This is a genomic window from Pseudomonas sp. GW821-FHT11G12 (assembly GCF_058808055.1).
In genome coordinates this window covers 54,068-169,049 of record NZ_JBXARH010000002.1, presented here as the reverse complement: position 1 = coordinate 169,049, position 114,982 = coordinate 54,068, and the positions used below count along the sequence as shown (strand labels likewise).

The following is a 114,982-nucleotide window of genomic DNA, read 5'->3' as shown; positions in this document are numbered from 1 at the left end:
AACGCGTCGAGCGTATCGCCTGCTTCGCTGCTCATGGCAAAGAACGCCCGGCCCAGCGAATAAGCGGCCCAGGTGCTGCGCAACGCGCGTTGATCGGCCGGCAGCGCCAGCAACTGGCGGAAGTACTCGACGGCCAGTTGATGATCACCGGCGCCGAACGCTACCGCGCCCGCCACATACAGACGCAGTTCCGCCGGCAGGCTCGCGCCCTGCACCTCGACCTGACGTGCATCGGTCAGGCTGCGCAGTTGCTTGACCAGCGCCTGCTGCTCCACGCTCAGGCCCTGCTGCTCGGCCTTCTCACGCAGTTCAGCGGGCTCCTTGGGTTCGCCATAGATGTCATCCGGGTTGTAGGTGACCGCCGTGACGTTCTTCAGCCCGGCAATGGTCTTGCCGAGGCGATTGATCTCGAACTTGAAGTTGCCCTCCGGCAGTTCCGCCAGCGATTGCCCGCGATCGTCGAGCAGACGCATCGGGAAATCCGGGCCGCAGGCCAGCGCCGATCCCAGCGGCAGGCTGAGGCTCAGGCAAAGCAGATGGCGGGGCCAGTTACGGGTCAACATGCGAACCTCCTTGATCAATATTTGCGCAACGTGCCCAACCGATCGCACGCTGCCCGCCCGCCGGCAATCGGCCGTCGCGCAAGCGGGTGAAGGTAAGCAGATCCGCAGTCTGTTGCAATGCATAACCGGCGAGCGCATCGGCGCCTTCACAGCCGCTGGCTTTTACCCGAACGCGCGCAGGCCAGGGGCTATCAAGGTTGCCGGCGTTTCCGAGCGTGATGTCGTAGAGGCCGTCCTGCGCCTTGAAGCTCAAGTCGAGTTTGCTGGACAGCGCATCGCCTCGGGCCACCGCACGCAACGTGGTCAGACTCCACGCCCGGCGGTCATTGGCCAGCGGCAGGCGGAACCAGATCAGCCCGGCCAGGTGCGCCGGTCGATCCTCGCGCAGTGCTTTGGCGAGTCGGCTCAGTTGCTGTGGATCGGCCAGCAATTCGCGGCGCTCGCCACCTCGCTCCAGCGTCACTTCGCTTTCCACCACCGGCGCGCCACCGCTGTCCGGCAACAACGCTACACCGTAAGCCGGCAGGGCCAGGTAGAACGGTTTGTCGCTGATCCGCCCCCAGCGCTTCGCCCAGTCGCGCGCCTGCTCAGGGTCGAACAGACCGCGTCGCGGATCGCTGACCGCATGCACCTGCAGCACGCTGCTGTCGACTGTTGCCAGCAGCGTCGGCAGTTGCGGGCTGTCGAGCCAGGCCGGTAATGCGGTGATGCTCAAGGGCAGTGATGACGGCAACGCTGCGCGCAGATGAAGGAGGAAGTCAGCGTACGCGGGCAGCCGCGCATTGCCGGCATCGTGATCGATCTCGACCCCGGCCAGCGTGAGTCCCTGGGTTTGCCAGTCATCGATCACCTGAAGGATCTGCGCCGTGACCTGATCCTGATCCAGCGCCTTGAGCTGACCATCGAGGCGAATCACCGCGATCAGCGGCCGGCCATCGCTTTTCAGCAATTGCGGATCGATCCGCGCCCGGCTCCAGCCTGCTTGTGGGAAAGCCTGCAACGCCAATACCCGCAAGGTCGAGAAATCAGTGCGGCTGCCCTTGAGCGCCGCCTCATGGCCCGGCGTCCACTGGCGTTGCCAGACGTAGAGTTGTTGATCGAGGGGCGCTGCTTCCTGACGCTCGCAGGCAGACAGCAGCAGGGCTGTGGCAAGCAATGCCGACAGCCCGAAAAGAAACCGCATGACGTGCAAATCCCTGGCAACACAAGGCTGCAAGGTTACACAAAACCGACGGGAGCGCGGCCGCTCCCGGAAAAAACGCGCTACGGTTTACGGGCGATGATGACCTGACTTTTCGCCATGACGCTGTCCAGCGCATGTTTGATCTGCGTGCCACGCGGCGAATTGAGCACGGCCTCCCAGGTCTTGGTCCATTGATTGAGCAACGGATGATCGGGGCTGCCCAGGTCCACGTTGGCTTCCCAGAACAGCAGCATCCACAGTGACCGATAGAAACCGTACTGGCTGTGGCTGACGATCTCCAGGCCCGCTTCGCTGACCATGGCCTTGAACTGCTCCTCGCTGATGATGCGAATGTGGTTGGGCTTTTCGAAGTACTCCGGTATGGCGATGCCTTTTTGCACATCTTCGGAACTGGGGTGCGGCACGCTCAGCAGATACAGGGCGCCCGGCTGGCCAATCCGCACCAGTTCGGCGAGGAACTGTGCCGGATCGTCGACATGTTCAAGCACCTCGGTGGACACCACGCGGGTCGCGGTGTTGTCGGCGATCGGCAGCGGATTGCCGTCGGTGACGTGGTACTCGACGCTGCGGGCCGAGGTTTCGCTGAGCCGCTGGCGGGCGGCTTCGATCTTGGCTGCATCGATGTCGGCGACGATGATCCGCGCCCCGCGCATCCCGCAGAACTGCATGTTGCCGCCGTCGCCGCAACCGACGTCGACCAGTGTGTCCTCGGGGCCCACCGTGAAGCCTTTGTACAGCTCGCCGGTGTCATGGTTGAACCAGCCGCTGAGCATGGCATCGCGCAAGCCGAGCTGGAACGTGTCGACGTCCTCGACCACCGGCGCGGCAGGCTGTGCAGGCGTCGATGCCGTGAGTTTCTTCAAAAGTCTCAGCATGGGTTGGCTCCAGAAAAAGGGTCGACGTTGGGCGAAAGTGTTTGCAGCGGTTGGCGGGCGATGATCACCGGACGAGGTCGCAAGCTTCGAGTCAGCACGCGGATCATGAGCCGGAGACCTCAACGGTTGTCATCGCACGATGCTCGAACAGCTGCGCCAGAAAGTCCTGCAGGCGCTGCTCGGCCACAGCCTGGCTGCAGAATCCTTGCAGGCTCAGAACAGCTTGAGACGACATTTGTGCATAACGTTGTGGCTGGTTTTTCGCCACGTCGTAACTGTCGCGGTAGGCGACGCAGACCGACGCCCAGTTGGTCACGTAACGCAGCGTGCGGAACGCCTTGCGCGGATCGTGGGGCCACGCGGTGAGTTCGTCGGTGGACTCGACCAGGAACGCATTGTCCTCGCTCAGGTAATCGATCATCGCCGTGGTGCGTGGCGCCACCGCTGGTTTGCCGCAGGACATGAACTCCATCAGCGGCAGGCACTGGCCCTCGCCGTAGGACGTGTTCACCACGTAACGGGTCGCCTGCACCAGTCGCTCGTAGTCCGCGTCCGCGAGGTAGCCGTAGATCAGCACGATGCGGCAGCGGTAGGAGCGGTTTTTGTACAGGTGATGAAGGATGTCGCTGAGGGCCTCTTCGGCATCGTGGTGGGTGAGTTTGAGCACCAGCGTTGCGTCCTCGACCTCACGGAATGTCACGCAGAACGCACTGAGCATGTCTTCCCAGTTCTTGCGTCCGTCGCCGGGGTTGAACACCGAGGTGTACACCACGCCATCCAGCAACAACTCTTGCTCGCGAACCGGCGCCTCGAAATCGATGCCCTTGCCACGACGCAGATGCTTCGGGCCGAAGGCGTCGAGATTGAGTTGGCGACTGTCGGCCACCAATCCCTTGATCTTCAGGCGCACCGGCCCCGTCGAGGGCTGGCCTTGCAGTTGGGCGCCCCGGGCGGCAAAGCGGTCCCACACCGGCGCCGGCACCGCGACAATCGGGTAATCGCCGCCCATGGCCTCGCGCACCGCGTCGACCGTGTAACTGGAATGGGTGATCGCCGCCCCGCAGGCGCGCAACACCGTGCGCCAGTCATTGCGTGGCTCGCCGTCGAAAGGCTCATTGGGGATAGTGCTGAACTCCCAGGCGAACACCGGCAACGTCGGGCAAGCCAGATGAATCGGTGTGCGATGGGGCGGCGAGAACGACAGGAACACGCACGGCTCGCCATGGGCCAGGCATTCCAGATACAGCGCATCGACTTCGCGGGCCGGGTCCGTCACTTCCACCACCCGCCCGAGACGCTCGAGCACCGGCCGGTATTCCTTGAGCACGAAGTAATAGCTGTACTCGGAACGGCCAAGGTTCTGCGCGATGGTGTGCTGGTTGGTTTCCGAATGAATGATGATCAGCATGAGGCGTTGTCCGTCACGGGGGCGGCATCGGCAGCCGCTGGCTCAAGGCCGAAGAAGTCCGCCAGGCGCTGCTGCACCGGGGCGAAGGCGCAGTAGTCGTGCATGCGCTCGACGGCGGCGACCGACATTCGGCGATAGTCCTGCGGTTGCGCCTTGGCCATCCGGTAACTGTTTTCGTAGGCACTTTTGAGCGAGCCCCAGTCCGGCCGGTGACGCAGGGTGCGGTAGATGATGCGGGTGTCCTGCGGCCAGATCGTCAGCTCTTCGCTGGACTTGACGACAAAGGCCACCGAATCGTCGATGTAGTCTTCCATCGCCGTGTGATCCGGAGCGATCACCGGTTTACCGCTGGACATGAACTCCATCAGCGGCAGGCACAGGCCTTCGCAGCGCGAAGCATTGACGTAAAAACTGGCAGCCTGGTAGAGCCGCGCATACTGCGGATCGTCCAGATAGCCGTGCAGCACCAGCACCCGGCAGGCGAACGGCGTCAGTTGCGCGAGCAAGGTCATCAGTTCGCTGTAATAGGACGCCAGATCGTTCTGGGTGATCTTCAGCACCAGCGTTGCGTCAGACGTTTCGCGAAAGGCCCAGCAGAACGCCGTGATCAAGTGATGCCAGTTCTTGCGGCCATCCTTGGGGTTGAACACGGTCACGTAGATCACGCCATCGACTGTGGTTTCGACCACCCCCGAGGTCTCCGGCAGGTCCAGCGGTGGTGGTTCGTCCACCGCCACTTCATGGGGGCCGGCAATGTTCGGCAGGCGTCGTTCGAGCCAGGCATGGGCCTTGTCCGAGAACAGATCGCGAAAGCCTTCCCAGTAGCCGTGATGCAGGTATTTCACGCGGGCCATGGGCTCAGGTTGATCGCTCGGGTTCAACGCCCACAGACGCAGGTAATGACGGGCGATGACCAGACGGCGCTTGAGTGTCAGGGGCGGCGGACGGCGCGCCTCGATGTCCGCCAGTTGCTCGGCGGTCAGCGGTTTGGGCAGCAGATCATCGGCGCACAGCCCCAGCGTGCGGCTGTCGAAAATGCAGCCCTTGATCGCCAGGGTCGCCCCGGGATTGATCGGCGCGCTGACAGGTTGCTCACGGATGGCCGCGAAGTTTTCCCACAGCGGAGTCGGCAATACCAGGACCGGAAAGTCTTCGCCCATGGCTCGTCGGATTGCCCGGGCAGTGTGGCTCGACAGCGTGATGACCCGTCCCTGTCGGGCAAGCATCTGCGTCCAGTCCTGATGTTGATCGCCGTCCCACGACTCATCGGGGATGGAATCGAACTCCCATGCAATCACGCAGATCGTCGGGCATTCCAGATCGGTCGGGGTATTTTGCGGCGGGGTGAAGGACAGGAACACACTGCTTTCGCCGGAGGCGAGCAGTTGTCGATACAGTGGATCGACTTCGTCGCGGGCGGACACCACATGCACCCGCCCCAGACTTTCGAGCACCGGGCGATAGGCCTTGAGCACGAAGTAATAGCTGTATTCGGGACGCCCGAGACTCTGGCTGATGGAGCGGTCGTTGACGTCCGAGTAGAGAATGAAATTCATGGCATCCCACGGTGCGACCGCCATCCCGGCAGCCTCACGCTATGACGGCCAGGCATCGGATCGGGTCGGCATGGCCGACAGTCGTCCTGTGTCCGAAGCACGTCGTCGTTCTTGTTTTAGTGGTCAGTTTCACCGTATTGCGCAACCACTTGGGCAACGCTCGGTAAACCGCGACGAGGGGCATTCTAAACACATCCGTTCAGGATTCGTGAACCGCCCGGCGAGAAAAACCGGGCTACGCTGACGAGAACTGACCGGTCACGGTTTGGTCGGTTGAAATTGCCGAGCAATTGGCACAGATTGGCAACCAAACAACTACAACAACGACTTCACCCGTCTTGCGGCCGGATTTTTTCCCGGTCAGACAGACATCCCCTCAAAGCCTGTGGGAAGCGGTGAAAGTTAAAGACCAAGGGGTCGCTGTTTGAAAAAACGTCTGTTCATCACGGGCCTCAGTGGGTTCGTGGGACAACATATCCAGTCGCGCCTGATGCTCGATGACTCGGTGTGGGAACTGCTGCCTGCCGCTTCACCCTTCGACCTGACGGACCCGCAAAGCCTCATCGACCTCTGGCCGCAATTGCCTGACGCCGTGATTCACCTGGCCGGTCAGACATTCGTCCCCGAAGCGTTCCGCGATCCGGCCCGCACCTTCGACATCAATCTGCTCGGCACCCTGAACCTGTTGCAGGCGCTCAAGGCCAGAGGCTTCAAGGGCCCGTTTCTGTATGTCAGTTCCGGCGACGTGTACGGTCAGGTCGACGAATCCGCACTGCCGATCACCGAGCAACAGCCGCCCTGCCCGCGCAATCCCTACGCAGTGAGCAAACTGTCCGCCGAATTCCTCAGCCTGCAATGGGGCCTGAGCGAAGGCTGGCCAGTGCTGGTGGCGCGTCCGTTCAACCACATCGGCACCGGGCAGAAAGACAGCTTCGTCATCGCCAGCGCCGCGCGGCAGATCAACCGCATCAAGCAGGGGCTGCAAGCGCCGCAACTGGAAGTCGGCGACATCGATGTCACCCGGGACTTCCTCGACGTCGACGACGTGGTTTCGGCCTATTTCGCGCTGCTGGAAAAAGGCACGCCGGGACAGGTCTACAACATTTGTTCGGGCCATGAGCAAAGCATCCGCAGCCTCATCGAGCAGATGGGCGACCTGGCCGAGGTCGAGCTGCAACTGGTTCAGGACCCCGCGCGCATGCGCCGCGCGGATCAGCGTCGTGTCTGCGGCAGCCATCAACGGCTCGCCCGGACCACAGGATGGACGCCGCAAATCTCTATACAACAATCCCTGCGGGCGATCCTGTCCGACTGGGAGAAGCGAGTACGACAAGAATGACAAAAAGTGCATTGATCACAGGGATCACCGGCCAGGACGGCGCGTATCTGGCCAGACTGCTGCTCGACAAGGGTTACAAGGTTCACGGCCTGGTGGCGCGGCGCAGCAGCGACTCGCGCTGGCGCCTGCGGGAAATGGGCGTTGAAGCCGACATCGTGTACCTGGACGGCGACATGGCCGACGCCTGCTCGGTGCAGCGCGCGGTCATCAAGTCGGCGCCGGACGAGGTCTATAACCTCGCCGCACAAAGCTTCGTCGCTGCGTCCTGGGATCAACCGGTGACCACCGGCATCGTCGATGGCCTGGGCGTGACTCACCTGCTTGAAGCCATCCGCCAGTTCAGCCCGCACACGCGCTTCTACCAGGCGTCCACCAGCGAAATGTTCGGTCTGATCCAGGCCGAGCAACAGGACGAGAACACCCCGTTCTACCCGCGCAGCCCGTACGGCGTGGCCAAACTCTATGGCCACTGGATCACCGTCAACTACCGCGAAAGTTTCAACCTGCACGCCAGCAGCGGCATCCTGTTCAACCATGAATCGCCACTGCGCGGCATCGAATTCGTGACCCGCAAGGTCACCGACGCGGCCGCCCGGATCAAGCAGGGCAAACAGCAGGAGCTGGCCCTGGGCAACATCGACGCCAAGCGTGACTGGGGGTTTGCCGGCGATTACGTCGAGGCCATGTGGCTGATGCTGCAACAGGACAAGCCTGACGACTTCGTGGTCGCCACCGGGGTGACCACCACCGTGCGCGAGATGTGCCACATTGCCTTCGATCACGTGGGTCTCAACTACCGCGACTACGTGAAGATCGACCCGGCGTTCTTCCGCCCGGCCGAAGTCGAAGTGCTGCTCGGCAACCCGGCCAAGGCCCAGCGCGTGCTGGGCTGGAAACCGAAAACCGATCTCGACACCCTGATCCGCATGATGATGGATGCGGACATGAAACGCGTCGCCAAGGAGTAGGCCATGCTGATCCCCGTGATTCTGTCCGGCGGTGCCGGTACCCGTTTGTGGCCGGTGTCCCGCGAGGGCCACCCGAAGCCGTTCATGACCCTGCCCGACGGCCAGTCGCTGCTGGGCAAGACCTATCGGCGTGCCGCCGGTCTGCTGGACGGCTGGGGCGACATCGTCACGGTGACCAACCGCGAGTACTACTTCCAGAGCAAGGATCACTATCAGGCCGCGCGCCTGTCCCGGCATCGCGGGCACTTTTTGCTTGAGCCCACCGGGCGCAACACCGCCCCGGCCATCGCGGCTGCGGCGCTGGCACTGCAAGCCCTGCACGGCGACGAGGCGATCATGGTGGTGATGCCCGCCGACCACTTGATCGTCAACGAAGACGCGCTCAAGAGTGCGGTCGAACACGCGGTCAATCTGGCGAAGGACGGTTATCTGGTGACCTTCGGCGTGGTGCCGACCGCCCCGGAAACCGGCTTCGGCTACATCGAGACCGGTGCGCCGCTGGATGCCAGGGGCGCGGCCAAAGTGCAGCGTTTCGTGGAAAAACCCGATCTGCAAACCGCCACCCACTACCTGGAAAGCGGCAATTTCCTGTGGAACTCGGGGATGTTCTGTTTCTCCATTGCAACGCTGATCGCCGAACTGCAACTGCACGCTCCGGAACTGCTCGAACAGACCCGGACCTGCATGGCGGCGAGCGAGCCGCTGGAGACCACCGGTTACCTGCAACAGGAACTGTCACCGGCGCTGTTCGCCGAGATCACTGACATCTCCATCGACTACGCGTTGATGGAGCGCTCGGAAAAAGTCGTGGTCGTACCCGCCAGTTTCGACTGGAGCGATATCGGTTCCTGGGGCGCCGTCGCGGCGCTGGTGCCGGCCGACGCCGACAACAACCGCGCCAGCGGCGAAGCGATCTTCATCGACAGCCGCAACAATTTCGTTCAAAGCGAAGGCCGGTTGGTGGCCGCCGTGGGTGTGGAAGACCTGATCGTCATCGACACCGCCGACGCCGTGCTGGTGGCCCACGCCGACCGTTTGCAGGATGTACGGCGGGTGGCCAAGCAGCTCAAGGACAAGTCCCACGAAGCCTATCGCCTGCATCGCACGGTCAGCCGTCCGTGGGGCACCTACACCGTGCTCGAGGAAGGCCCGCGCTTCAAGATCAAGCGCATCGTGGTCAAGCCTGGCGGCAAGCTTTCGTTGCAGATGCACCATCACCGCAACGAACACTGGGTGGTGGTCGAAGGCATGGCCAAGGTCACCAACAACGGCAGTGGCACCACGCTGGTGGCCAAGAACGAATCGACGTTCATCGCCGCCGGGCACAAGCATCGACTGGAAAACCCCGGTGTGATCGATCTGGTGATCATCGAAGTGCAAAGCGGCGAATACCTGGGAGAGGACGACATCGTCCGCTTCGAAGACCAATACGGCAGGACGGTTTAAATGCTGTTTTCCCTGTACCGCTCGCTGCATGACTATCGAGGGTTCATTCTCGGCAGCGTGCAGCGAGAGTTTCAATCGCGGTATCGCAATTCACTGCTGGGGGCCTTGTGGCCCGTGTTCAATCCACTGTCGATGATCATCGTTTACACCGTGATCTTTTCCCACATCATGCGCGCTCGCTTGCCGGGCGTGGATGACAGCATGGCCTACAGCATTTACCTCTGCGCCGGTCTGCTGGCATGGGGGCTGTTTTCCGAAATCACCCTGCGAAGCCAGAATATGTTTCTGGACAACGCCAACCTGCTGAAGAAAATCAGCTTCCCCAGAATCTGCCTGCCGGTGATTGTGCTCTGCAACGCGGCGATCAACTTTGCCATCATCATCGGCCTGTTCCTCGGGTTTCTGCTGATCACCGGGCGCTGGCCGGGCATGGCACTGCTGGCGCTGATCCCCCTGATTGCGCTGCAGATGATGTTCTGCGCAGGGCTGGGCATGGTCCTCGGCGTATTGAACGTGTTCTTTCGCGATGTCGGTCAGCTCTTCGCCATCTGCCTGCAGTTCTGGTTCTGGCTGACGCCGATCGTGTACCCGATGAGCATCCTCCCGGAGTGGGTCCAGCGCCTGCTGCAACTCAACCCGTTGACCAACCTGATCGGCAGCTATCAGAACCTGTTCCTGTACGGGCAGTGGCCCGTCTGGAACTCCCTGCTGCCGGTGTTCATTGCCGCGCTGGTGATGTGCCTGATCGGCCTGCGCCTGTTTCGCAGGCGCGTCGGTGAAATGGTGGATGAACTCTGATGGGGCATATCCGCGTAACCGGCCTGGGCAAGGCTTACAAACAGTATCCGACACGCTGGAGTCGCCTGGCGGAATGGCTGATCCCGTTTTCCCCGCTGCGCCACAGCCAGCATTGGGTGTTGCAGGATGTCGCTTTCGAAATCGCCCCCGGTGAGGCGGTGGGCATCGTCGGCGCCAACGGTGCGGGTAAAAGCACGTTGCTGAAGATGATCACCGGCACCACCCAACCCACCTGCGGCAAGATCGAGACTGAAGGTCGCGTCGCCGCATTGCTGGAGTTGGGCATGGGGTTTCACCCGGACTTTACCGGCCGCCAGAATGCGATCATGGCCGGGCAGCTGCTGGGCATGCAGGTCGACGAAATCGAAGCGTTGATGCCCGACATCGAACATTTCGCAGAAATCGGCGAGGCCATCGACCATCCCGTCCGCACCTACTCCAGCGGCATGCAGATGCGCCTGGCCTTCAGCGTCGCCACCGCACGGCGACCGGATATCCTGATCGTCGACGAAGCCCTGTCGGTGGGTGACTCCTACTTTCAGCACAAGAGCTTCGACCGCATTCGCAGCTTCCGCAAGGCGGGCACCACATTGCTGATCGTGTCCCACGACCGCTTTGCGATCCAGTCGATCTGCGACTCGGCCATCCTGCTCAAGGACGGCCACATGGCCATGTACGACAAACCGGAAGTGGTACTCGATTATTACAACGCCGTGATGGCCGAACGCGAAGGCCAGGTCGTGCGTCAGGAAAAACTCACCGGCGGCGAAGTGCGGACCGTGTCCGGCACCGGTGAGGCCGTCATTCTCGGGGTGCGCCTGCTGGATGAACAGGAGCGTTCCATCGATGCTGTCGAGGTCGGTCAGCCGGTGGTGCTGGAAGTGCAGGTCGAAGTACGCAGCGACATTGAACGACTGGTGCTCGGCTTCCTGATCAAGGATCGCCTGGGCATGATGATGTATGGCATCAATACCCATCGCCTCGACAAGGCACTGACGGACCTGCACGCCGGAGAGCGCTTCACCTATCGCTTTGCCTTCGTGATGGGACTGGGTAAGGGCAATTACTCGGTATCGCTGAGTCTTTCGCGCCTGGACTCCCATCTGGATCGAAACTTCGAGTGGCGCGACTATGGCTTGGTGTTTCATGTGATCAACGGCCGCCAGGAGGATTTTGTCGGTGGCTCGTGGCTCAACGCCAAGGCCTCGATAACCCGCAATGCCGGTGCTGCTCTGACAGAGCGCGCGCCATGACCCGGCTGCTGGTCGAATGCACCCACGTGTTCCGGCACCCGAAAATCAATTCTGGGATTCAGCGGGTGGTGCGCAACGTCATCAAGCAATTGCCGCCGAGCGCCGAAGGGGTCGAGTGCGTGCCGGTGGTCTTGCTCAAGGGCAAGCTGTACCGCGTGACACGTCTGGCGCCACTGGATTCGCCGCTGCTCAACGCCGTCGTCACGTTTGGCGAGCGCCTGGAGCGGCTGGCCCATCGTTTCTGGCAACTGCATCAGCGCCTCGACAGTCGTTGCCGGACCCAACTGACACGACGTGCGCTATACGTCAGCTATCGCCTGGCGTCGTTCGGCCTGTTCGGCATTCCGTTGCGGCTGGTCGAGCAGGTCAACCGCTTTCAGTTGCCCCAGCGCTGCGAGCCTTTGCAACACCGGCCGGGCGATCACCTGGTGTTGCTGGATTCGTCCTGGCACTCGGACTTTTTCCTGCATGCCGAACGGCTCAAACGCGAAGGCGTGGGCATCGTTGCGGTGATCTACGATCTGATTCCCCTGACCCACCCGCAGTTTTACGACACGCGGCTGGTGCAGGTTTTCAGCGAATGGTTCGACTGGATTACCCGCACCGCCGATGGCTACCTGGCGATTTCCGCCACGGTGCGCGATCAGGTTCATGAGGAAGTGCAGCGCCGCCTCGGTTCGGCACAGGTCGAAAAACGCTGGTTCGACTATTTCCACCTCGGGTCGGAGCTGGATCTGCAGAGCGTCGAGGCCGCCGTCGAGCCGCGCCTGGAACGTCTGTTCGCCACACCGGAGCCGATGTTCCTGATGGTCAGCACCATCGAGCCGCGCAAGAACCACGACTATCTGCTGGATGCTTTCGAACGTGCCTGGGCGGCCGGTTCGAATGCTCGGCTGTGCATCGCCGGACGCATCGGCTGGAAGTGCGACGCCCTGCTCGCCCGGGTGCGCAACCACGGCGAACTGAACCGGCGCCTGTTCATGTTCAACGACCTGAGCGACACCAGCCTGGAACACGCGTATGCCCATTCCAGCGCATTGGTGTTCCCGTCGTTCGTCGAAGGCTTCGGCCTGCCGCTGGTGGAAGCCATGCAGCGCGGATTGCCGGCGATGGGCAGCGATATCGCGGTGTTCCGTGAGATCGGCGGCGAGTTCATGGCCTATTTCGATTTGCAGGACCCGCAATGCCTCGCCGACCTGGTGATCGCCTTCGAGCGCAGCGGCCAATTCCCCGCTGCCCGCAATGTGGCCGACTGGCAATGGATCGGCTGGCGCGAAGCCAGTCAGCAACTGGCCGAACGCACCGCACGCCACGTGCTGCATGCGCCCGCGGCGCAAGCGAGGTCCCATGCGCATAGCCCTTAACGCGCGGATTCTCCAGGCACCGCGCACCGGAATCGGCCACTACGTCGCCGAACTGGTGAACGCCCTGCACACCGAGACCGATATCGACGTGGCGCTGTTCCACGGCTGGGGCTGGAGTTCGCAGTTGCCGGAAGCGGCAATGCCCGGTTACTCGCGCCTGACCCCAATGCTGCGCAAGATCCCCGGTGCCTATCAGGCCCGCCGCTGGCTGGAGCAGAAACGCTTCGATCAGGGCCGCACGCCCGACATCGACCTGTACCACGAACCGAGCCTGTGGCCGCTGGCCTTCGACGGCCCGACCGTGATCACCCTGCACGACCTGACGCACCTGCATTTCCCGGACACCCAACCGCAGACACGACTCAGGGAAATCGAACGTCGGCTGGCCGACGGCATCCGGCAGGCGCGGGTGATTCTGACCGACTCGCAAGCCATCGCCGACGAAGCCCAAGACTATTTCGGACTGCCTGCCGAACGCTTCGTGGTGGCGCCCTTGGGTGTCGCCGAGCGCTTTCATCCGCGCGAGCCGCAAGCCATCGACGCGGTGCTCAAGGCGCATGCCGTGGAGGCGCGGGAGTATTTCCTGTGTGTCGGCACCCTGGAGCCGCGCAAGAACCTGGGCCTGGCCCTGCGTGCCCACGCGCTATTGCCTGAAGCCGTGCGCCAGCGCTTCCCGCTGTTGATCGTCGGCATGGCCGGCTGGCAGCGTGAGCAGTTCAGTGACGAATTGCGTCAGGCCCTGGCCAGCGGTCATGTGTGCCTGCTCGGCTACTTGCCGGATGAGCAGGTCGCGCAATTGCTGGCCGGCGCCCGGGCGCTGGTTTTTCCCTCGTTGTATGAAGGTTTTGGCCTGCCGGTGCTGGAAGCGATGGCCAGTGGCACGCCCGTGGTGGTCACCCGATCCTCGGCGATGCCGGAAGTCGCGGGTGCCGCCGGCAACTATATTGAAGCTGACGATGCAGAAGGCTTGCGCGATGCGCTGAGCCGCCTGATCGACGATCAAGTGCATTGGCAGGCATGCCGAGAAGCCGGATTGCAGCAGGCACGGCTTTTTTCCTGGAAGCGTTGCGCGCAGGCCACGGCCGGCGCCTACCGCCAGGCTTTGGGAGGTTGAATGCGAGTTCTTCATTTTTTCAAGACGTACCTGCCTGACTCAGTCGGCGGCATCGAGCAAGTGATCTTCCAGCTCTGCGAAAGCGGCGCCCAGCATGGCATCGAAGGCCAGGTGCTGACCCTCAGCGCCAATCCAGAGCCGGCGGTGCTGCAACTGGGCCAACACGAAGTGCATCGGGCCAGGCTCGATATCCAGTTCGCTTCCACCGGGTTTTCCTGGAGCGTGTTCAAACAGTTTCGCGAACTGGCCGCCGAAGCCGACGTGATCAACTACCACTTCCCGTGGCCGTTCATGGACCTGGTGCATTTCGCCAGCGGCGTGAACAAACCGAGCGTGGTGACCTACCACTCGGACATCATTCGCCAGAAGAACCTGCTCAAACTCTATCGTCCGCTGATGAACCGTTTCCTCGCCAGCGCCGACCGGATTGTTGCGGCCTCGCCGAACTACCTGCACACCAGCGATGTGTTGCAGCAGTTCCAGGACAAGACCCGCGTCATCCCCTACGGCTTGAACAAGGCCGGTTATCCACAACCCGACGTCGAGCGCATGAACCGCTGGCGCCAGCAGCTTGGGGATAAGTTTTTCCTGTTCGTCGGGGTGATGCGCTACTACAAGGGCCTGCACATCCTGCTCGAAGCCTTGAAAGACGTGGACTACCCGGTGGTGATCGTCGGTGCCGGCCCGCTGGAGCAGGAACTGCACGCCCAGGCCGCTGCGCTGGGGCTGCGCAATATCCACTTCCTCGGACGCCTGAGCGATGAAGACAAGGTCGCCCTGCTGCAATTGAGCTACGCCATCGTTTTCCCGTCGCATCTGCGCTCGGAAGCGTTCGGCATTTCGCTGCTGGAAGGCGCGATGTACGGCAAGCCGATGATCTCCAGCGAGATCGGCACCGGCACCAGTTACATCAATATCCACAACGAAACCGGGCTGGTCGTACCGCCGAGTCATCCACAGGCGTTTCGCGAAGCGATGCGCACCCTGTGGGAAAACCCGACTCGCGCCGCTGAAATGGGCGTCAAGGCTGAAGCCCGTTACCGGCAGTTATTCACAGCCGACGAAATGGGTCGCAAGTGGACGGCGCTGTATCAGGAACTGTTGGAGGAAAAGGCGCTGTCCTACGCCTGATCCTCTACAGATCCAGCACCAGCGGCTGGGCACTTTGCGCCGGCACTGCACAGCAGATCAGCACTTGTCCTTCCTCCGGCACTTCGGCCGGGGGCTGTGGATAATTCACCGCACCGCTGATCAGCCGCGTCTTGCAGGTGCCGCATGATCCTCCGCGACAGCTGAACTCGGGACGCAAGCCACGACTTTCCGCCAGCTCCAGCAGACTGCCGCCATCGGGCTGCCACCGCGCTTCCTTGGCCGAACGCTCGAAGACCACCGGCACCGAGGTGGTGGCAGCCGGCAATTGTTCGATCACGATGGCGTCCGGATCGGCCTGCCGCTTGAGGGTCGAGGGGCCAAAGGTTTCGGCGTGGATCTGGTCGTCACGCACGTCCAGTTCACGCAGGCTGTCGTAAAGGCCTTGGGTAAAGCCGCCGGGGCCGCAAAGCACAAAGTCGATCTGATCGAAGTCCTCGACGTCCAGCAGGTTCCTCAGCAATGAGCCGTCGATGCGCCCGTGCAGGTCGTAATCCTCGCCTTCGACCAGGTCGGGCTCCGGCTGACTGAGCAGGCGCAACACCCGCACCGAATCGCCGGCGTCCTCCAACAAGCGGTCCAGCTCCACACGAAACGGTTGGTCGGCAAGGCTTCGAGAGCTCTGGATCAGCCAGGTCGGACGAATCCGCCGGGTGCGCAGGCCCTGATACACCACCTCACGCAGCATCGACAGCAACGGCGTAATGCCAACTCCGGCTGCAAGCAAGACCAAAGGCCGACGCTCCAGCGGCGCCACGGTGAAATGCCCTTGGGGCGAGCGCGCCTCCAGCACATCACCGACGCGCACCTGATCGTGCAGGTGCGTCGATATCCGCCCTTCACGCTTTACGCTGATCCGGAAGAAATCATCCGACGGCGCGCCCGACAGACTGTAAGTGCGGATGAACACCTCGCCATCGAGATTGAAGCGCAACGGCAGATGCTGCCCGGCCTGGAACACCGGCAAACCGGCCCCATCCACGGGTTCGAGGTAGAACGAACGAATGTGCTGGCTCTGCGCTTCAATCCGCGCCACCCGCAGCGGCCGCCAGCTGTCTCCCAGGGCCTGGGCCTGCAAACGTGCGTCGGCCTGAGCCCAGGTGCCGGTCAGCAGACTGGTCGGCGACATGCCGTCGAAGCGCCAGCGCAGGGCCAATGCGCCCGGACGCCGCACCGCTTTTTCCACCTCGAACGTCCACAACCGCTCGGCGCCCTGGAAGGCTGCGATCTGCGGCCCGTCGAGAATGACCTCGGTACGGCCGCTGAGCTGCAACAGATCACCTGTGGAAAAGTCGATGAACAGCAAGCCAGCCCGGGGATTGAGCAGCAGGTTGCCGAGAGTGTTGAAGTGCAGGTTGCCGGCAAAATCCGGGATGGTCAGGCGATTGCCCTCCACCCGCACGAAACCGGCCTGGCCGCCACGGTGCGAAACATCCACCGAGCGCTCGCCGTCGACATCGACGTAACTGGCGACGAAGAAGGTGTCGGCTGTTTCGATCAGCGCGACCGCCGTGTCATCGAGCCCATCGAAATGCTCGGCACGCCGGGTTTGCGGGTCTGCCAGCGGCACTCGCTGGAACTGGCGCAACTGAATGTACTGCGGGCAGTTGCCGAAGGACTGATCGACCGTCAAGTCGAAGCCGCTCGTACCCAGGTTGCCAATGTGGCCGTTGAGGCGATTGCGCCGACGGGTGTGCAACTCGATGCCGAGCAGGCCGATGGCCGCACCTGCCTGCAACTGCGCCGGGTCATCAAAGGCGGGCAGACTGTCGAAGTGCAACTGCGTCGGTTCCGGAGAGTGCGCGAAACCCGGCTCACCCTCCAGCACACTGGCCCAGGGACGGCCATCGGCATCCACCGCGCCGAACAGCATGAAGGGTAATTGCTGATAGAACTGACGGTGCTGATCCGGCATCCAGGTGCGAATCACCTTACGACCGAATTCCTCCATGCGCTCGGCAACACCGACCTGCGCTTGCAGTTGTCGCTCGCCGGCGTGCCAGGGTGAACGTTCCATGACGACCTCTCCCCCACGCCAGCGGCGCAGTCTGGATGGTGAACCTCAGGCGCTGGTTTGCAGACCGGCGACGGTACGTGGCATGCCGATGAAACCGGGCAATGCTTCAACCCGCGCCAGCCAGGCGCGCACGTTGGCATAGTCGTCCAGCGACACATTGCCTTCCGGCGCATGGGCGATGTAGCTGTAGGCCGAGACGTCGGCGATGGTCGGCTCGTTTCCGACCAGATACGGGGTCTTGCCCAGTTCCAGATCCATCACCTTCAGCAGGTTGTGCGCACGGGTGATCGCTTCATCGGCGTTGAGTTTCGCCCCGAACACCGTAACCAGCCGCGCCGCCGCCGGACCAAAGGCAATCGGTCCGGCCGCTGCCGACAGCCAACGCTGGACGCGCGCCGCGCCGACCGGGTCGCTCGGCAGCCAGCGACCGTTGCCGTACTTCTGCGCCAGATACACCAGAATCGCATTGGAATCGGCCAGCACCACGCCGTTGTCATCAATGGCCGGCACTTGCCCGAAGCTGTTGATCGCCAGGTAATCAGGTTGTTTGTGCTCGCCCTTGGCCAGATCAACAAAGATCAGTTCGGTCGGCAGTTGCAACAGGGACAGCATCAGCTCAACCCGGTGGGCGTGGCCGGAACGCGGGAAGTTGTAGAGTTTGATCGCTTGCATGGTCGACTCCGCAGGGCTTAGGTGCCGCTCAGGAGGGTCGGCGGCCGTGGCAGTCATCTTCCACCTATCGCGAAAACAACAGAATCACCAGCAAACGCAATCCATTATTTCTCTGGATGAAATAACGCTGCGTTTTTCAGGGCCGGATGCTCACGCAAGGCGTTCACGGTGTAATCGACAAAACTGCGCACCCGGGCCGGCGCCTTGCGCCCGCCCTGATACACCACGTGGATTGGCAGCGGCGGCAACTCGTACTCGGCGAGAACGATTTCCAGCTCACCGGAGGCGATCTTGCCGGCAACCTGATAAGACAGCACCCGGGTCAATCCAAGCCCCAGGCAAGCGGCCGCAATCGCGGCCTGATTGGCGGTGACCACCAGCCGAGGCTCGGGCCTGACGCTCAAGGGTTCACCGTTCTCCAGAAATGGCCAGCTGCGCAGTTGGCCGATGGCCGAAGTCGCCACCACCGGCGCGCCCGCCAACGCCTGTGGATGGGTTGGCCGACCGTGAACGGCAAAATACCCAGGCGAGCCGCAAATCACCCGGCGCACCTCACCGACCCGGATCGCATGCTGGTTGCTGTCCGGCAAGTCACCGATGCGGATCGCCACATCGACCCCTTCCTCGACCATGCTCACCACGCGATCCAGCAGCAAGGCGTTGATGGAAACGTCCGGGTACTGCGTCAGATAACCCGCCATCACCGGTGTGACAAACAGCTCGCCGAACAGCACTGGCGCGGTCACCGTCAATTGCCCACGGGGCTGGGTGTGGCTGCCGGCGGCGGAGTCTTCCGCTTCCTGCACCTCGGCAAGAATCCTCCGACAGTCTTCCAGGTAACGCTGGCCCGCCTCGCTCAGATGCACGCTGCGGGTGGTGCGAATCAGCAATTGCGTACCGATCCGCTGCTCCAGCGCCGCCACCGCCCGGGTGATGCTGGCCGCCGACAGACCCAAGCGCCGCGCCGCCGCGGAAAAGCCCTGCTCCTGAGCAACGGCCGCGAAAACCTGCATTTCCTGGAAGCGATCCATGGTGTCCCCGAAGTGGATGAAAAACCGCCTCGCATTATAGGCAGTCCCCGATCTTCAACGTGCATGGCCGAACGACCGCCGATCCAGAATTGATATTTTTATTTTCAGTTGTATTGATGAATGATTTATTTCGTGTCATTTATAGCCTCGCCGATCACAGGAATGATCCAGCGCGCCACCCGGATGGCGGGCACCTGTTTTCCTAACGCCCTCCCAGGAGTCGACAAAATGAACAAGACAGAACTTCTAGGTGCTCTGGCGCTGTGCGCATTCAGCTTCATGGCCCATGCCGATGAAGACAGCCTGCGTATCGGTATCGAAGCCGCCTACCCACCCTTTTCCTACAAAACGCCGGAAGGCAATGTCAGCGGGTTCGACTACGACATCGGCAACGCCTTGTGCGAAGAGATGAAGGTCAAGTGCGAGTGGGTCATTCAGGAGTTCGACGGCATGATTCCGTCGCTCAAGGTGCGCAAGATCGACGCCGTGCTGTCGTCGATGTCGATCACCGAAGACCGGATGAAGTCGGTCGACTTCAGCAAAAAGTACTACCACACGCCGGGCAAGTTCGCGATGAAGGCCGGCAGCGTGATCAACGACCCGCTGGTGGACCTCAAGGGCAAGAAACTCGGCGTGCAACGCTCATCGACCTATGACCGGTTTGCCACCGAGCAACTGGAAAAGGCCGGCGTCGTCGTGGTGCGCTACGGCTCGCAGAACGAAGCCTTCCTCGACCTTGCCTCGGGTCGCCTGGACGCCACCCTCGCCGACATCGTCAACACCGACGAAAGCTTCATCAAGACACCGGCCGGACAAGGTTTCGCCCTGACCGGGCCGGACATCAACGACCCGAAATACTTCGGCCGTGGTGCCGGGATCGCGGTGCGCAAAGGTGACGTCGCCAACACGGCGCGCCTGAACGCGGCGATCGACGCCATCCGCGCCAACGGCAAATACCAGCAAGTGATGGGCAAGTATTTCGCCTTCGATATCTACGGCGAATAAACCGTCGCCTCCGCCCGGCGCCAGCCCGCTGCAGGCGCCCTTCGGGCTTGTCTTGCGCGCCTTCGGGCGCACGCTTGAGGAACTTCATCATGCTCCACGGCTACGGATCGAGCATTCTCGATGGTGCCTGGCTGACCATCAACCTGGCCCTGACCTCCATGTCGCTGGCCATTGCCCTGGGCCTGATCGGCGCGGCGTTTCGCCTGTCGCCGCTCAAATGGCTGGCCATGCTCGGGGAAGGCTACACGACCCTGATTCGCGGCATTCCCGATCTGGTGCTGATCCTGCTGATTTTCTATGGCGGCCAGGATCTGGTGAACCGCATCGCCCTGGCGTGCGGTTACACCCGCTACATCGACATCAATCCCTTCATCGCTGGCGTCTGCACCATGGGCTTCATTTTTGGCGCCTATCTCTCGGAAACCTTTCGCGGTGCCTTCATGGCCATCCCCAAAGGTCAGGCGGAAGCCGGTGCGGCCTATGGCATGCGCGGCACGCAAGTGTTCTGGCGGATTCTGGTGCCGCAGATGATTCGCTTCGCCATCCCGGGGTTCACCAACAACTGGCTGGTGCTGACCAAATCCACCGCGCTGATTTCGGTCATCGGCCTGCAGGACATGATGTTCAAGGCCAAGAACGCCGCCGACGCCACTCACGAGCCGTTCACGTTTTTCATTGCGGTGGCGGCGCTGTACCTGATGCTCACCAGCGTGTCGCTGCTGGTGCTGCGCGCTCTGGAAAAACACTATTCGGTCGGCATCAAAGCCGCCGAGTTGTGAGGAGAACCTGCCGATGATGCTCGACTACAACCTGATCTGGGAAAACCTGCCGCTGTATTTCGACGGCGCCTTGTTGACCCTCAAAGTCCTGCTCATTTCCCTGAGCCTGGGGCTGGTCCTGGCGGTTCCGCTGGCGCTGATGCGAGTGTCGCGCTCGCCACTGCTCAGCTTCCCGGCGTGGCTCTACACCTATGTGATTCGCGGCACGCCGATGCTGGTGCAACTGTTCCTGATCTATTACGGCCTGGCGCAGTTCGAATCGGTGCGCCAAAGCGTGCTCTGGCCTTACCTCTCCAGCGCCACGTTCTGTGCCTGCCTGGCGTTCGCCATCAATACCAGTGCCTACAGCGCGGAGTTGCTGGCGGGCAGCCTGAAGTCCACGTCTCACGGCGAAATCGAAGCCGCCCGGGCAATGGGCATGTCCCGCCTGACCTTGTACCGCCGCATCTTGCTGCCCTCAGCCTTGCGCCGGGCATTGCCGCAGTACAGCAACGAAGTGTTGATGATGCTGCAAACCACCAGCCTGGCCTCCATCGTCACGCTGGTGGATATCACCGGCGCGGCACGCACGGTGAGCTCGCGGTTCTATATGCCGTTCGAAGCGTTCATCACCGCCGGCCTCGTCTACCTCGCCCTGACATTCATTCTGGTGCGCCTGTTCAAGCTGGCCGAACGCCGCTGGCTGGCCTACCTGGCACCGCGCAAGCACTAAGGAGCTGACATGGAAAAGATTCAATACCTGTTGCCGTGGAGCGCTTCGGGCACCGAGCGGACACTGTCGGTGTTCCGGTTTGGCGCCGGCCCGCGCAAGGCGTACATCCAGGCCTCCCTGCATGCCGACGAGCTGCCGGGGATGCGCGTGGCCGTCGAGCTCAAGCGCCGCCTGCTGGAACTGGAAGCACAGGGTCGCCTGAACGGTGTGATCGAATTGGTGCCGATGGCCAACCCGATCGGCATCGCCCAGATGTTCCAGGCCACCCATCAAGGTCGCTTCGAGTTCGCCAGCGGCAAGAACTTCAATCGCGACTTTCCGGAGCTGGCCGAAGCCGTGGCGCCGCTGCTCAAAGGCCGGTTGGGCGATGACGCCGACGCCAACGTCGCGCTGATCCGCCGCGCCTTGATCGACACCCTCGCCGACATGCCGCCACCGGCCTCGGAACTCGATGGCCTGCGTCGCCTGTTGCTGCAACATGCCTGTGACGCCGATGTGGTGCTCGACCTGCATTGCGATTTCGAGTCGGTGATGCTGCTCTACACCATGCCGCAACACTGGGGACGCCTGCATTCATTGGCCGCACGCCTGGGTGCCGAGGTCACGTTGCTGGCCGAAGACGCTGGCGGCAGCGCTTTCGACGAGGCTTGCGCGGTGCCGTGGCTGCGCCTGACCGAGCTGTTCCCGGAAGCCAACATTCCCTTGGCCTGCGCGGCGACCACCATCGAATTGCGCGGCATGGCCGACACCGAACGCGAGCAATGCACTCACAGTGCGCAGGCGATTCTCGGCTACCTCGCCGAACAGGGGTTGATCAGCGGTGAATGGCCGCCAGCGCCGTCGAGTCGTTGCGAAGCGATGCCGTTCGCCGGCGCGCAGTACGCCTGTGCGCCGCACCCGGGCGTGGTCAGTTTCCTGCAACCGCTGGGGGCGCGGGTCAAGGTCGGCGATCCTCTTTTCGAAGTCCATGATCCGCTCAACGACCGTCACAGCATCGTCCGCGCCTGCACCGACGGCGTGCTCTATGCCCGCGAACGCCTGCGCTTTGCCCAGCCCGGTCTGTGGCTGGCCAAGGTCGCCGGTTTCACCCCTATTCGCCAAGGCCGCTTGCTCAGCGACTGATGCCAGAGAGTTCACACCATGTACAAACTTGAAATTCAGGACCTGCACAAAAGCTACGGCGCCCACCAAGTGCTCAAGGGCGTGTCCCTGCAGGCCCAGGCTGGCGATGTGATCAGCATCATCGGCTCCAGCGGGTCAGGCAAAAGCACCTTCCTGCGTTGCATCAACCTGCTGGAACAACCCAACGCCGGCAGCATCGTGCTCAATGGCGAACCGCTGAAACTGGTGGCGAACAAACTGGGCGGGCTCAAGGCAGCCGAACCCCGGCAGTTGCAACGCATGCGTTCACGGTTGTCGATGGTGTTTCAGCACTTCAACCTGTGGTCGCACATGAGCGCCCTGGAAAACGTCATGGAAGCCCCGGTGCATGTACTGGGCGTGGGAAAGAAAGAGGCCCGGGAAAAAGCCGAGCACTACTTGAACAAAGTCGGCGTGGCGCATCGCAAGGATGCCTGGCCCGCCCACATGTCGGGTGGCGAACAGCAGCGCGTGGCGATTGCCCGCGCACTGGCCATGGAACCGGAAGTGATGCTGTTCGACGAACCGACTTCGGCGCTCGATCCAGAGCTGGTGGGTGAGGTGCTGCGTGTCATGCAGGACCTCGCCCAGGAGGGTCGTACCATGGTGGTCGTGACCCACGAAATGGGCTTCGCCCGCGAGGTTTCCAATCAATTGGTGTTCCTGCACAAAGGGCTGGTCGAGGAGCGCGGAGATCCACGTGAAGTGCTGGTCAATCCGCAGTCAGAACGCCTCCAGCAGTTTCTGGCCGGGAGCCTGAAGTAAGCCCGCCCGCTTCGCCCGGCGTTGTCCTGCAACGGTTGGCTTCGGATACACTCCAGCCAACCTTGTCAGGCGCAGCCCTTCTCTCACTTTCAGGAACTGTTGATCCGGATATGCCCAGCCCATCGAAAGACACCACGGTCTACGCCGCACCGGTCATGCGCAAACTGGCGGAAATCGTTGCCGATCTGCCGCCGTCGCTGCGCAAGGTGGCTGACTTCATCCTGCGTCATCCGCTGAAAGCCGCGACGCTGACGATCGAGGAAATGGCCCACGAAACATCGACCTCGCCCGCCGCCGTCAACCGACTGGCCAAGGCGATGGACCTCGGTGGTTATATGGGCATGAGGGCTGAACTGGTAGCGACGTTGCAGCAGATGGTGTCTCCGGTCGACAAGCTGCGTAATGAACTGGCTCATCGTCCGGGCGGAGCGTTTGGCCTGCATGAGCAGATCGAGAGCGCCAGCAGCAACCTGGCCACGGCGGCGACCAACAACCACGCCGAAGCCTTCGAAGCGTTCGTCACCCGGCTGACCACTGCGCGCAAGATCTACATCCTCGGGTTCGGCAACAGCGTCTACTTCGCCGGCCTCGCCGCCTCGACCCTGATGCCGTTCTGCGCCGACGCCACCGCCATCAGCATGGAGGGCGGCAACGAAAACGCCGCGTACCGACTGGCCGCGATCACCGATCAGGATGTGTTGCTGGCGATTTCCCTGCCGCGTTATTCCCTCGACACCCTGCAACTCGCCCGATTCGCCAACCAACGCGGTGCGTCGGTACTGGCGATCACCGACTCACCGGCCTCGCCGCTCACCAGCATTGCCGAACATGTGCTGTTTGCACCCTGCGATCATCCGGTGCTGACCAGCTCCAACGTGGCCATGCTGGCGTTGATCGAGGGACTGGTCGCAGGCGTGATGGCGCGCAACAAGGAAGCGGTCAAACTGGCGACCGAGCTGACCGAAAGCGTGATGTCTTACCTGCACATCCCCAACGGCAGCAAATCGCCGAAGAAGTGATGCGTGAAGGGGGCGCCGGTAAATCCCGGACGCCCCTTCATTCAGATCAGGGCTGAGAAACCGGCTGATCGCTGGTCACCCGCGCAGCCTGCCCGGCCGCCGGTTTGACCCACGTCAGATAAGCCAGCACCAGCAACACGATCCAGACCACGCCGACGATCAGCGCTGCCTGGGTGTCCGGGAAGTAACCCAGCACGCCGAACACGAACAGCATGAAGGCAATCGCCGCCATCGGCGCATACGGCCAGAACGGTACCGGGAATTTCAGTTGCGCGACCTGCTCGGCCGTCATGGAACGACGCATGGCCACCTGGGTGAACAGAATCATCAGCCAGACCCACACTGTGGCGAAGGTCGCGATGGAAGCGATCAGCAGGAACACGTTTTCCGGGATCAGGTAGTTCAGCAACACGCCCAGCAGCAGCGCGCAGCTCATCACAATCACCGTCAGCCACGGCACGCCATTGCGTGACAGCTGAGCGAAGCCTTTCGGCGCATGCCCTTGCTGAGCCAGGCCGTACATCATGCGGCCCGCACCGAAAATGTCGCTGTTGATGGCCGACACCGCCGCCGAGATCACCACAATGTTCAGAATCGTGGCCGCCGAGCTGATGCCCAGGTGGTCGAAAATCTGCACGAACGGGCTGCCCTGGCTGCCAATCTGCTGCCACGGGAAGATCGACATCAGCACCAACATCGTCAGCACATAAAACAGCAGGATGCGCAGCGGCACGGCGTTGATCGCCTTGGGCAGCACACGGTGCGGGTCCTTGGCTTCACCGGCAGTCACACCGATGATTTCGATACCACCGAAGGCAAACATCACCACCGCAAACGAGGCGATCAGGCCGCCCACGCCATTGGGCATGAAACCGCCCTGGGTCCACAGGTTGCTGATATCGGTCGCCTGCCCGGGGGCGGTGCTGATGCCGAACAACATGATGCCGAAGCCGCCGAGGATCATCGCGACGATAGCCGCGACCTTGAGCAACGACAGCCAGAACTCCATTTCACCGAAGACTTTGACGTTGCACAGGTTCAGGCCGCCGACCACCGAAACGATGCCCAGCACCCAGATCCAGCGCGAGACTTCCGGAAACCAGAAGCCCATGTAGATGCCGAACGCCGTCACATCGGCCATGCCGACGATGACCATTTCGAACGCGTAGGTCCAACCGAGGATGAAGCCCGCCATCGGGCCGAGATAGGTGCTCGCGTAATGCCCGAACGAGCCGGCGACCGGGTTGTGCACCGCCATCTCGCCCAAGGCGCGCATGACCATGAACACCGCCGCGCCACCAATCAGGTAAGCGAGCAGAACGGCAGGACCGGCCATCTGGATGGCCGAGGCAGAACCGTAGAACAACCCGGTACCGATCGCGGATCCCAGGGCCATGAAGCGAATGTGTCGGGCCGAAAGCCCGCGTTTCAAACCTTTTGCTGGCTGCTGCATTTTTCGTCCTTATTTATTGTTATTCGACGCAAAAATCGAAACGCCAACAGGCCGGCCTCCACGCAGAGTGGAAGACAGCCTGTTGGCGATGAGGCACTTACAGACTCGGCAGCAAGTTCGCCGGAACCAACTCATTCAGAGTCCGCGAAGCCAGCAGCTCAGTCGCTGCATTGATGTCCGGCGCGAAGAAGCGGTCCTTCTCGTAGAACGGCACTTCGCGACGCAGAATCGCCCGGGCCTGTTCCAGTTTGGTCGAGGTCTTCAGGCCGTTGCGCAGGTCCAGACCTTGCGCCGCCGCCAGCCATTCCACCGCGAGAATCCCGCGGGTGTTCTCGGCCATTTCCCACAGACGCTTGCCGGCGGCCGGGGCCATCGACACGTGGTCTTCCTGGTTGGCGGAGGTTGGCAGGCTGTCCACCGAATGCGGATGAGCCAGTGCCTTGTTCTCGCTGGCCAGGGCGGCCGCAGTCACCTGGGCAATCATGAAACCGGAGTTCACCCCGCCATTGGCCACCAGGAACGGCGGCAGTTGCGACATGTGCTTGTCCATCATCAGCGAGATGCGACGTTCGCTCAGCGAACCGATTTCGGCGATGGCCAATGCCATGTTGTCAGCGGCCATGGCCACTGGCTCGGCGTGGAAGTTACCGCCGGAAATCACGTCGCCTTCAGCCGCGAATACCAATGGGTTGTCGGATACGGCGTTGGCTTCGATCACCAGCACCTCGGCAGCCTGACGGAACTGAGTCAGGCAGGCGCCCATGACTTGCGGCTGGCAGCGCAGCGAGTACGGGTCCTGGACCTTTTCGCAGTTCTGGTGCGAATCGGAGACTTCACTGCGCTCACCGAGCAGATCGCGATAGGCAGCAGCGGTGTCGATCTGGCCTTTCTGGCCACGGGCAGCGTGGATACGCGCGTCGAACGGCGAGCGCGAGCCCAATACCGCTTCAACTGTAAGACCACCCAGCGCCAGCGCGCCGGCAAACAGGTCTTCACCTTCGAACAGACCGCGCAGCGCGAATGCAGTAGAAACCTGAGTACCGTTGAGCAGCGCCAGACCTTCTTTCGCCGCCAGCGTCAGCGGGGTCAGACCGGCGACTTTCAGCGCTTCGGTGGCTTCCATCCACTCGCCCTTGTAGCGCGCCTTGCCCTCGCCCAGCAGCACCAGCGACATGTGCGCCAGCGGTGCCAGGTCGCCGGATGCGCCGACCGAACCTTTCAATGGAATGTGTGGGTAAACCTCGGCGTTGATCAGCGCGATCAGCGCATCGATCACCACGCGGCGGATGCCAGAGAAACCACGGCTCAGGCTGTTGACCTTGAGCACCATGATCAAACGCACCAGCTCATCGCTGATCGGCTGACCAACGCCAGCGGCATGGGACAACACCAGCGAGCGCTGGAGGTTTTCCAGGTCTTCGCTGGCGATGCGGGTCGAGGCCAGCAGGCCGAAACCGGTGTTGATGCCGTAAGCGGTGCGGTTCTCGGCGAGGATCTGCTCGACGCAGGCGACGCTGGCTTCGATCTGGGCAGCAGCGCTGTAATCGAGGCTCAGTTTGACCGGGTTCTGGTAGACGTCACGCAGTTGGGCCAGGCTCAGTTGGCCAGGGATCAGGTTCAGTGCAGTCATGTTCAGGCTCCTTTAACCGAAGTAATCATTGGCAGGTTCAAGCCCTGCTCCTTGGCGCAGTCGATGGCGATCTGGTAACCGGCATCGGCGTGGCGCATCACACCGGTGCCCGGGTCGTTGTGCAGCACGCGAGCGATACGCTCGGCCGCCTCATCCGTACCGTCGCAGACGATCACCATGCCCGAGTGCTGCGAGAAGCCCATGCCGACGCCGCCACCGTGGTGCAGCGACACCCAGGTTGCGCCGCTCGCGGTGTTCAGCAGGGCGTTGAGCAGTGGCCAGTCGGAGACGGCATCGGAGCCATCCTGCATCGATTCGGTTTCACGGTTCGGGCTGGAGACCGAGCCGGAGTCGAGGTGGTCGCGACCGATCACGATCGGCGCCGACAGCTCGCCGCGACGGACCATTTCGTTGAACGCCAGGCCGAGCTTGGCGCGTTGGCCCAGGCCGACCCAGCAGATACGCGCCGGCAGACCCTGGAAGCTGATGCGCTCGCGGGCCATGTCCAGCCAGTTGTGCAGGTGCGCGTCGTCCGGGATCAGCTCTTTGACCTTGGCGTCGGTCTTGTAGATGTCCTGCGGATCACCCGACAGCGCCGCCCAGCGGAACGGGCCGATGCCACGGCAGAACAGTGGACGGATGTAGGCCGGGACGAAACCCGGGAAGCCGAAGGCGTTTTCCACGCCCTCTTCCTGAGCCATCTGACGGATGTTGTTGCCGTAGTCGAAGGTCGGGATGCCTTGCTTCTGGAAGTCCAGCATCGCCTTGACGTGGACGGCCATCGATTGCTTGGCGGCTTTGATTACAGCGGCCGGTTCGGTCTTGGCGCGGGCGCGGTATTCGTCCCAGGTCCAGCCGGCCGGCAGGTAACCGTTCAATGGATCGTGGGCGCTGGTCTGGTCGGTGACCATGTCCGGGCGCACGCCGCGACGAACCAGTTCCGGGAGGATTTCTGCAGCGTTGCCCAGCAGCGCGATGGAGATCGCCTTGCCTTCTTTGGTGTACTTCTCAATGCGCGCCAGCGCGTCGTCGAGGTCTTTGGCCTGCTCGTCGACGTAACGGCTTTTCAGGCGGAAATCGATGCTCACTTGCTGGCATTCAATGTTCAGCGAGCAGGCACCGGCCAGGGTCGCGGCCAGCGGCTGAGCGCCACCCATGCCGCCGAGGCCGGCGGTCAGGACCCAGCGGCCCTTGAGGTTGGAGTTGTAATGCTGGCGACCGGCTTCGACGAAGGTTTCGTAAGTGCCCTGGACGATGCCCTGGCTGCCGATGTAGATCCAGCTGCCGGCGGTCATCTGGCCGTACATGGCCAAGCCCTTGGCGTCGAGTTCGTTGAAGTGTTCCCAGGTCGCCCAGTGCGGCACCAGGTTGGAGTTGGCGATCAGCACGCGCGGCGCATTGCTGTGGGTCTTGAACACGCCGACCGGTTTGCCGGACTGCACCAGCAGGGTCTCGTCGTCGTTCAGGTTGGTCAGGCTTTCGACGATCTTGTCGTAGCACTCCCAGTTACGCGCGGCGCGGCCGATGCCACCGTAAACCACCAGCTCTTTCGGGTTCTCGGCCACTTCCGGGTCGAGGTTGTTCATCAGCATGCGCAGCGGCGCTTCGGTCAGCCAGCTCTTGGCGGTCAGCTTGTTGCCGCGCGATGCACGAATTTCGACGTCACGATATTTTGTAGGCTTATTGTCAGTCACGAAAAAGACTCCTCAGCGATCAATTCAAACCAACCCTGGCGATGGGCAAGCGGCTTGTGCGCCCCTTGGCGCGACAAGCGAATCAGTGGACGTGATGCGGAGTTTCGTTCAACTCGTATGCATACGTCTTTACTTGTACATACAAGCATATGCAATTGAACGGCCAACTTGCTTAGAAGCTGCCGAGCAAGAACAGCGGACACGGCTGGAGAGCGCCAAAATCAAGGGTTGCGGCGTATTTCAGTTTTTTTACAGGGAGTGTTTTGAGCGGCGGGAGACTGTTACAGAAGCGTGGCGTTGCGCCTTGCTGGGGTGTTCGGTAACAAAAAGTGGGGAACATACCACAGCCTGGAGGCCCCAATGGGCCTCCAGGTTGTGACCGCTTATTGCGGGTTACCCATGTGGATAACTTATTCCACCGTCACCGACTTCGCCAGGTTGCGCGGCTGATCCACGTCGGTGCCTTTGAGTACAGCGACGTAGTACGACAGCAGTTGCAACGGGATGGTGTAGAGGATCGGCGACAGGATGTCGTGGATGTGCGGCATCTGCACCACGTGGGTGCCTTCGCCGTTGGTCATCCCGGCCTTTTCGTCAGCGAACACGATCAGTTCGCCGCCACGTGCACGGACTTCCTGCAGGTTGGACTTGAGCTTCTCGAGCAGTTCGTTGTTCGGCGCCACGGTCACCACCGGCATGTCGTTATCCACAAGCGCCAGCGGGCCATGCTTCAGTTCGCCGGCCGGATAGGCTTCGGCATGGATGTAAGAGATTTCCTTGAGCTTCAAAGCCCCTTCCATCGCTACCGGGTATTGCGCACCACGACCGAGGAACAGGGTGTGGTTCTTGTCGGCGAACAGTTCGGCGATTTTTTCTACGGTGCTGTCCATGGCCAGCGCTTCGCCCAAGCGAGTTGGCAGGCGACGCAATTCTTCGACCAGTCGGGCTTCAACGCCTTTTTCCAGAGTGCCGCGGACCTGGCCCAAGGACAGGGTCAGCAGCAGCAGGCCGACCAGTTGCGTGGTGAACGCCTTGGTCGAGGCCACGCCGATTTCGCGACCGGCCTGGGTCAGCAGGGTCAGGTCGGATTCGCGCACCAGCGAACTGATGCCGACGTTGCAGATCGCCAGGCTGCCCAGGAAACCCAGCTCCTTGGCGTTGCGCAGGGCGGCCAGGGTGTCGGCGGTTTCGCCGGACTGGGAGATGGTGACGAACAGTGTGTCCGGCTGCACCACCACCTTGCGGTAGCGGAACTCACTGGCGACTTCGACCTGGCACGGAATCCCCGCCAGTTCCTCGAGCCAGTAACGGGCAACCATGCCGGCGTGATAGCTGGTGCCGCACGCCACGATCTGCACATTGCGCACCTTGGCGAACAGCTCGGCGGCCTGCGGGCCGAAGGCTTGTACCAAAACCTGATTCTCGCTCAGACGACCTTCGAGGGTGCGTTGAACCACGACAGGCTGCTCGTGGATTTCCTTGAGCATGTAGTGGCGGAACTCGCCTTTGTCGGCGGCTTCGGCACCGTCGGTGTACTGCACGGTCTGGCGCTCGACGGCTTTGCCGGTCACGTCCCAGATCTGCACCTTGTCACGCTGGATTTCGGCGATATCGCCCTCTTCCAGGTACATGAAACGGTCGGTGACCTGACGCAGGGCCAGTTGGTCGGAAGCGAGGAAGTTCTCGCCCAGACCCAGGCCGATCACCAGCGGGCTGCCGCTGCGAGCCGCGACCAGGCGATCCGGTTGCAGCGCGTGGATGACCGCCAGACCGTAGGCGCCATGCAGTTCCTTGACCGTTGCCTTCAGGGCGTCGGACAGGTCCGGCAGCGCCTTGAGTTTTTCGGTCAGCAGGTGGGCGATGACTTCGGTATCGGTGTCGGAAGAGAACACGTAACCCTGCGCCTTGAGTTGCTCACGCAGCGCTTCATGATTTTCGATGATGCCGTTGTGCACCACCGCGACGTTGCCGGAGAAATGCGGGTGGGCGTTGCGTTCGCTCGGCGCACCATGGGTTGCCCAGCGGGTGTGGGCGATACCGAGACGGCCAATCAGCGGATGTTCAGCCAGGGCCGCGTCCAGTTCGCTGACCTTGCCCACGCGACGGGTGCGTTCCAGCGTGCCGTCATTGGTGTACACCGCCACACCGGCACTGTCATAACCCCGGTATTCGAGGCGCTTGAGGCCTTCGACCAGGATGGCGGTGATATTACGTTCAGCTACCGCGCCGACAATTCCACACATGCTTATTTCTCCTGACTGACCGTCGCGCAAATCAAATTGATACCGCGAGCCTGAATCTGATCCCGTGCCTCCTGCGGCAGGCGATCATCGGTGATTAGGGTATGGACACTGCTCCACGGCAGCTCCAGGTTTGGAATCTTGCGGCCGATCTTGTCGGCCTCGACCATCACGATCACTTCCCGCGCCACTTCCGCCATCACCCGGCTCAGGCCGAGCAGTTCATTGAAGGTGGTGGTGCCACGCACCAGATCGATGCCATCGGCACCGATAAACAACTGATCGAAGTCGTAAGAGCGTAGTACCTGCTCGGCGACCTGGCCCTGAAAGGATTCCGAATGGGGATCCCAGGTACCGCCGGTCATCAGCAGGACAGGTTCGTGTTCGAGTTCGCTCAAGGCGTTGGCGACGTGCAGGGAGTTGGTCATCACCACCAGGCCCGGCTGTTGGCCAAGCTCGGGAATCATCGCGGCCGTGGTGCTGCCGCTGTCGATGATGATGCGGGCGTGTTCGCGAATACGGCTGACCGCAGCGCGAGCAATCGCCTGTTTGTATTTGGAAACGTTCTGACTGACGTCGGCCACCAGTTCCTGAGGCATGGTGATCGCTCCGCCGTAACGGCGCAGTAGCAGACCATGGCTTTCCAGTGCGGCCAGATCTTTGCGAATCGTAACTTCCGAGGTTTCGAAACGCTTGGCGAGCTCGTCGACACTGACTTCGCCCTGCTCATTGAGCAAGGCCAGAATGTTGTGGCGACGTTGGGGTGTGTTGCGTTTCGACATGGCGCGCTAAGTTTCGATTCGAAAGATAATGAAAGCAATCAAAACCTATCGCAGCAAAACCGTCAAGACGGAGGATGAAAAAAAATCGCTGCCCGTAGGCAGCGATTTTTCAGATTGAAGCGCTGTGGATAACTCAGCTCTTCTTGATCTTCTCCGGCCGTTTCCAGCCATCGATGTTCTTCTGCCGTGCACGGCCTACGGCCAACTGAGCGTTATCCACATTCTGGGTAATGGTCGAACCGGCTGCGGTGGTTGCACCCGCGGAGATATCCACAGGCGCCACCAGCGAGTTGTTGGAGCCGATGAACACATCTTCGCCCAACACGGTTTTCCACTTGTTCGCACCATCGTAGTTGCAGGTGATGGTGCCGGCGCCGATGTTGGTGCGGGCACCTATCTCGGCATCACCCAGATAGGTCAGGTGTCCGGCCTTGGCGCCCTCGCCCATGCGGGCGTTTTTCAGTTCGACAAAGTTACCCACATGGGCGCGAGCCTCCAGCACGGTGCCCGGGCGCAGGCGTGCAAACGGGCCGGCATCGCTACCTTCACCGAGCACTGCACCTTCGATATGACTGTTGGCCTTGATCACCACGCCTTTGCGCAGAGTACTGTCCTTGATCACGCAGTTCGGGCCGATCACCACGTCGTCTTCGATGACCACTTTGCCTTCGAGAATGACGTTGATGTCGATCAGCACATCGCGACCGACGGTCACTTCACCACGCACATCAAACCGCGCCGGATCGCGCAGGGTTACACCCTGAGCCATCAGGCGGCGGCCAGCGCGCAACTGATAGTGGCGCTCCAGTTCGGACAGTTGCTTGCGATCGTTGGCGCCCTGCACTTCCATCGGATCATGGGGTTGCTCGGTCGCAACCACCAGGCCATCACCGACCGCCATTTCAATCACGTCGGTCAGGTAATACTCGCCCTGGGCGTTGTTGTTCGACAGGCGACCCATCCAGTCAGCCAGATGGCTGGCAGGCACCGCAAGAATGCCGGTATTGCCTTCAGTGATCGCGCGCTGTGCTTCGCTGGCGTCCTTGTGCTCGACAATCGCCGCGACCTTGCCGCTGGCATCACGCACGATGCGGCCATAACCGGTCGGATCGTCCAGTTCGACGGTCAGCAATCCCATCTGCCCTGGTACAACGTGCTTGAGCAGACGCTGCAGGGTTTCGACTTCGATCAGCGGCACGTCACCGTAGAGAATCAGAACGGTGTCGGCGGTGATGAACGGTACAGCCTGGGCAGTCGCATGGCCGGTGCCCAACTGCTTGTCCTGCAACACGAAATTGAGATCATCGGCGGCCAGCCGCTCGCGCACCACATCGGCGCCATGGCCGATAACCACGTGAATGCGCTGGGGATCAAGTTGACGGGCACTGTGGATAACATGGCCGAGCATCGAGTCACCGGCAATCGGGTGCAGCACTTTCGGCAGTGCCGAACGCATACGGGTGCCTTGACCGGCCGCGAGGATAACGATTTCAAGAGACATGACTGGCTACCAATCCTGGGTGGTCAGCAACTGCGACCGGGTTTTTGAAAGTCGGAAAAGAAAAAAGGGTAGCCGAGGCTACCCTTTTTTATCAATCGCACAACAAGTGGCTGACGGATTAACCGCCAAACTTCTTGCGGATCTGCTGGACGGTGCGCAGCTGAGCTGCAGCCTCGGCCAGACGTGCGGACGCAGCTCCGTAGTCGAAATCTGCGCTCTTCTCATGCAGAGCAGCTTCGGCAGCCTTGAGAGCTGCTTGAGCCTGAGCTTCATCCAGGTCGGCGGCACGTTGCACGGTATCGGCAAGCACCTTGACCATGTTCGGCTGAACCTCGAGGAAACCACCGGAGATGTAGAACACCTCGGCTTCCCCGCCTTGCTTGATCAGGCGGATCGGACCCGGCTTGAGATTCGTGATCAGCGGCGCGTGGCCCAGAGCGATACCAAGATCACCCAGAGCACCGTGCGCAATCACCATCTCGACCAGGCCGGAAAAGATTTCTCCTTCCGCGCTGACGATATCGCAATGGACTGTCATAGCCATCTGATTGCCTCAACCTAAATGAGCGCCCGTTGCCGGGCGCCGGGATTACAGTTTCTTGGCTTTCTCGATCGCTTCTTCGATGCCGCCAACCATGTAGAACGCTTGTTCTGGCAGGTGGTCGTAGTCACCGTTGAGGATGCCTTTGAAGCCAGCAATGGTGTCTTTCAGGGAAACGTATTTACCCGAAGCACCGGTGAAGACTTCAGCCACGAAGAACGGCTGCGACAAGAAACGCTGGATCTTACGAGCACGGTTTACCAACTGCTTGTCGGCTTCCGACAGCTCGTCCATACCCAGGATCGCGATGATGTCCTTCAGTTCTTTGTAACGCTGCAGCACGTACTGAACACCACGAGCGGTCTCGTAGTGATCGTTGCCGATCACGTTCGGGTCCAGCTGACGCGAAGTCGAGTCCAGTGGGTCTACCGCTGGGTAGATACCCAGGGAAGCGATGTCACGGGACAGAACGACGGTGGCGTCCAAGTGAGCAAACGTGGTCGCTGGCGACGGGTCAGTCAAGTCGTCCGCAGGTACGTATACCGCTTGGATCGAAGTGATCGAACCTTCCTTGGTCGAAGTGATACGTTCTTGCAGAACGCCCATCTCTTCAGCCAGGGTCGGCTGGTAACCTACTGCCGAAGGCATACGGCCCAGCAGTGCGGATACTTCAGTACCGGCCAGGGTGTAACGATAGATGTTGTCGACGAACAGCAGAACGTCGTTACCTTCGTCACGGAACTTCTCGGCCATGGTCAGGCCGGTCAGTGCTACGCGCAGACGGTTTCCCGGCGGCTCGTTCATCTGACCGTAAACCAGTGCCACTTTGTCCAGAACGTTGGAGTCCTTCATCTCGTGGTAGAAGTCGTTACCCTCACGAGTACGCTCACCCACACCGGCGAACACGGAATAACCGCTGTGCTCGATGGCGATGTTACGGATCAGTTCCATCATGTTTACGGTTTTGCCTACACCGGCACCACCGAACAGACCGACTTTACCGCCTTTGGCAAACGGGCAAACCAGGTCGATAACCTTGATGCCGGTTTCCAGCAGGTCGTTGCCGCCTGCCTGTTCAGCGAACGAAGGCGCTGGACGGTGAATGCCCCAACGCTCGTCGGTGTCGATCGGGCCAGCTTCGTCGATCGGGTTACCGAGGACGTCCATGATCCGGCCCAGGGTCGCTTTACCGACCGGTACGGAGATGGCTGCGCCAGAATCGGTAACTTCCAGACCGCGCTTCAAGCCCTCGGTGGAACCCATCGCAATGGTGCGAACCACGCCGTCGCCCAGCTGTTGCTGAACTTCCAGAGTGGTTGCGGCCGCGCTTTGAACTGTCAGCGCGTTGTAGATGCTCGGTACGCTGTCGCGTGGAAATTCCACGTCGATAACGGCGCCGATGATTTGAACGATACGTCCGCTACTCATAGCTGGATCCTCTGAATATTTGAACCGTTAAACCGCGGCAGCGCCGCCGACGATTTCCGAGATCTCTTGGGTGATCGCAGCCTGACGCGCCTTGTTGTAGATCAGCTGCAAATCGCTGATCAAATCACCGGCGTTGTCGGTAGCGTTCTTCATCGCGATCATCCGCGCAGCTTGTTCAGCCGCGTTGTTCTCGACCACCGCCTGGTAGACCTGCGACTCCACGTAACGGACCATCAAGCCGTCCAGCAGCTCCTTGGCATCCGGTTCGTAGAGATAGTCCCAGTGGTGCTTGAGTTCTTGATCCGGGGTTGCCACCAGTGGAATCAACTGCTCCACGGTAGGCTGTTGCGTCATGGTGTTGATGAACTTGTTGGATACCACGGACAGGCGGTCAATACGGCCGTCCAGATAAGCATCCAGCATCACCTTGACGCTGCCGATCAGATCATTGATCGACGGCTCTTCACCCAGGTGGCTGATAGCTGCAACGACGTTACCGCCGAAGTTGCGGAAAAAGGCCGCAGCCTTGCTACCAACGACACACAGATCAATCTCGACGCCGTTTTCGCGGTTTACCGCCATGTCCTTGACCAGGGCCTTGAACAGGTTGGTGTTCAAGCCGCCGCACAGACCACGGTCACTGCTCACTACGACATAACCAACGCGCTTGATGGCGCGGTCGATCATGAACGGGTGGCGGTATTCCGGGTTGGCGTTGGCCAGATGCCCAATTACCTGGCGGATACGCTCCGCATAAGGACGGCTAGCAGCCATGCGCATTTGTGCCTTGCGCATTTTGCTGACCGCCACTTTTTCCATGGCGCTGGTAATCTTTTGCGTGCTTTTGATGCTCGCAATCTTACTGCGAATCTCTTTTGCGCCTGCCATGTAACACCTATCAGGTTAGCAAGCGGGAGCCTTGCGGCTCCCGCTGCGGCTTACCAGGTTTGGGTGGCCTTGAACTTCTCGATACCGGCTTTCATGCCAGCGTCGATTTCGTCATTGAAGTCACCCTTCACGTTGATCTTCGCCATCAAATCGGCGTGATCGCGGTTGAAGAAAGCAATCAGCGCTTGTTCGAAGCTGCCGATCTTGGCGATTTCAACGTCAGTCAGGAACCCACGCTCAGCGGCATACAGCGACAGCGCCATGTCAGCGATCGACATTGGTGCGTATTGCTTCTGCTTCATCAGCTCGGTAACGCGCTGACCATGCTCAAGTTGCTTACGGGTCGCTTCGTCCAGGTCAGAAGCGAACTGGGCGAATGCCGCCAGTTCACGGTACTGAGCCAGAGCGGTACGGATACCACCGGACAGCTTCTTGATGATCTTGGTCTGAGCGGCACCACCCACACGGGATACCGAAACACCGGCGTTCACTGCAGGGCGGATGCCCGAGTTGAACATGGCCGATTCCAGGAAGATCTGACCGTCGGTGATGGAAATCACGTTGGTCGGAACGAACGCGGAAACGTCGCCAGCCTGGGTTTCGATGATCGGCAGTGCGGTCAGGGAACCGGTTTTGCCGGTCACTGCGCCGTTGGTGAACTTCTCTACGTATTCTTCCGAAACGCGGGATGCGCGCTCCAGCAGACGGGAGTGGAGATAGAACACGTCGCCTGGGTAAGCTTCACGGCCTGGTGGACGGCGCAGCAGCAGGGAAATCTGGCGGTAAGCCACTGCTTGCTTGGACAGATCGTCATAAACGATCAGCGCGTCTTCACCGCGGTCGCGGAAGAATTCACCCATGGTGCAACCGGAGTACGGTGCCAGGAATTGCAGTGCAGGAGATTCCGAAGCACTGGCAGCCACGATGATCGTGTTGGCCAGGGCGCCGTTTTCTTCCAGCTTGCGAACCACGTTGGCGATGGTCGATTGTTTCTGACCGATTGCAACGTAGACGCAGAAAATGCCGCTGTCTTTCTGATTGATGATCGCGTCGATCGCCAGAGCGGTCTTACCGATCTGACGGTCACCGATGATCAGCTCACGCTGGCCACGGCCGACAGGGATCATGGCATCGACAGCCTTGTAGCCAGTCTGTACAGGCTGGTCTACCGACTTACGCCAGATCACGCCTGGAGCAACTTTCTCGACCGCGTCGGTCAAGGTGTTGTTCAGCGGACCTTTGCCGTCAACAGGGTTACCCAGTGCGTCGACAACGCGACCCAGCAGTTCCTTACCAACCGGAACTTCGAGGATGCGGCCGGTGCACTTGGCGCTCATGCCTTCAGCCAGAGACTGGTAGGAGCCCAATACAACGGCACCTACGGAGTCTTGCTCCAGGTTGAGGGCCATACCGTAGACGCCGCCCGGAAACTCGATCATCTCGCCGTACATGACGTCGGCCAGACCGTGAATCCGCACGATGCCGTCAGATACGCTGACGACAGTGCCTTCGTTACGGGCTTGGGAGGTCACATCGAGCTTGTCGATGCGGCCCTTGATAATTTCACTTATTTCGGAAGGATTGAGTTGCTGCATTGCTCTGCTGCCCCTTCAAACTCAAGATTTCAATGCTTCGGCAAGTTTCGCGATTTTGCCGCGAATCGAGCCATCGATAACCAGGTCGCCGGCGCGGATAACGACACCACCTATAAGGGCAGCATCCTCCGCAACTTGCAGGCGCACTTCCCGGTTGAGTCGTGCACTGAGAACCTTGGCGAGTTTGTCTTGCTGTTCTTGGTTCAATGCAAAAGCACTGGTCACTTCAACGTCTACCGATTTCTCTTGTTCGGCCTTGTACAGGTCGAACAGAGCAGCAATCTCCGGCAGAAGCGGGAGACGGTCGTTTTCGGCAACGACATTGATGAAGTTCTGTGCCTTGGCATCAAACTTGTCGCCGCACACGTCAATGAACGTGGCGGCCTTTTCTGCGCTCGTCAGTCGCGGGGCCTTGAGCACGCGCTGCATGGTGTCGTCTTGCGACACCGCTGCAGCCAGGCCGAGCATGGCTGACCAATTGGCCAGTTGCTGGTGGGCCTGAGCGTGCTCGAAGGCCGCCTTAGCGTAAGGTCGGGCCAACGTGGTCAGTTCTGCCATGATCGCCCTCGCTTAGATTTCAGCAGCCAGTTGGTTAACCAGCTCTGCGTGCGCGTTTTGATCGATTGTGGCACCCAGGATCTTCTCGGCGCCGCCGACAGCCAGCAAGCCCACTTGGGCGCGCAGCTTGTCTTTGACACTGTTCAGTTCCTGTTCGATCTCGGCTTGAGCCTGAACCTTCACACGGTCAGCGTCGACGCGGGCCTTTTCAACGGCCTCTTCGACAATCTGGTTACCGCGTTTCTTGGCTTGCTCGATGATTTCAGCTGCCTGAGCTTTCGCTTCGCGCAGTTGCTGACCCGCTTTCTCTTGGGCCAACTCCAGGTCGCGAGCTGCTCGGCTGGCAGCGTCCAGACCATCAGCGATCTTCTTTTGACGTTCGTGCAGAGCTGCGATGACCGGAGGCCATACGAACTTCATGCAGAACAGTACAAAAATCAGGAACGCAACGGACTGGCCAATCAGGGTCGCATTAATGTTCACGCCAACACCTCGCAGTTACGTTGTCCATCACACCAAATCACTCGGAAAATCCGAATGATTAGCCAGCGATTTGACCAACGAACGGGTTCGCAAAGGTGAAGAACAGAGCGATACCAACACCGATCATGGTTACGGCGTCGAGCAGACCGGCAACGATGAACATTTTAACTTGCAGCATTGGAACCATTTCTGGCTGACGCGCTGCGCCTTCCAGGAACTTGCCGCCCAGCAGGCCGAAACCAATTGCGGTACCCAGTGCGCCCAGGCCGATCAACAGTGCAACAGCGATAGCGGTTAGACCAACTACAGTTTCCATCTTTCCTCCCGACTTTTACGTCGTATGGTTTAGGTTTTTTAGATTAAAGCGGTAAAACAAATCGTTTCATGGTGCCCCGTGAGGAGCCCCTTCCCGTTTTACCGGGAAGGACATCAGACTAGTCGAGACTGGTCTTAATGGTTTTCTTCGTGCGCCATCGACAGGTAGACGATGGTCAGCATCATGAAGATGAACGCCTGCAGGGTGATGATCAGGATGTGGAACACAGCCCACGCCCACTGCAGAACAACGCCCAGGCCGCTGAGCCAGAGCAGGCCGCTGCCGAACATCACAGCGATCAGGATGAACACCAGCTCGCCGGCATACATGTTGCCGAACAGACGCAGAGCCAGAGAGATCGGTTTGGCGATCAGGGTCACGAATTCCAGCAGGAAGTTCACCGGGATCAGCAGCGCCTGAACGAAGATGTTCTTGCTGCCGAACGGGTGCAGGGTCAGCTCGCCGATGAAGCCGCCGAGGCCCTTGACCTTGATGCTATAGAAAATGATCAGTGCGAAAACCGAGAACGCCATGCCCAAGGTCGCGTTCGGGTCGGTAGTCGACACGGCGCGGAACGGGATGTGGTGGTCGCCGGAAATCAGGATGGCCAGCTGAGGAATCCAGTCGACCGGTACCAGGTCGACGGCGTTCATCAGGAACACCCAGACGAAGATGGTCAGTGCCAGCGGTGCAATCACCGGGCTACGGCCATGGAAGCTGTCTTTCACGCTGCCATCGACGAATTCGACCAGCACTTCAACGAAGTTCTGCAGTGCACCTGGCTGACCGGAAGTCGCCTTCTTGGCCGCCATGCGGAAAAGAAGAACGAAAATCAGACCCAGCGCGACCGACCAGCCGAGGGTATCGACGTGGAAAGCCCAGAAGCCCATTTCCTTGGCTTCTGCTGCGGTGTGGGCAAAGCCCCAGCCGCCGTTGGGTAGCTGACCGAAGGTCAGGTTCTGCAAGTGGTGCTGGATATAGCCCGAAGCGGTTGTTTCTGCCATGGTTGCCTCAAACGCCCTAAGGTCTCGAAAGTCTTGTTCTCATCAGCAGGGGAGCGAACCAGCTGACCGACTGAGTCAGCACGAAGGCGCCGAATACAGCAATCGGCGCCAGTGGCTTCACACCTGCAAACACCAGTGCAAACAGCACTGCCGTCAAAATCAGTTTGCCTGCCTCGCCGGCGTAGAACGACCGGACGATGGACTGGGCTGCTCGGGCGCCGGAAAACCGAAATGCCTTGTGAGCGAAATAAACATTGGGCAGCAAGGCTATCAGGCCTCCGCAAAGTCCCGAGTATCCGGCAACGACTCCGTGCCATTGCCAGAGCGCCAAAGCGGCAATGAGCAAAATGACAAATTGAGCCATCAACACCGGAAAAACCGCCAGGCGATGGAACGGCAGGCGGTTTGGCTTGCGGGTTTCCATCACTATTGCTCTCCAATGGTCGGCTGCCGAAATTCAATAACTTGGCATAATTTGTGCCGACAAAATGCGCGCAGAGTATAGGGGCGGTTCTGCCCCTATTCAACTGTCAGGTAGTGATTTCCGACTGCGCGCTACAAGAGGAATTGTTTCAGCGGATGTGTGCGAGCACACCCTGAAGCTCATCGAGAGAGTTGTAACCGATCACCAACTGACCCTTTCCCTTCTTCCCGTGGCGGATCTGCACCGCAGAGCCTAGGCGCTCGGCCAGACGTTGCTCGAGGCGAGCGATATCCGGGTCGGGTTTGGAGGGTTCGACGGGCTCGGGTTTGCCACTCAACCACTGACGAACCAGTGCTTCAGTCTGGCGCACGGTAAGACCGCGTGCGACAACATGTCGCGCCCCTTCCACCTGCTGATTGTCCGGCAGACCGAGCAATGCACGGGCATGGCCCATTTCCAGGTCGCCGTGGGACAGCATGGTCTTGATGACTTCCGGCAGCGCAATCAGGCGCAACAGGTTGGCCACGGTGACGCGGGACTTACCCACAGCCTCGGCGACCTGTTGCTGGGTGAGCTGGAATTCCTGCTGCAGGCGCTGCAGAGCCACCGCTTCTTCGATCGGATTCAGGTCTTCGCGCTGGATGTTCTCGATCAGCGCAATGGCGATCGCGGTTTCATCCGGCACATCACGGACCATGGCCGGGATGGTTTCCTGCCCGGCCTGCTGGCTTGCACGCCAGCGACGTTCACCGGCGATGATTTCAAAGCGGCCACCACCAATCGGGCGAACCACGATCGGCTGCATCACGCCCTGGGCCTTGATCGACTGCGCCAGCTCTTCCAGCGCCTGCGGATCCATGTCCCGGCGTGGCTGATACTTGCCGCGCTGCAACAGGTCCAGTGGCAGGTGCTGCAACTCGCGGCTGTCAGCCTGCGCCGCTTGTTCTTCCAGCGAGCTGACAGTCGGACCGCTCAGCAGTGCATCCAGTCCTCGTCCGAGACCTCGTTTCTTGACGGCCATGGGGATTCCTTAAGTTGGCTGAGCAGCGGCGATGCGTGAATTTTTGCGCTGACGGCGAACCATCTCGCCCGCCAGGGCCAGATAGGCCAGCGCGCCACGCGATTGCTTGTCGTAAGCCAGCGCCGGCATGCCGTAGCTCGGGGCTTCGGCCAGGCGGATGTTGCGCGGGATCACCGTGTCGTACAACTGATCGCCGAAGTGTTCCTTGAGCTGGGCCGATACATCGTTCATCAGGCTCAGGCGCGGGTCGTACATGGTCCGCAGCAGGCCTTCGACTTTCAGGTTCGGGTTCAGCAGTTCGGCGATACGCTTGATGTTATCCACAAGGTCGCTCAAACCTTCGAGCGCAAAGTACTCACACTGCATGGGGATAATTACCCCGTCAGCGGCGACCAGTGCGTTCAGTGTGAGCATCGACAGCGACGGCGGGCAGTCGATCAGAATGTAATCGTAGTTTTCACGGATCGGCGCCAGCGCGCTGCGCAGACGACTTTCCTTCATCTGCATTTCCAGCAGCACCACTTCGGCCGCCGTCAGATCGCGGTTGGCCGGCAGCAGTTGATAACCACCGTGTTCGGAGTAGTGCATGGCCTGGGCCAGATCGCATTCGCCGATCAGCAGGTCGTAGACCGAGTTTTCCAGGCCATGTTTATCCACACCGCTACCCATGGTGGCGTTGCCCTGTGGATCGAGATCGATCAACAGCACCCGGCGCTTGGTCGCGACCAGGGATGCTGCGAGGTTGATGCAGGTGGTGGTCTTGCCCACACCACCCTTCTGGTTCGCTATCGCGAATACCTTAGCCATTCTTGCTTGTGTTCCCAATCATGCCGTGCGGCGCAGTATCAGCAGATGGCGTTGGCCTTGGCAACCGGGTACGGCCAGGGCGTGTTCGCTATCGAGTTTGAAGTCTGCCGGCAATGCTACCAGCTCATCGGCCGGATGGACGCCCTTCATTGCCAGCCAGCGTGTATCGGCGTCGCCGAGGTGGCGAGTCCAGTTGGTGAAGTTCTCCATGCTGCTGAACGCCCGGGAAATGATCCCGTTGAACGGCTGTGCAGGCTGGAACGCTTCGACGCGACTGTGGATAACTTGCAGGTTATCCAGTTTGAGTTCGAGTTTGACCTGGGTCAGGAAGCGGGTTTTCTTGCCGTTGCTGTCCAGGCAGGTCACTTGCGAGTCCGGGTACAGGATCGCCAAAGGGATCCCCGGCATGCCGCCGCCGCTGCCGACGTCCAGCCAACGGCCGTTTTCGATGAACGACATCACGCTGAGGCTATCGAGCAAGTGACGGGAAACCATTTCGTCCGGATCGCGGACGGCGGTCAGGTTGTAGGCCTGGTTCCATTTGATCAACAGGGCCAGATAACCCAGCAGCAATTCGTGCTGGGTTTCAGTGAGATTGACACCGAGCTCGCGGGCTCCTGTGGATAACTCTTCGGCGTGTTGCGAAGTGACCTTAGAACTCAAGCGCTTTGCTCCAACTGACGGCCCGCGCCGCGTTTTTTCAAATGAATCATCAACAGCGAAATCGCTGCCGGGGTCACACCCGGGATCCGCGAAGCCTGGCCCAGCGTCTCGGGACGAGTCGCGCCAAGCTTGCTCTGGATCTCCTTGGAGAGACCGGAAATGTTGGTGTAATCGATATCCACAGGCAGTTTCGTGTCTTCGCTTGCACGCAGACGGGCGATTTCGTCCTGTTGACGGTCGATGTAACCGGCGTATTTGGTCTTGATTTCGACCTGTTCGGCGACCTGTGGATCTTCGGCGCCCTGCCCGGTCACTTCGACCAGACCAGCGTAGTCGATTTCCGGACGACTCAAGAGGTTGAGCAAGTTGTATTCGTGAGTCAGCGGCGTGCCGAATTTCTCGGCAATCGCATCGCCCTGCTGCGTATTCGGGCGAACCCAGGTGCTTTTCAGGCGTTGCTCTTCGAGTTCGATGCTTTCGCGTTTCTTGCAGAACGCTGCCCAACGCGCGTCATCGACCAGACCCAGCTCGCGACCTTTTTCGGTCAGACGCAGGTCCGCGTTGTCCTCACGCAGGATCAGGCGGTATTCGGCACGGGAAGTGAACATGCGGTACGGCTCTTGGGTACCGAGGGTGATCAGGTCGTCGACCAATACTCCGATGTACGCCTCATCGCGACGCGGGCACCAGGCTTCTTTGCCCTTCGCACGCAACGCGGCGTTCGCGCCGGCCAGCAAACCCTGGGCGCCGGCTTCTTCGTAACCGGTGGTGCCGTTGATCTGGCCAGCGAAGAACAGACCGCCGATGACTTTGGTCTCCAGGCTGTACTTCAGGTCGCGCGGATCGAAGTAGTCGTACTCGATCGCATAACCCGGACGCACGATGTGCGCGTTTTCCATGCCGCGGATCGATTGCACGATCTGCAATTGCACGTCGAATGGCAGGCTTGTGGATATCCCGTTCGGATACAGCTCATGGGTGGTCAGACCTTCCGGTTCGATGAACACCTGATGGCTTTCCTTGTCGGCAAAGCGGTGGATCTTGTCTTCGATCGACGGGCAATAACGCGGGCCAATGCCTTCAATCTCGCCGGCAGCGGAATACATCGGCGAACGATCGAGGTTCGCGGCGATGATTTCGTGGGTACGGGCGTTGGTGTGAGTAATCCAGCAACTGACCTGGCGTGGATGTTGTTCCTTGTTGCCCATGAACGACATCACCGGGATCGGCGTATCACCCGGTTGCTCGGTCATCACCGAGAAATCCACAGACTTGCCGTCGATTCGCGGAGGCGTACCGGTTTTCAGGCGACCGACACGCAGCGGCAGTTCACGCAGACGATGCGCCAGGGCAATCGACGGCGGATCACCGGCGCGACCGCCGGAAAAATTCTGCAAACCGATGTGGATAAGTCCGCCCAGGAACGTACCGGTGGTCAACACCACGGAATCCGCGAAGAAACGCAGACCCATTTGCGTGACAACACCGCGTACTTGTTCCTGCTCGACGATCAGGTCGTCAGCGGCTTGTTGAAATATCCACAGGTTCGGTTGGTTCTCCAGAATTTCGCGGACAGCGGCTTTGTACAAAATCCGGTCGGCTTGCGCACGGGTCGCTCGTACCGCCGGGCCTTTGCGGCTGTTCAACACGCGAAACTGGATGCCGCCCTTATCGGTGGCCATGGCCATCGCGCCGCCGAGGGCGTCGATTTCCTTGACCAGATGGCTTTTGCCGATGCCACCGATGGCCGGGTTGCAACTCATGGCTCCGAGGGTTTCCACGTTATGCGTCAGCAGAAGGGTTTTTGCACCCATGCGTGCTGAGGCCAGTGCTGCCTCGGTACCGGCATGACCGCCGCCGATGACGATCACTTCAAAACGGGAAGGGAAATCCACCACGCACCTCGTGCCTGCTTAAGTAGGTAATTCAGGAATAGTTTGAGATCAGGTTTCTGGACCTGGTCGACAAGTATAGGGACTTCGCCCTTCCTAAAGAACCCTTTGCACAAAATTTAACCAGCTGTGGAGAACTCGCGGTTAAAAGAATAAAAAAAGAGAGAAATTTATAAAACCTTTGTTTTAAAGCTTATTCTTACTGCCCCACATTTCTGTGGATAGATTGCTACAGACCTTAATATTCAATATGTACAGCGATTCAAAACCCTGTGCCCATGTGGTCAGGAGGCCCTTGGATAACCGGTGTAAGCCTGTGGATGAATGAGGTGGTTATCCACATAGGCAGTTATGTTCAGTTTTCAGGCCCTGTTATCAACTGCCCTCAGCGGCAGTTATTCACAGGGCTTAATCCACAGAAATCGGACGAATGAAGGAATCGCGGACGCGGAAAATCCGCTCAGGAACAGAAAATCTGTCCGGCACTGGAGGAAGGGAAGTCAAAGAGGAGAGACAGACAGGTCGCGAATGGACCTGTCTGTGGACAACGGAAGGGCTATTTACCGATGCAGAAGCTGGAAAAGATCCGTCCCAGCAGATCATCGGAGCTGAACGCCCCGGTAATTTCCCCGAGGGAATGCTGAGCCTGGCGCAGATCTTCTGCCAACAGTTCGCCGGCACCCGCCAGAGTCAGCTGCGCGCGACCGTGTTCAAGAGCCGCACTGGCATGACGCAAGGCTTCCAGGTGACGACGGCGTGCGCTGAAGCTGCTTTCCGAGGTCTGCTCGTAACCCATGCAGGCTTTCAGGTGATCACGCAGCAGGTCCAGGCCTTCACCGGCAGACTTGGCGCTCAGGCTGATGGTCACGTGGCCATCGTCACTGACTTCCAAGGCAATGGCTTCACCGGTGAGATCAGCCTTGTTGCGAATCAGGGTGACCTTCGCCGGATCTGGTCGGGTTTCAAGGAATTCTGGCCACAACGCGAACGGATCCGCAGCTTCCGGGGCCGTAGCATCGACCACCAACAGCACTCGATCGGCTTCGCCGATGGCTTTCAATGCTCGCTCGACACCGATCTTTTCCACATGGTCGTCGGTATCACGCAAACCGGCAGTGTCCACGACATGCAGTGGCATGCCGTCGATGTGGATATGTTCGCGCAGGATATCCCGGGTGGTGCCGGCGATTTCAGTCACGATGGCGGCTTCTCGACCGGCCAATGCGTTGAGCAGACTGGATTTGCCGGCATTCGGACGACCGGCGATCACCACGGTCATGCCGTCACGCAGCAATGCACCCTGTCCGGCTTCGCGCAAGACGGTGGATAACTCGTCACGAACCTTGTCGAGCATGCTCAGCACGTGGCCATCGGCGAGGAAGTCGATTTCTTCTTCCGGGAAATCGATGGCTGCCTCGACATAAATCCTCAAGCCGATCAGTTGTTCGGTGAGGTTATGCACACGCTGGGAAAACGCACCCTGTAAGGAACGCAAGGCATTGCGTGCAGCCTGTGCAGAACTGGCTTCGATCAGATCCGCAATGGCCTCGGCCTGGGCGAGGTCGAGTTTGTCATTGAGGAATGCTCTTTCGCTGAACTCGCCGGGACGGGCCAGGCGGCAGCCCAGTTCCAGGCAACGCTTGAGCAACATGTCGAGGACGATCGGACCACCGTGGCCCTGCAGTTCCAGCACATCTTCGCCGGTGAACGAGTTCGGCCCGGGGAAATAAAGCGCCAGACCTTCATCCAGCACCTGTTGATCGTCACTGAGGAACGGGCCGTAGTGGGCAAACCGCGGTTTCAGTTCTCGGCCGCTGATGGCTTTGGCCGCAACGCTGGCCAGCGGCCCGGAAATTCGAACGATGCCCACGCCGCCACGGCCCTGAGCGGTGGCGACGGCTGCGATGGTTTCACGAGGTGCGCTCATAAACCGGTATCCAGACAAAAGTGGCAGATAGCAAAACGCCCCACTAGGGGGCGTTTTGAGTGGTGTTATCCACAGAGTAAGTTACGCCTCGGCTTTTTTCGTCGCCGCTTCGATCTTACGCGTGATGTACCACTGTTGAGCAATCGACAGGCAGTTGTTCACAACCCAGTACAGCACCAGACCAGCCGGGAACCACAGGAAGAAGAACGTGAAGATGATTGGCATCATTTTCATGACCTTGGCCTGCATCGGATCCGGAGGAGTCGGGTTCAGACGCTGCTGGATGAACATGGTCGCGCCCATGATGATCGGCAGGATGAAGAACGGATCCTTGATCGACAGGTCGGTAATCCACAGCATGAACGGCGCCTGGCGCATTTCCACGCTTTCCAGCAGAACCCAGTACAGCGAAAGGAAAACCGGCATCTGCACCAGGATCGGCAAGCAGCCACCCAGCGGATTGATCTTCTCTTTCTTGTACAGCTCCATCATGGCTTGCGACATTTTCTGCCGGTCATCGCCATGTTGCTCTTTCAGTGCTGCCAGTTTCGGAGCAACGGCACGCATGCGGGCCATCGACTTGTAGCTGGCGGCCGACAGAGGGAAGAAAATCCCCTTGATCAGCATGGTCAGGAAGATGATCGACCAGCCCCAGTTGCCGACGATGGCGTGGATATGTTGCAGCAGCCAGAAAATTGGCTGGGCAATGAACCACAGAATGCCGTAGTCGACGGTCAGTTCCAGACCTGGGGACAACTCTTTCAGCACAGCCTGGCTTTTCGGACCGGCGTACAGAACAGCGCTGGTCTCGACTTTTGCACCCGGTGCAGCGGTCAACGAAGGACCGGTGTAACCGATGATGTAGTTGCCTTTGCTGTCTTTACGGGTCTGAACGACGTTGTTTTCGCCTTTCGGAGCAACCCATGCAGTCACGAAGTAGTGTTGCAGCCAGGCTACCCAGCCACCGGTGACGGTTTCCTTGAGCTGACCTTTGTCCATGTCCTTCATGGACACTTTCTTGTACGGCTCGGAACTTGTCCACAGGGCGGCGCCCAGGTAAGTCGCGGTGCCGGTAGCAGTGGTCGACGATGGATCGGCGCTTGCATCGCGTTTCAGCTGGGCAAACATCGAACCGGACCAAGGCTGAGCGCTCTGGTTGTCGATCAGATAAGTGACGGTCACGTCATACAGGCCACGTTTCAGGGTGAAACGCTTGATGTAGTTGACGCCGTCCTTGCTGAACTTCAGGTCGACGACCAATTGGTCCTGACCGTCAGCCAGTTGATAAGTCTTCTTCTCCGAGGAGTAGATCGGGCGACCGGCCGGGCTTGCGTCCGGACCGTTGGTGCCGATCAGACCGCTTTGCGCCAGATAAGTACGCTCGCCGCCGTTGTCGAACAGCTGGAACGGAACGTCCGGACGATCCTGACGACGTGGATACAGAGGCAAGGTCAGTTGAGCAACATCGCCACCCTGTGGATCGATCGACAGATCGAGCACGTCGGTTTTGATCTGGATCAGATCCTTGCTGGCGGCGACCGGCGTTTCGGCAGGTGCGCTGGTATCGCTTGCGGCGCGCGGAATATCGTCACTGGCGGCAGCGTTATTGCCAGTGGCGGTGTCCGGCAAACCGGATGTAGTCGTACTGGAAGCAACATTCTGAGTCGGCAGGGCAGCCTGACCATAGTCCTGGTTCCATTTAAGAACCATGACGTAGGACACGATTGCCAGGGCGACGATCAGGATCGTGCGTTTGATATCCATGATTACTCGGCCATCGAAGAAGAACGGGAGGTAGGGATAGGTGGAACCGGGTCATAACCACCGGGATTCCACGGATGACAGCGACCTAAACGACGAAAGGTCAGCCAGCCACCGCGCAGAAGGCCATGATTTTCGATGGCTTCATACGCGTAGCAAGAACAACTGGGGTAGAAACGACAGTGACTGGCCATCAAGGGACTAATGGCGTAGCGATAAAACTGGATCGGAACGAGTGCCAGTTTACGCATCTGGACTGTCTACCCCTACAGTTTCGGTTTTGACTGCTGGTACCGGCTTGTTGTGTGCCAGACGTTTCCAGAGTTTGCCGAAATGCTGAATCAATTCGGGGTTTTCTACGTCACCCAAACCTTTGCGCGCGACGATAACGATGTCCCAGCCGACCAGTGAATCCTGGTGCAGGCGAAACGATTCGCGCATCAGACGTTTGAGGCGATTGCGCTCGACGGAGAGCTTTACGCTCTTTTTCCCGATAACCAGCCCGAGACGGGGGTGATCGAGATCGTTGTTGCGCGCAAGGAGCAGGAGATTTTTCCCCGGAACCTTGCCGGTAGGGGAGTCAAAGACTGCCTTGAAATGCCGGGGAGTAAGCAGACGCTTTTCCCGACTGAAGTCCTGACTCACCTCCAGTGCCGGATTATCAAACTGCCAGACGTGCGCGGCCTTTGGCGCGACGACGCGACAGTACTGCACGACCGTTCTTGGTAGCCATGCGAGCACGGAAACCGTGGGTACGAGCGCGTTTGATAGTGCTTGGTTGGAAAGTACGTTTCATGTCGTGTTACCTGGTTCGTCCACAACGGGCCGGAATGGCCCCCGTTTTAAGAGACCGGGGATTCTAGAGAAAGCAAGCCAATAGGTCAATTTCCAACCAACGTTTCCTTATAAATAGATCTCCAGAGCTGTCAGCTCGTGAATTCCGTCCAGCCAGATATAAAAATAAAGAAGCGAAGTATTTAAAGCTTTTCTGTAAAGCTTATAAAAGCTAGGCCCGGCCTCATCTGTGGATAACTGACTCGAGGCCTTGTTTTCAGCACTGTACAGAGAATGACAACTACAGTGGAAAACCGTGTTCAGCCTGTGCTGCGCTATCGGATAACCTGTGGGTGGAAACGGTGTTTATCCACAGGCTGGTTATCCACCGGGTTCGACCCCCAGTTGTCCAGTGTGCTCAGATGGGGTTATCCACAGAGCTTATTCACACACCGTTGGTCGCTTTTTCACCGGATAAGGCATTGATAAATCATGTCCACCGGACAACCTGCATGTGGATAAGTGGACGGCTGGCCGCTACAATGGCCGCTTGTTTTTGCCTCACCGGCTTTCAAATTAGGGGATTTCCGTGTCAGTGGAACTTTGGCAGCAGTGCGTGGAGCTTTTGCGCGAAGAGCTGCCAGCCCAACAATTCAACACCTGGATCCGTCCATTACAGGTCGAAGCCGAAGGCGACGAGTTGCGTGTCTACGCACCGAACCGTTTTGTTCTGGACTGGGTCAACGAAAAGTACCTGGGGCGCGTCCTTGAACTGCTGGATGAGCATGGCAACGGCCTGGCGCCGTCGCTCTCCTTATTAATAGGCAGCAAGCGCAGTTCTGCGCCGCGTGCTGCGCCGAACGCGCCACTGGCCGCGGCCGCTGCATCGCTGGCTCAAGCCAGTTCCGCGCCCGTCAGTGCTCCGGCACCCGCGCCGGCCCCAACCCCGGCCAAGCGCGCGACGCAAAAAACCGAGGAAGTCAGCGAAGAGCCGTCCCGCGACAGCTTCGACCCGATGGCGGGCGCCGCCTCCCAGCAAGCGCCGGTGCGTGCCGAACAGCGCACGGTGCAGGTCGAAGGCGCGCTCAAGCACACCAGCTACCTGAATCGCACCTTTACCTTCGAGAACTTCGTCGAAGGTAAGTCCAACCAGCTCGCCCGTGCGGCGGCCTGGCAAGTGGCGGATAACCCCAAGCACGGCTACAACCCGCTCTTCCTTTATGGTGGCGTGGGTCTGGGTAAGACGCACTTGATGCACGCGGTGGGTAACCACCTGTTAAAGAAGAACCCGAATGCCAAGGTCGTGTACCTGCATTCCGAGCGTTTCGTGGCCGACATGGTCAAGGCGCTGCAACTGAACGCGATCAACGAGTTCAAGCGTTTCTACCGTTCGGTGGACGCCCTGCTGATCGACGACATCCAGTTCTTCGCCCGCAAGGAACGTTCCCAGGAAGAATTTTTCCACACCTTCAATGCCCTGCTTGAAGGTGGCCAGCAGGTCATTCTCACCAGTGACCGCTATCCGAAGGAAATCGAAGGCCTTGAAGAGCGCCTGAAATCCCGCTTCGGCTGGGGCCTGACGGTTGCCGTCGAGCCGCCGGAGCTGGAAACCCGCGTAGCCATCTTGATGAAGAAGGCCGACCAGGCCAAAGTCGAGTTGCCACACGATGCGGCGTTCTTCATTGCGCAGCGCATTCGCTCCAACGTCCGTGAGCTGGAAGGCGCGCTGAAACGCGTGATCGCCCACTCGCACTTCATGGGCCGCGACATCACCATCGAGTTGATTCGCGAATCCCTGAAAGACCTGTTGGCGTTGCAGGACAAACTGGTCTCTGTGGATAACATTCAGCGCACCGTCGCCGAGTACTACAAGATCAAGATCTCCGACTTGCTGTCCAAGCGCCGTTCGCGCTCGGTCGCTCGCCCGCGTCAGGTCGCCATGGCACTGTCCAAGGAACTGACCAACCACAGCCTGCCGGAAATCGGTGATGTGTTTGGCGGTCGCGACCACACGACGGTGTTGCACGCCTGCCGCAAGATCAACGAACTTAAGGAATCCGACGCGGACATCCGCGAGGACTACAAGAACCTGCTGCGTACACTGACCACTTGATGAACACCAGCGCAGCTTATTAAGGCAAGGGACTAGACCATGCATTTCACCATTCAACGCGAAGCCCTGTTGAAACCCCTGCAACTGGTCGCAGGCGTCGTCGAGCGCCGACAGACCTTGCCGGTACTGTCCAACGTGCTGCTGGTCGTCGATGGCCAGCAACTGTCGCTGACCGGTACCGACCTGGAAGTCGAGCTGGTCGGTCGCGTGCAACTCGAGGAGCCGGCTGAAACAGGTTCCATCACTGTGCCTGCGCGCAAGCTGATGGATATCTGCAAAAGCCTGCCGAACGATGCGCTGATCGATATCAAGGTCGACGAGCAGAAACTGGTGGTGAAAGCCGGCCGTAGCCGCTTCACCCTGTCGACCCTGCCGGCCAACGACTTCCCGACTGTGGAAGAAGGCCCGGGTTCGCTGACCACCAGCCTGGATCAAAGCAAGCTGCGTCGCCTGATCGAACGCACCAGTTTCGCCATGGCCCAACAGGACGTGCGTTACTACCTCAACGGCATGTTGCTGGAAGTGTCGACCGGTGTGATCCGTGCCGTGGCCACCGATGGTCACCGTCTGGCAATGTGCTCGATGCAGGCCGACATCGGTCAGCAGGATCGCCACCAGGTGATCGTGCCGCGCAAAGGTATTCTCGAACTGGCGCGTCTGCTCACCGAGCCGGACGGCAACGTCAGCATCGTGCTGGGTCAGCACCACATCCGCGCGACCACCGGCGAATTCACCTTCACCTCGAAACTGGTCGACGGCAAGTTCCCTGACTATGAGCGCGTTCTGCCGAAGGGCGGCGACAAGCTGGTACTGGGTGATCGTCAGGCGCTGCGCGAAGCGTTCAGCCGTACTGCGATTCTGTCCAACGAGAAGTACCGTGGCATCCGTCTGCAACTGGCCAACGGTCAGCTGAAGATCCAGGCGAACAACCCGGAACAGGAAGAAGCGGAAGAAGAAGTAGGCGTGGAATACAACGGCGGCTCCCTGGAAATCGGCTTCAACGTCAGCTATCTGCTCGACGTGCTGGGCGTGATGACCACCGAGCAGGTTCGCTTGATCCTGTCCGACTCCAACAGCAGTGCGCTGGTGCAAGAGTCCGACAATGACGATTCGGCTTACGTTGTCATGCCGATGCGTCTGTAATCAGCTGACTCTGGATGTCGCTAAGTCGCGTCTCGGTCACCGCGGTGCGCAATCTGCACCCGGTGACCTTCTCCCCCTCCCCCCGAATCAACATTCTTTACGGCGCCAACGGCAGCGGCAAAACCAGTGTTCTGGAAGCCATTCACCTGCTGGGGCTTGCCCGTTCGTTTCGCAGCACGCGGCTATTGCCGGTCATCCAGTATGAGCAACTCGCCTGTACCGTATTCGGTCAGGTGGAGCTCGCCGAGGGTGGCCACAGTGCATTGGGGATCTCTCGCGACCGTCAGGGCGAGTTCCAGATCCGCATCGACGGCCAGAATGCCCGCAGCGCCGCGCAACTGGCGGAGATCCTGCCACTGCAGTTGATCAACCCCGACAGCTTCCGCCTGCTGGAAGGTGCGCCGAAGATTCGCCGGCAGTTCCTCGACTGGGGCGTGTTCCACGTCGAACCGCGGTTCATGGCCACCTGGCAGCGTTTGCAGAAGGCCTTGCGCCAGAGAAACTCCTGGCTGCGGCATGGTACACTTGACGCCGTTTCGCAAGCGGTTTGGGACAGGGAACTGTGCCAGGCCAGCGCTGAAATCGATGAATACCGCCGCGCTTACATCAAAGCCTTGAAACCAGTCTTTGAACAAACCTTGAGCGAACTGGTTGAGCTCGAAGGTTTGACGCTCAGCTATTACCGAGGCTGGGACAAGGACCGGGAATTGAGTGCCGTACTTGCCGGTTCCCTGCAGCGGGACCAGCAAATGGGTCATACCCAGGCCGGACCGCAACGCGCTGACTTGCGTCTTAGATTGGGCGCTCACAATGCCGCGGACATCTTGTCCCGGGGTCAGCAGAAGTTGGTGGTTTGTGCCCTGCGCATTGCCCAGGGGCATCTGGTGAGCCAGGCCCGACGCGGCCAGTGTATTTATCTGGTGGATGACTTGCCGTCCGAGCTGGACGAAAGCCACCGTCGCGCGCTGTGCCGCTTGCTGGAAGACTTACGCTGCCAGGTCTTTATCACCTGTGTAGATCACGAATTATTGAGGGAAGGCTGGCAGACGGAAACGCCAGTCGCTCTGTTCCACGTGGAACAGGGCCGTATCACCCAGACCCACGACCATCGGGAGTGAAGGCATTGAGCGAAGAAAATACGTACGACTCATCGAGCATTAAAGTGCTGAAAGGCCTGGATGCCGTGCGCAAACGTCCCGGTATGTACATTGGTGACACCGACGATGGCAGCGGTCTGCACCACATGGTGTTCGAGGTGGTCGACAACTCGATCGACGAAGCCCTCGCCGGCCATTGCGACGACATCAGCATCATCATCCACCCGGATGAGTCCATCACCGTTAAAGACAACGGCCGTGGCATCCCGGTAGACGTGCATAAAGAGGAAGGCGTTTCCGCCGCCGAGGTCATCATGACCGTCCTCCACGCCGGCGGTAAGTTCGACGACAACTCCTACAAAGTATCCGGCGGTCTGCACGGTGTAGGTGTTTCTGTTGTGAACGCGCTGTCCGAAGAGCTGGTACTGACCGTTCGCCGCAGCGGCAAGATCTGGGAACAGACCTACGTCCACGGCGTACCTCAGGCACCGATGGCGATCGTTGGCGACAGCGAAACCACCGGTACCCAGATTCACTTCAAGGCTTCCAGCGAAACCTTCAAGAACATTCACTTCAGCTGGGACATCCTGGCCAAGCGCATTCGTGAACTGTCTTTCCTCAACTCCGGTGTCGGCATCGTCCTCAAGGATGAGCGCAGCGGCAAGGAAGAGCTGTTCAAGTACGAAGGCGGCCTGCGTGCGTTCGTTGAATACCTGAACACCAACAAGACTGCGGTCAACCAGGTGTTTCACTTCAACATCCAGCGTGAAGACGGCATCGGCGTGGAAATCGCCCTGCAGTGGAACGACAGCTTCAACGAGAACCTGTTGTGCTTCACCAACAACATCCCGCAACGCGACGGCGGCACTCACCTGGTGGGCTTCCGTTCCGCACTGACGCGTAACCTGAACAACTACATCGAGCAGGAAGGTCTGGCGAAGAAGCACAAAGTCGCCACCACCGGTGACGATGCCCGTGAAGGCCTGACCGCGATCATCTCGGTGAAGGTGCCGGATCCGAAGTTCAGCTCCCAGACCAAAGACAAGCTGGTGTCTTCCGAAGTGAAGACCGCGGTCGAACAGGAAATGGGCAAGTACTTCTCCGACTTCCTGCTGGAAAACCCGAACGAAGCCAAACTGGTTGTCGGCAAGATGATCGACGCCGCCCGTGCCCGTGAAGCGGCGCGCAAGGCCCGTGAGATGACCCGCCGCAAAGGCGCGCTGGACATCGCCGGCCTGCCGGGCAAACTGGCTGACTGCCAGGAAAAAGACCCGGCGCTGTCCGAACTGTACCTCGTGGAAGGTGACTCCGCGGGCGGCTCTGCCAAACAGGGACGTAACCGCAAGACCCAGGCCATCCTGCCGCTGAAGGGCAAGATCCTCAACGTCGAGAAAGCACGTTTCGACAAGATGATCTCGTCCCAGGAAGTGGGCACCCTGATCACCGCGCTGGGCTGCGGTATCGGCCGCGAAGAGTACAACATCGACAAACTGCGCTATCACAACATCATCATCATGACCGATGCTGACGTCGACGGTTCGCACATCCGTACCCTGCTGCTGACCTTCTTCTTCCGTCAGTTGCCGGAGCTGATCGAGCGCGGCTACATCTACATCGCCCAGCCGCCGCTGTACAAGGTCAAGAAAGGCAAGCAAGAGCAATACATCAAAGACGACGACGCCATGGAAGAGTACATGACGCAGTCGGCCCTGGAAGATGCGAGCCTGCACCTGAACGAAGACGCCCCGGGCATTTCCGGCGAAGCGCTGGAACGTCTGGTGAACGACTTCCGCATGGTGATGAAGACCCTCAAGCGTCTGTCGCGCCTGTACCCGCAGGAGCTGACCGAGCACTTCATCTACCTGCCGGCCGTCAGCCTGGAAATGCTCGGCGACCACGCCAAGATGCAAGACTGGCTGGCCCAGTACGAAGTTCGTCTGCGCACCGTCGAGAAGTCCGGTCTGGTCTACAAGGCCAGCCTGCGTGAAGACCGCGAACGTGGCGTGTGGCTGCCAGAGGTCGAACTGATCTCCCACGGCCTGTCGAACTACGTCACCTTCAACCGCGACTTCTTCGGCAGCAACGACTACAAGACTGTCGTCACCCTCGGCGCTCAACTGAGCACCCTGCTCGACGACGGCGCGTACATCCAGCGTGGCGAGCGCAAGAAAGCGGTCACCGAGTTCAAGGAAGCCCTCGACTGGCTGATGGCCGAAAGCACCAAGCGCCACACCATTCAGCGATACAAAGGTCTGGGCGAAATGAACCCGGATCAGCTGTGGGAAACCACCATGGACCCAAGCGTGCGCCGCATGCTGAAAGTCACCATCGAAGACGCCATTGGCGCAGACCAGATCTTCAACACCCTGATGGGTGATGCGGTCGAACCTCGCCGTGACTTCATCGAGAGCAATGCTCTGGCGGTTTCCAACCTGGATTTCTGATCCCTTTAAGATTTCGGATGGAATTGAAGCCCCTGCTGACAGAGCGTCAACAGGGGCTTTTTGTTAGCAGATAAGTCCCTACTGGCTGTGCAAAAGCAAAGCAGTAACTATTGGAGTTGCACTCAATACTTAACGGCCAGCTGGGAGATTTTGAGATGAATGAGCGGCACGAGTCATTTGAAGAGCTGAAAATGACGGATCATCAAGGTGCGGAATATTGGTCTGCACGACGCTTGGCCAAGCTGCTTGAGTACTCAGAATATCGGCATTTTCTACCGGTTCTGGCTCGAGCCAAAGAAGCTTGCCAAAACAGTGGTCAGGAAGTCGAAGACCATTTCGAGGATTCGCTCGGAATGGTTTCCATTGGTTCTGGTGCTCAAAGGGAGTTACAGGATGTAAAGCTTTCGCGCTATGCCTGCTATCTAGTGGTCCAGAACGGAGATCCCTCCAAGCCGGTAATCGCTGCAGGGCAAACGTACTTCGCCGTTCAAACTCGTCGCCAGGAATTAGCTAACGATGGTTCGTTCCAGCAGTTGCGTGAAGACCAGAAACGGATTTTGTTACGTAATGAGCTAAGTGAGCACAATAAACAGCTCGTGGAGGTCGCGCAGCAAGCAGGTGTCGAGTCGGGTCTGGATTTCGCCATCTTCCAGAATCACGGTTATAAAGGTCTTTATGGTGGACTCGATCAGAAAGCGATCCACCAGCGCAAAGGTTTGAAGAAAACCCAGAAAATTCTTGATCACATGGGATCTACGGAGCTCGCCGCCAATCTATTCCGAGCAACACAAGCTGAAGATAAATTGGTTCGTGACAACGTTCATGGAAAAGGAAATGCCAACCAAGTGCACTTTGAGGTTGGCAGGAAAGTCAGGGAAACCATTGTTGAGCTGGGGGGCACCATGCCTGAGGACCTACCAGTCCCGGAAAGCAGCATCAAACAAATTGAATCAGCAGCGAAGAGGCTTAGAGATCCATCTTCGGATGAATGATTTAAAAATGAGAAGGTAAGGATCCCGCGGCCCCCTACTTATGGGGAGACTGCCGCCACACTCTCCAACCGATACCCATACCCATAAATCGTCAGCAACTGCCAACCCCGATCCGCCGTCAGCCCGAGCTTGTTGCGCAGGCGATAGATGTGGGTATCCAGTGGTCGCGACGAGGCCATTTCTTCGTGGGGCCAGAATCTTTCGTATAGATAGTCCCGTGACAGAGGTCGGCCGAGGTTACTGAACAGGCAATGCGCGAGCCGATACTCGCGCTCGGTCATCATGATTGGTTTGCCTTCGCGGGTGACGGTCAGCTCGGCGTCGTCGAACACCAGATCATTGAAACGCAGAACATTGGCCACGCTCGGGCGTTGATGGCTGTGCCGGCGCAGTACGGCGGTGACTCGAGCCTTCAACTCGTTTGGACGAAAAGGCTTGCTGACGTAATCGTCAGCCCCGGCGTTCAGGGCCTGAACGATATCGCTCTCACCATCGCGACTGGTCAACATGATGGCCGCCGGTGGCGCCTCCATGTGCTCGCGGGTCCAGCGCAGCAGCGCCAGGCCGGTGAGGTCGGGCAGTTGCCAGTCGAGGATCAGCAGGTCGAAGGTTTCCCGGCGCAGTTGCCGCAGCAGGTCTTCTCCGCGTTCGAAACTGTGCAGTGACCAGGGCTGTTCACCGGCCTCGGCCATCTGTTGCAGGGTCTGCTCGACCCGGCGCAGTTCGGCGGGTTCATCGTCCAGTATCGCAACGCGCATACGCGGGATTCCTTGTCGCTTGGGTAATGGGGGGTCGACACCGGCGGTTCGACCAAAGCAGTGAAAGTAAGCGGCACACCATGGGTCGAGCCGCTATGATTCTTCGGGTCTACGTCCTCAGACCTGTCGCCTATGAAACCATTCAACCCGCCCTGCCCTGTTTTCCATGATTAACCGACGCCGCCACGAAAGCCGTGTGCAAAGTCAGGTTCAACGCCTGTTTCGGCAACTGGTGCGCGAGTGGGTGTGGATAAGTCTAGTGCTGTTGCCGCTGACTGCATTGTTGTCGTGGCGTGCGCAGGTCAACTTGCATGACCCGTCGCCCGTCACCGGCGCGATGTTGTCAGTCGCTCTGGTGGCTTGCGTGTTGGGGTTGCTGTTGTGGCGACCGCGTCTGGCGATCTGGGTGACGCTCGGCGGGATTGCCTGCGTGCTGCTGACCAGTGCCGGCCTGGCTGAAATGCGGCGTTGGTGGTCGCCGACGCCTTCGGCGCTGGGGATGCTGTTCGGTTATCTGATCTGGAACTGGCGGCGTCTGAGTGTGGTGCTCACCTACTTCGGCTGGGAGCTGTCGCGGCTGGACAGTGAGCCGAAGGTGTTTCCCGAACGCCGCCGGGCGCCCTTTTCCAGCGCCGACCGTTTGCAGGGACAGATCATGGCCCTTGAACAAGCCATGAGCCGCACCCGCGATACTCGCCGCTTCATCGCCGATGGGTTGGAGTATCTGCCGGTGGCAACGCTGATCAGCGATCCTCGAGGACAGGTCTTGTTGGGCAATCGCAAGGCCCGGAGTCTGTTCGATCATAATCTGGTGGGCGAAGACGTCCTCGATCAACTGGCGAGCCTGGGTTATCCAGAGTTGTCCACAGAGCCACGCCCGCCGCTATCTGAGCTGCCCCTGCTGGAATTCCGCGATCACAAGGAACGCAGCCTGCGCCTGGAGCGTGCGGCGTTGTTGCCGGTGGACGGCGACACGCCGATCGGCTGGTTGTTGAGCTTGACCGACCTGAGCGCCGAGCGCGCCGCCGAAGAACAGCGCGGTGTGCTGCTGCGCTTTCTGTCCCATGACTTGCGAGCGCCGCATTCAGCGATCCTCGCCCTGCTCGACGTCCACCGGCATCAGGCTGGAACGGATTCACCGCTGTTCGAGCAGATCGAACGCCAAGTGCGTCGAGCGCTGGAACTCACCGATGGATTCGTTTTACTGGCCCGGGCCGAATCCGAGGCCTATCAGTTCCAGCCGAGTCTGTTTGCGATGCTGGTGATGGACGTACTGGACCAGGCACTGCCCATCGCCCAGCAAAAGCGTATCGAACTGCTGAACGATATGGATGAGCAATCCCAGGAACGTCTGGTGCTGGCGGACCAGGGCCTGCTGACCCGGGCGCTGTTCAATCTGCTGGAAAACGCGATCAAGTACAGCCCGGCCGGGTCTACGGTCAGGTTGTGCGTTCGATGCCACGATGACTGGCTGCATTGCGAACTGACCGATCAGGGCAAAGGTATCGGGGCTGAAGACCTGCCCGATCTGTTCAGCCAGTACCGCCGTTTTTCTTCGGCTCAAGGCATCGATGGCGTGGGATTGGGGCTGTCGATGGTCAAGGCTGTGGTGGATCACCATGGTGGGCGGATCGAATGCATCAGCGTCATCGATCAGGGCACCACATTCCGCCTTGAGCTGCCGCTGATCGCTGAAGAGCAGGCATAAAAAAACCGGCTATATCAGCCGGTTTTCTTACTTCCGAAAAAAACTTATGCACCTTTTACGGTGATTTATCAGCTTCAGAAATATATAAGTAAATCAGTCACTTAATCTTTGATTTCGACGCTTTTCCAACAATCCGTACACAGGTTATCCACAAAATCTCAGACAACCACCTGATCGTTGGCAGCAGGTGCCTGCGGAGCCGGTGGCAGCGAACCCATTTCCCGCTGCGCCTGCTCGTTCCACGCTTGCACACGGTCGTTCAAATCGGCGATGGCACGTGGGCCAGTGCCTTCGGCGTACATCGGCTCACCGATAACCACAGTGATCACACCCGGTTTTTTACCCCAACCGATTTTCGGCCAGAACTTGCCGGCATTGTGCGCAATCGGCAGCACCGGAAGCGCCGCATTCACCGCCAATGCGCTGCCACTGCGGGAGAACTTGCCGATGGTGCCGTGGGGAACGCGAGTGCCTTCAGGGAAGATCAGCACCCAGACATTGTCCTTGAGCAGCTCGTCACCCTTTGCCGCGACCTGCTTGAGCGCAGCTTTCGGGTTGTCGCGATCAATCGCGATCGGCCGCAGCATGGCCATGGCCCAGCCGAAGAATGGCACGTACAGCAATTCGCGCTTGAGCACCTGGCTCAAGGGCGAGAAATAAGCGGAGAGAAAGAATGTCTCCCAGGTGCTCTGGTGGTTCGATTGAATCACGCAGGGCCGGTCAGGCACGTTTTCCGCACCTTTGACTTCGTAACGGATACCGAGGAACACCTTGGTCAACCACAAGGCGCAACGGCACCAGTACACGTTGATGAAACGATAACGCGCCTTGAACGGCAGAAAGGGCGCGATAAAAAAGCTCAGGCTGCACCACAGCAGGGACGTGGTGCCCAGCAGCAGGTAAAAGAGGAAGATTCTGATGGCCTGCAGTATCGACATGGCGACGTTTACCGTTACGGGCGATGCCCGACTGTTCAAGCGCACTCCCGATCAATCCCTGGTCAGGAACTTCAGAAGTACTCTAGTTGTGGATAAGTTCTGCGGCAATCGCCGCCAGATCGTCAAAAATCAGGGTGCCGACCGGCAAGGTCTTGGCCTGAGTCTTTTCGCCTTTCCCGGTCTTTACCAAAACGGGCTGTGAATCGACGGCTTTGGCGGCCTCCAGGTCACCAAGGCTGTCGCCGACGAACCAGACATTCGTCAGCGCCACGTTGTAGTGCTGCGCGATGGTTTTCAACATTCCCGGTTTCGGCTTGCGGCAATCGCAACCCTCGTCCGGCCCATGCGGGCAATACACGATCAGCCCGACTTCACCGCCCTGCTCCGCCACCAGTTCGCGCAGGCGCGCGTGCATGGCATCGAGAGTGGCGAGGTCGTAGTAGCCGCGAGCAATGCCCGACTGGTTGGTGGCGACCGCCACCGTCCAGCCGGCCTTGCTCAACTGCGCAATCGCTTCGATCGAGCCGGGCAGCGGAATCCACTCCTCCACCGACTTGATGTAAGCGTCGGAGTCGTAATTGATCACTCCGTCCCGATCGAGAATCAGCAGTTTCAACAGCAATCCCTCAACCCAGCAGCGAAATGTCGGCAACGCCCAGGAACAGGCCACGCAGACGCGCCAGCAGCGCGTAACGGTTGGCCCGCACGTTGGCGTCTTCGGCATTCACCATCACGGCGTCGAAGAACGCGTCGACCGGCTCGCGCAGGGCAGCCAGACGTGCCAGCGATTCGTTGTACTGGCGCGCCGCGGCCATTGGCTGTACAGCCTGGTCCGCCTGCTGGATCGCCGAGTACAGCGAGAACTCGTTGGCGTTGTCAAAGTACTTGGCCTGAACGTCGGTCGGCACGGAGCCTTCCACTTTGCTCAGCAGGTTCGACACACGCTTGTTCACCGCCGCCAGCGCTGCCGCTTCCGGCAGTTTGCGGAAGGCCTGAACCGCTTGCACGCGCTGGTCGAAGTCCAGCGCCGAACCCGGCTTCAGGGCACGTACCGACAGGTAGGTGGCGACATCCACGCCTTCGTCTTCGTAACGTGCACGCAGACGGTCGAAGATGAATTCCAGCACCGCGTCGTTCAGGCCGGCAGCCTTGACCTTGGCACCGAACGCATTCACGGCGAACGCCACGGCGTCGTTCAGGTCCAGATCCAGTTGTTTCTCGATCAGGATCCGCAGCACACCCAGTGCCGCACGGCGCAGGGCATACGGGTCTTTGCTGCCGGTCGGCAGCATGCCGATGCCGAAGATGCCGACCAGGGTGTCGAGCTTGTCGGCGATGGCCACGGCCGCACCGGTCAGGGTGGCAGGCAGTTCAGCGCCGGCACCACGTGGCATGTACTGCTCGTTCAGCGCCAGGGCGACGTCTTCCGGCTCGCCGTCATTGAGGGCGTAGTAGTAGCCGGCGACACCTTGCATCTCCGGGAACTCGCCGACCATTTCGGTGGCCAGGTCGCACTTGGACAGCAAACCTGCACGGGCAGCCCACGAAGCGTTGCCGCCGATGCGTGCGGCGATGTACGCGGCCAGTTTCGAAACGCGCTCGGCCTTGTCGTAGACGCTGCCGAGTTTTTCCTGGAACACCACGTTCTGCAGGCGATCGTTGAACGCTTCGAGCTTCTGCTTCTTGTCCTGCTTGAAGAAGAACTCGGCGTCGGTCAGACGTGGGCGAACCACTTTCTCGTTACCGGCGACGATCTGCTGCGGGTCTTTGGATTCAATGTTGGCCACGGTGATGAAACGTGGCAGCAACTTGCCGTCGGCATCCAGCAGGCAGAAGTACTTCTGGTTGTCCTGCATGGTGGTGATCAGCGCTTCCTGCGGCACGTCGAGGAAACGTTCTTCGAACGAGCACACCAGCGGCACCGGCCACTCGACCAGCGCGGTCACTTCGTCGAGCAGCGCCGGCGGCACGATCGCGGTGCCTTCCTGACGGGTCGCCAGTTCTTCGGTGCGCTTGCTGATGATCTCGCGACGCTCGTTGGCGTCGGCCAGCACGTAAGCGGCACGCAGGTCGGCCAGATAGCTCGACGGCGAACCGATGCGCACGTTTTCCGGGTGGTGGAAACGGTGACCACGGGATTCACGGCCAGCCTTCTGCGCGAGGATTGTGCAGTCGATGACCTGGTCGCCGAGCAGCATCACCAGCCACTGGGTCGGACGCACGAACTCTTCCTTGCGTGCACCCCAACGCATGCGTTTCGGGATCGGCAGGTCGTTCAGCGAGTCTTCGACAATGGTCGGCAGCAGGCTGGCGGTCGGTTTGCCGGCGATGTTCTGGCTGTAGCGCAGTTTCGGACCGCTCTGGTCGATTTCGCTCAGCTCAACGCCGCACTTCTTGGCAAAACCCAGTGCTGCTTGAGTCGGGTTGCCTTCGGCATCGAACGCGGCCTGACGTGGCGGGCCGTCGAGGTTGATGCTGCGATCCGGCTGCTGGGTGGCCAGCGCGGTGATCAGCACAGCCAGACGACGCGGCGCGGCGTAGACGGTTTTGGTCTCGTAGCTCAGGCCGGCGGCTTGCAGGCCCTTGTCGATACCGGCGAGGAACGCTTCGGCCAGGGTGTTCAGGGCTTTGGGTGGCAGTTCTTCGGTGCCCAGTTCAACCAGAAAATCTTGAGCACTCATTGTGCAGCCTCCAGCTTGGCCAGTACTTCGTCACGCAGGTCCGGGGTTGCCATCGGGAAGCCCAGCTTGGCGCGAGCCAGCAGGTAGGCTTGGGCGACGGAACGCGCCAGGGTGCGCACGCGCAGAATGTATTGCTGACGCGCAGTTACCGAGATCGCCCGGCGCGCATCCAGCAGGTTGAAGGTGTGCGAGGCCTTCAGGACCATTTCATAGCTCGGCAACGGCAGCGGCTGGTCGAGTTCGATCAGACGCTTGGCTTCGCTTTCATAGAAGTCGAACAGTTCGAACAGCTTGTCGACGTTGGCGTGTTCGAAGTTGTAGGTGGATTGCTCCACTTCGTTCTGGTGGAACACGTCGCCGTAGGTCACTTTGCCGAACGGACCGTCAGCCCAGACCAGGTCGTAGACCGAGTCCACGCCTTGCAGGTACATGGCCAGACGCTCGAGACCGTAGGTGATCTCGCCGGTCACCGGGTAGCACTCGATGCCGCCCGCCTGCTGGAAGTAAGTGAACTGGGTCACTTCCATGCCGTTCAGCCAGACTTCCCAGCCCAGACCCCAGGCGCCGAGAGTCGGCGATTCCCAGTTGTCTTCGACGAAGCGGATGTCGTGGACCAGCGGGTCCAGGCCGACATGCTTGAGGGAGCCCAGGTACAGTTCCTGGAAGTTGTCCGGGTTCGGCTTCAGGACTACCTGGAACTGGTAGTAGTGCTGCAGACGGTTCGGGTTTTCGCCGTAACGGCCGTCAGTCGGACGGCGGCTTGGCTGTACGTAAGCGGCGTTCCAGGTTTCCGGGCCGATGGCACGCAGGAATGTCGCGGTGTGGAAAGTGCCGGCGCCTACTTCCATATCGTAGGGCTGAAGTACCACACAACCTTGCTCGGCCCAGTATTGCTGGAGCGCGAGGATCAAGTCTTGGAAGGTACGCACGGCTGGCGTAGGCTGGCTCACGAAATTCACCTGTTTCTTGGGCTGCGATTTAAAGAGCGGGAGTATACCCGATTCAGTCGCACCTCCACCCCCTGGAGCCTTATGCCACGCTGCTTTTGGTGCAACGAAGATCCGCTGTACATGGCTTACCACGATCAGGAGTGGGGCACGCCGCTACGCGATGCGCAGGGATTGTTCGAGTTGCTTTTGCTCGAAGGGTTCCAGGCCGGGCTTTCGTGGATCACCGTGCTGCGTAAACGCGAGCGGTATCGCGAGGTGTTGTTCGGCTTCGACGTACAGCGCGTGGCGCAGATGAGCGACGCAGAAATCGATGAATTGATGCTCGATCCGGGGATCATCCGCAATCGCCTCAAGCTCAATGCCGCCCGGCGCAATGCCCAGGCGTGGCTGGCGCTGGAGGATCCGGTGGCCTTCCTCTGGTCGTTTGTGGATAACCGACCGGTGATCAATCATTTCAAGGATCGCAGCGAAGTCCCGGCGATCACCCCACAAGCCGTGGCCATGAGCAAAGGCCTGAAAAAGGCTGGTTTCACCTTCGTCGGTCCGACCATTTGCTATGCGCTGATGCAGGCCTCGGGGATGGTCATGGATCATACTCAGGACTGCGACCGCTACGCGCAGCTCGTCAACGCCGGTTAGAATGGCCGCCTCGCGCACAGCACAAGATCAGGAGTGACCTGTGGAAAAGTTTAAAGGCGCCATGCTGGTTGGCGCTCTGCGGCTGTTTGCCCTGCTTCCGTGGCGGGCCGTGCAGGCCGTGGGTTCGGCGATCGGCTGGATCATGTGGAAAACCCCCAACCGTTCCCGCGATGTGGTGCGGATCAACCTCGCCAAATGTTTTCCACAGATGGATCCGGCCGAACGTGAGCGTCTGGTCGGCCAGAGCCTGAAAGACATCGGCAAGTCCCTGACCGAAAGCGCCTGCGCCTGGATCTGGCCGGCCCAGCGTTCCATTGACCTGGTGCGCGAAGTCGAAGGCCTCGACATCCTCAAGGATGCGCTGGCGTCCGGCAAAGGCGTGGTCGGCATCACCAGCCACCTGGGCAACTGGGAAGTGCTCAACCACTTCTATTGCAGCCAGTGCAAACCGATCATTTTCTATCGTCCGCCGAAGCTCAAGGCTGTGGATGAATTGCTGCGCAAGCAGCGGGTGCAGTTGGGCAACCGCGTGGCGGCGTCGACCAAGGAAGGCATCCTCAGCGTCATCAAGGAAGTGCGCAAGGGCGGTCAGGTGGGGATTCCTGCGGACCCGGAACCGGCCGAATCCGCCGGGATCTTCGTGCCGTTCTTCGCCACCCAAGCCCTGACCAGCAAGTTCGTGCCGAACATGCTCGCTGGCGGCAAGGCCGTCGGCGTGTTCCTGCATGCGCTGCGTCTGCCGGACGGTTCTGGCTACAAGGTGATTCTGGAAGCCGCGCCGGAAGCGATGTACAGCACCGACACCGAAACGTCCTGCGCAGCGATGAGTCAGGTGGTCGAGCGTTATGTGGCGGCTTATCCGAGCCAGTACATGTGGAGCATGAAACGCTTCAAGAAGCGTCCGCCGGGCGAGGCGCGTTGGTACTGATCGGCGATGTGCAATTGTGGATAACCTGACAAAACGGGTTATCCACAGCCGTCACGGCTTTTGCCGATCCAGCTTCTTCAGAAACACCATCATTTCCTTCTCCGCCTGCTTGTCGCCATGGGCCCGGGCCGCTTCCAGCCCCTGCTCCCACGCTTGGCGTGCAGCCGCCAGATCACCCAGCGCCAACTGCGCCTTGCCCAACAGTTTCCATGCTGCCGAGTATTTCGGATCGAAGCCGACGCAACGCTGGAAATGCTCGGCCGCCTTCGCGTTTTCTCCCAGATCCAGATAACCCTTGCCCAAACCGAAGCGCAGTAAAGAGTTGTCCACACCCTTGGCGAGCATTTTTTCCAGGGATTCGATCATCGGTCTCGCCTCTTGGTCGGTCAGAAGAAGCTCAATCCCACGTGGAACAGCTTCTCCACGTCGCGAATGTGCTTTTTATCCACAAGGAACAGAATCACATGGTCGCCCGCGGCAATCACTGTGTCGTCATGGGCGATGATCACTTCTTCATCGCGGATGATCGCGCCGATGGTGGTCCCCGGTGGCAGGGCGATGTTTTCGATGGCCTTGCCGATGACCTTGCTCGACTTCGAATCACCATGGGCCACCGCTTCAATGGCTTCCGCCGCGCCCCGGCGCAAGGAGTGCACGCTGACGATATCGCCGCGCCGCACGTGGGCCAGCAAGGTGCCGATGGTCGCCAGTTGCGGGCTGATGGCGATGTCGATGTCACCGCCCTGGATCAAGTCGACGTAGGCCGGGTTGTTGATGATCGTCATCACCTTCTTCGCGCCCAGACGCTTGGCCAGCAGCGACGACATGATGTTGGCTTCGTCATCGTTGGTCAGGGCGAGGAAGATGTCCGCGTCGGCGATGTTCTCTTCCAGTAGCAGGTCGCGATCTGAAGCGCTGCCCTGCAACACCACGGTGCTGTCGAGGGTATCGGAGAGATAACGGCAGCGCGCCGGGTTCATCTCGATGATCTTCACCTGGTAACGGCTTTCGATGGCCTCGGCCAGCCGCTCACCGATCTGCCCGCCGCCGGCAATGACGATGCGCTTGTAGGTTTCGTCGAGGCGGCGCATTTCGCTCATCACGGCGCGAATGTTCTCACGGGCGGCGATGAAGAAGACTTCGTCGTCGGCCTCGATCACCGTGTCGCCCTGAGGAAGAATCGGTCGGTCGCGGCGGAAGATTGCCGCTACCCGCGTTTCCACATTTGGCATGTGTTCGCGCAGCTGGCGCAGTTGCTGGCCCACCAGCGGCCCGCCGTAATAGGCACGCACCGCCACCAGTTGTGCCTGGCCCTCGGCGAAGTCGATCACCTGCAAGGCGCCGGGATGCTGGATCAGGCGCTTGATGTAGTTGGTGACCACTTGCTCGGGGCTGATCAGCACGTCGACCGGGATCGCCTCGTTCTGGAACAGTTGCTCTTCGCGGGTCAGGTACGAGGCTTCGCGTACCCGGGCGATCTTGGTCGGGGTGTGGAACAGGGTGTGGGCAACCTGACAGGCGACCATGTTGGTTTCGTCGCTGTTGGTCACCGCCACCAGCATGTCGGCGTCGTCGGCTCCGGCCTGACGCAGAATGTTCGGCAACGAGCCACGGCCCTGCACGGTGCGGATATCGAGACGGTCGCCGAGGTCGCGCAGACGGTCGCCATCGGTGTCGACCACGGTGATGTCGTTGGCTTCGCTGGCCAGATGTTCAGCCAGCGAACCGCCGACCTGCCCTGCACCGAGGATGATGATTTTCAACCCGTCACTCCATTGAATCCGTTTAGCCGCGCGCGGCAGCGATCTTGATCAGCTTGGCGTAGTAGAACCCGTCATGCCCGCCCTGCTGGGCCAGCAATTGGCGACCATGGGGCTGCTTGATCCCGGCAGCGGTGGCCAGATCCAGTTCCCGGGCACCCGGTGTGCGCTCAAGGAATGCTCCGATGACTTCGGTGTTCTCGGTCGGCAAGGTCGAGCAGGTGGCGTAGAGCAGGATGCCGCCCACTTCGAGGGTTTTCCACATGGCGTCGAGCAACTCGCCTTGCAGTTGCGCGAGGGCCGCGATGTCGTCGGCCTGACGGGTCAGCTTGATGTCCGGATGGCGGCGGATCACCCCGGTGGCCGAGCACGGCGCGTCGAGCAGGATGCGCTGGAACGGTTTGCCGTCCCACCATACCGCCGTGTCGCGACCGTCGGCGGCGATCAGTTCGGCGTTCAGGCCGAGGCGTTCGAGGTTTTCCTTCACCCGCACCAGACGCTTGGCTTCCAGGTCCACCGCGACCACGCCGGCCAGCGCCGGTTCGGCTTCGAGGATGTGGCAGGTCTTGCCGCCCGGTGCACAGCAGGCGTCCAGCACTCGCTGACCCGGTGCGAGATCGAGCAGGTCGGCGGCCAGTTGCGCGGCTTCGTCCTGCACGCTGATCCAGCCCTCGGCGAAACCCGGCAGGCTGCGCACGTCAGCGGCGGCGTCGAGGATGATGCCGTCGCGGCTGAAGGTGCACGGTTGCGCGGCGATGCCCGCTTCAATCAGCAGATCGAGGTAGGCGTCACGGCTGTGATGACGACGGTTGACCCGCAGAATCATCGGCGGATGCGCGTTGTTCGCCTCGCAGATGGCTTCCCACTGTTCAGGCCAGAAGGCCTTCAGGGATTTTTGCAGCCAGCGCGGGTGGGCGGTGCGCACTACCGGATCGCGCTCCAGTTCGGCGAAGATCGCCTCATGTTCGCGTTGGGCGTTGCGCAGTACGGCGTTGAGCAAGCCTTTCGCCCACGGCTTTTTCAGCTTGTCGGCGCAACCGACGGTTTCGCCGATGGCGGCGTGAGCCGGGACACGGGTGTAGAGCAACTGATAGAGACCGACCAGCAGCAGCGCCTCGACATCGGCGTCGGCAGCCTTGAACGGCTTCTGCAAAAGTTTTTCCGCCAGCGCCGACAAACGTGGCTGCCAGCGGGCGGTGCCGAACGCCAAGTCCTGAGTGAAGCCGCGATCGCGATCCTCGACCTTGTCCAGTTGTGTCGGCAGGGAGCTGTTGAGCGAAGCCTTGCCGCTCAGGACAGCGGCGAGTGCCTTGGCGGCGGCCAGACGCGGGTTCATTGCGCGTCCACCGCTGCGCCAAGCACCGTGCCGGTGGCGAATTTCTCACGACGGCTGTTGAACAGATCGCTGAAGTTCAGCGCCTTGCCGCCGGGCAATTGCAGGCGGGTCAGGCACAGCGCCTGTTCGCCACAGGCGACGAGCAGGCCGTCCTTGCTGGCGCCGAGGATGGTGCCCGGTGCGCCTTTGCCTTCGGCCAGTGTCGCCGCCAGCACTTTCAGCGCTTCGCCGTTGAGCGTGCTGTGGGTGATCGGCCATGGATTGAAGGCGCGGACCAGACGTTCCAGCTCGATGGCCGGACGGCTCCAGTCGATGCGTGCTTCGTCCTTGTTCAGTTTGTGCGCGTAGGTGGCGAGTTCATCGTTCTGCACTTCGCCTTCCAGGGTGCCAGCGGCCAGACCGGCAATCGCTTGCACGACGGCTGGCGGGCCCATCTCGGCGAGGCGGTCGTGGAGGCTGCCGCCGGTGTCCTCGGCGCTGATCGGGGTGACGACCTTGAGCAGCATCGGTCCGGTGTCCAGGCCCGCTTCCATGCGCATCACGGTCACGCCGCTTTCGGCGTCGCCTGCTTCGACGGCGCGCTGGATCGGCGCCGCACCGCGCCAGCGTGGCAGCAGGGAGGCGTGGCTGTTGATGCAGCCCAGGCGCGGAATATCCAGCACCACTTGCGGCAGGATCAGGCCATAGGCGACCACCACCATCAAGTCCGGCTTCAGCGCTGCGAGCTCGGCCTGAGCGTCAGCGTTGCGCAGGGTCGGCGGCTGCAACACCTGGATATTGTTTTCCAGGGCGAGCTGTTTGACCGGGCTCGGCATCAGCTTTTGCCCACGACCGGCCGGACGATCCGGTTGGGTGTAGACCGCAACGATCTCGTAAGGGCTGTCCAGCAGGGCCTTGAGGTGTTCGGCGGCGAATTCCGGGGTGCCGGCAAAAACGATGCGCAGTGGCTCAGTCATGGGGGAGTCTCATAAAAAGAAAAAGGCTTGCCGCAGCAAGCCTTTGGAGAGGGGCATCAAGCGTTCTGGCGGTGCTGCTTTTCCAGTTTCTTCTTGATCCGGTCGCGTTTGAGCGTGGACAGGTAATCGACGAACAACTTGCCGTTGAGGTGGTCGCATTCGTGCTGGATGCACACGGCGAGCAGGCCTTCGGCGATCAGTTCGTAAGGCTTGCCGTCACGATCCAGAGCCTTGATCTTGACCTTCTGCGGGCGGTCGACGTTTTCGTAGAAACCCGGCACCGAGAGGCAGCCTTCCTGGTATTGCTCCATTTCGTCGGTCAGCGATTCGAACTCGGGGTTGATGAACACCCGCGGTTCGGTGCGGTCTTCGGAAAGGTCCATCACGACGATACGTTTGTGCACGTTGACCTGGGTCGCGGCAAGGCCGATGCCCGGCGCTTCATACATTGTTTCAAACATGTCATCGACCAGCTGACGCACTTCGTCGTCCACTACAGCCACAGGTTTGGCGATAGTGCGCAGACGCGGGTCCGGAAATTCGAGGATGTTCAAAATGGCCATAAGCTTGATTGCTGCACGTGTGAGGTAAAGTCGGGTCGATGGCCTGGCGGGTCCGAAGATGCAGGCTACCGTTGTGAAACGTAGCTCCTTGCTTTTAAGCATAGAGCAGGGAGCGAGCCACGGGGGCTCTGGCGTTTCACGCGAACGCACATAATAAAGGGATTCACCGCATGAGGAAATCACTACTCGCCCTGCTGTTTCTGGCCTCGGCCGGCGCCGCGCACGGGCAAGTGCAACTCAAGGAAGGTTTTCCACAGCAATACACGGTGGTTTCGGGGGATACGCTCTGGGACATCTCCGGTAAATATTTGCGCGAACCCTGGCAGTGGCCGCAGCTGTGGCGGGCCAATCCGCAGATCGAAAACCCCAACCTGATCTATCCGGGCGACACGCTGACGCTCAGTTACGTCAACGGCCAGCCCCGCCTGACCCTCAATCGCGGGGCGTCGCGCGGCACCATCAAGCTGTCGCCACGGATCCGCAGCAGCCCGGTGGCCGAAGCGATCCCGAGCATTCCGCTCAAATCCATCAACAGCTTTCTGCTGAGCAACCGCATCGTCGACAAGGTCGAGGACTTCGACAAGGCGCCGTACATCGTTGCCGGCGATGCCGAGCGGGTGCTCAGCGGCACCGGCGACCGGATCTTCGCCCGAGGCCATTTCGATCCGAATCAGCCTGTCTACGGCATCTTCCGCCAGGGCAAGGTCTACACCGATCCGCAGAGCAAGGAGTTCCTGGGGATCAACGCCGACGACATCGGCGGCGGTGAGATCATCGCCACCGAAGGCGACGTCGCCACCCTCGCCCTGCAACGCACGACCCAGGAAGTGCGCCTCGGCGACCGTTTGTTCAGCGGCGAAGAGCGTTCCATCAACTCGACCTTCATGCCCAGCGCTCCCACCACCGACATCAAAGGCCTGATCATCGATGTTCCGCGCGGCGTGACGCAGATCGGCGCGATGGACGTGGTGACCCTGAACAAGGGCAAACGCGATGGTCTGGCCGAAGGCAACGTGCTGGTGGTGATGAAAACAGGGGAAACCGTGCGTGACCGGATCACCGGCCAGCCGTTGAAAATCCCCGATGAACGCGCCGGATTGCTGATGGTGTTCCGCACCTACGACAAACTCAGTTACGGCCTTGTACTCAACGCATCGCGCTCGCTGGCGGTGCTGGACAAGGTGCGAAATCCTTAGCTGGCTTCACAAGTTACCAACAGACTTATCCACAGCTTGTTCCGAAAGGTTCGGGGCTTATAACGATCAAGGATGATCCATGATGATGCCTGTCTGTACGCCGGTTTCCCCTGCGGAACTGGAAGCGCGTTTGCGCCTGCACCGTTTGCCGGAAATCGGCCCGAAACGTTTTGCCCGGTTGCTCGAAGCGTTCGGCTCCGCCTCCAAGGCCATCAGTGCGCCGGCCAGTGCCTGGCGTTCGCTGGGTTTGCCGGTGGCGAGCGCCGACGCTCGCCGTTGTCCTGAAGTGCGTGACGGCGCGAGCCGCGCATTGGCCTGGCTAGAGCGCCCGGGCCAGCATTTGCTGATGCTCGACCAGCCGGACTACCCGGCATTGCTGGCGCAGATTGCCGATCCGCCACCGCTGCTGTTTGTTGCCGGTGACCCGCTGACCCTGGAAAAACCGCAGCTGGCGATGGTCGGCAGTCGCCGCGCCTCACGTCCGGGCATGGACACCGCCACGGCGTTTGCCCGCAGCCTGGCCGGAGCCGGTTTCGTCATCACCAGTGGCCTGGCGTTGGGCATCGATGCCGCCGTGCATCAAGCCGCGCTCGACGTCGGCGGGCAAACCGTCGGTGTGCTGGGCACCGGCCTGGAAAAATTTTATCCACAGCGCAATCGGCGGCTGGCGGACACGATGATTGCCTCTGGCAGTGCGGTGATTTCGGAGTTTCCACTGGACGCCGGACCGACAGCGAGCAACTTCCCCAGGCGCAACCGGATCATCAGCGGTTTGTCCCTCGGCGTACTGGTGGTCGAGGCCAGTGTGGCCAGCGGTTCGTTGATCACCGCGCGACTGGCGGCGGAACAGGGTCGTGAGGTCTATGCGATTCCGGGCTCGATCCATCACCCCGGCGCGCGCGGTTGCCATCAACTGATCCGCGATGGTGCGGTGCTGGTGGAAACCATCGAGCACATCCTCGAGGCCCTGCGTGGCTGGCAGCACTTGTCGGTATCCACGACTACACCGGCTACGGACAATCCGTTGCTGCGCCTGCTGCACGCAGCGCCACACACCAGTGAGGGCCTGGCCGACAGCAGTGGCTGGGCGTTGCCCAAAGTACTGGCGGCATTGACCGAACTGGAGATGGAGGGCCGCGCCGTGTGCGAAAACGGCCGCTGGTTTGCGCGGGTAAGCTAGGTTTTACATTGAAGATCGGTAAACTGCGCAAAACCTGTTTTCGGAGAGTTTTTCATGGTCAACAGTTGGCGTGTGCAACAAGCCGCACGAGAGATTCGCGCCGGGGCGGTGATTGCCTATCCAACCGAAGCCGTCTGGGGGCTGGGGTGCGATCCATGGAATGAAGAAGCGGTGGATCGCCTGTTGGCGATCAAGAACCGTTCGGTGGACAAGGGGTTGATCCTGGTCGCTGACAACATTCGTCAGTTCGATTTCCTGTTCGAGGATTTCCCCCAGGACTGGATCGATCGCATGGCCAGTACCTGGCCGGGGCCGAACACCTGGCTGGTGCCGCACCAGAACCTGTTGCCGGAGTGGGTGACGGGGGTGCATGACACCGTGGCTTTGCGGGTCAGCGATCATCCTCAAGTGCGGGACTTGTGCTCGCTGGTCGGGCCTTTGATCTCGACCTCGGCCAATCCGCAAGGACGACCGGCGGCGAAGAGTCGCTTGCGGGTCGAGCAGTATTTCCGTGGTCAGGTCGATCTGGTGCTGGGCGGAATGCTCGGTGGGCGCAAGAACCCGAGCCTGATTCGCGATCTGGCGACCGGCAAGGTTGTGCGCCCGTCCTGAAATCCGAAGAGCCTGGTGGCGGGGAGCTTGCTCCCCGCCACCATCGGTTTTATGGCAACAGAACAGTCGAACCCGTCGTGCGCCGCGCCGACAACTCGGTCTGCGCCTTCGCCGCATCCGCCAGTGCGTAACGCTGGCTGATATCCACTTTCAGCTTGCCGCTGGTGATCATCCCGAACAGCTCATCGGCCATCCGTTGCAGGTTCTCGGCGTTGTTGGCGTAGGTCGCCAGCGTTGGCCGGGTTACGTACAGCGAACCTTTCGCCGCCAGAATCCCCAGGTTCACGCCGTCCACCGCGCCGGATGCGTTGCCGAAGCTCACCACCAGGCCACGGGGCGCTGCGCTGTCCAGCGAGGCCGGCCAGGTGTCCTTGCCGACGCCGTCGTAGACCACCGGGACTTTTTTCCCGTCGGTCAATTCCAGCACCCGCTGGGCGACGTTTTCGTGGCTGTAATCGATGGTTGCCCAGGCGCCATGGGCCTTGGCCAGTTCGGCTTTCGCTGGCGAGCTGACGGTGCCGATCAGCTTCACACCCAGCGCTTTCGCCCATTGGCAGGCCAGCAAACCGACGCCGCCGGCCGCTGCGTGGAACAGAATGGTTTCGCCGCCCTGCAGTTCATAAGTCTGACGCAGCAGGTACTGCACGGTCAGGCCCTTGAGCATCACGCCAGCAGCGGTTTCGAAGCTGATGGCGTCCGGCAGGTGCACCAGATTTGCTTCGGGCAAGACATGCACGTCGCTGTAGGCGCCCAGCGGGCCGCTGCCATACGCCACACGGTCACCAACCTTGAACCGGGTGACGGCGCTGCCCACCGCCTCGACGATGCCTGCGCCTTCCGAGCCCACACCCGACGGCAATGCCGGTGGCGCGTACAGACCGCTGCGGTAGTAGGTGTCGATGAAATTCAGGCCGATGGCCTTGTTGCTTACGCGAACCTGATGCGGGCCGGGCTCGGCAGGTTGATAGTCAACATACTCGAGCACTTCGGGGCCGCCGTGGGCGCGGAACTGGATTCGCTTGGCCATCTGCCTACTCCTTGGGATGTTCTGAAAGGCCCCTATCGAACTCCCATGCTTGATCTTCGTCAACTGCGGCGTGCCGGCCTGCGATGGTATGCTACGCGCCCATTTGCGCGGGGCGCCGCGCAGTTACGCCCCGATCCAAGGTGATGCCATGACGACCCGCACCGACGCCGTAAAGGCCTATCTGCTCGACCTGCAAGACCGCATCTGCGCGGCGCTGGAATCTGAAGACGGCGGCACGCGCTTCGTCGAAGACGCCTGGACCCGTGCGGCCGGCGGTGGCGGTCGCACCCGGGTGATCGAGAACGGCACGGTGATCGAAAAGGGCGGCGTCAACTTTTCCCACGTCTTCGGCAGTGGCCTGCCACCGTCCGCCAGTGCCCATCGGCCGGAACTGGCCGGCCGCGGTTTCGAAGCCCTCGGCGTGTCGCTGGTGATCCACCCGCACAACCCGCATGTGCCGACGTCCCACGCCAACGTGCGCTTTTTCATCGCCGAGAAGGAAGGTGAAGAGCCGGTCTGGTGGTTCGGTGGCGGTTTCGACCTGACGCCGTACTACGGCAATGAAGAAGACTGCATCCACTGGCACCGCATTGCCGAGCAGGCCTGCGCGCCGTTCGGCCCTGATGTCTATCCGCGCTACAAGGCCTGGTGCGACACCTATTTCCACATCAAGCACCGCCACGAACCACGGGGCATCGGCGGTCTGTTCTTCGATGACCTGAACGAGTGGGACTTCGACACCAGCTTCGCCTTCATGCGCGCCATCGGCGATGCATATATCGACGCTTACCTGCCGATCGTGCAGCGCCGCAAGAACGATGCGTTCACCGCCAAGCAGCGCGAGTTCCAGGAATTCCGTCGCGGCCGCTACGTCGAGTTCAACCTGGTTTACGACCGTGGCACCCTGTTCGGTCTGCAATCGGGCGGGCGCACCGAGTCGATCCTCATGTCGCTGCCGCCGCAAGTGCGCTGGGCCTACGACTGGAAGGCCGAGCCGGGCAGCGAAGAAGCGCGCCTGACCGACTACTTCCTGCAAGATCGCGACTGGCTGGCCCAGGCCTGAGGATTTCTGATGGATCGTTACGTCGTTTTCGGTAACCCGATTGGCCACAGCAAGTCGCCGATGATTCACAAATTGTTCGCCGAGCAGACCGGGCAAAGCCTCGACTACAGCACCCTGCTGGCACCGCTGGACGATTTTTCCGGCTGCGCCACGGCGTTTTTCCAGGACGGTCGCGGCGCCAACGTGACCGTGCCGTTCAAGGAAGACGCCTATCGCCTGGCCAACAGCCTGACCGCTCGTGCCCAGCGCGCGGGTGCGGTGAACACCTTGAGCAAACTCGCCGACGGCAGCCTGCTCGGCGATAACACGGATGGTGCCGGGCTGGTGCGGGACCTGACGGTCAACGCCGGGTTCAGCCTCACCGGCAAACGCATTCTGCTGTTGGGTGCGGGCGGCGCGGTGCGCGGTGCGCTGGAGCCATTGCTGGCGGAGAAACCGGCCTCGGTGATCATCGCCAACCGCACGGTGGACAAGGCCGAGCTACTGGCCGAACTGTTCTGTGATCTGGGGCCGGTGTCGGCCAGCGGCTTCGACTGGCTGCGCGAGCCCGTGGACGTGATCATCAACGCCACCTCTGCCAGCCTCACCGGCGACGTACCGCCGATTGCCGCGAGTCTGATCGAACCGGGCAAGACCCTGTGCTACGACATGATGTACGGCAAGGAACCGACCGCGTTCTGCCGCTGGGCCAGCGAGCACGGCGCGGGCGTGGTGATGGACGGGTTGGGCATGCTGGCCGAGCAGGCGGCGGAGGCGTTCTTCCTGTGGCGCGGAGTGCGTCCGGACACTGCGCCGGTTCTGGCTGAATTGCGTCGGCAGTTGGCGCTGTAAGGCACCTTCAGTCCTCGAAGCGGATCGGGCATTTCTCCGGCCCTTCGAGTTTGCGCAATTCCTCCACCACCTGCGGTCGCGCCTGACGCAAGGTCAGGCTGCGATCCTGGCGCAGCAGGCGCCGGGCCTCCTGATGCAGCATTTCCACACCTGAATAGTCGATGAAGTTGATCTGCTGCGCCTCGATCACCACCCGCGCGCCGTGCATCCGTTGCAGGCGCACTTGCAGGTAGTGGCTGGCGCCGAAAAAGATCGAGCCGCCGACCCGTAGCACATCGTCTTCGCCATCGCGCCAATGCTGCACTCTCGGCTGCGAAGTGCGCTTGAGGTAGAAAAACAGCGAGGCCAGCACACCGGCGTAAATCGCCGTCTGCAACTCCAGCAGCAAAGTGGCGACGCAGGTCAGGCCCATCACCACGAACTCTGCCCGGCTGACCCGCAGCAGCGCACGAATGCCGCGATGATCCACCAGTCCCCAGGCGATCAACAGAATGCTGCCGGCCATGGCCGGAATCGGAATGTGCGCGATCAGCCCGGCACCGAAAATCGCGAACAACGCCACCCACAACGCCGAAAACACCCCGGCCAGCGGCGAACAGGCCCCGGCCTCATAGCTCAGCCCGGAACGGGTGAACGAGCCGGCGGACAATGATCCCGAAAAGAACGCCCCGACAATGTTCGAAAGCCCCTGAGCGCGGACTTCCTGATTGGCATCGAGCAACTGTTGCGAGCGTGCGGCAATCGAGCGGGCAATCGACAGGCTGGTGACCAACCCGAGCATACCCACCGCCACGGCGCTGGGCAGCAGGCGCAGGACCAGATCCATATCCAGCGGCAACCCGCTGAACGGCGGCAGACGCCCGACAAAAGCGCTGACCAACTGAACATGGCCGAACATCGCCGGCCACAGCCACACCACCAGGCTGCCGAGCACCAAGGTCATCAACAGCGTCGGCCAACGCGGCAGCCATTGTTTGAGCAGCGCACCGATCACCACTGTGGCAACACCGAGGGCCAGCGACGGTTTATCCACAGCCCCGAGATGACGCAGCAAATCCATCAGGCTGGCCAGCGCCGTCGCCTTGGCCGGCAGGTCCAGCCCCAGCAGGTTCGGCAACTGGCCGATGGCAATCACCACCGCCGCCCCGAGGGTGAAACCCAGCACCACCGAGTGCGAGACGAAATTCACCAGCGCGCCGAAGCGCAACAGGCCGAGCAACCACTGGAAAATCCCCGCGAGGAAGGTCAGCAGCAGGATAAGGGTGATGTAGTCCTGCGATGCCGGCACGGCCAGTGGGCTGACACTGGCGAACAGCACAATCGAAATCGCCGCCGTCGGCCCGCAGATCAGATGCCACGACGAGCCCCACAGGCAGGCGATCAGTACCGGGATGATCGCGGCATAGAGGCCGTATTCGGGTGGGAGACCGGCGATCAGGGCGTAGGCAATCGACTGGGGCAACGCGAGAATCGCGCCGCTGAGGCCGACGACCAGATCCCGCCCGACGCTGGCGCGGGTCTGCCGGGGCAGCCAGGTCAGGAAGGGGAACAGTGAGCGGCGGCTGGGGAGGGCCATGGATCCTCTCGGTTTGCGGGAATGGTGCAAGGGTAACAGGGTGGTTTCGGATGTCGTCGTGTGTCAGTTGAATCCTTCCCCCTCACCCTAGCCCTCTCCCGGAGGGAGAGGGGACTGACCGAGGAGGATGGTCCATCTACATCGACCTGAAAAATCAAAGTCGAGCTCAGGATTTGAAAGGCGCGAAGATCGGCTCCCTTTCCCCCTCGCCCCCCTTGGGGGGAGAGGGCTGGGGTGAGGGGGGAAAAGATCTAGAGCGAACTCGGGAGTTCAGCACGCCGCGATCAAAGCTTGGCTTTCACGGCCGGCAACGCATCCTTCCCATCCACCGTCTTCACCCCATCAAGCCACTTATCCAACACCCCCGGATTCGCCTTGATCCAAGCCTTCACCGCCTCCGCATTGCTGACCTTCTTGTTCACCACCTCGGCCATGATGCTGTTCTCCATCTCCTGAGTGAACGAAAGATTGGTCAGCAATTTACCCACATTCGGACAGGCCTCGGCGTAGCCCTTGCGGGTCAGGGTGTAGACGCTACCCGTGTCGCCGAAGTATTTCTCGCCGCCCTTGAGGTAATGCATTTTCAGTTGCACGTTCATCGGGTGCGGGGTCCAGCCGAGGAAGGTGACGAATTTCTGCTTCTTCACTGCCCGGGAGACTTCGGCCAGCATCGCCTGTTCGCTGGACTCGATCAGCTTCCACTGGCCGAGGTCGAAGTCGTTCTTCTTGATGATCTCTTGCAGTGAGATGTTCGCCGGCGCGCCGGAGCCGATGCCGTAGATTTTCTTCTCGAACTTGTCCGCGAATTTGTTCAGGTCGGAAAAGTTATGCACACCCGCATCCCACACGTAATCCGGTACGGCCAGGGTGAATTCGGTGCCGTCGAGGTTCTTCGCCAGTTGCGTGACGTCGCCGGTGGCCACGAACTTGTCGTAGAAGCCCTGCTGCGCCGGCATCCAGTTGCCGAGGAACACGTCGACCTGACCGTCCTTCAAGCCGCCGAAGGTGATCGGCACCGCGAGCGTGTCGACCTTGGCCTTATAGCCCATGCCATCCAGCAGAAACCCGGTGATGGCGTTGGTCGCGGCGATGTCACTCCAGCCGGGGTCGGCCATTTTCACCGTGTCGCAGCTCTCGGCGAACGCGGATGCGCTGCCCAGTGCCAGCAGGCTGACCGTCACGATTGTGGATAACTTGACCATGGACTTCCCCTTAACGTTATTGGTTTTGGCAGGGTTGTGGATAACGGGCTTTGCGCTCCAGGTCATCGAGGTCGATGTGGTTGCGCATGTACTGCTGACTGGCATCCACCAGCGGCTGGTGGTCCCAGCTCTTCAGCTTGCCGAGGGTCAGCGCCTCGGCGACGAAGCGCCGGCGCCGCTGGCTTTCGAGCACCTTGCAGTGGATCGCCGGGATGTCCCACTTGGCCCGCGATTCGGCGAGAAAATCGTCGAACAGCTGGCGATGTTGCGGTGATTGGCTGAGTTCTTCCTGCTCCCGTGGATCGTTATCCACATCGAAGAGTAGGCAAGGGTCGGTTTCGCTGTAGATAAATTTGAAGGCGCCACGCCGGATCATCATCAGCGGGCTGACGGTGCCTTCGGCCATGTATTCGCCGAACACTTCGTCATGACCGCCCTGCCCTTGCAGGTGCGACACCAGCGAGCGGCCGTCCAGCGGCAGGTTCGGTTCCAGGCTGCCGCCGGCCAGTTCCACGAAGGTCGGCAACAGGTCGGCGGTGGACACGGCGGCGCTGACGCGGCCTGCATTGAACTGACCGGGCGCACTTATCAACAGGGGCACCCGTGCGGCCATTTCGAACCAGTGCATTTTGTACCAGAGCCCACGCTCGCCGAGCATGTCGCCATGGTCGCCGGAGAACACGATGATGGTGTCGTCCGTCAGCCCACATTCGTCGAGGGTTTGCAGGAGTTTGCCGACGTTGGCGTCGATATAGCTGCACGCACCGAAGTATGCCCGACGGGCGTCGCGAATCTTATCCACAGGCAGCGGCTTGTCCCACAGGTCGTAAACCTTGAGCAATCGCTGGGAATGCGGGTCGAGTGAATGCTGATCCGGCGTTGTCGGAAGCGGGATATCCGCATCGTCGTACAAATCCCAGAACGCCTTGGGAATCGTGTACGGGTCGTGCGGGTGAGTCATCGACACGGTCAGGCAGAACGGCTGGTCGCCGTCCTCTCGAATGTGATCGAACAGGTACTGCTGAGCCTTGAACACCACCTCTTCGTCGAAATCGAGCTGGTTGGTGCGCACGCACGGCCCGGCCTGTAATACCGAAGACATGTTGTGATACCAGCTCGGCCGCACATCGGGCTCATCCCAGTTCACCGCCCAGCCGTAGTCGGCCGGATAGATGTCGCTGGTCAGGCGCTCTTCGTAGCCGTGCAGTTGATCCGGCCCACAGAAATGCATCTTGCCCGACAGCGCGGTGCGATAGCCGAGGCGGCGCAGGTAATGGGCGTAGGTCGGAATGTCGGCGGGGAAATCGGCGGCATTGTCGTAGGCGCCGATCTTGCTCGGCAACTGGCCACTGACCAGGGTGAAACGCGACGGCGCGCACAGCGGGCTGTTGCAATAAGCGGCGTCGAACACCACGCCTTGTTCGGCGAGGCGGCTGAGGTTCGGCAGTTTGATCGGCGACGGGCCGTAGAACGGCAACATTGGCGCGGCCATTTGATCGGCCATGATGAAGAGAATGTTCTTGCGCTTCATGTGATCGCGGCATTCCATAGTGAATATTTATGCGACATTGCTGCGATCGAGCATGGATTCCCCGCAATATCCGGTAAAGCCCGCGCCGGACAATGACTAGGATAAGCACAGCTTATGTATGACGCCCTCGGTGATTTGTCCCTCGACCTGCTGCGCGCCTTCGAGGCAGCAGCCCGTCATCGCAGTTTTACCGCGGCGGCGGTGGAGCTTGGGACCACCCAGCCGGCGATCAGTCAGCAGATCAAACGGCTGGAGGAACAGCTGGGGACGCGACTGTTCGACCGGATCTACCGAGGTATCGAACTGACGGAGGTCGGTTCGATCCTTTTCGAGCAAGTCACCCTCGGTTTGCAGAATATCGACGCAGGATTGAGCGCGATCAGCGCACAACAGCAGCATGAAGTGCTGCAGGTCGCCACCGACTTCGCCTTCGCTGCGTACTGGCTGATGCCGCGTCTGCATCGTTTTCACGAAGCCAATCCGCAGGTCGATGTCAGCCTGGTCACCAGCGAGCGCAATCACAATATGCTGCGCCCGGATATCGACGTTGCCGTGCTGTTCGGCGACGGTCGCTTCAAACAGGGCGAAAGTCATTGGCTGTTCAGCGAAGAAGTGTTCCCGGTGTGCAGCCCGCAATTGCTCAAGGATCGCGCCCGGCCCCTGCCGGCCCAGGCCTTGCTGGAGTTTCCGCTGCTGCATCTGCGCGGCGAGAACAGCAGCAACTGGTTCGACTGGAGCGGCCTGTTCCGCGAACTCGGCATCAATACGCCGCCGGCGCCGGGGCAACTGCGTTTCGATAATTACACCTTGCTGATCCAGGCGGCGATTGGCGGTCAGGGTGTGGCCATCGGCTGGCGGCACCTTGTGGATAACTTGCTGGCGCAGGGTCTGTTGTGCCGGCCGATTGCCGAGACCACCCTCTCCCGCCTCGGTTATTACGTGGTGCTGCCGCAGCGCAAACGCCGAGGGGCGTTGATTCAGCAGTTTGTCGATTGGTTGATGGCCGAGCAGGCCAGCAGCGCGCAGTCGCTGACGGGAATGGAGTTGCCTTCGATCGCCGACGCCGCGACAAAACTCACGTGCACGCCCAGCAGCCGTTCAGCCATCAACGCACTGCCCAGGCTACTCATGGCACCATAGAGCACCACTTTCACCACTGGGGTTTCGGCATTTTTCATGGCTGAGGTCTCTTTGTTTTCCCTTGTAGGGCGTGTGACATACGAGGGTTCGAACCGATTCAGAGGGTTTGCGATGCAGACGATCAAGGGTTATCACGCCCACGTTTATTACGACGCCAGCACGATCGAACAGGCGCGGGCGCTGTGTGAGCAGGCGGCGGCGTTGTTTCCATTGAAGATGGGCCGCGTGCATGAACGCCCGGTCGGCCCGCACCCGGACTGGAGCTGCCAATTGGCCTTCGGCCCGGAGCTGATCGGCGACGTATTGCCGTGGCTGGCGCTCAACCGCAAGGGGCTGGTGGTGTTCCTGCACCCGGACACCGGCGATGACTTGCTGGACCACACCGAGCACGCGATCTGGATGGGCGCGATGCGGCCGCTGGATCTGTCTATTTTTTAATCAGATGGTTTCTTCAGGCTCGCCTGGCAGATGTTCATCCAGATGCAGCCACGGCAACTGGCTGTCGGTCCAGATGTGCCGCTCGGCGGCGGCTTGTTCCGGGTGGTCCAGCGTGGCGACCGTCAGATCGATGCTCTCGGGGCTGAGCAACGTCACCAGCGCCAGTTGCGCGCCGCAGTTCGGGCAGAAGAACCGTGCGCAACTCGTCGAGGAGTCGTAGCGCGAAGGTGTCCCGGCCAGCCACTGGAAGTTCGCCGCCGGCAGCGTGATCCAGGTGGTGACGATGCCACCGCTGACCCGCCGGCAAATCGAGCAATGACAGTGGGCGATGTCCTGCAGCGTTCCGCTGAACTGATAGCGGATATGTCCGCAATGGCAGCCGCCGCTGTGCAATTCACTCATCGTCTCGCCCTCCCGTTCCCGTGTTCATTGACTCTAGTCGTATCCGACGGCCGGTTGACCATTCGCCCAAAGCTTTCAGCGGCGAAAGGTAGCTGAAAGGTTCCCCGATTAGGATCGCCGCCACTACCGGCAACAGACCGGTTGGCCAACGTGTGTGATTGCTCGCACGTCAGGCCCAATTAACAACAACAATGGTGATTCTGATGTCCTCTGTTACCCGCCTCCTCGCTCCAACTCCGCCCGTACGTCTCGTGCTTCCCGTTCTGCGCTGATCTCGCCCGATCCGCTCACTTACCTAGCCGCGCTACGCCTGGAGTATTCCCATGCTGACTTTCCTTGGCTTTGCCATGGTCATCACGTTCATGTTCCTGATCATGACCAAGCGCTTGTCTGCGCTGATCGCTCTGATCATCATCCCGATCCTGTTCGCCCTGTTCGGTGGTTTCGCGCCGAAGATCGGCCCGATGATGCTCGAAGGTATTACCAAGCTTGCGCCGACCGGCGTGATGCTGATGTTCGCCATTCTGTATTTCGCCCTGATGATCGACTCCGGCCTGTTCGACCCGGCCGTGCGCAAGATCCTCAAACTGGTCAAGGGCGACCCGCTGAAAGTTTCGGTCGGCACCGCCGTACTGGCGCTCGTCGTTTCCCTCGATGGTGACGGCGCGACCACTTATATGATCTGCGTGGCCGCCATGCTGCCGCTCTACAGCCGCATCGGCATGAGCCCGCGGATCATGGCCGGTCTGATCATCCTCGCCGGCGGCGTGATGAACATGACCCCCTGGGGCGGCCCGACCGCCCGTGCCGCCAGTGCGCTGCACGTGGACCCGTCGGACATCTTCGTGCCGATGATCCCGGCGATGGCGGCCGGTGTGGTGGCGATCCTGATCATTGCCTACTTCTACGGCAAACGTGAACGTGCGCGTCTGGGTGAGCTGCACCTGATCGGCGACGAGATCGATCACAGCGAAATCAGCGTGTCGCAATTCCCGGATGCCCGCCGTCCGAAGCTGATCTGGTTCAACGGCCTGTTGACCCTGGCGCTGATGTGCACCCTGATCGCCGGCCTGCTGCCGCTGCCGGTGCTGTTCATGGTGGCGTTCAGTATTGCAATGATCGTTAACTACCCTTGCCTGCAACAGCAGAAAGACCGCGTCGCGGCTCACGCTGGCAGCGTGCTGTCGGTGGTCAGTCTGATCTTCGCGGCGGGCATCTTCACCGGTATCCTGTCGGGCACCGGCATGGTCGATGCCATGTCGAAAAGCCTGCTGGCGGTGATCCCTGATTTCCTCGGCCCGTACCTGGCGGTGATCACGGCGCTGGTGAGCATGCCGTTCACGTTCTTCATGTCGAACGACGCGTTCTACTACGGCGTGTTGCCGGTATTGTCCGAAGCGGCCAGCCATTACGGCATCACCGCGGTGGAAATGGCCCGTGCCTCGATTGTCGGCCAGCCGGTTCACCTGCTGAGCCCACTGGTGCCGTCGACGTATCTGCTGGTCGCACTGGCCGGGATCGAGTTCGGCGATCACCAACGTTTCACCCTGAAGTGGGCAGTGCTGGTTTGCCTGTGCATACTGGTCGCAGCCTTGCTGTTGGGGACTTTCCCGCTGTTCAGCACTTTGTAACGGCATCAACTCAACCAAACGCCAGCTGTCTGCTGGCGTCTTGGTTTAACACACGCTCAAAGGAATACACATGGAATGGCTGACCAACCCTGAGATCTGGGTTGCCTTCTTTACCCTGACCGCCCTGGAAATCGTTCTGGGCATCGATAACATCATCATGATTTCGATCCTGGTCAGCCGCATGCCCAAACACATGCAGCAGCGCACCCGGATCTTCGGTCTTGGCCTGGCCATGATCACGCGGATCCTGTTGCTGCTGTCGATCACCTGGGTCATGCGCCTGACCGCCGACCTGTTCGTGGTGTTCGGCCAGGGCATTTCCGGACGTGACCTGATCCTGTTCTTCGGTGGCCTGTTCCTGCTGTGGAAAAGCTCCCAGGAGATGTACCACGCGCTGGAAGGTGAAGACGAAAGCGACGACACGCCTGGCGGCAAGGGCGGCAACTTCCTCTACACCATCATCCAGATCGCGATCATCGACATCGTGTTCTCGCTGGACTCGGTGATCACCGCTGTCGGCATGGTGTCCCATGTGCCGGTCATGGTCGCGGCAATCATCGTGGCGGTGCTGGTGATGATGCTGGCCTCGGGCAAGATCAGTGAGTTCATCGACAAGCACCCGTCGCTGAAAATGCTCGCGCTGTCGTTCCTGCTGGTGGTCGGCACCGTGCTGATCGCCGAAGCGTTCGACGTGCATGTACCGAAGGGCTACGTCTACTTCGCCATGGCGTTCTCGCTGGCGGTCGAAGCGATCAACATCAAGCTGCGCGGCGCGATGGCCAAGAAGAAACAACAGCAGGATCCGGTGAAACTGCGCAAGGATATTCCGGGTCAGTAACCCGAACGCTGTGCAAAAGATCAAAGGGCCTTCGGGCCCTTTTTTCTTGGCTGCATGAACCTGTTTTCATGACGCTTTTGTTTCAATCCGCACTTTAGCTGTGCAATGCTGGCGCCCGGACCGTTAGCCAACTACAGCTTAAGAACAACACGTAGAAACCGCGCGGTATCGTCAACTTGCCCCTTTGGGGCGCTGCAACTACAGGGGGTCTGCATGCTCACCCTGCTCAATTTGCTTTCTGCCGTGGCCCTGCTGATCTGGGGCACGCACATCGTTCGAACCGGCATCCTGCGGGTGTACGGCGCCAATCTGCGCCATGTGATCGGCCAGAACATGTCCAGGCGCTGGCTGGCCTTCATCGCCGGTATCCTTGTGACCGCGATGGTGCAGAGCAGTAACGCCACCGCCATGCTCGTGACCTCCTTCGTCGGCCAGGGCCTGATGGCGTTGACCCCGGCCCTGGTGACCATGCTCGGGGCCGACGTCGGTACGGCGCTGATGGCGCGGGTGCTGACGTTCGATCTGTCGTGGCTGTCGCCGCTGCTGATTTTCCTCGGGGTGATTTTCTTTCTGTCGCGCAAACAGACGCGGCTCGGGCAGATGGGCCGTGTGGCCATCGGGTTGGGGCTGATCATTCTGGCGCTGCAATTGATCGTCGAGGCCGCCGGGCCGATCACTCACGCAAAAGGCGTGAAGGTGATCTTCGCTTCGCTGACCGGCGACATTCTGCTCGACGCCTTGGTCGGCGCGTTGTTCGCGATGATTTCCTACTCAAGCCTCGCCGCCGTGCTGCTGACCGCGACGCTGGCCGGGGCCAATGTGATCAGCCTGCCGGTGGCGATCGGTCTGGTGATCGGCGCCAACATCGGCAGCGGCGTGCTGGCGTTCATGAGCACCAGCATGCAGAACGCCGCCGGCCGGCAAGTGGCGCTGGGCAGCCTGTTGTACAAGCTGATCGGTCTGTTGCTGATCATTCCGGTGCTCGACCCACTGGTGCACTGGATCGACAGCCTGGATTTCAGTCCGCAGGAAATGGTCATCGGCTTCCACCTGCTCTACAACACCGTGCGCTGCCTGATCCTGGTGCCAACCGTCGCGCCCATGGCGCGGCTGTGCGCCTGGCTGTTGCCGGAGCGCCCGGAGGTCAACGGCACCGCCAAGCCGCGTCATCTCGACCCTACAGCGCTGGTCACGCCGAGCCTGGCGCTGGCCAACGCCGCCCGGGAAACCCTGCGCATGGGTGATCTGATCGACAACATGCTCGACGCGACCCTCGATGTACTGCGCGGCAAACAAACCGCGGTCACCATGGAAATGCGCAAGCTGACCGATGACGTCGAAGCGCTGTACAGCGCGATCAAGCTGTATCTGGCGCAAATGCCCCGTGAAGATCTTGGCGAGCAGGACAGTCGGCGCTGGGCGGAAATCATCGAGCTGGCGATCAACCTCAAACTTGCCAGCGACCTGATCGAACGCATGTTGCGCAAGGTGCAGCAGCAGAAGACCTCCCAGCGCCGCTCGTTTTCCGAAGACGGGCTGGAAGAACTGGCCGGGCTGCACAGCCAGTTGATCTCCAATCTGCGGCTGGGGCTGTCGGTGTTCCTCAGCGGTGACAAGGAAAGCGCCCGCCAGTTGCTGCGCGAAAAACGCCGCTTTCGCGCGCAGGAGCGGCGTCTGGCCCATGCGCATGTCAGCCGTTTGCAACGCAAGATCGTGCAAAGTATCGAGACCAGTTCGCTGCACCTGGAGTTGATTGCCGACATGAAACGCTTGAACTCGCTGTTCTGCAGCAGCGCCTACGTGGTGCTGGAAACCGCCGATACCGGAGCGCTCGAGACCGACGATATGGCGGACATCACGCATTCGCCTTGAACGTCTGGGGCTGTGGTCAGTCAGTAACTCAAGGTTCAGCCTCACGGCCGGACTGACGACACGGATCTCCCATTAAGCTGTATGGAAGCTCGTTATGCGTTGCCTGTTGTTCGCTTGTCTGTTGCTCGGTTCCCTGCCCGCCCTCGCCCTGGATCGCTTTCAGGTCGAAGGCTATGCCCTGCCCAACGGCCTGCAATTGCTGCTCAAGCCCGGCACTGAACGCGGGCATGTGGCGATCAGGCTGGTGGTGGGCGTCGGTCTCGACGATTTCGACTGCAATGAGAAAGAGCTGCCGCACCTGCTCGAACACCTGTTGTTCAGCGGCATCGACGCCACTGGCGAAGGTGGCCTCGAAGAGCGCATGCAGGCCCTCGGCGGCGACTGGAACGCCTTCACCAGCAACGCCGACACCACGTTCGTGATCGAAGCCCCGGCGAAAAACCAGCGCAAGGTCCTCGATCTGCTGCTGGATCTGCTGACCCAGACCCGCTTCGACGACAACGCGATCAACGCCGCCAAACGGGTGGTCGAGCGCGAGGACGGCGGGCATTACACCCGCCTGCAACGCTTTCTCGACCGCCAGGATCTGGGCCACACCGCGAGCAATCAACTGGCGGTCGAGCTGGGCCTGAAATGTCCGCAACGGGCCGAGGTCGATGGCCTGACCCGCGCGCAACTGGAGAAGGTGCGCAAGGCCTGGTACGCGCCGAACAACATGACCCTGATCGTCGTCGGTGACCTCGACAAGTTGCTGCCGGCCTATCTGGAGCGGGCGTGGGGAGCGCTGGAAGCGGTCGACCCGAGCGAACACCGACCCTTGCCCGACATCCGCGCCAGCGCCGCCCATGAACGCACGATCACTCGCGGTTTCATCGGCAACAGCGCCAAGCTGCACTGGCTGGTGCCGGAGCCGGTGCTGGACGATCAGTACGACCAGACCTTCGACCTGCTCAAGGAGTACCTGGAGTGGGCGCTCTACCGCCAACTGCGCCTGAACCATGGTCTGTCCTACGGCCCGTGGGCCGAGCGTGAGGTGTTCGGTGGCGTCGGTTTCATGAGCCTCAACGCCGATCTGGACCGCAGTGATATCGCTGAAGCCGAGCAAGTGCTGGAAGATCTCAAGGCCGACCTGCTGAAAAACGGCCTCGACGCCGACACCTTCAATCGCCTCAAACAGGCGGCTATCGCCCATCAGGCCTGGGCCGTGCAGGGCAACAGCGCCATGGCCGACTATTACTGGAGCGCCCTGGGCGACTACGAGGACGGCCGTTTCGCCGACCCTGCCCTGGAACTGCAAGGCGTGACGCTGGAAGCGGCGAACAAGGCCATGCGCGAATTGCTGCTGCAGCCGGGATACCTGCGGATCGAGAAGCCCTTGCTCAGTGATGACGAGGTGTTGTGGCTGATTGCGGGCGGGCTGGGTGTACTGCTGCTGATTCTGTTCGGCTGGCGACTGCATCGTCGTCCCCCGGCCAAGCCGTGATCCCGTGGGTTTTTACTGATCGGCAGCCTCGCCACGGGGCCCGGCGGGCGGTACTCTGTCGAGGTTTTTTTCCTCGACTGTCGTGAACCGCCCAAATGCTCAAATTGACCCTCCTGATCCAGCGCATCCTCGAACTGATGAAGCGCTATCCCGGGGTCATTGCGCTCGGTGGTTTCATCTCCGGGGTCGGCAGTTTCATTCTGGTCGACCGGCAACAGGGGCTGGCGAGCTGGATCACCACGATCATGCTGTTGAGCTGGATCTGGCTAATGCTGGAAAACAGCCTGACCGAGCTGTTCACGCGGGTCTTCAAACGAGAAATCCCTCAGCCACTGCTGCGTTACGCGACGCAGATGATCCACCAGGAAAGCCTGTTTTTCGTCCTGCCGTTCTTCTTCATCACCACCACTTGGAACAGCGGCCAACTGGTGTTCACCGGTCTGCTGTGCATCGCCGCGCTGATCTCGATCGTCGATCCGCTCTACTACAAATGGCTGGCGCCGCGGCGCTGGGCGTTCCTCGCGCTGCACACCCTGACCCTGTTCGCCGCCCTGCTCACCGCCTTGCCGGTGATCATGCACCTGACCACGTCGCAGAGCTTCAAATGGGCGCTGGGGACTGCCGTGGTGCTGTCGTTTCCGAGCCTGGCGTCGATCTTCCCGATCCGCACCGTGCGCAATGCGCTGGCGATCCTCAGCATCACCATCGGTATCGGCGGCGTAGGTTGGGTCCTGCGTTCGTGGGTGCCGCCAGCGACACTGTGGATGACTGACGTGGCGATCAGCACCCAGTTGCAGGATCGCACCCCCGGCGCCAGCCTCGAACAAGTCAGCGCCGAGCAGATCCGTGGCGGTGGGCTCTACGCCTACACCGCGATCAACGCACCGCGCGGGCTTGATGAGCGGATTTATCACGTGTGGCAGTTCAACGGCAAAGAGGTCGACCGGATCGCCCTCGACATTCATGGCGGGCGCAAGGAAGGCTACCGGGCGTGGACCCACAAGCAGGTTTTCCCTGGCAACCCGGTCGGTGACTGGCAGGTGCGAGTGCTGACCGAAGACGGCCAGGTGATCGGCGTTCTGCGTTTCGAAGTCACGGACAGCACACCGACCAAAGAAAAGTAATCCGGTTCGTGCTATTACGTAGGTTCGCGAATTTAGCCGAACAAGCACGGAGCTTATGACCAGCAGCTCGATGACCGGTAATGCCCGACTGGACACCTCGATCACCCCTGCCCGCCTGCGGGTCACCGGGGACTGGACGCTTGCTCATTACGCCGAGCTCAAGCACCTGAGCGAAACGCTCCGCGGTCAGTACGACGCCAGCACTCCCATCGACCTCAACGGCCTCGGCGCCCTCGACACCGCCGGCGCTTCGCTGCTGGTGGAGCTGCTTGGCTCCGAGCGACTGGGCAAATCCGCCGAACACCCCGATTGCACGATTTCCACTGCCGACCGCGCGTTGCTGCAAACCGTGTATCGCTCGCTGACCGACTTCTGCGTGCCGATCAAGGAGCCGGAAATCAGCGTCAGCGTACAATTGCTGACGCGCATCGGCCGGGCTGTCGATACGGTCTGGCAAGACACCCTGCAACTGCTCGGCTTCGTCGGCCTGATCCTCGAAACCATCGCCCGCAGCCTGTTCCGGCCCAAGCGCTGGCGGATCACGCCGATGATCGCGCACATCGAACAGACTGGCCTCGACGCTGCGCCTATCGTGGCGCTGCTGACCTTTCTGGTCGGCGCGGTGGTGGCGTTTCTCGGGGCGACGGTGCTGGCCAGTTTCGGCGCCAGCGTGTTTACCGTGGATCTGGTGGGTTTCGCCTTCCTGCGCGAATTCGGCGTATTGCTTACGGCGATCCTGATGGCCGGCCGCACCGCCAGTGCCTTTACCGCACAGATCGGCTCGATGAAGGCCAACGAGGAAATCGACGCCATTCGCACCCTCGGCCTCGACCCCATGGAGCTGCTGGTGGTGCCGCGCGTGCTGGCCTTGCTGGTGGCGCTGCCGATGCTGACCTTTCTGGCGATGATCTGCGGGATCATCGGTGGCGCCGTGGTCTGTGCGGTGTCGCTGGATATCTCGCCGGCGATGTTCCTGTCGCTGCTGCAAAGCGACATAGGGATTCAACATTTCCTGGTTGGCCTGGTCAAAGCTCCGATCTTCGCGTTCCTGATTGCCGCCATCGGTTGTCTGGAAGGCTTCAAGGTCAGCGGCAGCGCCGAATCGGTCGGCGCCCACACCACCTCCAGCGTGGTGCAATCGATCTTTGTGGTGATCGTGCTCGATGCGGTCGCCGCGCTGTTCTTCATGGAGATGGGCTGGTGAGTCGTCTACCCCGCATGCCGTCCGAGGCGGTGATCGAAGTCCGTGGCCTGTGCAATCGCTTCGGCAGCCAGAGCGTGCACGAGAACCTCGACCTGGACTTGTACAAAGGCGAGATTCTGGCCGTGGTCGGTGGTTCCGGCAGCGGTAAATCGGTGTTGCTGCGCAGCATCGTCGGCTTGCGCCGGCCCAGCGAAGGCAACGTGAAAGTGTTTGGTCAGAACCTGCCGAGCCTTTCCGAGCACGAGCGGTCGTTGGTCGAAAGGCGTTTTGGCGTGCTGTTCCAGAAAGGCGCGCTGTTCTCCTCGCTGACGGTCACCGAGAACGTCGCCCTGCCCCTGATCGAACACGCCGGCCTGAGCCGCGAAGACGCCGAGCATCTGGCGGCGGTGAAACTGGCGCTGGCCGGGTTGCCGCTGTCGGCGGCGGATAAATACCCGTCGTCGCTGTCCGGCGGCATGATCAAACGGGCGGCGCTGGCCCGGGCGCTGGCGCTGGACCCGGACATCCTGTTTCTCGACGAACCCACCGCTGGCCTCGATCCGATTGGCGCGGCGCAGTTCGACCAATTGATCCTGACCCTGCGCGATGCGCTGGGCTTGAGCGTGTTTCTGGTGACCCACGACCTCGACACGCTCTACACCATCACCGACCGGGTGGCGGTGCTGGCGCAGAAGAAAGTGCTGGTGGCCGGACCCATCGACGTGGTCTCGGAAACCGACGACGCGTGGATTCACGAATATTTCCACGGCCCTCGCGGCCGCTCGGCGCTGGACGCCGCCAAACTGCTCAACGAGGTCTGACATGGAAACCCGAGCCCATCATGTGTTGATCGGCCTGTTCACGGTGATTGTGGTGGCCGGTGCCCTGCTCTTCGGTCTGTGGCTGGCCAAGTCCAGCGTCGACACCGAGTTCAAGGATTACGAAATCGTCTTCAACGAGGCGGTCAGCGGCCTGTCCCGGGGCAGCCCGGTGCAGTACAGCGGGATCAAGGTCGGCGATGTGGTCAGTCTGCGGCTCGATCCGCAGGACCCGCGCCGGGTGCTGGCGCGGATTCGCCTCGGTGGCGACACGCCGGTCAAGGAAGACACCCTCGCCAAACTGGCGCTGGCCGGGATCACCGGCACGTCGATCATCCAGCTCAGCGGCGGCACGCCAGAGAGCCCGAAACTGCGCGGCAAGGACGGCAACCTGCCGACCATCGTCGCCTCGCCCTCGCCTATCTCGCGGCTGCTCAATGACAGCAATGACCTGATGAGCGGGGTCAGTACGCTGCTGAGCAACGCCAATCAGATGTTCTCCGCCGACAACATCGAGCGCGTGAGCAAAACCCTTGAGCACTTGGAACAGACCACCGGTTCGATCAACGATCAGCGCGGCGATCTGCGCCAGGCCATGCAGCAACTGGCAACCGTCGGCAAGCAGGCCGGCAGCATGCTCGAGCAGACATCCGCGCTGATGCGCAACGCCAACGGCCTGCTCAACGATCAGGGCAAACAGGCTCTGGGCAGCGCCGAGCAGGCGATGAAGTCGCTGGAACAGAGCAGCGCCACCATCAACGGCTTGCTGAGCAAGAATCAGAACTCCCTCGACAGCGGCATGCAGGGCCTCAACGGCCTGGCGCCGGCGGTGCGTGAACTGCGTGAAACCCTGTCCTCGCTGCGGGCCATTTCCCAACGTCTGGAGGCCAACCCCAGCGGTTACCTGCTGGGCAGTGACAAGAACAAGGAGTTCACGCCATGAAGCTGACTCGCCTCGCCCTCCTCATCGCCGGCCTTTCGCTGATCAGCGCGTGCTCGATCCTGCCCAAGTCCGAACCGCTGGACGTCTACCGCCTACCGGCCGCACAGGCGCCCGCCTCGGCCAGTTCGGCGGCGACTCAGCACTGGTCGCTGCGTCTGAACAAATTGCAGGCCAGCGAAGCGCTCAATCGGCCGAGCATCGCAGTGATTCCCCAGGGGGACGTGATCAGCAGCTACAAGGCCTCGCGCTGGAGCGATCCGGCACCGGTGCTGGTGCGCAATCGGCTGCTCGATGGTTTCCAGCGTGACGGCCGGGTGTCGCTGTTGAGTACCGATGACAGCAACTTCCAGGCGGATCTGGAGCTGGGCGGCAGCCTGCAGGCGTTTCAGACCGAGTATCAGGGCACGCAGGCCAGCGTCGTGGTGCGGGTGGATGCGTTGCTGGTGCGCGGTTATGACCAGCGCATCCTCGCCAGCCGCCGCTTCGAAGAGCGCCAGCCGCTGAATGATGTGAAAGTCCCGGCGGTGGTGGCCGGATTCGGTCAGGCCAGTGATCGGCTGACGGCGAAGGTGGTGGCGTGGGCGGTGGAACAAGGCCAGAAGGTCGTGCCGACCGCCCGGCCTTGAGGATTAGCCGAAGAACCAGTAGCAGACGCCGATAGCGCCGAGCACACCGGCCAGCTCGGCCAGCAGCGCGCAACCGACGGCATGCCGGGCGCGCTGGATGCCCACCGCGCCGAAGTACACCGCCAGCACGTAGAAGGTGGTCTCGGTGCTACCCTGGATTGTCGCGGCCACCAGCGCCGGGAAGCTGTCCACGCCCGAGGTCTTCATCGTTTCGATCAGCATCGCCCGGGCGGCGCTGCCGGAGAACGGTTTGACCATCGCGGTCGGCAGCGCATCGACGAACCGTGTGTCCCACCCTGCCCACTCCACCAGATGGCGAATGCCGTCGAGGCCGAAGTCCAGAGCGCCTGACGCGCGTAATACGCCGATCGCACAAAGCATCGCCACCAGATACGGCAGCAGGTTCTTCGCGACGTCGAAACCTTCCTTCGCACCTTCGACGAACGCTTCGTAAACCTTCACCTTGCGCAATGCACCGATCACCAGGAACAGCATGATCAGACCGAACAGCGTCAAGTTGCCGAGGATCGACGACAGGCCCGCCAGCGCGGTGGCCGACATCGTCGCCAGCAGCGCCATGAAGCCGCCGAGGATCAGCGCGCCGGGAATCAGGTAAGCCAGCACCACCGGGTCCCAGACCCGCAGGCGCTGCATGAACGCCACCGACAGGAAGCCGACGATGGTCGAGCAACTGGTGGCCAGCAGGATCGGCAGGAACACCAGCGTCGGGTCCGGCGCGCCTTGCTGGGCGCGGTACATGAAGATCGTCACCGGCAGCAGGGTCAGGGACGAAGCGTTGAGCACCAGGAACAGGATCTGCGCGTTGCTGGCGATGGTCGAGCTGGGATTGAGCTCCTGCAGCGCCTTCATGGCCTTGAGGCCGATCGGCGTGGCAGCGTTGTCCAGGCCCAGGCCGTTGGCGGCGAAGTTCAGGGTGATAAGGCCGATGGCCGGATGCCCCGCCGGTACTTCCGGCATCAGTCGCAGGAACAGCGGGCCCAGGGCTTTGGCCAGCCACTCGACGATCCCGGCCTTCTCGGCGATGCGCAGAAAGCCCAGCCACAGGGTCAGGGTGCCGAACAGCAGCACCATGACCTCGACCGACAGCTTGGCCATGGCAAAAATGCTTTCCACCATCGCCGCGAAGATCCCGGCGTTGCCGCCGATCAGCCATTGCCCCAGCGCCGAAACGGCAGCCACGATGAAGAAGCCAAGCCACAGGCCATTAAGCATCAGTCAAATCCCCCGGAAGATGCGGCGAATGATAGCGGGGTCGCCAGAAACGACAAACCCCGGATTTCTCCGGGGTTTGTCAGGGTGCCTTGCGGGCGGGGATCAGTTCTTGGAAACGTCACCGGCCGGCAGTTTTTCCTTGCTGCGCCAGTGCGGCAGCGAGTTCCAGTAGCGCTGGCCCTTGGCGTCGTCGTACATGCCTTCCCAACGGGCAATAACCAGTACCGCCAGGGCGTTGCCGATCACGTTCAGGGCGGTACGCGCCATGTCCATCACACGGTCGACACCGGCGATGAACGCCAGGCCTTCCAGCGGAATACCCACGCTGCCCAGAGTGGCCAGCAGTACCACGAAGGACACGCCCGGTACGCCGGCGATGCCTTTGGAGGTAACCATCAGGGTCAGGACCAGCAGCAGTTGCTGGCTGATCGACAGGTCGATGCCGTACAGCTGGGCAATGAAGATGGCGGCGATGGACTGGTACAGGGTCGAACCGTCGAGGTTGAACGAGTAACCGGTCGGCACCACGAAGCTGCAGATGGCTTTCGGTGCGCCGTAGGCTTCCATCTTCTCGATCACGCGTGGCAGCACGGTTTCCGAGGAAGCGGTGGAGTAAGCCAGCACCAGCTCATCCTTGAAGATGCGCATCAGCTTGATCACCGAGAAACCGAACATCTTGGCGATCAGGCCCAGAATCACGAAGGCGAAGAAGGCGATGGCGACGTAAACCAGGATCACCAGTTTGGCCAGCGGCAGCAGCGAGGCGAAACCGAAGTTGGCCACGGTCACCGCGATCAGAGCGAACACACCAATTGGCGCGTAGTTCATGATCATGTGGGTGACTTTGAACATGCTTTCCGAGACGCCCTGGAACATCTTCACCAGCGGCTCGCGCAGGTCCGACTGCAGGCTCGACAGACCGAGACCGAACAGCACGGAGAAGAAAATGATCGGCAGCATTTCGCCGCGGGCCATGGCCGCGAAGATGTTCGACGGGATCAGGTTGAGGATGGTCTCGATGAACGCGTGTTCATGCTGTACTTCGGCGGCGGTCGCCTGGTACTTGGAGATATCCACAGTGCCCAGGGTGCTCATGTCGATGCCGGCACCCGGATGGAACAGGTTGGCCAGCAGCAGGCCGACGACGATGGCGATGGTGGTGACGATTTCGAAGTAGATGATGGTCTTCAGGCCGATGCGCCCGAGCTTCTTGGCGTCGCCCACGCCGGCGATGCCGACGATCAGGGAAGAGATGACGATCGGGATTACGATCATCTTGATCAGACGGATAAAGATATCGCCTGCCGGTTGCAGGACGTTGCTGATCCACCAGGCCTTCTCGGCACTGAAATGGTTGAGCAACGCACCGATTGCAATCCCCAATACCAGACCGATGAGGATCTGCCAGGCGAGGCTAAGCTTTGCCTTCTTCATTATCTTTACCCTTACTTGCGTTTGACTCAGGCACATGCAGGAACTGGAACGCTCTTTAGCGGAAAAGTTTGTGCATCTGCCTCCGTATAAGGTGCCCCGGGCCGCGTGTTTACGGCTCTCCGGCAGGCGAAAAAAGGCGCAACTATTCCGATGCAAGGTTGCGCCGTCTAATGCCGTAAACGCCTACCCTATGCCGAATCGGCATGAGCTTTTTTAAATGAAACTGGCGTCCCAACCGGTTCGAATACGACATTTCAGCAGGCATAAGTGCCGTGAACCGGCCATTACAGCGTAGGTTGGTTATTTTTTGAACGAGTGATTTCGACGAAAAATTTAGGAAAAAGCCTACGTTTGGAAACTAAAAGTCCGACTGGCTCAATCGACTCTTTCTCGATATACGGTCGCGACGAAACACCGCGAAACGCTTTTCGCGCGCAGTGTGATCGATAAAAAGATGGGCAGAACGCTCTGGATCAATGTTTTGTCACTTTGAAAGCTCAGCGCAAGTCCGTCGAACCACCCCGGGTTGGCGAACTTGCGTCGCAGCTTTTACCCTGACCCGGCCCTCATCGCAGGCACTCCCTGTACCCGTAGGTCACTCCGACCCTGAAACAGTCAGAACGTCCCGGCCCCCTGGTCATGCGCCGGCCTTCCTCGGGCGGGCGCAATGGAAGGCAGCGCGTTGCTGCCCTCATGTTCAATACCAGTTCGGATCTTTCTTCAGCGTTTCCATCAACAGATCCTGCATGCCCTGATCGGGTTTGCCGAGGAAGCGGTAGGTCGCATGTCGCGTTGGCGACTTGTCGGCCGGCAGTCCTTCGGGCACATCGACCAGCATGGCGTAAGCGTGTTTCTTGTCGAAGCTGAACGCGACGATCAAGCGGTGGTTGAGGCACTTGTCCTGGGATTCGCAGAGCGGCCCGACCAGGTACTTGTCGCCGTCTTCAGTGACGGCATTCATCTGTTGGTCCGGCGTACCGGAAAGGTTCATCACCCATTCCGGCAGGCGTTCTTCCTTCTTCACCACGCCTTCCCAGGTTTCCCTGTAGTGCGGGTCCGAACTCAACAGTTCGTTGACCCGCGCCTGGCCATCATTGGCCGCCATCGCCATGGCACTGCCGCCCAGGAGCAGGGCGGCTGCCAGTGTCTTTAAAGCACTCATGGTCAACCTCGGCCGCGACGGCCAAAGAAGAACGAGGCGATGAACATCACCAGGAACACGACAAAGAGAATCTTGGCGATACCCGTGGCGGTGCCCGCGATACCACCGAAGCCCAGTACTGCAGCGATGATGGCAATGATCAGGAATGTGATTGCCCAGCTCAACATGGTGATTCTCCTTGTTTCTATTTAGGGGTGTTGCCGGTCTCGGCGCGGGGGCGCCCAGATTCGTTGATCAGAAAACCCAGCGTTCTTCGCGTGGTAGGTCGCCCAGGGGTTGTGGCTGGTCGACATCCATCATGCGCATCGCGCCGCTATCGGCCTGGCTGCTGCTGACGGCGCTGAAGTGCGTTTGTGCCGCGTGCTGCATCGAAATCAAGGGCTCAGGTTGCTGACTCTGTTCCCAGCGCAGGTATTGCTGGCAAGCGATCAGAGTGATCAGCAGCGCAAGTGCGCCAAACAGGCCCTGCTGTAGATGCAGGGGCGAAATACACATTTGGGCGGCACGTTGGCGAGTCATCCTGGGTTCCTCACTCTTATTCGGTTAGGGCAGTGCATATCTGCCCGGGCTGAGAGAGGTATTGCAGCCTGCATGCCAGCTTTTTTGTTTGAAAAAAATCAATAAAATCAAATAGTTAAAGATGAATAGAAAAATCCTGACGACGCATCCTGCACGATGGCTCCGCCACGGTCGTGCGTAATGCACGATTGTTTCGTAGGAGAAATCATTCTTTTTGAATTGAGAGCAGGGTGCGGATGTCAGAAAAGGACGCAGGCAAATGCCTGAAAACCGCTGATTGTTTAAAAATTCAACAAATTCAGTGGATTAGCTGTGAGGGCAGGAGAGAGCTACCCTGCTATGACTGGAATCGATCAGAATCGACCATGCAACTTGCCCGATTTTTCCGGGACTAAACCAAGACATTCACTTATGGAGCGTAGGAAAAATGGAATCAGCCACTGAGCACCAAGGCCGCATTCTGCTGGTGGATGATGAATCCGCCATCCTGCGAACCTTCCGTTATTGCCTCGAAGACGAAGGTTATACCGTCGCCACCGCCAACAGCGCGGCCCAGGCTGACGCGCTGTTGCAGCGTCAGGTGTTCGATCTGTGCTTCCTCGATCTGCGTCTGGGCGAAGACAACGGCCTCGACGTGCTGGCGCAGATGCGCATTCAGGCGCCGTGGATGCGGGTGGTCATCGTCACCGCTCATTCGGCCGTCGACACGGCGGTGGACGCGATTCAGGCGGGTGCCGCCGACTATCTGGTCAAGCCGTGCAGCCCTGACCAGTTGCGTCTGGCCACTGCCAAGCAGCTGGAAGTGCGCCAGCTCTCGGCGCGTCTGGAAGCCCTCGAAGGCGAGATCCGCAAACCCAGGGACGGTCTCGATTCCCACAGCCCGGCGATGAAAGTCGTACTGGAAACCGCGCGGCAGGTGGCGAGCACCGACGCCAATATCCTGATCCTTGGCGAGTCCGGCACCGGTAAAGGTGAACTGGCCCGGGCGATCCATGGCTGGAGCAAGCGCGAGAAGAAATCCTGCGTCACCATCAATTGCCCGTCGCTGACCGCCGAACTGATGGAAAGCGAGCTGTTCGGTCACAGTCGCGGCGCGTTCACCGGGGCCAGCGAAAGCACCTTGGGTCGGGTGAATCAGGCAGATGGCGGTACGCTGTTTCTCGACGAGATCGGCGATTTTCCACTGACCTTGCAGCCAAAGTTGCTGCGTTTCATCCAGGACAAGGAATACGAGCGGGTAGGGGATCCCGTCACGCGTCGCGCCGACGTGCGCATCCTTGCGGCCACCAACCTCAATCTTGAAGACATGGTGCGCGATGGACGCTTCCGCGAAGACCTGCTCTATCGTCTGAACGTCATCACCCTGCATCTGCCGCCGCTGCGCGAACGCGCTGAAGACATTCTGACTCTGGCTGACCGATTCCTTGCTCGCTTCGTGAAGGAATACGCGCGGCCGGCCCGGGGTTTCAGTGACGAGGCGCGGGAAGCGCTGCTGGGTTACCGCTGGCCCGGCAACATCCGCGAGCTGCGCAACGTGGTCGAGCGGGCGAGCATCATTTGCCCGCAGGAGCGCGTGGAAATCAGCCACCTCGGCATGGCCGAGCAACCCGCCAACAATGCGCCTCGGGTCGGCGCGGCCCTGAGCCTCGACGAGTTGGAGAAGGCTCACATCGGCGCGGTACTGGCGACCGCCGGCACCCTCGACCAGGCGGCCAAGACCCTGGGGATCGACGCCTCGACCCTGTATCGCAAGCGCAAGCAGTACAACTTGTGAGCGTGCGCCGATGAAACTGGCGATGAAGTTGCGGACCCGCTTGTTCCTGAGCATTTCCGCGCTGATCACCGTGGCCTTGCTCGGGCTGATGCTCGGGCTGGTCAGCGTGATGCAAATGGCCGGGACTCAGGAGGCGTTGATCCGCAATAACTTCGTCACCCTTGATTTGGGGCTCAAGCTGCGCCAGACCCTGGGCGATCAACTGATCATGATGCTCGCCGAGAAGCCCGATCCAGCCGCCTTCGAAGCGTCGAAACAGCATTACTTCGAGCTGCTCGACGAGGGTATCGCCCAGGAGCAGAAAGACGACGACCGTCAATACGGATTCAGTCAGGCCAAGGCCGATTACCTGAGCTTTCTTCAGGCGTTCGACGTGTCCCGCAATCCAGGCGCGGCCCTGAGTGGCGGTGGCGACTTGCGCGAGCGCTTCAACACCCTGCGCAACGGTCTGATCGCCGAGCACAAGCACGCACTGGATAACATCAACGCCGTGCAACACGCCGCCCGCGACCGGGCGCTGCTGATCGCCGGCCTGCTCGGGCTGGTGGGACTGGCGGTGTTGATCATCGGTTTCATCACCGCCCAGGGGATCGCTCGTCGGTTCGGTGCACCGATCGAGGCACTGGCGAAAGCAGCGGACAACATCGGCCAGGGCAATTTCGAAGTGACCCTGCCGGTGTCCTCGGCCATGGAAATCAACCTGCTGACCCGGCGTTTCGGGCTGATGGCCGAAGCGCTACGCGAGCATCAGGCGACCAATGTCGATGAACTGCTGGCCGGCCAGCAACGCTTGCAGGCCGTGCTCGACAGCATCGATGACGGCTTGCTGATGATCGACCGCCAGGGGCACCTGGAGCACTTGAACCCGGTGGCTCAGCGACAACTGGGCTGGGACAGCGACCGGTTTGGCGAGGGCCTGGGCACTGCGCTTCAGCGCCCGGAACTGGATGCGCAGCTGCAACTGGTGCTGCGTGGCGGCACCCTTGAGCGTGCACCGGAAGATTTGAGCATCGAGGTCGACGGCGAGTCGCGACTGCTGACCTACAGCCTCACGCCAGTCAGCCACACTCAGGGGCATATCCTCGGCGCGGTGATGGTGCTGCATGACGTCACCGAGCAGCGGGCCTTCGAGCGGGTGCGCAGCGAATTCGTGTTGCGTGCATCACACGAACTGCGCACGCCCGTGACCGGCATGCACATGGCGTTCGGGCTGTTTCGCGAGCGGGCGAAGTTTCCGGCGGAATCCCGGGAGTCCGATCTGCTCGACACCGTCAATGAAGAGATGCAGCGCTTGATGCAGTTGATCAACGATCTGCTGAATTTTTCGCGCTATCAGAGCGGCCTGCAGAAACTCGCGCTGGCGCCGTGCTCCATCGAGGATTTGCTGGCCCAGGCGCAATCGCGTTTTGCCGACTCGGCAGCGCAGAAGGGCGTTGCATTGAACATTGAGGTGCAAGGCCCGCTACCGCGTTTGCAGGCCGATCAGGCCCAGCTGGATCGAGTTCTGGACAACCTGATCGACAATGCCTTGCGCCATACCGCCCGCGACGGGCTGATCCGTTTGCAGGCGCGCCGGCATGGCGAGCGGGTGATCATCAGCGTCGAGGACAATGGCGAAGGTATTGCCTACGGCCAGCAAGGGCGGATCTTCGAACCGTTCGTTCAGGTCGGGCGCAAGAAGGGCGGGGCCGGGCTCGGGCTGGCGCTGTGCAAGGAAATCGTCCAGTTGCACGGCGGGCGGATGGGTGTCTATTCGCGACCGGGGCAGGGCACGCAGTTCTACATGGCGCTGGCGGTCTAGGCCTCGTCATCCATCCGGCGGCCGGCGAGACGCCGTCCTCGGGTGATCAGCTCGATGAATTGCACGGCGCTCAAGGCGTGAGCGAACAGCCAGCCCTGGCCGAACTTCACGCCTTCGCTGCTGAGCAGCGCCGCCTGGGACTCATACTCGATCCCTTCGGCGATCACTTTCAGATCCAGTGCCTGGGCCATGTGAATGATGTGCGGTGCCACGCCGCTGCTGGCGGCGTCATGGCCGAGCGCATCGATGAACGCCTTGTCGATTTTCAGGCAATCCACCGGCAGGGTTTGCAGGTAGGCGAGGCTGCAATAGCCGGTGCCGAAATCGTCGATCAGCACCTGATGGCCAACATCGCGCAGCGCTTGCAGGTTTTCCCGGGCCACCACCACATCGATCAGGCCGCGCTCGGTCACTTCAAAGGCGATCTGCCGTGCCGCCACCCGGTGCAGCGTCAACAGCCGCGCCATGACCTGGCCGATACGCGGCACCATCACGTCGCACGCCGCCAGGTTCACCGAGATGTACAGCTGCGGATTGGCCCGCAGTAATTGGCCCAGTTGTTCCAGCAGGCGCTGGAGGACGAAGTCGGTCATCTGGCGGATCTGCCCGGTGTTTTCCGCCATCGGGATAAACAGGTCGGGACTGGTCAGCGTGCCGTCCGGCCGGCGCCAGCGCAGCAAGGCTTCGGCGCCGACGCAGTTGCGGCTGTCGAGGTCGAAGATCGGTTGATACAGCACCTGCAATTCGCCGCGGCGGATCGCGCCGTGCAGTTCGGCATCCAGTGATTGATGCTGACGCACCAGCCAGAACACCGTGAGCCCGACCAGCACGCCCAGCAGCAGACAGACCGGCACCATCCACCACCAAAGCTCGGGGATGTGCATGCCGGTGCGCGGGGTAATCAGTACCAACTGATATTCCGGGTTGTCGGTGGGCATGCGATAGATCAGATGGCTCTGGGTGACTTGCAGGGCGTCCAGACTCTTCGGAGGCCATGGCTCGGTGGGCGGCCATGTCTGTGGCACGCCGAGCACCGGAATCGCCCGGCTGCCATGGTCCAGCACCACCAGCAGGCTGCTGCCGGGGGACAGATCGACCATGTCGGTCAGGTGCCCGCGTGAGGTGGCCACGCGAAAGTTGCCGCGCCCGAGCATCAGCGCCGCGCGATTTTCATCGGGTTCGGTGGTGGTGTTCAGCCAGTAGCTGTAGGTCGGGCCCTTGATGTCGGGCGGGCGCACGACCGACAGGCCTTCCTGACGCGGACGGTTGGAGCAGATCCGCGAGGCGTCCATGTAGGCGGCTTCATAGACGAAGCGATAGTTGAAGGTCACTTGCTGCAGCGTGGCGATCATCTCGTCGTCGCAGCTGCGCAGGGGCTGGGCCTCAAGGTCGTCGAGGCTTTCACGCAACTGGCCGAACAACTGTTCCAGTCGGGCCAGGAAGCGCTCGCCCTGGGCGTTCATTTCCTGGCTTTCGCTTTGTTCGACCTGATGCACGGCCACGAACAACCCGCCGGTGATCAGCAGACTCGCACTGAGGACAGCCGCCAGCATCGCCAGAAACCAGGGGCGATAAAACCAGCTACGCAGCGTCTCTCGGGTAGCAACCATCATGGATATCCGAAGAATTACCAATGAGTTATAGCTGCTGATTGCACTTTCGCCCTGACCGTCGGGCGGGCGTCATTATTTTGTCTGATTCAGCACCAGCAGCAAGGCTGCCGTTTGCGCATCCGGGGTGCCGTCGAAGCGGGAAGGGCGGAAGTGCATCTGGAAGGCTGCGAGTACATGGCGGGTCGCCACGTCCAGCTCGCCGTTCTGCGGCGTTGCGTAGCCCAGGCGTGCCAGCTGCGCCTGGAACCAACTGATGCTCGGTAACTCGACGTCGAACCTTACTTGCTGGCGGGCTACGGCGTGTTCATCGGGCCACAAGCCAAGACCTTCGGCGGCCAGGCGCTTCCACGGGAACAACGGGCCCGGATCAAGCTTGCGCAACGGTGCGATATCGCTGTGACCGATGATGTGGTCCGGGCTGATGCCGTTGCGTTTGCTGATGTCCTTGAGCAGCACGATCAGCGACTGCACCTGGGCTTCACTGTACGGGTACCAAATGCGCCCGGTCGGAGTGTCCTTGAAGCCGGGGTTGACGATTTCGATGCCGATGGAGCTTGAGTTGAGCCAGGTACGACCCTGCCATTCGCTTTCGCCGGCATGCCAGGCACGCAGGTTTTCATCCATCAGCTTGTAGATCGTGCCGTTCTTGTCGTCGCCGATCAGGTAGTGGCTGCTGACTTCACCGTGGGTCAGCAGTTGTAGCGAACGCTCGAGGGAGGCGGAGGTGTAATGCACGATCACGAACTGCGCACGGCTGTCGTGATTGGCAGAAGGGTGGCTGGTGTCGTAGCGCGGGCCGCTGGCACAACCGGCCAGAACGAGCAGCGACGCGATGAGAGCAAGGAATTTCATGGCAGTACACGCAAGTCGATAATGCAACAGTGTAACGTATTGACTTGCGTGCGAACGGCAAAAGGGCTGATTTAAATGAAATGGAACAATTGTCTTCAGCCCAGCTCCACCCGGTTGCGACCCGCGTTTTTGGCCCGGTACAACGCCTGATCGGCTCTTTTGAGCACCAGATCGCTGTGTTCTCCCGGCCTGAACGCCGCCAGCCCCATGGAAATAGTGATCGTGACTCGCTCACCCTTGAAGTGGAACGGGCAGGCCTCGATGGAGGCGCGCAGGGTTTCCAGCAGTTTGGCGCCGACGGCCGGCGGGGTGGCCGGCAGCAGCAGGACAAATTCCTCACCGCCGAAGCGGGCAATGAAATCGCTGCCGCGCAGGCGCTTGCGCAGCACCGTGGCGATGATCTTCAACACCTTGTCGCCGGCCAGATGCCCGTAGTTGTCGTTGATGCGTTTGAAGTGATCGAGGTCGAGCATCGCCAAACTGAGGGTGTTGCCGTGCTGCTGCCATTGGGCGATTTCGTGGTCGAGTCGCTCGCTCCAGGCGGCGCGGTTGGGCAGGCCGGTGAGCGGATCGATCAGGGCTTTCTGGCGCTGCTCTTCGAGGTGTTCGCGGTAACCAAGGGCCTCCTGTTCCATGTGCGCCACGCGCTCGGCCAGGCTTTTCAGGCGTCCGGCCACTTCCTGTTCACGGGCGTCACGTTGTTTTTGGTGCTGGTCCATCGTGCCGAGCAGGCCTTCGAGATGGTTTTCCAATACCTGCTTGAGATCGTTCAGGTCCGCCGCTTCCTGCACGCTGTTTTGCAGGCCGTCGACCTGTTCACGGATCTGCGTGTCCATCGCCCGCGCCGCGGAGCTGTTGTCGGCATGACCTTCGCTGGCGGCCTGCAGGTTGCTCTGGAACGCTTCGAGGCGTTCGTTGAGTTGCTGAAGATAGGCCTCGAACTCGTGCTGCCCACTGTCGGTGATGGCCAACATCAGGGTCGCCAGATCGTCGAGGATCGGTAGCAATTCGTACCAGTTGAGGCCATGTTTCAGCCGATCGCGCATGGCCTCGGCTTGCGGGCGATGGCGTTCCGGCAAGGTCAGATCGTCCAGCAGGCCGATCAGCGTGTCTTCGATGTGTTTGGCCACCGAGCTGTAGGACGGTTCGGGCGAGTCCGGCAAGGCATACAGAATGTCCTGCTCGGACTGCTCCGGATCGATGGCCGCCAATGCCTGCGCGATTGGTTCGGGCAAGGGCAGGCTGTCGAGGATGACCGGGGGCGGGTTGTCGCCGGGGTGGATCAGTTCGTCAGGGTTGAAGGCCGCCGGCATTGCCGGCGCGAAGACCGGAGGTGGCGTGAAGGCTTGCGGCTCGGGTTCTGGCTCGGCGGGTTCCGGTTCGCTGGGAGCGGTGACGACTTCTGTAATGATCCGGGCAGGCTCGAAGGCAACCACTTCCGGCTCTGCAACAGGCTCGGGTGTTGATATTGGTGCTGGTGCTGGTGCTGAAGCTTGCAGTGGCGCGACCAGAGGTGCGGTGACCGGTGTTTCGATGACGGTCGCAATGGCTGCCGGTTCGACGATTGCGACAGGCGCTTCTGGCATTGGCGTGCTTTCAGGTGCAGCGGGTGGTTGCTCCGGCTGAGCGGCTGGAGAAGCCACGGCAGGCTGAGCCACCGGTGCGGGCGCTTCCTCGCTGTCGCGGCTGCCGAACAGGCGCTGCAACAGCCCCGGACGTCCCGGTTCCGCCGGGGTCTCCAGTTGGCTCAGGGCCTTGCCCTGCAAGCCGCTGAGTTCACTGAGCAGCAGCGGCATTTCCCGCGCCTGACTGACCCGGCCATCCAGCTGCTTGGCGAACTTCTTCAGTGGCTGGGCGACTTCCCGGGGCAGGGGCAGCGATTGCAGTTGAGTCACCAGCGAATTCAGGGCCGTGCTGACTTGATTGATCCGGGTTTCACGGCGTTGCTCGGAGTCGAGCACGGCTTTTTCAAGGCGCGGCAACAGGGCGGCGAGGCCGGCGTCCATGTCGTCGGTGCGCACCACGTCGCGCATTTCTTTCATGCATTGGTCGACGACGCGGTCGGTGCCTTCCGCCGCCAGCGTGCTGCGCACCAGGCCGCGGCGCAGCAGGTCGAGCCGGGCGTCCCATCGACGTTCGAGCTTTTCCTGTTGTTCGATGCTTTTGAGGTATTTCTCTTTCCAGCGCTGGGCTTCGTCGCTCATTCAGGCGTTCCGCGAGGGGCAGGACTCAACGCGGGCAATGCATCGGCCGTGAGCGAACCCGGCAGACGAATCTCTACCGCGACGGGCAGGTGATCGGAAATCGGTTGCGCCAGCACTTCGACCTTTTCCAGGGTCAGGGTCGGGCTGAGCAGAATATGGTCCAGGCAGCGCTGCGGGCGCCAGCTGGGGAACGTCGCTTCGAGTTGCGGGGCCAGCAGGCCGAGGTCGCGCAAGGGCGAGTGCTGGAGCAGGTCGCTGGCGTGGGTGTTCATGTCACCCATCAGGACCTGATGCTTGTAGCCGCCGATCAGCTCGCGAATGTAGGCCAGTTGCATCGTGCGTACCCGGGCGCCGAGCGCCAGGTGCATCATCACCACCACCAGCGCCTCGGGACCTTCGCCGAAACGTACCAGAATCGCCCCGCGACCTTTCGGCCCCGGCAGCGGGTGGTCTTCGATCGCCCACGGGCGCAGACGACTGAGCACACCGTTGCTGTGCTGGGCCAGTCGGCCGAGGTTGCGATTGAGTTGTTGATACCAGTACGGGAAGGCGCCGAGATGGGCCAGGTGTTCGACCTGATTGACGTAGCCTGAACGCAGGCTACCGCCATCGGCTTCCTGCAGGGCGACCAGGTCGAAGTCGCCGAGCAGATTGCCGATCTTTTGCAGATTGCCGGAGCGTCCGGGGTGCGGCAGCAGATGCTGCCAGCTGCGGGTCAGGTAGTGCCGATAACGCTCGGTGCTGATGCCGACCTGGATGTTGAAGCTGAGCAGGCGCAAACGGCTGTCTGCGGGCAGGCCCGTGGACTCCAGGTGATGCTCGTTGACCTGCGGATCATGCAGGCCAACGAGACGTTCGGCTCCCCAGCGGCGCATGGCGATTGCCGCGCTTAGTTGGCGGCTGCCTTGTTGGTCGCTCGCTCTTTGGCGACCAGTTGGTCAGCCAGCTTCAGAGCTTCTTCGGCGCCGCCGGCGGAGCCGATGTCGAAACGGTATTTACCGTTGACGATCATGGTTGGAACGCCGGAGATTTCATACTTCTTGGCCAGTTCGCGAGCCTTGATGATCTGGCCCTTGATGGCGAAGGAGTCGAAGGTGGCCAGGAACTTGTCCTTGTCTACGCCTTGGGTGGCGAGGAAGTCGGCCATGTCGTTCTTGTCGGTCAGCTTCTTGTGTTCTTTCTGGATCGCGTTGAAGACGGCAGCGTGAACGCTGTGCTCGACGCCCATGGCTTCCAGGGTCAGGAACATTTGACCGTGAGCGTCCCACGGGCCGCCGAACATGGCAGGAATGCGCACGAAGTTGACGTCTGAAGGCAGTTTTTCAACCCACGGATTGATCACGGGTTCGAAGGCGTAGCAGTGCGGGCAGCCGTACCAGAACAGTTCCACCACTTCGATCTTGCCAGGCACGGCAACCGGCACCGGATTGCTCAGTTCGACGTACGGGGCGGCAGGTGCTTCGGCGGCCTGGGCCGTCACGCCGAACAGGCTGGCAGCGACGAGGGCGGCGCTGATGATCAGATTACGCATGCTTTACTCCTGGGCAAATTGGGTCGCCTCGCGCGACCTGTTTTCAGACAGATCCTGGCGGGCATGAGTTCTGTAGTGTAACGGCAGCGGCCACAAAAAAGGGCGGCCAAAGCCACCCTTTTTATACTTCATGCCACGGATTAATCGAGCGTTAACGTGGCAGGCGTTGTCCTTCGCGCGCAACGCTCGAATCACCATCGCAGTGACCTTAGTGCAGGCCTTGAATGTAGCTGGAGACCGCCGCGATGTCCTCGTCGCTCAGCTTGCGAGCGATGGTGCGCATGGTCATGGCATCGCCGTCGTTGCTGCGGCCGGCTTCTTCCTTGCGGAAATCGGTCAGCTGTTTGGCGATGTATTGAGCGTGTTGGCCACCCAGGTGCGGGAAACCGGCGGCTGCGTTGCCGGCGCCGTTTGGCGAGTGGCATCCGGTGCAGGCTGGCAGGCCTTTTTCCAGGTTGCCGCCACGGAACAGGGCTTCACCGCGAGCGACGATCTTCGGATCGGCGGCGCCGACGCTGCCTTTCTGGCTGGCGAAGTAGGCGGCGATGTCGGACAGGTCCTGATCGCTCAGGTTGGTCAGCAGCCCGGTCATTTCCAGAACGGTGCGCTTGCCCGACTTGATGTCGTGCAACTGCTTGGTCAGGTAGCGTTCACCCTGTCCGGCCAGTTTTGGAAAGTTTGGCGCCATGCTGTTGCCATCCGGGCCATGGCAGGCCCCGCAAACGGCGGCTTTCGCCTGGCCTGCGGCGGCATCACCTGCAGCATGGGCGAAGCCTGAGATTCCCACGGTCAACAGCAGACTCACGATCAATTTGTTCATCAGCTAATCCAACTACGGCTAAGGGTTAAGAGTTATGGACCGGGTTTACTTCCGCTCATCCAGAGGATGATGGCCTGGTAATCCTCGGCACTGCAGTCCATGCACAAACCACGCGGCGGCATCGCCTTGAAACCCTGGGTCACGTGTTGCACCAGCGTCTCCATACCTTTCGCCAACCTCGGCGTCCAAGCTTCCTGATCGCCTCTTCTGGGCGCCATGGGTAGTTGGCCGGAATGACAGGCACCACAAACACGGTTGTACACTGCTTCCGGATCCTGTGTAGCCTGTGCGCTGTAAAGCGGCATCAAGACTCCGGCAGCCAGCAGCCATTTCGTCATAAAACGACCTTTTCAGGGTTGAGAGCGTTCTGCGTTCTAATGCGCAATCAAGGTCTGTCGCTCTCGTGAACTTCATCCTTCGCTGGGACAAAGCACACACAAAATCTGCGGCATTATATACTGGCGTCACTGAAACGGAAGCGACACCGCGTTCCGCGCCCAATCCCGGCGCCGCCCACATCGGAAATCCCATGCAACTCAAGAATCCCATCCTCGGCCTGTGCCAACAGTCCACGTTCATGCTCAGTGCCGCCAAAGTCGATCAGTGCCCCGACGACGAAGGCTTCGAAGTGGCGTTCGCCGGTCGTTCCAACGCCGGTAAATCCAGCGCGCTGAACACACTGACTCACGCCAGCCTGGCGCGCACCTCGAAAACCCCGGGTCGCACACAGCTATTGAACTTCTTCAAGCTAGACGATGAACGGCGTCTGGTCGACCTGCCGGGCTACGGTTATGCAAAAGTACCGATCCCGCTCAAGCAACACTGGCAGCGTCACCTCGAGGCTTACCTCGGTGGCCGCGAGAGTTTGAAGGGTTTGATTCTGATGATGGACATCCGTCATCCAATGACCGACTTCGACCTGCTGATGCTCGACTGGGCCGTTGCGGCTGGCATGCCGATGCACATTCTGCTGACCAAAGCGGACAAGCTGACCTACGGCGCAGCGAAGAACACGCTGCTCAAGGTGCAGTCGGAAATTCGTAAGGGTTGGGGTGATCTGGTGACAATCCAGCTGTTCTCCGCACCAAAACGCATGGGCCTGGAAGAGGCCTACACTGTGCTGGCGGGCTGGATGGAACTGGCAGACAAAGGCGCAGAAGCGGCGGCAGAGTAAGGGGATTTCAAAACTGTCTGTGGTGTTGTCAGGCAAGGCAAAAGCATCGCTAAAAAGCGGAGTTTAGGGGACCTAAATGAGCATTTTTAGCGATGCTTTTAACGCAGTCTGGCGGCGCCACAGGCAGTTTTGAGGCAAAAAAAAGCCCCGGACTTCATATGGGGAGGGAGAAGTTCCGGGGTTCAAGTTCCGAACCGCTAGGGCGGGGTTCAGATATCTGCCAACACTTAACACAACATAGGAGCATCGAAGGGCTTCACCAGCCATTCAGTAACTCTGAGTGGCCTGTCGCAAGATTAGTTCAGATTCTTTTCAAAAAACTTTGGAATAAGCTCAAGAACGATCAGAACTAAGCCCCCTCCGATGCCTTTGCCGCGACGTCATGTCGCGGCAAAACCCCGTCCCAGAGGCCTCAGTGCGCCTCGTCCCAATTGTTGCCAACCCCGACTTCCACCAGTAGCGGCACGTCCAGTTTCGCCGCTTCACTCATGTGGACGCGAATTTCGTCGCGAACCTGGTCGACCAGGTCCTCGCGAACCTCCAGTACCAGTTCGTCGTGCACCTGCAGGATGACTTTGGCGTCCAGCCCCGAAGCGCTCAGCCAGTTATCCACCGCGACCATGGCTTTCTTGATGATGTCCGCTGCGGTGCCCTGCATCGGCGCGTTGATCGCCGTGCGTTCAGCGGCAGCGCGTTCCTGTGGCTTGTTGGAGTTGATGTCCGGCAGGTACAGACGACGGCCGAAGATCGTTTCCACGTAGCCCTGATCTGCTGCCTGCGCCCGGGTGCGATCCATGTATTCACGAACGCCCGGGTAGCGCGCGAAGTAGGTGTCGATGTAGGCCTTGGCGGTCTTGGTGTCGACGCCGATGTCCTTGCCCAGCTTCTGCGCGCCCATGCCGTAGATCAGACCGAAGTTGATCGCCTTGGCGCCACGGCGCTGGTCGGACGTTACTTCGTTCAGCTCGACCTTGAACACTTCGGCTGCCGTGGCGGTGTGCACGTCCAGGTTGTTGCGGAAGGCGTTCATCAGGCCTTCGTCGCGGGACAGGTGCGCCATGATCCGCAATTCGATCTGCGAGTAGTCCGCCGCCAGCAGTTTGTAGCCTTTCGGCGCGACGAACGCCTGACGAATGCGTCGGCCTTCAGCGGTACGCACCGGAATGTTCTGCAGGTTCGGATCGCTCGACGACAAGCGGCCGGTCGACGCGACAGCCTGATGATACGAGGTGTGGATACGCCCGGTGCGCGGGTTGATCTGCTCCGGCAGGCGATCGGTGTAGGTGCTTTTCAGCTTGCTCATGGAACGGTGTTCCATCAGCACTTTTGGCAAGCGGTGATCGTCTTCGGCCAGTTTCGCCAGCACTTCTTCGGCGGTGGACGGCTGGCCCTTGGCGGTTTTCTTCAGCACCGGCAGGCCGAGTTTTTCGTAGAGGATCACGCCGAGTTGCTTCGGCGAGCCCAGGTTGAACTCTTCACCGGCGATTTCGAACGCTTCACGCTCCAGCGCGACCATCTTGTCGCCCAGCTCGATGCTCTGAACGCCGAGCAGTGCCGCGTCAACGAACGCGCCTTGACGCTCGATGCGCGCCAGCACCGGCACCAGCGGGATCTCGATGTCGGTCAGCACGCTGGCCAGGCTCGGGATGGCGCTGAGTTTTTCGAACAGCGTCTGGTGCAGGCGCAGGGTGACGTCGGCATCTTCGGCGGCATACGGCCCGGCCTGTTCCAGAGCGATCTGGTCGAAGGTCAGTTGCTTGGCGCCTTTGCCGGCGATGTCTTGGAAGCTCACGGTGGTGTGATCCAGGTACTTCTGCGCCAGGCTGTCCATGTCGTGACGGGTGGCGGTGGAGTTGAGCACGTAGGACTCAAGCATCGTGTCGAAGGCAATGCCGCGCACGGTGATGCCCTGGCTCTGATCGCCACCGATGGCGCAGTTGGCCAGGATGTTCATGTCGAACTTGGCGTGCTGGCCGACCTTGAGCTTGCTTGGGTCTTCCAGAATCGGCTTGAGCGCGCGCAACACGGTGTCACGATCCAGCTGCTCCGGCACGCCGATGTAGGAGTGGGTCAGCGGGATGTAGGCCGCTTCGTTGGCCTGCACCGCGAAGGACAGACCGACCAGTTGCGCCTGTTGGGCGTCGACGCCGGTGGTTTCGGTGTCGAAGGCAAACAGCTTGGCGTTCTTCAGTTTTTCCAGCCAGACGTCGAAACGGGCCTGATCGAGGATGGTTTCGTACGCGGCTTCAGCCGGAGCGACCGGCGCTTCTTCCGCAGGTGCGCTGAACAGATCGGCGGCCGGCTCAGGGGCAGCGGTGCTGCTCAGTTCCAGACGCTTGGCGTCGCGTTCCAGATCGTTGATCCAGCTCTTGAACTCCAGCAGGGTGTAGAGCTCAAGCAGTTGGGCCGGGTCTTCCGGGCCCATTTGCAGGTCGTCGAGGCCGATGTCCAGCGGCACGTCGACCTTGATGGTCGCCAGTTGATAGGAGAGGAAGGCCATCTCCTTGTGCTCTTCGAGCTTGGCCGGCAGGGTCTTGGCGCCGCGGATCGGCAGGGTCGGCACGATATCGAGCTGTGCGTAGAGTTCGGTCAGGCCGCCGTTGACGCCGACCAGCAGGCCGGACGCGGTTTTCGGCCCGATGCCGGGAACGCCGGGGATGTTGTCGGAAGAGTCGCCCATCAGGGCCAGATAATCGATGATCTGCTCCGGAGCGACGCCGAATTTCTCCTTCACGCCCTCCACGTCCATCGAACTACCGGACATGGTGTTGACCAAGGTAATGTGGCCGTCGACCAGTTGCGCCATGTCCTTGTCGCCGGTGGAGATGATCACCGGACGATTGGCGGCCGCGCTGCTGCGGGCCAGGGTGCCGATCACGTCATCGGCCTCGACGCCTTCGACGCACAGCAGCGGGAAGCCGAGGGCTTTCACGCTCTGGTGCAGCGGCTCGATCTGCACGCGCATGTCGTCGGGCATGCTCGGGCGGTTGGCCTTGTATTCGGCGTACATCTCATCGCGAAATGTCCCGCCCTTGGCGTCGAACACCACGGCGAACGGGCTGTGCGGATACTGCTTGCGCAGGCTCTTGAGCATGTTCAGCACGCCCTTGACCGCGCCGGTCGGCAGGCCTTTGGAGGTGGTCAGCGGTGGCAGCGCGTGAAAGGCGCGGTACAGGTAAGACGAACCGTCCACCAGGACGAGGGGGGCTTGGCTCATGAGCAGGATCAACCTTTTCGGCGGGTCCGGCGCTAGAATAGCGGGACCGTTGACGACAAAGGGACAAGGTTATCATGCGTACGTTAAATCGCTTGCTGCTGGTCAGTTTGATTGCAACCACGCCACTGGCCGCGATCGCGGCGGATGATGCGCCGTCAGCGGAACCGGAGGTCACCATCCGTACCGAAGGTGACAAGACCATCCAGGAGTACCGGCAGAACGGTTTCCTGTACGCGATCAAGGTGACCCAGAAGGGTTTCCCGCCCTATTTTCTGGTGCGCGCGGACGGTACTGATGCAAACTTCATCCGCTCGGACCAGCCGGATATGCTGATCCCCGCGTGGAAGATTTTCGAGTGGAAGTAGTTTCTTAATTTCAACCGGCGCCGACGCGATGGCGGCGCCAGAACTGAGCAGTTTTTAACCATGTCTGTGTTCACCCCCCTGGCTCGGCCCGAGCTGGAAACCTTTCTCGCCCCTTACGGGCTCGGCCGTCTGCTCGATTTCCAGGGGATCGCCGCCGGCAGCGAAAACACCAACTTCTTCATCAGCATGGAAAAGGGCGAGTTCGTCCTGACCCTGGTCGAGCGCGGCCCGGTGCAGGAAATGCCGTTCTTCATCGACCTGCTCGACGTCCTCCACGAAGCCGACCTGCCGGTGCCCTACGCGCTGCGCACCACTGACGGCGTGGCCCTGCGTGAGCTGAAAGGCAAGCCGGCGCTGTTGCAGCCGCGCCTGGCCGGCAAGCACATCAAGCAGGCCAACGCCCAGCATTGCGCGCAGGTCGGTGACTTGCAGGCGCACCTGCACCTGGCAACCCAGGGCAACAACATGATCAAACGCAAGACCGATCGTGGTCTGGACTGGATGCTGGAAGAGGGCACGCAGTTTCTTTCGCATCTGAGCGACGCGCCGCGCGCTCTGCTGCAAACCGCGCTGGACGAAATCACGCAACAGAAAGACAAAATTCTCGCGCTGCCGCGGGCGAACATCCACGCCGACCTGTTCCGCGACAACGCGATGTTCGAAGGCACGCACCTGACCGGGCTGATCGACTTCTACAACGCCTGCTCCGGGCCGATGCTCTACGACGTGGCGATTGCCTTGAACGACTGGTGTTCGGACGATGATGGCCTGATCGACGGCCCGCGTGCGCGGGCCTTCCTCGGTGCCTACGCGGCACTGCGCCCGTTCACTGCGGCCGAGGCCGAGTTGTGGCCGACCATGCTGCGAGTGGCGTGCGTGCGGTTCTGGCTGTCGCGGTTGATTGCGGCGGAATCGTTCGCCGGGCAAGACGTGCTGATTCACGATCCGAAGGAGTTCGAGCAGCGTCTGGCGCAGCGTCAGCAGGTCAGCACACAGCTGCCGTTTGCCCTGTAAAAGAAAAAAACCGCAGCCTGTGCAGGCTGCGGTTTTTTTGTATTAGAGCGACTCCAGGCACCCTGCCAGATCATTCCCCAGCTTCTCCAGCACTTGCTCATAACCCTGAGCAGTTGCCGGCGTGTAGCCGCCCAACGCATCCAGCTCCGCCAGCTTCACCGGCAGGCCCGCCACCAGGGTTTCGGCCAAGCGTGGGCGCAACGGCGGCTCACTGAACACGCAAGTCTTGCCGACTTCCTGCAAGCGCGCACGCATCGCCGCGACATGCTGGGCGCCTGGCTGCACTTCCGCCGCAACGCTGAACACGCCGGTGTGTTTCAAGCCGTAGGCCTCTTCGAAGTAGTCGAAGGCTTCGTGGAAGACGAAGTAGGGTTTGCCTTCAACGCTGGCCAGGCGCTTCTTCAAACGCTGATCCAGCGCATCGAGACGCGCGTCGAACGCCTTGGCGTTGCTTTGATAGCGCTCGGCATTGGCCGGGTCGGCAGCGCTCAGGTCGGCGGCCATCTTGTCGGCAATAACCCGCGCGTTCACCGGCGATAGCCACAAATGCGCATCGAGAGTACCTGGGCGGTGATCATGATCATGCTCGTCGGCGTCTTCGGCGTGGGAGTGGCTGTCTTCGGCGAAGCGACGCAGCTTCATGCCCGACAGGTCCTGCACCGCGACGCTCGGCAGCGTACGACCATTCAGCACGCGTGGCAGGAAACCTTCCATGTCCGGGCCGATCCAGTACAGCAGGTCCACCGATTGCACCTTGCGCACGTCGGACGGGCGCAACGCATAGTTATGCGGCGAAGCCCCCGGTGGCAGCAGCACTTCGGGAATCGCCACGCCGTCCTGCACGGCGGCGGCAATCAATTGCAGCGGCTTGATGCTGGTGAGGACTCTGACTTCGGCCTGGGCCGAACCGATCAGCAGAAAACTGGCGACAAATGCCACAAAAACAGAAAAAAGTCGGGACACGATGACCACTCAAGGAGGCGAGAAC

General features: G+C 60.8%; 103 protein-coding genes and 2 pseudogenes (1 of these 105 only partly in view). 43 read left to right on the top strand and 62 right to left on the bottom strand.

Annotation, left to right across the window (positions count from 1 at the left end; translation table 11 throughout):
• The 5 genes from AC1RR7_RS08470 to AC1RR7_RS08450 all read right to left on the bottom strand — a co-directional run.
• Positions 1-563: the 5' end (the start) of a tetratricopeptide repeat protein gene (locus AC1RR7_RS08470; protein ID WP_493157094.1), read on the bottom strand. It extends 1,576 nt beyond the left edge of the window; only the first 563 of its 2,139 coding nucleotides appear in the window; it begins with the start codon at positions 561-563; its stop codon lies beyond the left edge, outside the window.
• Positions 550-1,746 (bottom strand): DUF3142 domain-containing protein, encoded by a 1,197-nt coding sequence (locus tag AC1RR7_RS08465; protein WP_493157092.1) that lies wholly within the window; start codon positions 1,744-1,746, stop codon positions 550-552. Before AC1RR7_RS08465 ends, AC1RR7_RS08470 begins: the two co-directional genes overlap by 14 nt.
• An 80-nt stretch (positions 1,747-1,826) precedes the next feature.
• Positions 1,827-2,642, bottom strand: a complete 816-nt coding sequence (locus AC1RR7_RS08460) for a class I SAM-dependent methyltransferase (RefSeq protein WP_102622625.1) — start codon at positions 2,640-2,642, stop codon at positions 1,827-1,829.
• Positions 2,643-2,745: 103 nt separating this feature from the next.
• Entirely contained in the window at positions 2,746-4,050 is a 1,305-nt protein-coding gene (locus AC1RR7_RS08455; RefSeq protein WP_493157090.1) for a glycosyltransferase, read from the bottom strand.
• Positions 4,044-5,606: a glycosyltransferase gene (locus AC1RR7_RS08450; RefSeq protein WP_493157088.1), complete on the bottom strand. Its 1,563-nt coding sequence runs from the start codon at positions 5,604-5,606 to the stop codon at positions 4,044-4,046. Before AC1RR7_RS08450 ends, AC1RR7_RS08455 begins: the two co-directional genes overlap by 7 nt.
• A 424-nt stretch (positions 5,607-6,030) precedes the next feature.
• Here AC1RR7_RS08450 and AC1RR7_RS08445 point away from each other — a divergent pair, with 424 nt between their 5' ends.
• The 8 genes from AC1RR7_RS08445 to AC1RR7_RS08410 are packed head-to-tail and all read left to right on the top strand — an operon-like array spanning position 6,031 to position 15,019.
• Positions 6,031-6,945: a GDP-mannose 4,6-dehydratase gene (locus AC1RR7_RS08445; protein WP_493065575.1), complete on the top strand. Its 915-nt coding sequence runs from the start codon at positions 6,031-6,033 to the stop codon at positions 6,943-6,945.
• Positions 6,942-7,913: a GDP-mannose 4,6-dehydratase gene (gmd, locus tag AC1RR7_RS08440; protein ID WP_096817063.1), complete on the top strand. Its 972-nt coding sequence runs from the start codon at positions 6,942-6,944 to the stop codon at positions 7,911-7,913. Before AC1RR7_RS08445 ends, gmd begins: the two co-directional genes overlap by 4 nt.
• Before the next feature lie 3 nt (positions 7,914-7,916).
• Complete coding sequence (locus tag AC1RR7_RS08435; protein ID WP_493157085.1) at positions 7,917-9,359, top strand: mannose-1-phosphate guanylyltransferase/mannose-6-phosphate isomerase; 1,443 nt, start codon at positions 7,917-7,919, stop codon at positions 9,357-9,359.
• Complete coding sequence (locus tag AC1RR7_RS08430) at positions 9,360-10,157, top strand: ABC transporter permease (RefSeq protein WP_096817060.1); 798 nt, start codon at positions 9,360-9,362, stop codon at positions 10,155-10,157.
• Complete coding sequence (locus tag AC1RR7_RS08425) at positions 10,157-11,410, top strand: ABC transporter ATP-binding protein (protein ID WP_096817058.1); 1,254 nt, start codon at positions 10,157-10,159, stop codon at positions 11,408-11,410. The genes AC1RR7_RS08430 and AC1RR7_RS08425 overlap by 1 nt, the downstream gene beginning before the upstream one ends.
• Positions 11,407-12,774 (top strand): glycosyltransferase family 4 protein, encoded by a 1,368-nt coding sequence (locus AC1RR7_RS08420; RefSeq protein WP_096817056.1) that lies wholly within the window; start codon positions 11,407-11,409, stop codon positions 12,772-12,774. Before AC1RR7_RS08425 ends, AC1RR7_RS08420 begins: the two co-directional genes overlap by 4 nt.
• Positions 12,758-13,888, top strand: coding sequence for a glycosyltransferase family 4 protein (locus tag AC1RR7_RS08415; RefSeq protein WP_493157083.1), 1,131 nt, complete (start codon positions 12,758-12,760; stop codon positions 13,886-13,888). Before AC1RR7_RS08420 ends, AC1RR7_RS08415 begins: the two co-directional genes overlap by 17 nt.
• Positions 13,889-15,019, top strand: a complete 1,131-nt coding sequence (locus AC1RR7_RS08410) for a glycosyltransferase family 4 protein (protein ID WP_102622630.1) — start codon at positions 13,889-13,891, stop codon at positions 15,017-15,019.
• A gap of 4 nt (positions 15,020-15,023) precedes the next feature.
• On the opposite strand, the gene AC1RR7_RS08405 is transcribed toward AC1RR7_RS08410, so the two are convergent.
• From AC1RR7_RS08405 to AC1RR7_RS08395, 3 genes are all read right to left on the bottom strand, one after another.
• Entirely contained in the window at positions 15,024-17,054 is a 2,031-nt protein-coding gene (locus tag AC1RR7_RS08405; protein ID WP_493157080.1) for a 2Fe-2S iron-sulfur cluster-binding protein, read from the bottom strand.
• Between the two features lie 45 nt (positions 17,055-17,099).
• Positions 17,100-17,726, bottom strand: a complete 627-nt coding sequence (locus AC1RR7_RS08400) for a glutathione S-transferase family protein (protein WP_192559373.1) — start codon at positions 17,724-17,726, stop codon at positions 17,100-17,102.
• Positions 17,727-17,830: 104 nt separating this feature from the next.
• Entirely contained in the window at positions 17,831-18,757 is a 927-nt protein-coding gene (locus AC1RR7_RS08395; RefSeq protein ID WP_493157078.1) for a LysR family transcriptional regulator, read from the bottom strand.
• A gap of 228 nt (positions 18,758-18,985) precedes the next feature.
• On the opposite strand from AC1RR7_RS08395, the gene AC1RR7_RS08390 reads away from it, so the two are divergent.
• From AC1RR7_RS08390 to AC1RR7_RS08365, 6 genes are all read left to right on the top strand, one after another.
• Positions 18,986-19,762, top strand: a complete 777-nt coding sequence (locus AC1RR7_RS08390) for an ABC transporter substrate-binding protein (RefSeq protein WP_102622634.1) — start codon at positions 18,986-18,988, stop codon at positions 19,760-19,762.
• Positions 19,763-19,851: 89 nt separating this feature from the next.
• The gene (locus AC1RR7_RS08385; RefSeq protein ID WP_096817045.1) at positions 19,852-20,541 is read left to right on the top strand and encodes an ABC transporter permease; all 690 of its coding nucleotides are present in this window, start codon (positions 19,852-19,854) and stop codon (positions 20,539-20,541) included.
• Positions 20,542-20,554: 13 nt separating this feature from the next.
• Complete coding sequence (locus AC1RR7_RS08380) at positions 20,555-21,253, top strand: ABC transporter permease (RefSeq protein ID WP_102622635.1); 699 nt, start codon at positions 20,555-20,557, stop codon at positions 21,251-21,253.
• 9 nt (positions 21,254-21,262) lie between these two features.
• Positions 21,263-22,375 carry a succinylglutamate desuccinylase/aspartoacylase family protein gene (locus AC1RR7_RS08375; protein WP_493157076.1) on the top strand — a complete coding sequence of 371 codons (1,113 nt, stop codon included), beginning with the start codon at positions 21,263-21,265 and terminating at the stop codon, positions 22,373-22,375.
• Positions 22,376-22,393: 18 nt separating this feature from the next.
• Entirely contained in the window at positions 22,394-23,158 is a 765-nt protein-coding gene (locus tag AC1RR7_RS08370) for an ABC transporter ATP-binding protein (protein ID WP_096817039.1), read from the top strand.
• Positions 23,159-23,268: 110 nt separating this feature from the next.
• On the top strand, positions 23,269-24,177 hold the full coding sequence (locus tag AC1RR7_RS08365; protein ID WP_096817037.1) for a MurR/RpiR family transcriptional regulator: 909 nt from the start codon (positions 23,269-23,271) through the stop codon (positions 24,175-24,177).
• A gap of 46 nt (positions 24,178-24,223) precedes the next feature.
• Here AC1RR7_RS08365 and AC1RR7_RS08360 read toward each other — a convergent pair whose 3' ends face one another.
• The 24 genes from AC1RR7_RS08360 to rpmH form a co-directional block, all read right to left on the bottom strand.
• Entirely contained in the window at positions 24,224-25,630 is a 1,407-nt protein-coding gene (locus AC1RR7_RS08360) for an amino acid permease (RefSeq protein WP_493157074.1), read from the bottom strand.
• 97 nt (positions 25,631-25,727) lie between these two features.
• Positions 25,728-27,260 (bottom strand): histidine ammonia-lyase, encoded by a 1,533-nt coding sequence (gene hutH / locus AC1RR7_RS08355; protein WP_493157072.1) that lies wholly within the window; start codon positions 27,258-27,260, stop codon positions 25,728-25,730.
• A 2-nt stretch (positions 27,261-27,262) separates the two neighbouring features.
• Positions 27,263-28,954 carry a urocanate hydratase gene (gene hutU, locus AC1RR7_RS08350; RefSeq protein WP_493157070.1) on the bottom strand — a complete coding sequence of 564 codons (1,692 nt, stop codon included), beginning with the start codon at positions 28,952-28,954 and terminating at the stop codon, positions 27,263-27,265.
• A gap of 410 nt (positions 28,955-29,364) precedes the next feature.
• A complete protein-coding gene (glmS, locus tag AC1RR7_RS08345; RefSeq protein ID WP_493157067.1) occupies positions 29,365-31,197 on the bottom strand; it encodes a glutamine--fructose-6-phosphate transaminase (isomerizing) in 1,833 nt (610 codons plus the stop codon).
• Positions 31,198-31,199: 2 nt separating this feature from the next.
• A complete protein-coding gene (locus AC1RR7_RS08340; RefSeq protein ID WP_192559380.1) occupies positions 31,200-31,976 on the bottom strand; it encodes a DeoR/GlpR family DNA-binding transcription regulator in 777 nt (258 codons plus the stop codon).
• 133 nt (positions 31,977-32,109) lie between these two features.
• Positions 32,110-33,477: a bifunctional UDP-N-acetylglucosamine diphosphorylase/glucosamine-1-phosphate N-acetyltransferase GlmU gene (glmU, locus tag AC1RR7_RS08335; protein ID WP_273540392.1), complete on the bottom strand. Its 1,368-nt coding sequence runs from the start codon at positions 33,475-33,477 to the stop codon at positions 32,110-32,112.
• Between the two features lie 118 nt (positions 33,478-33,595).
• A complete protein-coding gene (locus AC1RR7_RS08330; protein WP_007954164.1) occupies positions 33,596-34,021 on the bottom strand; it encodes a F0F1 ATP synthase subunit epsilon in 426 nt (141 codons plus the stop codon).
• A 45-nt stretch (positions 34,022-34,066) separates the two neighbouring features.
• Complete coding sequence (gene atpD / locus AC1RR7_RS08325) at positions 34,067-35,446, bottom strand: F0F1 ATP synthase subunit beta (RefSeq protein WP_096822377.1); 1,380 nt, start codon at positions 35,444-35,446, stop codon at positions 34,067-34,069.
• A 27-nt stretch (positions 35,447-35,473) separates the two neighbouring features.
• Entirely contained in the window at positions 35,474-36,334 is an 861-nt protein-coding gene (atpG, locus tag AC1RR7_RS08320) for a F0F1 ATP synthase subunit gamma (protein ID WP_493157065.1), read from the bottom strand.
• 50 nt (positions 36,335-36,384) lie between these two features.
• The gene (gene atpA / locus AC1RR7_RS08315; protein ID WP_096822378.1) at positions 36,385-37,929 is read right to left on the bottom strand and encodes a F0F1 ATP synthase subunit alpha; all 1,545 of its coding nucleotides are present in this window, start codon (positions 37,927-37,929) and stop codon (positions 36,385-36,387) included.
• Positions 37,930-37,950: 21 nt separating this feature from the next.
• A complete protein-coding gene (locus AC1RR7_RS08310; RefSeq protein WP_007911956.1) occupies positions 37,951-38,487 on the bottom strand; it encodes a F0F1 ATP synthase subunit delta in 537 nt (178 codons plus the stop codon).
• A 12-nt stretch (positions 38,488-38,499) separates the two neighbouring features.
• On the bottom strand, positions 38,500-38,970 hold the full coding sequence (locus tag AC1RR7_RS08305) for a F0F1 ATP synthase subunit B (RefSeq protein WP_007954149.1): 471 nt from the start codon (positions 38,968-38,970) through the stop codon (positions 38,500-38,502).
• Between the two features lie 58 nt (positions 38,971-39,028).
• Entirely contained in the window at positions 39,029-39,286 is a 258-nt protein-coding gene (atpE, locus tag AC1RR7_RS08300; protein WP_003097235.1) for a F0F1 ATP synthase subunit C, read from the bottom strand.
• Positions 39,287-39,420: 134 nt separating this feature from the next.
• Positions 39,421-40,290, bottom strand: a complete 870-nt coding sequence (gene atpB / locus AC1RR7_RS08295; RefSeq protein ID WP_007954148.1) for a F0F1 ATP synthase subunit A — start codon at positions 40,288-40,290, stop codon at positions 39,421-39,423.
• A 16-nt stretch (positions 40,291-40,306) separates the two neighbouring features.
• Positions 40,307-40,714, bottom strand: a complete 408-nt coding sequence (locus AC1RR7_RS08290; RefSeq protein ID WP_003229783.1) for a F0F1 ATP synthase subunit I — start codon at positions 40,712-40,714, stop codon at positions 40,307-40,309.
• 148 nt (positions 40,715-40,862) lie between these two features.
• Positions 40,863-41,735, bottom strand: a complete 873-nt coding sequence (locus AC1RR7_RS08285; RefSeq protein ID WP_064600630.1) for a ParB/RepB/Spo0J family partition protein — start codon at positions 41,733-41,735, stop codon at positions 40,863-40,865.
• 9 nt (positions 41,736-41,744) lie between these two features.
• On the bottom strand, positions 41,745-42,542 hold the full coding sequence (locus AC1RR7_RS08280; protein WP_007954142.1) for a ParA family protein: 798 nt from the start codon (positions 42,540-42,542) through the stop codon (positions 41,745-41,747).
• Positions 42,543-42,560: 18 nt separating this feature from the next.
• On the bottom strand, positions 42,561-43,205 hold the full coding sequence (rsmG, locus tag AC1RR7_RS08275; RefSeq protein WP_007911906.1) for a 16S rRNA (guanine(527)-N(7))-methyltransferase RsmG: 645 nt from the start codon (positions 43,203-43,205) through the stop codon (positions 42,561-42,563).
• Positions 43,202-45,100: a tRNA uridine-5-carboxymethylaminomethyl(34) synthesis enzyme MnmG gene (mnmG, locus tag AC1RR7_RS08270; RefSeq protein ID WP_096822379.1), complete on the bottom strand. Its 1,899-nt coding sequence runs from the start codon at positions 45,098-45,100 to the stop codon at positions 43,202-43,204. Before mnmG ends, rsmG begins: the two co-directional genes overlap by 4 nt.
• A 553-nt stretch (positions 45,101-45,653) precedes the next feature.
• The gene (gene mnmE, locus AC1RR7_RS08265; protein ID WP_273540744.1) at positions 45,654-47,024 is read right to left on the bottom strand and encodes a tRNA uridine-5-carboxymethylaminomethyl(34) synthesis GTPase MnmE; all 1,371 of its coding nucleotides are present in this window, start codon (positions 47,022-47,024) and stop codon (positions 45,654-45,656) included.
• A gap of 81 nt (positions 47,025-47,105) precedes the next feature.
• Positions 47,106-48,788 carry a membrane protein insertase YidC gene (gene yidC, locus AC1RR7_RS08260; RefSeq protein WP_096822381.1) on the bottom strand — a complete coding sequence of 561 codons (1,683 nt, stop codon included), beginning with the start codon at positions 48,786-48,788 and terminating at the stop codon, positions 47,106-47,108.
• A 2-nt stretch (positions 48,789-48,790) separates the two neighbouring features.
• Positions 48,791-49,036: a membrane protein insertion efficiency factor YidD gene (gene yidD / locus AC1RR7_RS08255; protein ID WP_010465488.1), complete on the bottom strand. Its 246-nt coding sequence runs from the start codon at positions 49,034-49,036 to the stop codon at positions 48,791-48,793.
• Positions 49,029-49,430 (bottom strand): ribonuclease P protein component, encoded by a 402-nt coding sequence (gene rnpA, locus AC1RR7_RS08250; protein ID WP_273541045.1) that lies wholly within the window; start codon positions 49,428-49,430, stop codon positions 49,029-49,031. The genes yidD and rnpA overlap by 8 nt, the downstream gene beginning before the upstream one ends.
• 16 nt (positions 49,431-49,446) lie before the next feature.
• A complete protein-coding gene (gene rpmH / locus AC1RR7_RS08245) occupies positions 49,447-49,581 on the bottom strand; it encodes a 50S ribosomal protein L34 (protein WP_003213577.1) in 135 nt (44 codons plus the stop codon).
• Between the two features lie 567 nt (positions 49,582-50,148).
• Here rpmH and dnaA point away from each other — a divergent pair.
• The 5 genes from dnaA to dinD all read left to right on the top strand — a co-directional run bounded on the left by dnaA (position 50,149) and on the right by dinD (position 57,348).
• The gene (dnaA, locus tag AC1RR7_RS08240; RefSeq protein WP_096822383.1) at positions 50,149-51,672 is read left to right on the top strand and encodes a chromosomal replication initiator protein DnaA; all 1,524 of its coding nucleotides are present in this window, start codon (positions 50,149-50,151) and stop codon (positions 51,670-51,672) included.
• Positions 51,673-51,711: 39 nt separating this feature from the next.
• The gene (gene dnaN, locus AC1RR7_RS08235) at positions 51,712-52,815 is read left to right on the top strand and encodes a DNA polymerase III subunit beta (protein ID WP_096822384.1); all 1,104 of its coding nucleotides are present in this window, start codon (positions 51,712-51,714) and stop codon (positions 52,813-52,815) included.
• A 14-nt stretch (positions 52,816-52,829) separates the two neighbouring features.
• Positions 52,830-53,933 carry a DNA replication/repair protein RecF gene (gene recF, locus AC1RR7_RS08230; protein WP_007911886.1) on the top strand — a complete coding sequence of 368 codons (1,104 nt, stop codon included), beginning with the start codon at positions 52,830-52,832 and terminating at the stop codon, positions 53,931-53,933.
• A gap of 5 nt (positions 53,934-53,938) precedes the next feature.
• Positions 53,939-56,356 (top strand): DNA topoisomerase (ATP-hydrolyzing) subunit B, encoded by a 2,418-nt coding sequence (gene gyrB, locus AC1RR7_RS08225; protein WP_007954129.1) that lies wholly within the window; start codon positions 53,939-53,941, stop codon positions 56,354-56,356.
• A gap of 155 nt (positions 56,357-56,511) precedes the next feature.
• Complete coding sequence (gene dinD / locus AC1RR7_RS08220; RefSeq protein WP_493157063.1) at positions 56,512-57,348, top strand: DNA damage-inducible protein D; 837 nt, start codon at positions 56,512-56,514, stop codon at positions 57,346-57,348.
• Between the two features lie 38 nt (positions 57,349-57,386).
• On the opposite strand, the gene AC1RR7_RS08215 is transcribed toward dinD, so the two are convergent.
• Entirely contained in the window at positions 57,387-58,106 is a 720-nt protein-coding gene (locus tag AC1RR7_RS08215; protein WP_493065568.1) for a response regulator transcription factor, read from the bottom strand.
• 166 nt (positions 58,107-58,272) lie between these two features.
• Here AC1RR7_RS08215 and AC1RR7_RS08210 point away from each other — a divergent pair, with 166 nt between their 5' ends.
• On the top strand, positions 58,273-59,814 hold the full coding sequence (locus AC1RR7_RS08210; protein ID WP_493157061.1) for a sensor histidine kinase: 1,542 nt from the start codon (positions 58,273-58,275) through the stop codon (positions 59,812-59,814).
• Between the two features lie 158 nt (positions 59,815-59,972).
• Here AC1RR7_RS08210 and AC1RR7_RS08205 read toward each other — a convergent pair whose 3' ends face one another.
• The 4 genes from AC1RR7_RS08205 to glyQ form a co-directional block, all read right to left on the bottom strand.
• Positions 59,973-60,752 (bottom strand): lysophospholipid acyltransferase family protein, encoded by a 780-nt coding sequence (locus AC1RR7_RS08205; RefSeq protein ID WP_102621183.1) that lies wholly within the window; start codon positions 60,750-60,752, stop codon positions 59,973-59,975.
• 82 nt (positions 60,753-60,834) lie between these two features.
• Positions 60,835-61,374, bottom strand: coding sequence for a D-glycero-beta-D-manno-heptose 1,7-bisphosphate 7-phosphatase (gene gmhB, locus AC1RR7_RS08200; protein ID WP_164872121.1), 540 nt, complete (start codon positions 61,372-61,374; stop codon positions 60,835-60,837).
• A gap of 4 nt (positions 61,375-61,378) precedes the next feature.
• Positions 61,379-63,433 (bottom strand): glycine--tRNA ligase subunit beta, encoded by a 2,055-nt coding sequence (glyS, locus tag AC1RR7_RS08195; RefSeq protein WP_096822388.1) that lies wholly within the window; start codon positions 63,431-63,433, stop codon positions 61,379-61,381.
• A complete protein-coding gene (gene glyQ, locus AC1RR7_RS08190; RefSeq protein ID WP_003187265.1) occupies positions 63,430-64,383 on the bottom strand; it encodes a glycine--tRNA ligase subunit alpha in 954 nt (317 codons plus the stop codon). The genes glyS and glyQ overlap by 4 nt, the downstream gene beginning before the upstream one ends.
• Before the next feature lie 81 nt (positions 64,384-64,464).
• Between glyQ and tag the strand changes: the two genes are divergently transcribed.
• Positions 64,465-65,022: a DNA-3-methyladenine glycosylase I gene (tag, locus tag AC1RR7_RS08185; RefSeq protein ID WP_007954111.1), complete on the top strand. Its 558-nt coding sequence runs from the start codon at positions 64,465-64,467 to the stop codon at positions 65,020-65,022.
• Between the two features lie 40 nt (positions 65,023-65,062).
• The gene (locus AC1RR7_RS08180) at positions 65,063-65,950 is read left to right on the top strand and encodes a lysophospholipid acyltransferase (RefSeq protein WP_085713088.1); all 888 of its coding nucleotides are present in this window, start codon (positions 65,063-65,065) and stop codon (positions 65,948-65,950) included.
• Between the two features lie 51 nt (positions 65,951-66,001).
• On the opposite strand, the gene AC1RR7_RS08175 is transcribed toward AC1RR7_RS08180, so the two are convergent.
• Genes AC1RR7_RS08175 through def form a run of 5 tightly spaced genes read right to left on the bottom strand, consistent with a single transcriptional unit; the run spans position 66,002 to position 70,565 of the window.
• Positions 66,002-66,316 (bottom strand): tetratricopeptide repeat protein, encoded by a 315-nt coding sequence (locus AC1RR7_RS08175; protein ID WP_096822389.1) that lies wholly within the window; start codon positions 66,314-66,316, stop codon positions 66,002-66,004.
• A gap of 20 nt (positions 66,317-66,336) precedes the next feature.
• Positions 66,337-67,713, bottom strand: a complete 1,377-nt coding sequence (gene trkA, locus AC1RR7_RS08170) for a Trk system potassium transporter TrkA (RefSeq protein ID WP_007954108.1) — start codon at positions 67,711-67,713, stop codon at positions 66,337-66,339.
• A gap of 22 nt (positions 67,714-67,735) precedes the next feature.
• On the bottom strand, positions 67,736-69,046 hold the full coding sequence (rsmB, locus tag AC1RR7_RS08165) for a 16S rRNA (cytosine(967)-C(5))-methyltransferase RsmB (RefSeq protein WP_493065566.1): 1,311 nt from the start codon (positions 69,044-69,046) through the stop codon (positions 67,736-67,738).
• Entirely contained in the window at positions 69,043-70,002 is a 960-nt protein-coding gene (gene fmt, locus AC1RR7_RS08160) for a methionyl-tRNA formyltransferase (protein WP_273540099.1), read from the bottom strand. Before fmt ends, rsmB begins: the two co-directional genes overlap by 4 nt.
• Before the next feature lie 56 nt (positions 70,003-70,058).
• On the bottom strand, positions 70,059-70,565 hold the full coding sequence (gene def / locus AC1RR7_RS08155; RefSeq protein WP_007954104.1) for a peptide deformylase: 507 nt from the start codon (positions 70,563-70,565) through the stop codon (positions 70,059-70,061).
• Positions 70,566-70,735: 170 nt separating this feature from the next.
• Between def and AC1RR7_RS08150 the strand changes: the two genes are divergently transcribed.
• The 3 genes from AC1RR7_RS08150 (at position 70,736) to tsaC (ending at position 73,553) form a co-directional block, all read left to right on the top strand.
• The gene (locus AC1RR7_RS08150) at positions 70,736-71,761 is read left to right on the top strand and encodes a LysM peptidoglycan-binding domain-containing protein (protein ID WP_096822392.1); all 1,026 of its coding nucleotides are present in this window, start codon (positions 70,736-70,738) and stop codon (positions 71,759-71,761) included.
• A 79-nt stretch (positions 71,762-71,840) separates the two neighbouring features.
• Complete coding sequence (gene dprA, locus AC1RR7_RS08145) at positions 71,841-72,941, top strand: DNA-processing protein DprA (RefSeq protein ID WP_493065563.1); 1,101 nt, start codon at positions 71,841-71,843, stop codon at positions 72,939-72,941.
• Between the two features lie 54 nt (positions 72,942-72,995).
• A complete protein-coding gene (tsaC, locus tag AC1RR7_RS08140) occupies positions 72,996-73,553 on the top strand; it encodes an L-threonylcarbamoyladenylate synthase type 1 TsaC (RefSeq protein ID WP_096822394.1) in 558 nt (185 codons plus the stop codon).
• Between the two features lie 49 nt (positions 73,554-73,602).
• Here the strand turns inward: tsaC and AC1RR7_RS08135 are convergent, their stop codons facing one another.
• On the bottom strand, positions 73,603-74,580 hold the full coding sequence (locus tag AC1RR7_RS08135; RefSeq protein WP_102621179.1) for an NADPH:quinone reductase: 978 nt from the start codon (positions 74,578-74,580) through the stop codon (positions 73,603-73,605).
• A gap of 148 nt (positions 74,581-74,728) precedes the next feature.
• Here AC1RR7_RS08135 and hemF point away from each other — a divergent pair, with 148 nt between their 5' ends.
• Both hemF and aroE read left to right on the top strand, forming a co-directional pair.
• The gene (gene hemF / locus AC1RR7_RS08130; protein ID WP_493065561.1) at positions 74,729-75,643 is read left to right on the top strand and encodes an oxygen-dependent coproporphyrinogen oxidase; all 915 of its coding nucleotides are present in this window, start codon (positions 74,729-74,731) and stop codon (positions 75,641-75,643) included.
• Between the two features lie 9 nt (positions 75,644-75,652).
• Positions 75,653-76,474, top strand: coding sequence for a shikimate dehydrogenase (aroE, locus tag AC1RR7_RS08125; RefSeq protein WP_102621178.1), 822 nt, complete (start codon positions 75,653-75,655; stop codon positions 76,472-76,474).
• A gap of 7 nt (positions 76,475-76,481) precedes the next feature.
• On the opposite strand, the gene AC1RR7_RS08120 is transcribed toward aroE, so the two are convergent.
• The 3 genes from AC1RR7_RS08120 to betC all read right to left on the bottom strand — a co-directional run bounded on the left by AC1RR7_RS08120 (position 76,482) and on the right by betC (position 80,783).
• Positions 76,482-78,050: a SulP family inorganic anion transporter gene (locus tag AC1RR7_RS08120; RefSeq protein ID WP_096822397.1), complete on the bottom strand. Its 1,569-nt coding sequence runs from the start codon at positions 78,048-78,050 to the stop codon at positions 76,482-76,484.
• Positions 78,051-78,334: 284 nt separating this feature from the next.
• A complete protein-coding gene (gene choX / locus AC1RR7_RS08115) occupies positions 78,335-79,252 on the bottom strand; it encodes a choline ABC transporter substrate-binding protein (RefSeq protein ID WP_493157057.1) in 918 nt (305 codons plus the stop codon).
• 16 nt (positions 79,253-79,268) lie between these two features.
• Positions 79,269-80,783, bottom strand: coding sequence for a choline-sulfatase (gene betC / locus AC1RR7_RS08110; RefSeq protein ID WP_493157055.1), 1,515 nt, complete (start codon positions 80,781-80,783; stop codon positions 79,269-79,271).
• Positions 80,784-80,897: 114 nt separating this feature from the next.
• Here betC and AC1RR7_RS08105 point away from each other — a divergent pair.
• Positions 80,898-81,842, top strand: a pseudogene (locus tag AC1RR7_RS08105) (choline sulfate utilization transcriptional regulator); the annotation flags it as partial.
• A 20-nt stretch (positions 81,843-81,862) separates the two neighbouring features.
• Here the strand turns inward: AC1RR7_RS08105 and AC1RR7_RS08100 are convergent.
• A pseudogene (locus AC1RR7_RS08100) lies at positions 81,863-81,961 on the bottom strand (NADH-flavin reductase); the annotation flags it as partial.
• 73 nt (positions 81,962-82,034) lie between these two features.
• Here AC1RR7_RS08100 and AC1RR7_RS08095 point away from each other — a divergent pair.
• The gene (locus AC1RR7_RS08095) at positions 82,035-82,361 is read left to right on the top strand and encodes a DOPA 4,5-dioxygenase family protein (protein ID WP_096822401.1); all 327 of its coding nucleotides are present in this window, start codon (positions 82,035-82,037) and stop codon (positions 82,359-82,361) included.
• Here the strand turns inward: AC1RR7_RS08095 and AC1RR7_RS08090 are convergent, their stop codons facing one another.
• A complete protein-coding gene (locus AC1RR7_RS08090; protein WP_096822402.1) occupies positions 82,362-82,763 on the bottom strand; it encodes a GFA family protein in 402 nt (133 codons plus the stop codon).
• Positions 82,764-83,086: 323 nt separating this feature from the next.
• Here AC1RR7_RS08090 and AC1RR7_RS08085 point away from each other — a divergent pair, with 323 nt between their 5' ends.
• From AC1RR7_RS08085 to AC1RR7_RS08045, 9 genes are all read left to right on the top strand, one after another.
• The gene (locus AC1RR7_RS08085) at positions 83,087-84,394 is read left to right on the top strand and encodes a CitMHS family transporter (protein WP_096822403.1); all 1,308 of its coding nucleotides are present in this window, start codon (positions 83,087-83,089) and stop codon (positions 84,392-84,394) included.
• Between the two features lie 70 nt (positions 84,395-84,464).
• Positions 84,465-85,232: a TerC family protein gene (locus AC1RR7_RS08080; protein ID WP_096822404.1), complete on the top strand. Its 768-nt coding sequence runs from the start codon at positions 84,465-84,467 to the stop codon at positions 85,230-85,232.
• Between the two features lie 213 nt (positions 85,233-85,445).
• Positions 85,446-87,104 carry a Na/Pi cotransporter family protein gene (locus tag AC1RR7_RS08075; protein WP_273539402.1) on the top strand — a complete coding sequence of 553 codons (1,659 nt, stop codon included), beginning with the start codon at positions 85,446-85,448 and terminating at the stop codon, positions 87,102-87,104.
• A gap of 94 nt (positions 87,105-87,198) precedes the next feature.
• The gene (locus AC1RR7_RS08070; RefSeq protein WP_096822406.1) at positions 87,199-88,587 is read left to right on the top strand and encodes a M16 family metallopeptidase; all 1,389 of its coding nucleotides are present in this window, start codon (positions 87,199-87,201) and stop codon (positions 88,585-88,587) included.
• Positions 88,588-88,682: 95 nt separating this feature from the next.
• Positions 88,683-89,711, top strand: a complete 1,029-nt coding sequence (locus AC1RR7_RS08065; protein ID WP_096822407.1) for a DUF5924 family protein — start codon at positions 88,683-88,685, stop codon at positions 89,709-89,711.
• A 55-nt stretch (positions 89,712-89,766) separates the two neighbouring features.
• Entirely contained in the window at positions 89,767-90,915 is a 1,149-nt protein-coding gene (locus AC1RR7_RS08060) for an ABC transporter permease (protein ID WP_096822408.1), read from the top strand.
• Positions 90,916-90,929: 14 nt separating this feature from the next.
• The gene (locus AC1RR7_RS08055; RefSeq protein WP_173861375.1) at positions 90,930-91,715 is read left to right on the top strand and encodes an ABC transporter ATP-binding protein; all 786 of its coding nucleotides are present in this window, start codon (positions 90,930-90,932) and stop codon (positions 91,713-91,715) included.
• Position 91,716: 1 nt separating this feature from the next.
• Entirely contained in the window at positions 91,717-92,655 is a 939-nt protein-coding gene (locus AC1RR7_RS08050; RefSeq protein ID WP_096822410.1) for an MlaD family protein, read from the top strand.
• Positions 92,652-93,281 (top strand): ABC-type transport auxiliary lipoprotein family protein, encoded by a 630-nt coding sequence (locus tag AC1RR7_RS08045; protein WP_102621168.1) that lies wholly within the window; start codon positions 92,652-92,654, stop codon positions 93,279-93,281. Before AC1RR7_RS08050 ends, AC1RR7_RS08045 begins: the two co-directional genes overlap by 4 nt.
• Before the next feature lie 3 nt (positions 93,282-93,284).
• On the opposite strand, the gene AC1RR7_RS08040 is transcribed toward AC1RR7_RS08045, so the two are convergent.
• The 5 genes from AC1RR7_RS08040 to AC1RR7_RS08020 all read right to left on the bottom strand — a co-directional run bounded on the left by AC1RR7_RS08040 (position 93,285) and on the right by AC1RR7_RS08020 (position 97,629).
• Positions 93,285-94,514 carry a nucleoside recognition domain-containing protein gene (locus tag AC1RR7_RS08040; RefSeq protein ID WP_007954056.1) on the bottom strand — a complete coding sequence of 410 codons (1,230 nt, stop codon included), beginning with the start codon at positions 94,512-94,514 and terminating at the stop codon, positions 93,285-93,287.
• A 102-nt stretch (positions 94,515-94,616) separates the two neighbouring features.
• Complete coding sequence (gene gltP, locus AC1RR7_RS08035) at positions 94,617-95,948, bottom strand: glutamate/aspartate:proton symporter GltP (protein WP_011331769.1); 1,332 nt, start codon at positions 95,946-95,948, stop codon at positions 94,617-94,619.
• Positions 95,949-96,645: 697 nt separating this feature from the next.
• Complete coding sequence (locus AC1RR7_RS08030) at positions 96,646-97,110, bottom strand: inhibitor of vertebrate lysozyme family protein (RefSeq protein WP_096822412.1); 465 nt, start codon at positions 97,108-97,110, stop codon at positions 96,646-96,648.
• A gap of 2 nt (positions 97,111-97,112) precedes the next feature.
• Positions 97,113-97,277, bottom strand: a complete 165-nt coding sequence (locus AC1RR7_RS08025) for a DUF1328 domain-containing protein (RefSeq protein ID WP_003177151.1) — start codon at positions 97,275-97,277, stop codon at positions 97,113-97,115.
• 67 nt (positions 97,278-97,344) lie between these two features.
• A complete protein-coding gene (locus AC1RR7_RS08020) occupies positions 97,345-97,629 on the bottom strand; it encodes a hypothetical protein (RefSeq protein WP_493157053.1) in 285 nt (94 codons plus the stop codon).
• A 427-nt stretch (positions 97,630-98,056) separates the two neighbouring features.
• Here AC1RR7_RS08020 and algB point away from each other — a divergent pair, with 427 nt between their 5' ends.
• On the top strand, positions 98,057-99,403 hold the full coding sequence (algB, locus tag AC1RR7_RS08015) for a sigma-54-dependent response regulator transcription factor AlgB (RefSeq protein WP_096822414.1): 1,347 nt from the start codon (positions 98,057-98,059) through the stop codon (positions 99,401-99,403).
• A 10-nt stretch (positions 99,404-99,413) separates the two neighbouring features.
• Positions 99,414-101,204 (top strand): KinB sensor domain-containing domain, encoded by a 1,791-nt coding sequence (locus tag AC1RR7_RS08010; RefSeq protein ID WP_096822415.1) that lies wholly within the window; start codon positions 99,414-99,416, stop codon positions 101,202-101,204.
• On the opposite strand, the gene AC1RR7_RS08005 is transcribed toward AC1RR7_RS08010, so the two are convergent.
• The 7 genes from AC1RR7_RS08005 to AC1RR7_RS07975 all read right to left on the bottom strand — a co-directional run bounded on the left by AC1RR7_RS08005 (position 101,201) and on the right by AC1RR7_RS07975 (position 108,562).
• Positions 101,201-102,817: an EAL domain-containing protein gene (locus AC1RR7_RS08005; RefSeq protein ID WP_096822416.1), complete on the bottom strand. Its 1,617-nt coding sequence runs from the start codon at positions 102,815-102,817 to the stop codon at positions 101,201-101,203. The genes AC1RR7_RS08010 and AC1RR7_RS08005 overlap by 4 nt on opposite strands.
• 72 nt (positions 102,818-102,889) lie before the next feature.
• Complete coding sequence (locus AC1RR7_RS08000; RefSeq protein ID WP_102621166.1) at positions 102,890-103,669, bottom strand: N-acetylmuramoyl-L-alanine amidase; 780 nt, start codon at positions 103,667-103,669, stop codon at positions 102,890-102,892.
• 95 nt (positions 103,670-103,764) lie between these two features.
• Entirely contained in the window at positions 103,765-105,873 is a 2,109-nt protein-coding gene (locus AC1RR7_RS07995) for a diguanylate cyclase (RefSeq protein ID WP_493157051.1), read from the bottom strand.
• Positions 105,870-106,748: an endonuclease/exonuclease/phosphatase family protein gene (locus AC1RR7_RS07990; protein ID WP_096822419.1), complete on the bottom strand. Its 879-nt coding sequence runs from the start codon at positions 106,746-106,748 to the stop codon at positions 105,870-105,872. The genes AC1RR7_RS07995 and AC1RR7_RS07990 overlap by 4 nt, the downstream gene beginning before the upstream one ends.
• Before the next feature lie 14 nt (positions 106,749-106,762).
• The gene (locus AC1RR7_RS07985; RefSeq protein WP_096822420.1) at positions 106,763-107,404 is read right to left on the bottom strand and encodes a thiol:disulfide interchange protein DsbA/DsbL; all 642 of its coding nucleotides are present in this window, start codon (positions 107,402-107,404) and stop codon (positions 106,763-106,765) included.
• A 208-nt stretch (positions 107,405-107,612) separates the two neighbouring features.
• On the bottom strand, positions 107,613-108,224 hold the full coding sequence (locus AC1RR7_RS07980; protein WP_169428253.1) for a c-type cytochrome: 612 nt from the start codon (positions 108,222-108,224) through the stop codon (positions 107,613-107,615).
• A 32-nt stretch (positions 108,225-108,256) separates the two neighbouring features.
• Positions 108,257-108,562, bottom strand: coding sequence for a c-type cytochrome (locus AC1RR7_RS07975; protein WP_085713044.1), 306 nt, complete (start codon positions 108,560-108,562; stop codon positions 108,257-108,259).
• A 191-nt stretch (positions 108,563-108,753) separates the two neighbouring features.
• On the opposite strand from AC1RR7_RS07975, the gene yihA reads away from it, so the two are divergent.
• A complete protein-coding gene (yihA, locus tag AC1RR7_RS07970; RefSeq protein ID WP_096822423.1) occupies positions 108,754-109,398 on the top strand; it encodes a ribosome biogenesis GTP-binding protein YihA/YsxC in 645 nt (214 codons plus the stop codon).
• Positions 109,399-109,810: 412 nt separating this feature from the next.
• Here yihA and polA read toward each other — a convergent pair whose 3' ends face one another.
• Positions 109,811-112,615, bottom strand: coding sequence for a DNA polymerase I (gene polA, locus AC1RR7_RS07965; protein WP_493157049.1), 2,805 nt, complete (start codon positions 112,613-112,615; stop codon positions 109,811-109,813).
• 74 nt (positions 112,616-112,689) lie between these two features.
• Here polA and AC1RR7_RS07960 point away from each other — a divergent pair, with 74 nt between their 5' ends.
• Both AC1RR7_RS07960 and AC1RR7_RS07955 read left to right on the top strand, forming a co-directional pair.
• Positions 112,690-112,980, top strand: a complete 291-nt coding sequence (locus tag AC1RR7_RS07960; protein WP_102621163.1) for a DUF2782 domain-containing protein — start codon at positions 112,690-112,692, stop codon at positions 112,978-112,980.
• Between the two features lie 60 nt (positions 112,981-113,040).
• Complete coding sequence (locus AC1RR7_RS07955; RefSeq protein WP_493157047.1) at positions 113,041-113,994, top strand: homoserine kinase; 954 nt, start codon at positions 113,041-113,043, stop codon at positions 113,992-113,994.
• A 42-nt stretch (positions 113,995-114,036) separates the two neighbouring features.
• Here AC1RR7_RS07955 and AC1RR7_RS07950 read toward each other — a convergent pair whose 3' ends face one another.
• Positions 114,037-114,957, bottom strand: coding sequence for a zinc ABC transporter substrate-binding protein ZnuA (locus AC1RR7_RS07950; protein WP_096822427.1), 921 nt, complete (start codon positions 114,955-114,957; stop codon positions 114,037-114,039).
• Positions 114,958-114,982: the final 25 nt, after the last annotated feature.

Excerpts from the sequence above, each read along its gene's own strand:
- AC1RR7_RS08390 (WP_102622634.1), top strand. The coding sequence starts at position 18,986 with ATGAACAAGACAGAACTTCTAGGTGCTCTGGCGCTGTGCGCATTCAGC.
- AC1RR7_RS07985 (WP_096822420.1), bottom strand. The coding sequence starts at position 107,404 with ATGCGTAATCTGATCATCAGCGCCGCCCTCGTCGCTGCCAGCCTGTTC.
- glmS (WP_493157067.1), bottom strand. The coding sequence starts at position 31,197 with ATGTGTGGAATTGTCGGCGCGGTAGCTGAACGTAATATCACCGCCATC.
- fmt (WP_273540099.1), bottom strand. The coding sequence starts at position 70,002 with ATGACTGAGCCACTGCGCATCGTTTTTGCCGGCACCCCGGAATTCGCC.
- AC1RR7_RS08175 (WP_096822389.1), bottom strand. The coding sequence starts at position 66,316 with ATGATCGAATCCCTGGAAAAAATGCTCGCCAAGGGTGTGGACAACTCT.
- AC1RR7_RS08055 (WP_173861375.1), top strand. The coding sequence starts at position 90,930 with ATGCCGTCCGAGGCGGTGATCGAAGTCCGTGGCCTGTGCAATCGCTTC.
- algB (WP_096822414.1), top strand. The coding sequence starts at position 98,057 with ATGGAATCAGCCACTGAGCACCAAGGCCGCATTCTGCTGGTGGATGAT.
- dinD (WP_493157063.1), top strand. The coding sequence starts at position 56,512 with ATGAATGAGCGGCACGAGTCATTTGAAGAGCTGAAAATGACGGATCAT.
- AC1RR7_RS08090 (WP_096822402.1), bottom strand. The coding sequence starts at position 82,763 with ATGAGTGAATTGCACAGCGGCGGCTGCCATTGCGGACATATCCGCTAT.
- betC (WP_493157055.1), bottom strand. The coding sequence starts at position 80,783 with ATGAAGCGCAAGAACATTCTCTTCATCATGGCCGATCAAATGGCCGCG.
- AC1RR7_RS07980 (WP_169428253.1), bottom strand. The coding sequence starts at position 108,224 with ATGAACAAATTGATCGTGAGTCTGCTGTTGACCGTGGGAATCTCAGGC.
- AC1RR7_RS08420 (WP_096817056.1), top strand. The coding sequence starts at position 11,407 with ATGACCCGGCTGCTGGTCGAATGCACCCACGTGTTCCGGCACCCGAAA.
- tsaC (WP_096822394.1), top strand. The coding sequence starts at position 72,996 with ATGGTCAACAGTTGGCGTGTGCAACAAGCCGCACGAGAGATTCGCGCC.
- AC1RR7_RS07960 (WP_102621163.1), top strand. The coding sequence starts at position 112,690 with ATGCGTACGTTAAATCGCTTGCTGCTGGTCAGTTTGATTGCAACCACG.
- AC1RR7_RS08340 (WP_192559380.1), bottom strand. The coding sequence starts at position 31,976 with ATGTCGAAACGCAACACACCCCAACGTCGCCACAACATTCTGGCCTTG.
- AC1RR7_RS08290 (WP_003229783.1), bottom strand. The coding sequence starts at position 40,714 with ATGGAAACCCGCAAGCCAAACCGCCTGCCGTTCCATCGCCTGGCGGTT.
- AC1RR7_RS08460 (WP_102622625.1), bottom strand. The coding sequence starts at position 2,642 with ATGCTGAGACTTTTGAAGAAACTCACGGCATCGACGCCTGCACAGCCT.
- glyS (WP_096822388.1), bottom strand. The coding sequence starts at position 63,433 with ATGAGTGCTCAAGATTTTCTGGTTGAACTGGGCACCGAAGAACTGCCA.
- AC1RR7_RS07995 (WP_493157051.1), bottom strand. The coding sequence starts at position 105,873 with ATGAGCGACGAAGCCCAGCGCTGGAAAGAGAAATACCTCAAAAGCATC.
- tag (WP_007954111.1), top strand. The coding sequence starts at position 64,465 with ATGCCACGCTGCTTTTGGTGCAACGAAGATCCGCTGTACATGGCTTAC.
- hutH (WP_493157072.1), bottom strand. The coding sequence starts at position 27,260 with ATGACTGCACTGAACCTGATCCCTGGCCAACTGAGCCTGGCCCAACTG.
- rsmB (WP_493065566.1), bottom strand. The coding sequence starts at position 69,046 with ATGAACCCGCGTCTGGCCGCCGCCAAGGCACTCGCCGCTGTCCTGAGC.
- AC1RR7_RS08215 (WP_493065568.1), bottom strand. The coding sequence starts at position 58,106 with ATGCGCGTTGCGATACTGGACGATGAACCCGCCGAACTGCGCCGGGTC.
- AC1RR7_RS08360 (WP_493157074.1), bottom strand. The coding sequence starts at position 25,630 with ATGCAGCAGCCAGCAAAAGGTTTGAAACGCGGGCTTTCGGCCCGACAC.
- AC1RR7_RS08010 (WP_096822415.1), top strand. The coding sequence starts at position 99,414 with ATGAAACTGGCGATGAAGTTGCGGACCCGCTTGTTCCTGAGCATTTCC.
- atpB (WP_007954148.1), bottom strand. The coding sequence starts at position 40,290 with ATGGCAGAAACAACCGCTTCGGGCTATATCCAGCACCACTTGCAGAAC.
- aroE (WP_102621178.1), top strand. The coding sequence starts at position 75,653 with ATGGATCGTTACGTCGTTTTCGGTAACCCGATTGGCCACAGCAAGTCG.
- AC1RR7_RS08085 (WP_096822403.1), top strand. The coding sequence starts at position 83,087 with ATGCTGACTTTCCTTGGCTTTGCCATGGTCATCACGTTCATGTTCCTG.
- AC1RR7_RS08135 (WP_102621179.1), bottom strand. The coding sequence starts at position 74,580 with ATGGCCAAGCGAATCCAGTTCCGCGCCCACGGCGGCCCCGAAGTGCTC.
- AC1RR7_RS08120 (WP_096822397.1), bottom strand. The coding sequence starts at position 78,050 with ATGGCCCTCCCCAGCCGCCGCTCACTGTTCCCCTTCCTGACCTGGCTG.
- AC1RR7_RS08050 (WP_096822410.1), top strand. The coding sequence starts at position 91,717 with ATGGAAACCCGAGCCCATCATGTGTTGATCGGCCTGTTCACGGTGATT.
- mnmE (WP_273540744.1), bottom strand. The coding sequence starts at position 47,024 with ATGAGCGCACCTCGTGAAACCATCGCAGCCGTCGCCACCGCTCAGGGC.
- AC1RR7_RS08430 (WP_096817060.1), top strand. The coding sequence starts at position 9,360 with ATGCTGTTTTCCCTGTACCGCTCGCTGCATGACTATCGAGGGTTCATT.
- AC1RR7_RS08025 (WP_003177151.1), bottom strand. The coding sequence starts at position 97,277 with ATGTTGAGCTGGGCAATCACATTCCTGATCATTGCCATCATCGCTGCA.
- AC1RR7_RS08045 (WP_102621168.1), top strand. The coding sequence starts at position 92,652 with ATGAAGCTGACTCGCCTCGCCCTCCTCATCGCCGGCCTTTCGCTGATC.
- AC1RR7_RS08005 (WP_096822416.1), bottom strand. The coding sequence starts at position 102,817 with ATGATGGTTGCTACCCGAGAGACGCTGCGTAGCTGGTTTTATCGCCCC.
- dnaN (WP_096822384.1), top strand. The coding sequence starts at position 51,712 with ATGCATTTCACCATTCAACGCGAAGCCCTGTTGAAACCCCTGCAACTG.
- AC1RR7_RS08380 (WP_102622635.1), top strand. The coding sequence starts at position 20,555 with ATGATGCTCGACTACAACCTGATCTGGGAAAACCTGCCGCTGTATTTC.
- AC1RR7_RS08070 (WP_096822406.1), top strand. The coding sequence starts at position 87,199 with ATGCGTTGCCTGTTGTTCGCTTGTCTGTTGCTCGGTTCCCTGCCCGCC.
- atpA (WP_096822378.1), bottom strand. The coding sequence starts at position 37,929 with ATGCAGCAACTCAATCCTTCCGAAATAAGTGAAATTATCAAGGGCCGC.
- glmU (WP_273540392.1), bottom strand. The coding sequence starts at position 33,477 with ATGTCTCTTGAAATCGTTATCCTCGCGGCCGGTCAAGGCACCCGTATG.
- AC1RR7_RS08330 (WP_007954164.1), bottom strand. The coding sequence starts at position 34,021 with ATGGCTATGACAGTCCATTGCGATATCGTCAGCGCGGAAGGAGAAATC.
- AC1RR7_RS08210 (WP_493157061.1), top strand. The coding sequence starts at position 58,273 with ATGATTAACCGACGCCGCCACGAAAGCCGTGTGCAAAGTCAGGTTCAA.
- AC1RR7_RS08435 (WP_493157085.1), top strand. The coding sequence starts at position 7,917 with ATGCTGATCCCCGTGATTCTGTCCGGCGGTGCCGGTACCCGTTTGTGG.
- AC1RR7_RS08310 (WP_007911956.1), bottom strand. The coding sequence starts at position 38,487 with ATGGCAGAACTGACCACGTTGGCCCGACCTTACGCTAAGGCGGCCTTC.
- AC1RR7_RS08040 (WP_007954056.1), bottom strand. The coding sequence starts at position 94,514 with ATGCTTAATGGCCTGTGGCTTGGCTTCTTCATCGTGGCTGCCGTTTCG.
- AC1RR7_RS08065 (WP_096822407.1), top strand. The coding sequence starts at position 88,683 with ATGCTCAAATTGACCCTCCTGATCCAGCGCATCCTCGAACTGATGAAG.
- AC1RR7_RS08370 (WP_096817039.1), top strand. The coding sequence starts at position 22,394 with ATGTACAAACTTGAAATTCAGGACCTGCACAAAAGCTACGGCGCCCAC.
- AC1RR7_RS08405 (WP_493157080.1), bottom strand. The coding sequence starts at position 17,054 with ATGGAACGTTCACCCTGGCACGCCGGCGAGCGACAACTGCAAGCGCAG.
- AC1RR7_RS08450 (WP_493157088.1), bottom strand. The coding sequence starts at position 5,606 with ATGAATTTCATTCTCTACTCGGACGTCAACGACCGCTCCATCAGCCAG.
- AC1RR7_RS07975 (WP_085713044.1), bottom strand. The coding sequence starts at position 108,562 with ATGACGAAATGGCTGCTGGCTGCCGGAGTCTTGATGCCGCTTTACAGC.
- AC1RR7_RS08465 (WP_493157092.1), bottom strand. The coding sequence starts at position 1,746 with ATGCGGTTTCTTTTCGGGCTGTCGGCATTGCTTGCCACAGCCCTGCTG.
- hemF (WP_493065561.1), top strand. The coding sequence starts at position 74,729 with ATGACGACCCGCACCGACGCCGTAAAGGCCTATCTGCTCGACCTGCAA.
- AC1RR7_RS08080 (WP_096822404.1), top strand. The coding sequence starts at position 84,465 with ATGGAATGGCTGACCAACCCTGAGATCTGGGTTGCCTTCTTTACCCTG.
- AC1RR7_RS08060 (WP_096822408.1), top strand. The coding sequence starts at position 89,767 with ATGACCAGCAGCTCGATGACCGGTAATGCCCGACTGGACACCTCGATC.
- AC1RR7_RS08150 (WP_096822392.1), top strand. The coding sequence starts at position 70,736 with ATGAGGAAATCACTACTCGCCCTGCTGTTTCTGGCCTCGGCCGGCGCC.
- yidC (WP_096822381.1), bottom strand. The coding sequence starts at position 48,788 with ATGGATATCAAACGCACGATCCTGATCGTCGCCCTGGCAATCGTGTCC.
- choX (WP_493157057.1), bottom strand. The coding sequence starts at position 79,252 with ATGGTCAAGTTATCCACAATCGTGACGGTCAGCCTGCTGGCACTGGGC.
- gmd (WP_096817063.1), top strand. The coding sequence starts at position 6,942 with ATGACAAAAAGTGCATTGATCACAGGGATCACCGGCCAGGACGGCGCG.
- AC1RR7_RS08030 (WP_096822412.1), bottom strand. The coding sequence starts at position 97,110 with ATGAGTGCTTTAAAGACACTGGCAGCCGCCCTGCTCCTGGGCGGCAGT.
- AC1RR7_RS08095 (WP_096822401.1), top strand. The coding sequence starts at position 82,035 with ATGCAGACGATCAAGGGTTATCACGCCCACGTTTATTACGACGCCAGC.
- AC1RR7_RS08205 (WP_102621183.1), bottom strand. The coding sequence starts at position 60,752 with ATGTCGATACTGCAGGCCATCAGAATCTTCCTCTTTTACCTGCTGCTG.
- AC1RR7_RS08410 (WP_102622630.1), top strand. The coding sequence starts at position 13,889 with ATGCGAGTTCTTCATTTTTTCAAGACGTACCTGCCTGACTCAGTCGGC.
- dprA (WP_493065563.1), top strand. The coding sequence starts at position 71,841 with ATGATGATGCCTGTCTGTACGCCGGTTTCCCCTGCGGAACTGGAAGCG.
- AC1RR7_RS08075 (WP_273539402.1), top strand. The coding sequence starts at position 85,446 with ATGCTCACCCTGCTCAATTTGCTTTCTGCCGTGGCCCTGCTGATCTGG.
- AC1RR7_RS08000 (WP_102621166.1), bottom strand. The coding sequence starts at position 103,669 with ATGAAATTCCTTGCTCTCATCGCGTCGCTGCTCGTTCTGGCCGGTTGT.
- AC1RR7_RS07990 (WP_096822419.1), bottom strand. The coding sequence starts at position 106,748 with ATGCGCCGCTGGGGAGCCGAACGTCTCGTTGGCCTGCATGATCCGCAG.
- AC1RR7_RS08280 (WP_007954142.1), bottom strand. The coding sequence starts at position 42,542 with ATGGCTAAGGTATTCGCGATAGCGAACCAGAAGGGTGGTGTGGGCAAG.
- gltP (WP_011331769.1), bottom strand. The coding sequence starts at position 95,948 with ATGAAGAAGGCAAAGCTTAGCCTCGCCTGGCAGATCCTCATCGGTCTG.
- AC1RR7_RS08395 (WP_493157078.1), bottom strand. The coding sequence starts at position 18,757 with ATGGATCGCTTCCAGGAAATGCAGGTTTTCGCGGCCGTTGCTCAGGAG.
- AC1RR7_RS08285 (WP_064600630.1), bottom strand. The coding sequence starts at position 41,735 with ATGGCCGTCAAGAAACGAGGTCTCGGACGAGGACTGGATGCACTGCTG.
- atpG (WP_493157065.1), bottom strand. The coding sequence starts at position 36,334 with ATGGCAGGCGCAAAAGAGATTCGCAGTAAGATTGCGAGCATCAAAAGC.
- atpD (WP_096822377.1), bottom strand. The coding sequence starts at position 35,446 with ATGAGTAGCGGACGTATCGTTCAAATCATCGGCGCCGTTATCGACGTG.
- def (WP_007954104.1), bottom strand. The coding sequence starts at position 70,565 with ATGGCCATTTTGAACATCCTCGAATTTCCGGACCCGCGTCTGCGCACT.
- AC1RR7_RS08425 (WP_096817058.1), top strand. The coding sequence starts at position 10,157 with ATGGGGCATATCCGCGTAACCGGCCTGGGCAAGGCTTACAAACAGTAT.
- AC1RR7_RS08455 (WP_493157090.1), bottom strand. The coding sequence starts at position 4,050 with ATGCTGATCATCATTCATTCGGAAACCAACCAGCACACCATCGCGCAG.
- AC1RR7_RS08385 (WP_096817045.1), top strand. The coding sequence starts at position 19,852 with ATGCTCCACGGCTACGGATCGAGCATTCTCGATGGTGCCTGGCTGACC.
- AC1RR7_RS08415 (WP_493157083.1), top strand. The coding sequence starts at position 12,758 with ATGCGCATAGCCCTTAACGCGCGGATTCTCCAGGCACCGCGCACCGGA.
- atpE (WP_003097235.1), bottom strand. The coding sequence starts at position 39,286 with ATGGAAACTGTAGTTGGTCTAACCGCTATCGCTGTTGCACTGTTGATC.
- AC1RR7_RS07955 (WP_493157047.1), top strand. The coding sequence starts at position 113,041 with ATGTCTGTGTTCACCCCCCTGGCTCGGCCCGAGCTGGAAACCTTTCTC.
- recF (WP_007911886.1), top strand. The coding sequence starts at position 52,830 with ATGTCGCTAAGTCGCGTCTCGGTCACCGCGGTGCGCAATCTGCACCCG.
- AC1RR7_RS08375 (WP_493157076.1), top strand. The coding sequence starts at position 21,263 with ATGGAAAAGATTCAATACCTGTTGCCGTGGAGCGCTTCGGGCACCGAG.
- AC1RR7_RS08400 (WP_192559373.1), bottom strand. The coding sequence starts at position 17,726 with ATGCAAGCGATCAAACTCTACAACTTCCCGCGTTCCGGCCACGCCCAC.
- yidD (WP_010465488.1), bottom strand. The coding sequence starts at position 49,036 with ATGCGTAAACTGGCACTCGTTCCGATCCAGTTTTATCGCTACGCCATT.
- polA (WP_493157049.1), bottom strand. The coding sequence starts at position 112,615 with ATGAGCCAAGCCCCCCTCGTCCTGGTGGACGGTTCGTCTTACCTGTAC.
- AC1RR7_RS08365 (WP_096817037.1), top strand. The coding sequence starts at position 23,269 with ATGCCCAGCCCATCGAAAGACACCACGGTCTACGCCGCACCGGTCATG.
- AC1RR7_RS08020 (WP_493157053.1), bottom strand. The coding sequence starts at position 97,629 with ATGACTCGCCAACGTGCCGCCCAAATGTGTATTTCGCCCCTGCATCTA.
- rpmH (WP_003213577.1), bottom strand. The coding sequence starts at position 49,581 with ATGAAACGTACTTTCCAACCAAGCACTATCAAACGCGCTCGTACCCAC.
- yihA (WP_096822423.1), top strand. The coding sequence starts at position 108,754 with ATGCAACTCAAGAATCCCATCCTCGGCCTGTGCCAACAGTCCACGTTC.